This is a genomic window from Bdellovibrio sp. HCB2-146 (assembly GCF_047345725.1).
GTDB lineage: Bacteria > Bdellovibrionota > Bdellovibrionia > Bdellovibrionales > Bdellovibrionaceae > Bdellovibrio.
The window spans coordinates 115,344-215,886 of sequence record NZ_JBLEQP010000003.1; the positions used below are offsets into that span (position 1 = coordinate 115,344).

Below are 100,543 nucleotides of genomic sequence, written 5' to 3' on the forward strand. Positions count from 1 at the left end.
TAACACCCACAGCTCCCTTCAAGCTTTTCATATCTATTTTGCCGCGTCCCATCTTTTGTGCTCACATCAACATCACATTTCTGCCAGATCGAAATACAACCTTCCTGGCTATCACAACCTTTGACCTCTTTTGTGAACTCATCACACATCAACACTAACTTATATCTATCATCGCCAACTGTTATCTTAAACTTTGCTTTGTTCGCACCGATTGCTTGCCGTTGGTATTTTTCAACGGTTTGCAATACCCTTAGTTTCCCTTCGATTTGAACGATATAGAAACCATTCGGATAACTCGTTTTAGCAAAGATCAAATCTCCAACCTGACAGCTACAACCGACGATATCGCCTTTATTTTTGTGGTTATTTACATCAACAACTTCAAGCTGAACTGGCTTTTCGTTATTAGATTCACGAACCGTTTTTGATACCTTAGCTACGACTGTCTCTGACTTTTCTTTTGCATTGAGACCAATTTCAGATTTTGCACTGACTGTCACACTGACTGCGTTTATCGCGATGAAAATAAGTACAATTATTTTCATATTAATCTCTCTTTTTCTAATCCTAACACTTTTCGCAAGCAACTCTTCTTCTCCATGTTCCCAACGGCCATCTTGGGTGTTTCATATTCATGCTCCGCTTATATAATAATAAGCCCTTCGTTCTAATGTGCAATCAATATCTTGTTTATACATTAGTTTGAATTGACTTGTCGGACTGCGAGGAAATATCAATCTGGATATCGAGGGATGCTGAAATAATAAGTGACTTGGCCTGCAGACAGATGACTTTTCAGCCCAAAAGCTGTAAAATTGGAAAAAACATAAATTAAAGGCAGATAAGGTGATTTTAACAACTTCCCGACTAGGAATATTCATTCTTCTCTTTGGTTTTTTTGCAGCAGCCAAGGCTGCTAATGTATTCACTGCTGACGAGCTCGGAAAAAAAGCTGGCAAAATATCTTCAAAAACAGAATTGATTTGGAACCGCACCGGATCCACTAGTTTCCGGCTATTCGAAAACAAATATTACTCGCTACTTCACCACAACTGTATTCAAATTAAAGCCGATGGTGGCGAAGAAGACGATCCAAAACTCTCCACAGCTATAGTTTTAGAGAGAACCAAAGCGTGTTTAAGTTACATCAAAGACAGTGACGTTAATTTTTTAGGAATTGAAGATTACAGCTTTCAAGGTTGGGCATCTCTAAATGAAGTCTATCAAACTGATGTGCCGTTATTCGAGCAAAAGATAAAAATAAATGGAATTGATGCTGTTTATTTTGGTGGTCTTCTCAACAGCACTATTGGTTCAGAAAAAAAGGTGGAACCTCAATACCGCTTTCAGATTTTCCTATTTTGCGACAAAAAGCCATTCCGTATTGGCGCCGTTTTACCTGCAGGAAAACCTTCGATCGAATTCGTAAATTCAAAAACATTCGAGTGGCCTGAGGACTTTAAATCCATAATCTCAAGCTTTAAGTGCAAAGATTTAAAAAAGTAGTTGTCGAGCGAATATTATTCAGTCCTTCAAAGCTTCACAGCGAGAAAATCAGGAATCTAACTCCCAAAGGAAATAAATGATTCATCGTAACATCCTATTTACGTTTTTTTTAATAAATTTAAGCATGGACGCCTCCGCTGAATGCGAGAGGCGCTCAGTGGAGTCTTTTACCGGCAAATTTAAACTAACAGAGATCGAGAAAGTTCAGACGCAATGTTTGTTTAATGAAAAAGGCCTCCCCTTGTCTGAGCAGCCTCTGTTTGTTGAGCAAAAAGGATGTATTTTAACTTGGGAACTAGTTCAAATAACCAAAGGAAAAGCTCCCGAAGAGAACAAGACAGCATCTTGGTTTTATAGCATTTATGACTCTGGCTCAAAGTGCAAAACTAAGATCGGTACGCTTGTTACTCAAAAGATTGAGTCTACAGACACGGAATGCTGCGGAGAGTTTGAAAGATCTTTGCATTCAAAAGCTCAAAATTGTTATCTACAACCAAAGATACATTTGGTCGCACAACCAACCGAAAAATATATCCGTTGTAGCTCTAAAGGTGGCAGCTGGAAAGTCGTTAACTAATTGGGATGATCTACTGATTGCTGGTGTTCGCATTGATTTCAGACTCGATTCACTTAATATTATCCCAGGTAAAACCGCGGTTATCGAGCCTTCGCCTTCACCTAACTAACACCCGCAACTTACCTCTAATTTCTCATATCGTTTTTTTCGTTTTCCATCTTTTGTGCTCACATCGATATCGCAAACCTCCCACGATTCCGTGCATCCCTCTTCACTCTCACATCCTTTAAACTCTTTAGTGAATTGATCACAACGAAGTGTGAGTTTATACTTATCGTCTTCAACAGTAATTCCAGAGGCCAACATGCCTCCATCAGGACTTAGCCGTAACACTCTATACACTCCGTCAATTTGAACTATATAATAGCCATATAAATAACTTGTTTTTGCAAAAAGGTATTCGCCAACTAAACAGCTACAACCCTTGAGATCTTCGTCATTCGGGGGACTAAGCTTTTTGCTTTCGAATAAGGAAAATTGCTGGCAGCCAAATCGCAGCGGTCACAAGTGAAATGAGAAGAATGTTTGATCCCCACTCCCCGCGTTCAAGACTTCCTTTTACTAGAAGGGCAAAAAACAAAAGATGTGGTAGATAAAAACAATAAAGAACAGAACGCCAGAATTTAACTTTAAGACCAACAATAGCAGAACAAACCGCAAGAAGGATTGCTTGCAGAACGAGAGGCGTCCAAGCAGCACTATTAAAAGCCATCGCAAAAAGAACAAAAGCAGATGCGCCACCTAGCAAGACCGCAAGAAAAAGCCAGAGAACTGACAGTCTCACCTTCGATCGCCACCAATGATCAATAGAACCTTCTTCTTTGTTCATTGAAACTATTGAAGCAGTTCGCGATAAAAAACGGAAGCACCTTCAAGGTGAAGACAATTGCGTACTTAAATTTTAAAAGGGAAAAAATTGGAGGTGACGAGCGGACTCGAACCGCTGTAGCAGCTTTTGCAGAGCTGAGCCTAGCCCCTCGGCCACATCACCCCATCGATCGAGGAAGAACCAAACTAGTACTTTTGGTCCTTAACGTCAATCACTATCCCTGTTATCCACCAAGTCGTTTTAGGGACTCAAATGGGAGGTAAGTCCACTTCAAAGCCTCCTCCACATGAGCCATTTCAAGAGTCACACTCTGATCTAAGTCAGCCAATGTCCTTGCGACTCGGAGCGTTGCGAGATCGCGACGGCGAGAGGGCAGTTCTTTCGGGAACAGTTCATTCATATAAAAACTCGGAACGTCGCGAACCAATTCTTCCAAGGTCCAACGAGCCGTCGGTTTTTTGTAGCGATCATCGGACAAAGCACGCTCTTCACGGAACACTCGAGCCCCCTCGAGTTTGCGCAAAATTTCCTGACCCGAAACAGTTCCGCCTGTGCTTTCCCGTTTTTGAGTAAAGAATGAAATCTGAAAACGATCGACCAAAGGTCCTGACAAACGCTCGCCATAGGAGCCGCATCTTTTAAGTGAACGCCCACAGATCACCTTTACACCCGGAACCCAATCCCCACATGGACACAAGTTCGTGGTCGCCACCGCTAAAGTTTCAGCCGGGTACTCATCAAAGTATCTCCCGCGACGAATGCGGATTTTGAACTCTTCCATCGGCTCGCGCAGAGCCTCTTGAGCACGTGGTTGGAATTCTAAAAGTTCATCCAATACTAGAACTCCTTTGTGTGCCCTAGTGATTTCACCTTTAAAAGGGGGCACACCCCCACCAATCAGACCGAGGGGTGTCGTTGAATGATGGGGCTGCACCAAAGGGCGCCAGCGAAGTTCCTTTTCACCAGCACCTTTGTTCATATTTCGAATTTGTTTCATGTCATCTTGGCTGGGCGAACTCAGCAAAGTTGTCAGAGTTTTTGCTATCGTACTTTTCCCAGAACCCGCGGGTCCGGCCAATAAAACCGAATGCTCCCCCAAAGCAACGACCTCTAAAAGTTTTGCCTGCCTCAAAGGAAAGTTTAAATCCAAACCGTAAGTAGGTCGTTCAATTGGGATTTCTCGATCAGATGCCGGCAAAATATGGGGTTCACGAGTATCTTGCAAAGTTCTGATAACGGCGCGATGAAAAGGAGCCTTCCCACCAAAACCAGCCCCAGTCCAGACCGTTACTGAAGCACTTGGATCAAACTCTTCAAGTAAGTCTTCAGGTTCATAAACTTCCCCACCTAAAGAAAGCTCCCCATAAACGAGCAATGGATCTGCACTCTCAGGCACCGGGATTTGTTGCGTCTCCCATAAAATCCCTAAAGCCACGGCCAGTTCCAAACCACGAGAGCTTTTCTTTAAGTGAGAAGGTCGAAGATTGACCAAGATTTGCTGTGCTTTCGGAAATTCAAACCCTTGAGCTCGAAGTGCACTTTTAATTCTGTGAATACTTTCTTTGATCCCCTGATCTGGGAGTCCAAGAAATTGAATTTGTGGAAGTCCCGGAACGAAGCTTAATTCCACTTCAACGGGAACGAGATTATGATGATCGCGGATCAAGGATTGTATTTTCATGCCCCACACGCAGGAGCAAAAAAAATCCCGTCGTGATCATTACGTTAATCGCGACGGGAGACTTTTAAAGACCGAAAGTCGGACTTTAAGTTTACTTCTCAACCTCTTGCAATTGGGAAAGAGGATGATGTTCTTCAATCGTACGAGTCATCGTATTGGTAGATACGTTGGTGTAGATCTGAGTCGTTTGAATGCTCGCGTGTCCAAGTAGCATTTGAATTGAACGCAGGTCTGCCCCACTTTCAAGCAAAGCTGTCGCACAGCCATGACGGAAGCGATGCGGATTCACAGGCTCTGAGAAACCTGCGCGTGCCGACCAAGCTGCCAGCCATCTCCAAACATCCACGCGAGATGGACGGTGACCACGATCATTGATCAAAATCGAAGGAGAGTTTTCTTTCACCAAAACCGGACGATGCTCTTTCAAATAAGTCGTCAATGCTTCGGCTAGTTTCTCAGTCAAAGGTACAAGACGTTCCTTGCTTCCTTTACCTAATACTTTAATCCAACGATCTGTCGCGTTGAAATCAACGATATTTAAAGAAATCAATTCAGAAACCCGGCAGCCCAAACCATATAGGAACAACAACGTCAGTTGGTTGCGTGCCGTTCTGACCGCGTCTTGTCCTTCGGCTGCATCAAAAAGCTGCTGGAATTCTTGAGGCGTTAAAACCTTTGGAAGTCCAACTTTCACCTTAGGAGGACGAAGATCACGAAGCTCGGGGCATTTCATTCCACGTGTTTCGCAAAACTTAAAGTAAGTGCGCAGCGAAGACACCACGCGGGCTTGTGAGCGCGTTGAGAGTTTTTGCTTTTTCATGAATTCGTAGAAGCCCGGGATTGTTTTACCCGTCTTGCTGTATTCAATGTAAAGTTCCAGGTCGCGGCGATAAGCCATCACCGTATTCTGGGAACGTCCTCGTACATTTTGCAGTTCATCAAAGAAGTCGATCCAAAGAGGTAATTCCATACAACCATTAGACCCAGACTTTAGACTAAGGGCAAGCAATAAAAAAAGCCTCCGTAATTTCTTACGAAGGCTTTGGTGTTTTTGATTTCTTTGTCAGTTTTTAGAAAAGATTGTCAGAGAAACGTGGGTCACATGGCATACCATTTACTTGCACGATCTTGATAATGCCCATCAAGCGCGTTGCTTGTTGGTGCATGATCCCTTGCACGATTTGGATGCGGATGTTTCCCGGAGTCAAAATCAAATCTGGAAGCTCCAAGATACCCATCGACATGCTACCAACCGAGTTGCTTGAAATTTGATAGTTGCCTGGAGGCAGTTGGCAACGACCACTTTGATCAACCAAAGGACCGTTCGCTACAAAGTTACCGCGGATTGCAACCGGACCTGAGTACATATTGCCTGGGTTGTTTGCGGGAGTCGCCCCCGAAGACATATATCTCATTCCGTTCCCGAATACTTGCATGTTTTGCAACTGAACCGTGCCTTGAGTATTTGCAGCACTGAATGTTGCAACTTGCATTGGGTATTGATTGATTTCTTGGCAACCTGCGCAGGCACCCATAACGCCAACACCGTATCCAACCGGAACATTGCTTCCTCCGTCGTCACCACATGCAACAAACGCAAAAGCCATAGATGCAGCTAGCACAAAGCGCACGAAAATCTCTTTTGAAAAACTGAAAGTTTTGTTTTTAAAGACTTCCATTTTCTCTCTCCTCTTAAGGTTAATTACATAAAACAAAAATAAAAAAACTTATCCTGTCACCAAGGCTGTTCAAAGCCGCTTTATTTGAAAGCAGCTGATAGAGATAGACCTGTGAAAGTTCCCAATTTACGGTAACCATCACCTGGTACCAACGAGCTCTTATTGCTCACCGCACCTGCTCGGCAATCATAAGGACCGTTGTAGATAAACCAGCACTTTCTGTATGGCGATTGTGTCGCATAAGATTGTGCGAAGTTTTTGTAGTAAATAGATCCTGTCACGTAACCACCACCTTGACCGTCACCTTGGTTCACAGCATTGTCGACGATAAGGATGATTGAACCGTAAGCATCTTGGAAGTAACCGCTGAATACAGATTTACCGCCAGACACATACCAGTAGTTGAAGTTTGCTTCCAAAGTACCGCTGTCTTTAAGATCGTAGTATTTTACGTTTCTGCCAGAGCCTGCACTGAAAGTAGCTTCATAGTTTTGACCTGCATCTGTGTAAGAGATTTTTACTGTACCCGCGTAACGCTTCTCTTCGATTTGAGTCAAATTCACTGTCACTTTATAGTTAGACGGATTGTTCAATGCATGCACAGCTACGTAGTTGCTGAACTCAGTAAATGATACTGGAGTGAACGCAGCTTGATTTGTGTAAGTACCAGAACCTGTGTTGCCACCATTATCTGGAGCGACAATGATTCCACCATCTGGAACTGTTCCTGTGCCGGAGTCTGATAGAGTCTCAAATGAATTGCTGGATCCGCATCCCACTCCGATGAGTGAAAATGCTGCTAGCAGAATCATCAGTTTAGAATTTAGAGTTTTCATATCAGCCTCTCTTTAAGAAGTTCGATTTACTTGGAACCTCTCACTAAGACTTCTTTGCGATGCTCGTGCCAATCGCGCAATGATTGTGTAACTCTTGGAAATGACGAAATAAAAGTGCCCATTCTCAAGCTGAAACAGCGGCATGTTTGTCGTCTAAGGTAACAGGGTGGGACGCAAAAGTGTCACTTTGTCTAATATTGAGATGACAAAAAGTTCGGCGAAATAAGAAATATTTAAGATTTTTCCTCAAGTTACCGAAACGGGATTTATATCAACGATATTAAGTTTAACACTTAGAGGAAGTATATGACCGTATCTGCTACAAACGCGATTATCTTGGGTGCCGTCTTTATGTTCGCTGCCCGAGTATTCATGGGTTTCTAAAACTGAAACATATCTAGCGGACTTGGGCCAAAGGATAATAGTGAGCAAGGATTTGCTTATAGTTATATCCTTTTTGGCCTAATGAGCGACTGCCCCATTGGCAGAGTCCCACGCCATGTCCAAATCCCCGTCCTTCGAATTGAAAACTCGCCTCGCCTTTATGCATATCAAAAAGAGTGCTCTTTAAATCCTGAAATCCCAATTTGGAACGAAATTCATTGGCGGCCAAAAGCTGACTGCTTCCGTTTGGCAAAACCAATTTCACAGATTTGACGCGATGACCTTGCTCTTGAATCAGCTGTAAATCTTGGATGGCTTGAACGCCCAAACGACGAGCCAGTTCTTCTCTATTCAAACTTAATTTCCATTGCGCACTAGGACTGGTTGGACAAGAGGCATCGGTTGTTGTTCCCGCGTTGACTCCATATTTCCATACTTCTTTTGCTGAAATGGTCTGCCCGCCGCAGTCCGCGTGGTAAAAAGCTTTTAAGACACGCTTGTTTGGACCATAGAGTTTAACACCTTTGGTTGCAGCGACAGCCACCATGGCTTTTTTGATTTTCGGATCTTGCGTATCTTCGCTCATCACGTGACGGAAGACTTGATCCAAAACAGTGCTTTCGAGGTGATAGTATTTATCTTTTCTTTCTTGTATAACCGCGAGCGCGTAAGAGCGAGCGGCGACTGCTTGAGCTTTCAATGTTTCAACGGGCCAGCCCAGCGGCATTTCACTTGCCAGTACTCCCACAATATAATCTTCAATCGACATCACGCCGACCACATCAACTTTGCCGGATTCCGTTTGAGTGAGGAGAATTTTTTCTGGTAGCGACTGCCCGTTGATTCGTAAGTTCGTCCCCTGCACCATTAAGAACTTTTCCGGGAACAGATGTTCACGCTCTTGATTGTTTAAACGAAGTGCCCAGAGCTTAAGATTATCTTTAGGAAGCAGACGGATTTCCGCCGCCATGGTTTGCGGAATAGCCACGGGCTGAAATGGCGAAGACAGAGTTTGAAAGCGAAGACCTAAACCTGAAACTTGAATCGAACCCGGAAGGGTTTGCAAACGAACGCGAACTTGGTCATTGGCTTCAATAAGGGAAGCTTGAACTTCTGGCAAAAAACTGATGAGAACGCAAAGAAACACCCCAGATGCAAAAATCCTTCTCACGCTTAAACCCGTCCCTGGCAAAATAAAAAAGGCAAAGCTTCGTGCCTTGCCTCTTTATTAAATCCAACTTGGGCCCAAGATAGAAGTCTAGTTTTTCTCCGTTAGCGCCAAGATCGGTTTTACCAACTCGATAGGAAGTGGGAACACGATCGTATTGGTCTTATCACCAGAAATTTCCGTGAGTGTTTGCAAGTAAGCGAGCTGGATAGCTGAAGGCGAACTTGAAAGTGTGTGGGACGCCTCAGCAAGCTTTTGCGCACGTTGCAACTCACCGTCTGCAGAAATAACTTTCGCACGACGCTCACGCTCAGCTTCCGCTTCACGCGCCATTGCACGCTGCATTTCTTTAGGAAGGTCGATTTGTTTTACTTCCACCATTGTGACCTTCACGCCCCAAGCTTCTGTGTGCTTATCAAGGATAGCCTGAAGTGCGGTATTGATTTTATCGCGATGCTCGAGCACGTCATCGAGCGGATACTGTCCCATCACAGAACGTAAAGTAGTTTGCGCCAACTGACTTGTTGCAAAGTAGTAGTCTTCAATTTTTGTGATCGCCTCAAGAGGTGAAATCACTTTGAAATAAACAACCGCATTTACTTGCATGCTCACGTTGTCTTTCGTGATCACGTCTTGTGGTTGCACATCCATCGTGATGGTACGAGTGTCGATTTTCACCATACGCTCAATAAATGGAATGAGGAGGATCAAACCAGGGCCGCGCACGCCAATCGCTTTACCTAAGCGCAAAACCACGCCACGTTCCCAATCATTCAGGATTTTCACCATTGAGCTTAAGATAATGCCCCCGATGACTAAACCAGCTATCATGAATTCCATATTTTTCTCCTTACTTAACCTTTTTCACATTCAAAGTGAGTCCCTGACGAGCGGTCACGTTCACGGCGTCACCTTCCTTCAAAGAATCTTCCGAAACAAATTGCCAAACTTCGCCCATGATTTGAATTTGACCAGCGTGGCCCGTCTCATTCACTTTCATCACGCGACCTTCGTATTTGAGCAAATCTGAGTCGGTATCACCGGATTTATGCCGTATCGTTTTCAGCGCCAAGTAACCAATTCCAAAGAAAAAAAGCGCCAGCACTGAAACAACTGAAATAATAAGTGGCAACGACAAGACATACCCCGATGTTTCACGATCAAATAAAAATAAACTGCCTACAAATACAGAAATTAAACCACCAACACCGAGAACACCAAAACTTGGCAAGAAAACTTCCAGAATGAGGAACACGATCCCCAAAATAATCAATGCCAGTCCTCCCCATGCAACATCCAATTTATGGAATGCCACCAAAGACAAGACCAAACCCATTCCACCGATAACACCTGGAGCAATTAATCCTGGATGCGTAATCTCCACATAAAGAAGCGCGATGCTTCCCATGAACAGCAAATAGGCAAATTCAGGATCGGCGATAAAACTTAAAACTTTTTGGCGAAGATCTGGCTCGAACTCAACAAGGGGGCCGACAACAACTTGACCTTGTTCTTTTTTATCTTGCAGAAGAACGGAAAGGCCTTTTGCTTTTGTTAAAAAATCTTGCTCATTACTTGCAAGAATATCAAGCGCCTTGATTTTGTGAGATTCTTCACTGCTCAATGCTTTGGCTTCTGTGATAATGTCGCGAGAAAATTCTAAGCTTCTTCCGCGAAGCTTGGTGACTCCTTCAAGCCAGCTCACAGTGTCGTTAATCATTTTCTTTCGAAGATCATCCGAAATCTGCTCGCCCGTACCCAAAATCGGAGTTGCAGCGCCAATATTTGTGGCGGTCACGCCACCATTCACGTGGCACGCTTGCAAAATAATCGCACCTGCACTGCCCGCATGTCCGCCACTTGGCGTGATCAAACAAAGATAAGGAATGGGAGAAGCCAGAATGCGCTCAACAATCAAGCGCGTGCTTTGCAAATGACCACCTGGCGTGTTCATGCGCACATACAAAGACTTGCAACCTTTTTCGAGAGCGCGTTTTTCCGCACGTTCAAGATAATCAAGAGTTGAAGCTGAAATCGCCCCTGTCACCGTCACGGCCATTGTGCAATCGGCTTTCGCAAATGAAAGTCCTACCAACAAGACACTGACGATTACAAGAAGGTGTTTCATAAGCTGAGCTCCTTCATTACTTTTTGCAGATCATTCCAAACAACTTTTTTAGCACCCGGATCTTCAAGCAAGTAAGCGGGGCTGTATGTTTCAATCCATTTCCCAGGACCTTTGAAAATCAATTCGCCAATGTCTTTCGGGAACGAACTAAAGACCACGACAACTTTACCTTCACATTTAGGGGCAAGCTCAGATGGCAATTGCGAACGATCTTCCACCGTACAATCGAGCTCCAGCATTTGAATATTCTGAAGCTTCATCGCCGATTTCATTTTGTCAAAAAGCTCACGCACATCTGGATTAAAGAGGCTTTCTTTAGGTTGAGTGAGAATATTCAGAAAAACCAATTCCGCATGCACAAGCTCGGCAGGCTCAAACGGACCTTGTGCTGAAATAAATTGCGCGGGTGTGACCTCGTGAGAAGGCGACATCAAAACAGTTTGAACACCGAGAACTTCTCGCAGGTAAGTGACGTAATCTTTCATGCCCGGCAGTCTACCCGATCTAAGTGACCTTTCCAAAGGATTTCAACCCTTTGGAGAAGCCAATAATCCCAAGACCACAAGCGGCAAAAAGCAAAGCCAACGAAGTAGAGCTCAAACGAGCAAACGCGCCCCACGTCACAGATCCTAACGCCATGCCTGCATAGAAAACCGCCAAGAAAACGCCAAGCATCGTCGCTTTTAAATGCGATTTCCCTGTGAGTTGCCGAGAATTCATGTTCATTAAAGTTGCAAGAACAAGCCAGCCAGTTCCTGCTAAAAACATAGCGATACAAATTTCAAAATAGTACTGGGCTCGTCCTAAGATAAATACGCCCAAGGCGTACACCACATAGGCCCCAGCTAACGAGCGATCGGTTTTCTGTGGTTGCATGATTTTATTCGACAGTACCGCACTTAAACACGCACCTAATCCGAAACATCCCAAAAGAGTGCCGTATTGCCACGAATTCAATCCCAACTCTAAACGCCCTCGCGTGGGATAAAGAGCCCACAACGAAGAAGCACAGAAAGTGACGCAGAAAATTTCTGCCCATAGTTTTAAATTGTGAAGCGAAAAAATAATTCCTAACTCTTCAGAGACCGACATTTCTTTCGGTGGTTTGACTTCTTCAAAAGTTTTTGGCACTGGCCACTTCCAGAAAAAGAAAATCAAACCTAGAAACGACAAGCTGTTCACAAGAAACGCACTCATTGGACCAAAACCGCTAAGAAGTCCTCCACCTACGGCAGGACCCAAGACGCGAGAAATATTAATACCCATGTAGTAAACAAGCACGGCCTGAGCCTGGGATTTACTCGGCACTAAATCAGTTAATACAGATTGAAAGGCCGGATTTGTAAGAGCGACCCCAATACCCATGATGAGTGACAAGCCAATCAAAGAAGCCTGCGTGATATTTTCCGACCAAACGAGATAAGCCAGCGCTGCAGCCGCGATAAACATTCCGGATTGCGCAAAGAGAAGAATTTTTCGGCGATGCCCGTGGTCTGCAATATATCCTGCTGGAATACTTAAAAACAGAATCGGCAAACTGCTGCTAAACGACAACAATGAAATGACCAACGGCGAGTGCGAAAGATGTGTCATCACCCAGCTTGCCGCGACATCTTGAATCCAAGTTCCGAGATTTGACAAGAATGCACAAATCCAAAAAGAGCGATAAACTGAATATGAGAAAGGAGACCAAACCGAGTCTTTCATTATGAAATAAACATACTATGAAAAGTCTTTGCGACCAATTTGTTCTTCTAGGAAAATTGAGATTATTCGACGGAGGTCATCTATGAAACTCATTTCAAGTCTGCTCTTAGGGGCTCTATTGATTTTCTCTTCCGCAAGTTTTGCTAAAAAAAGTCCCATGAACCTTGAGATATCTTCCGATGTGTTATCATCCCAAGGTAACAAGTATTACTCTTATCACTTTGGCCAAGTGCGAGTGAATTGGAGTGAGTGGGCCGATTTGTATTTACGAAATACGGGGAATGGTCCGCTCTATGTCCAAGGTGTTTACCTCCATGGCAGCTCCGCGTTTCGAGCTTGGTCGAACTGCCCCGCCTATTTATATCCCGGCCAATCCTGTCTGACCCGCGTAGAATTCCGCCCATGGTACGAGGGATACGATACAGCTCGCCTCCGATTTGCTCTCGCTGACGGAAACATCTACGTCGACCTCGGCGGCTGGGGTGTTCGATATTAGTGCGGGATTTTACCCCAAACGGCGTTTAATTTTTTGAAGGAATGTGCTCGCTTGTTCGATTTTGAAGAGGATTCCGCAGGTGAAATAAACGATGCCGTAGATTCCCAGTACAACGACGGCACGGATGATGATGTGTAGATGCGATGGTACGAACCATTTTCCTACTGCGAATGCCACTGTGGCGGCGATTAAGCCGGCGAGCCAAATTTTTGTTTGGAACATCAGACCCAATTCGGTTTTGCCGATACGTTTTTTCAAGGCGAGCTTTAACAGCGCGTATTCAAACCAACCCGCAACACCAGCAGAGACTGTCAAACCCACAGCTCCCCAGCGTGATTCGATGCCTAAAATTCCTGGCAAATAAAACGCCATAAAAATAGCCAAAGAAGTCGAAAGCACAACGCGCACAATAGCAAACTTTAGCGGCGTGCGCGGATCTTTCAGCGAATAAAATGTCGATGAATACAATCGGCCTTGAGTCGAAGCAAAAAGCCCCACGGCAGAACCCATTAGCACATACCAAACATATTGCGTGCTATATTCGTCAAAATGTCCCGTTTGAAAAAGTGCTCCCACAATAAAGTTTCCTAAAAAAACAAACGCCAAAACGGAAGGCACGATAAAAAACGCAATTTGCTGAAGGCCCTTTTGCAAACGTTCACGCAAATAAACATTTCTTTCTTCCACACTCCCCGTCGCCTGTGACATCGCCGGAAGTTCCGCTGCTGAAACACTCATACCAAAAAGACTGATCGGCAAAAGATACAAAGTCTGCGCGTAGGCAAGGGCCGAAACCGCACCTGTCGGCAAAAGACTCGCCAACATGTTGTCGATATAGGCTACGATTTGCACAACACCGCGAGAGAAAAGAGCCGGCACAAAGTTTTTAAGGATTGTCGGAACGCCTGCAACACGAACAGCCAATGACGGACGAACTTTTTTCGCCAAACGAAGAGCGGAAGGCAGTTGTACTAAAAACTGCAACAAACTTCCAACAACCAAGCCCCAAGAAGCTGTGATCGCAAGATCAAATTGAGTTTGCTTACTGCCCCACGCCACCAATGCGATGATGATCGATACGTTCCAAATGACCGGCGCCACGTAAGAAAGGAAAAATTTCTTATGCGAGTTTAAAATTCCCAAACACCACGCTGATAAAACAGCAAAGCCAGTCCCCGGGAAAAGAATTTGTACGATTTGAACCGTGAGATCTCTTTTGGCACCCGTAAAGCCGGGGGCAATCACGTCAATCAAGACAGGCGTCGCCCACACACCCAAAACCACCAAAATAGAGGTGAGCAAAAACATCAGGCTGCCAATAACAGAAGCCACGCGTGCCGCTTCTTCATCGTGCTTTTTAGCGAGCATTTCGGCGTACACAGGAATAAAGCTTGCCGACAACACGCCTTCACCTAAAAGATTTTGCAAGAAATTAGGAATTTTAAGAGCTGCTTTAAAGGCATCCCCGGCATCAGAGTTACCGAAGAAGTGGGCAAACACGCGCTCGCGAACAAGTCCCGCGATACGACTTAAAAAGATTCCGAGTCCCACTAAAAAAGCATGATTGCGCATAGCCGCCTATTCCTCGGCGGTCACTTCTTCCTCTTCGGTCTCATTGAGCTGTAAGAGAATACGCTCAGCTAAGACGCGATTAAAGCTTTTAAGTTTCGCAATTTCTTCAGGATCCGCCATCTTGATTTCATCAATAGAATTGAACTGAGTCAAAAGAAGTTTCTTTCTTTTCTCTCCGAGACCCACCACGTAATCAAGTTCACTCTCAAGCGAACTGCTCTCACGAAGTTTTCGATGGTACGTGATCGCAAAACGATGGGCTTCGTCACGAATGCCCGTCAAAATATACAAAGCCTCAGCATTGTTTTTAAACGTGACAGGGTTGGAACGTCCGGGAAGGAAGAAGCGCTCTTCCGTCGACTCCACTTCTTGCTTTTGGAAGTCACTTTCCGTGCGAGCCTTCGCCAACCCAACAACTGGGATGTCTTTGCGCCCGATTTCTTCCAAAATACGTACGGCCTGGGATAATTGCCCCTTACCACCGTCGATAACAATCAGCTGCGGGTCTTCATATTCCGTATGCTTGAAGCGGCGACTTAAAACCTCATACATCGAGGCAAAGTCATTGATCCCTTCAACGGTTCTGATCTTATAGCGACGATAGTGCTCTTTCGCGGGCACACCATCCTCAAAGACCACTTGTGACGCCACAGTTTCAGCGCCCTGAAAGGTGGAAATATCATAACACTCAATGCGACGAGGACGGTCTGGCAGGCCCAATTTCTCTTTGATTTCATCCAAACCACGAAGTTTTTCTTCGGATTTTGAAACATACTTCATGAAATGTGATTTGGCGTTTTCATGAGCCATATCCACAAGATTTCTGCCACGCTCATCGGTCGCAAAACGAACGCCCACTTTGTGCTCAGAGCGTTCTTTTAAAACTTCTTCCATTAATTTGGATAAATCCTGCCCCACATCTAATGGCAACAAAACATCATCCGGGATAAAGTTGTCTTCGTAATACTGATTAAGGAAATCAATCAGCCACTCACGCGGATCTTCCGCAGAATCATTTGGATCAAAGTGCGGCAAGAAGTGCGGACGCGTCCCGATCACACGACCGGCGCGCACGTGGACGGTTTCAATTAAACAGCCGCGCTCATCGCCATAAAAACCAACCGCATCAAGATCTTTTTCCGTGGTATCGTTGATGACAGCTTGTTTTTCTAAAATCGCTTTGACAGATTGAATGGAATCACGCAAACGAGCTGCAACTTCAAATTTCTCTTCATCCGCAGCCGCCATCATTTTTTCCGTCATGGCTTTGACGACTTTACGGCTTTGTCCTTTCAGGAAAAGCTTTGCACCTTCAACTTCGGCTTTGTATTCGTCTTGAGAAATATACTCCACACACGGAGCTGTACAACGACCAATTTGATACGTCATACAAGGACGACGACGGGTTTTAAACATCACATCCGTGCAGTCACGGATTTTAAATGTTCTATTTAAAAAGCGAATTGTTCCTTGAACTGCAAAGCCTGAAGTATAAGGCCCAAAATACATCGAGCCGTCTTTACGAACTTTACGTGCCAGATACAAACGTGGAAATTCATCACTCCAAGTCAGGCGAATATACGGATAAGCTTTATCGTCGCGCAGACGGATATTGTACTTAGGGCGGTGTTTTTTAATTAACGAAGCTTCCAGTAAAAAGGCTTCGACTTCTGTTTTAGTTAGAATGTATTCAACTTCAAGGATGTTTTGAACAAGCAATCGCGTTTTTGGAGAGTGATCTTTATTGTCTGTAAAATAACTGCGCACGCGATTACGCAAATTCTTGGCCTTACCGATATAGATAATCTTCTCGGTCACACCTTTCATCAAGTAAACCCCACTTTGCGTGGGGAACTCGCGAACTTTATCTTTCAGTTCGTCAAATTTACTTGAGGCCATCCTTGATCACCTCTGAACTTTCGGATTCCACTTCGCCGCTTCGAACATTCAATTCGACGATTTGCAATCGTTTGATTTCATCACGTACTTTCGCTGCTTCTTCAAATTCCAGATCAGCAGAAAATTTTTTCATCTTAGCACGAAGCTTTTCAATTTCTTTCTGCAATTTATCTGGCTCATGAGAAAATTTATTATAAGCCGCATTGGACTTCGCTTCCCCTTGCAAAGGAGACGCTGCCAAAGAACCGTCAAATACTTCGCCCAAACCTTCTTTGATACGTTTTTTCACGGACTGTGGCGTGATTCCATTTGCAGTGTTGTATTCAGATTGAATGCGACGACGACGCTCTGTTTCGTTCATCGCCTTTCTCATGCTGTCAGTGATGATATCACCATACAAAATAACCTGACCGTTCAAGTTACGTGCGGCACGACCAATGGTCTGAATTAACGAACGCTCAGAACGCAGGAAGCCCTCTTTATCGGCATCGGTGATCCCTACCAAGCTCACCTCAGGAATATCCAAACCTTCTCTTAAAAGGTTGATACCGACCAGAACGTCAAAGACACCCAAACGCAAATCGCGCAAAATTTCAGTCCGCTCCACAGTTTGAATATCGCTGTGCAGGTACTTCACTTTGATTCCAAGATTTTCGTAATACTCAGTCAAATCTTCAGCTGAGCGCTTGGTCAGCGTCGTAATCAAAACACGTTCGTTTCTTGAAATGCGCAGACGAATTTCTTTTAATAAATCGTCAACCTGATGCTTAACCGGACGCACTTCCACAACAGGATCTATCAATCCAGTCGGGCGAATGATTTGTTCAACGATAATACCTTCTGATTTTTCTAATTCATAATTACCAGGAGTCGCTGACACATAGACGACTTTATCCATCATGCGTTCAAACTCTTGGAAATTCAGCGGGCGATTGTCCAATGCTGATGGCAAACGGAAACCATGCTCGACCAGTGTGGACTTACGAGCGCGGTCGCCACGGTACATCCCCCCGATTTGCGGAATCGTCACATGCGACTCATCAATAAAAGTCACAAAGTCTTTCGGGAAGTACTCAAGCAAAGTCGGAGGCGGCTCACCCGGTCCACGACCCGTCATATGGCGCGAATAGTTCTCAATCCCCTGACAGAATCCCATTTGCTCCATCATCTCAATGTCGTAGTAGGTTCGTTGCTCCAAACGTTGAGCTTCTAAAACCTTCATGTCTTTATTGAGATCCACCAAGCGTTCACGCAGTTCATCCTGAATGGTTTTAATCGCACGCTTTAAATGATCATCACTGGTGACGTGATGGCTTCCTGGATAGATCCCGATTTGATCGAGTTCTTCCAGCACTTGTCCCGTCAATGGATCAATCCACGACAAGCGTTCGATAAAGTCGCCAAAGAATTCCACACGAATCGCACGCGCGTCTTCGTATGAAGGGAAAATTTCCACATTGTCCCCGCGAACACGGACAGTTCCACGATGGAAATCCACGTTGTTACGAGAATACTGAATTCGAATCAATTCACGCAGCAAATGATCCCGCTTCATTTCCGTATTGGAAACGACTTGGATCATCATACCTTCGTAGGCCTCTGGCGAACCCAAGCCGTAAATACAAGAAACGGAACTGACGATAATAACATCGCGACGATCAAATAAGGAACGTGTGGCCGAGTGGCGCATGCGATCGATTTGCTCATTAATCGCCGAGTCTTTTTCGATATAAGTATCCGTCGAAGGAATATAGGCTTCGGGTTGATAGTAATCGTAATAGCTGACAAAATACTCAACCGCATTGTGAGGGAAAAGTTCTTTAAACTCGGCATAGAGCTGAGCTGCCAGAGTTTTATTTGGCGCAAGCACAAGCGCGGGCTGATTCAGCTTTGCAATCGTGTGGGCCATTGAAAATGTTTTTCCTGAACCGGTAACTCCGAGTAAAGTTTGATGCTTCAAACCTGCAGCAAAGTTTTCAACCATTTGCTCAATGGCTTTTGGTTGATCTCCAGAAGGCTTAAACTCAGATACCAGTTGGAAGTTCTTTTTATACGAAGTGCTCATTCGTACAAGAATAGCATAGAAAAACAGCAAAAAGAAAGAGCCCGCTCGCATACTTCCTTTACTGCACAGTGACACGCGGTTTAAGTCTTGATTCTAGGCGGCCGTCGGATAGTTTTTCCTTATATGAAAATCTTCAAAATCGCGCTTCTTGGAATTGTGTCTGTTCTTGTGGCTTTGTCGCTTTATACGTACTTCTTTTTGCGAAATTCTCTCGCACCTTTAGATGGGAAACTGGCGCTCCCGGGCCTTTCAGGCGAAGTGCGCGTTGTGCGCGACACCTATGGTATTCCTCATATTTATGCGCAGAACAAAAAGGACGCGTACCGCGCTCTGGGTTATTTCATGGCCAGCGAACGCTTGTTCCAAATGGAAATCTCCCGTCGCATGACTCAAGGCGAGCTTGCCGAAGTTTTTGGTGATATCGCCCTTCCCAGCGACAAACTTTATCGCTCGTTAATGATTCGACCAGCGGTCGAGCGCATGCTCGCTCAGAAAAAATCAGAAGGCCGCTTGGATCAAAAAATGTGGGACGAGATGACGGCCTTCTACGAAGGCATGAACTATTACATTGCCAACGAGCCTCTACCTTATGAGCTGACGATGTTAAAAATTAAACCTCGCCCGTTCACAGCTGTGGACGCCTATATCATGACCGGGCATATGGCTTACAGCTTTGGCATTGCGATGAAGGCTGATACCTTGATGAGTGATCTTTCGAAAAAGATGTCGGCTTCCATGTTCCAAGATCTTCGTAACTATGTTCCGAAAACAGCACCGACCACAACAACAGCGTCTTATGAAACTTTGCGACCTCTCTTTGACGTGAGCAAAGATGCATTCTTCCCGGCTTTCGAAGGCAGCAATGCGTGGTTGATTGCCCCCAAACGTTCGCAATCAGGGAAAAGTATTTTTGCAAACGACCCGCATATTGGTTTTTCTCATCCTTCTGTTTGGGTCGAAGCGCATATTCACACTCCCGAGTTTGAACTGTATGGGCATTACCTGCCATTTATTCCCTATGCTCTACTTGGAAGTTCCCGCCATCATGCCTGGGGATTTACCATGTCGCTTTCTGATGACATGGATATTTACCAAGAAACCCTTGATCGTGACAAAAAAATGGCGATGTTCAAGAATGAATGGCTGCCGTATCGCGAGTGGCAGGAAAAAATCAAAGTTAAAGGCCAGCCTGATTTGATTCTTCCGATGATCGAAACCTCGCACGGCCCTCTTCTTGAACATGTGATACCAGGACAAACTTTAAGTTTGAAATGGGCCTTTCACCGTATTGAAAATGATCCTCTCTTTGCCCTCTACCAGATGGGTGAATCAAAAACTATGACCGAGTTTGAATCTGCCATTAAGACTGGAACAGCTCCTGGTTTAAATGTCATGTATGCCGATGCAGAAAATATCGCATGGTGGATTTTCGGAGATATCGCGATTAAGAAAAATCCAAACTCAGATATGGTTTTAAATGGCGCAACCGGTGAAGCTGAGTACGATCGCGTGCTGACTTGGGAAGAAAAGCCTCACCTGGTGAACCCAGAAAGCGGTTATATCGTCACCGCAAACTCACGTCCCCTTGGTTTACAAGAAGACATTCGCGGCGACTGGCAATCAGATGATCGCTTCCAAACGATTTCAAAATCCTTGGCAGAAAAAGATCAGTGGAACACTGAAGATGTCAAAGCTCTGCAAACTGAAAATCACAATCTACAAACCAAAGTGATCTTAGATAAGCTTTTAGAAAAACTAAACCTGGCTCCAGGGGAAGATGCAAAATACGCGGAAGCGCTAAAACTTTTGAAAGAGTGGAATCTTCATTCTGAAACTGACTCACTCGCAGCAAGCCTCTATCACCAATGGAACAACGAAAATGTCTTAATTTTGTTAAGCAAGTGGACAGCAGAAGAGCGTGAGAGATATTTATCACTTCCCTACTCGTGGGTCTTTTATGAGCGCGTGATAACGAATGATGCTTCGGATTGGTGGAAAGAACATCCTCAAAGCGAAACTATTACCGAAGGATTCCGTCGCGCAATGAACAAGTGGAAAATGCTTCCGCCATGGGGAAGTGTGCACACAATTGAGTATCAGCATCCGTTGGGTCGACTGAAACCTTTGGACAAAGTTTTCAATTTAGGTCCTTATCCAATGCCTGGCGCGTGGAATGAAATTAACAACAACAAGATGCATGGCATGGGAAATAACTTCCAAGTTGTTGCCGGCGCTTCTACCCGTCGTGTGATTGATTTTGCGCAACCTCAAAAAAGTTTTGGCATCAACCCGATTGGAATTTCGGGACATTTGCTTTCTCCGTTTTACAAAGACCAAGTGCAAATGTTTATCAACGGAAAGTACCGCTATCAGTTGATGGATGAAAAAGACATTCGTGCTGCACAAACTCACGAACTAACACTGTCTCCGCAATAAACTCGACTCCCTCGTCAGTCGGAAGACCAGAGATTTCTCTGATCTTGAGCAAAATGGCCGCTTCCTATTGCGGCCATTTCTTTATGCACCGAAAATAGACATATGAAGCAGAAACTCTTTTGCCTTTGGCTAGGAATTCTACTTTTCTCTTCGTCTGTATTTGCAGTCGACCCCGGCATACATCTTGTGACGTATCAATATTACGGCTTTCGCGTTGATGAAACAGACCAAGGCCTTCGTATGCGCCGACTGCTTGGCAAAATAAAAGACCTCGGCATCAAGACACTTATATTCAATTTTCGCGGGCGCATGGTGACTGGCAAAAGTTCTGACATTGATTCCATGACTCCGATGGAGTTTCGCAACCTTGAAGAATGGCACCTAAAAGAAACCATTCTCCTCGCCAAGCGGATGGGATTTAACGTTGCCATTCGTCCTATCCTTCTTGTCGTGGGACCGAATTGGGAATTTCCCTATGAAGAAAACGGAATCACCTGGTGGCACGGCAATATCAAACCTGAAAATCCGGCCGCGTGGTTCGAAAAATATTTCGCTTTTCATGAACGCTATATGCGAGTCGCAAAGGAGGCTGGGGTTTCTTGGTATTCCATTGGTGCTGAAATGCATTCCATGACATCCGGTTTTGGCGACAGAGACTCTCACTGGCGACACGGATTTCCTGAGGAGTGGGTCAAGTTTATTACTCGCGCTCGAGAACTCATGGGGCCGGGCGTGAAAATCACTTACGGCGCAAACTACACAGATCAATACATCTTAGAAGATGGCGTGCGCACCTGGGGCGGAGAATTTGCACAGTGGCGACATGATATCAGTTTCCTCGCTCGCACCCCCGAAGATATTCGCCATCAAAAAAACATGCGAGAACTTTGGAAATCATTAGATTTTATTGGTCTGGATTTTTATCGAGCCTTGGGAACTCTCAGAGACACATACCCGAAAGACTATAAAGAGCTCGTTGAAAAATTATCGGATTTTTCAGGCTCACATATGAATCACTTGTATGGAATGTGGCAGAATATCATTGAGATGACCGGTAGCTGGAGACCTCTTGCCCTTCAAGAAATCGGATACCGAAGTGTAGAGAAGTGCTTCGTTGCACCCTATCTCTATGAAGACGACAAAACTCCCATTAATTATATACATCAAGCTGCCGCATGGGATGCACTGTTGGGATCACTCACCTCACAGCGCTCGGATATGGCATGGATGAATGGCATCGGAATTTGGCAGGTCCTTGTCGACGACAATAGTGATGAAAATATCAACGGTGGCTTCTCACCTTTAGGAAAAGAAATTACCACAAAAACACTGCAGAAATATTTTCTGCTTTCTAACACAAACAACTGACAGACTTTTTCACTCTCAAAATTACCGTTGCGAAAGCCTTCTCACTTTACATCAGTTTAATTACTCATTTGCGGGATCCTTCGTTAGTTCTTGAATGCTAACGAAACGGATGAATATGACTTTATTTTCCAGCCTCGTCTTATGGATATTTTCTTCTAGCGCACAGGCCGCTTTTCATAACTCTCTTTATTCTGAGAGCACGTACTATGAAAGCTATGATGTGGTGACCGAGTCTCGCCTGAAAAGTCTTTTTATCTGGGAAGAAGGCGAAAACATGTCCGCCGGAGCTTATGTTGGGGCTTCCATTCAATATCAAACTCCCAATGCGCCACAGAAATATTATGACAATGCTTTGACACCGCAGGCGGGTCTGCAGTTTGGTTTTCTAAAAAAAATCACACTGCAACTTCAAGCTGGGTACCGCAATGTCATTGAGGAAAAATCCCAGGCCACTAGTGAATCTGAATGGGACCCGCGTGCAATCTTAAGTGCTGGGGATTTCCTGTACTGGAGCCCGAGCTCTCCCCTTTTTACCGAATATTATGGCGAGGCATCTTATGTGCCACGTCTTTCTTCAACTCCAGTTTCATCTGCTTGGTTGAAAGCAGGGATGCGCTATTCTCCCCTAAAGAATATTTATGCCGATCCTTATGCGGAAGGTTTTATTCGCGAAAGTCGCAGCCCTGATCTGGGACCTTCGATGACTCAATGGCGAGTTGGTGGTCGCTTGCTTTGGACCACCACTGAATGGAATGTCGCAGCCTTGCTCTATCACAACATCAATAGCAACGAAACCAGCAGTCCTATTGAAGGATTGTTTGTCGTTGGAGGAAATTTCTAATGGGAACGTTTCTGGAAATATTTGAAAATTTCTTTGTGCAGCTCACTTATATTGTCGTGATAGGGGCTTTTCTTTTCACGCTCGACGATCTCTTTATTGATTTTGTCGCATTCGTGCGTCGCCTTCGCCCAAAAAGAATCAACAAGGCTGAACTGACTCGCATGTCACGACTCCCGCAAAAAAGAATCGCCATTATGATCGCGAATTGGAAAGAGGCCGAAGTTATCGGCCCCATGATCCGCGGAAATATTCGCAATCTTAAATATGATAACTACACTTTCTTTTTAGGCGTTTACCCCAATGACACCGAAACCTGGCATGAAGCCCGCAAAGTCGAAACGCAATTCCCTGACAAAGTTCACGTCGTCGTAAACTCAAAGCCCGGACCGACATCAAAGGGCCAAATGCTTAACGAAATCGCTCGCCAGATTTTTGCATCTGAAACGGATGAGAGATCTCGCTATGACCTCTTTTTGATGCAGGATTCAGAGGATGTGCTTCATCCTTACTCTTTATCTTTGCTCAATGACTCCAGTCGTGACGCCGACTTTGTACAGATTCCAGTTTTTTCTTTTGAGGTACCCAAAACGTCTCTTATTGCGGGTATCTATATTGATGAGTTCAGTGAATCCCACACGAAGGATCTTTTAGTGCGACAAAGTCTGGGAGCCGCCATTCCATCAGCCGGGGTTGGAACACTGATCTCCCGCGAACTCATGAACACCATGATGCTGCATCAAGGTGGCGAGTTTTTAAAACACGATACACTGACTGAGGATTATCACCTCGGAATCATGACAAAGCCTTTGGGATTTAAAAGCAGTTTTGCTTGCGTGCAAATTGAGCAAGAAAACGGCGAAACTGAATTTATCGCGACACGCGAGTATTTCCCTGCGAAGTTCATGGCGAGCGTTCGTCAAAAGTCTCGCTGGACTTTAGGAATCGCCTATCAAGGTTTTCAAAACCTAAAATGGCAAGGTGATTGGATAGATCGTTATTTTCTGCTCCGCGACCGCCGCGCTCCGTTTAACAGTATTCTTGTTGTTTTATCACTGATTGTTATAATCGGTTTAAGTCTATTCGCGTGGCTTCGAGGCAGTACTCCCGTCGGTCTTGATCACGATCTCTTTATTGTTTTGATGTTCGCAAACACTCTCAATATGGGACTGCGACTTTATCAGAGGATGCGAGCGGTTTCGCGGGTTAATGGTTTATCCCAAGCCTTAATGGTGCCAGTGCGCTGGCTTGTCGCGAATGCCGTGAACGTCTGCGCGTCGTACCGCGCTCACAGCACCTACCAAACCAGTCTTCGCACCGGTGAACGCCCCGCATGGGTGAAAACCGATCATCAACTCCCGGCACACTTTGGCCGCGAACAAGAGGCTCAGACACAATGAGAAAAAAAGATCTCGCTATCGCCCTTTCTGCCATGCTTATACTCGCCATCGGAGTCGTATGGGGATCTTTTCTTAAATCAAGCCTTCATTGCATCAACATTTTCTATGATCAAACACTGGATAATTCCTATAGCGGCGGTCGCCAAGACTCGATCATGCTGCAAGGTCTTTTGATATACTTTCCTGAATACGCACAAATCATTCGACCCGTGGAAAGTTATCGCAGTGGAGATTTGGACCGCTGCCCAGTGAATTTTTATATCGGCAGTTATCGTGACAACCGCCTCCCTCAAGAATTTCTGCAAGACTATGTGAAAACCAAAAAGAACGTCGCATGGATTGGCTACAATATTTGGCAGCTCGGAGAAAACCTTCCCAAGTCTCTCGGTGTCGAATTCGTGGGAATCACTGTAGATGACGAAAAGCGCGGCCCTGCATTTTTTCGCGATATCATCTACAAAGGCGAGATTTATAAACGCACTTCTTTGTCTCGCAAATCCCAAGTCAGTGCGCCCCCAACGGAACAAGTGATTCTACGCCCGGTGGATCTCACCCGCACACAAATACTTGCTGAATCCAAACAACGGAGCTCCGAAGAAGTCATTCCCTACATCATTCGCACGAATAATTATTTTTATATTGCTGACATTCCCTTTTCTTATCGCGAGCGCAGTGATCGCTATCTTGTTTTTGTCGATTTGCTCTTCGATATTTTGGGAACTGAAGTACCTCGAAAAGATCTCTTCACACTCGTAAAACAAGATCGCCAATAAGAGTCATTTGTCACAAGTCGTCACGTGAAAACGCGCTAAATGAGTGTTTGGTAATCTTATGCGCCGTTTACACGAATACACCATTGCCAAATGGTAATTCTCATCGATAATGAGCCCCCTGATCGCCAAGAAGGGGTTCATCATGAAGTTCAAAATTCTTTTATCAGCATTGTTTCTAATTTTATCCGCATCTGTTTCTGTTCAGGCACAAGAAATTGGAGACGTTCAAGATGACGAAGTGTCATCTAACATGATGGATGAACTGAATCCCTATGATCCAAATATCGAAGAAATCCTGAACCAAATGGATCTCGATTATATGGAAGCAACAGGCGAAGCTCCATTTTTAGGTGATATCTTCAGCCAATCAAAATGCTATCGCGCTTCGTGCCCTGTTTGGCTTCAAGTCGTAAAGTCGCAACAAAAAGCCTACCTCTATCGCAATGGCAGCCTTGAAGCGACTTGGTATGTTTCAACAGGAGTTGCAGGTCATGGCACTCCGAACTTTGACACCAATCCAAATGGACGTATTTACGACAAATACACTTCTACAAAATATCCAGGTGGCGACTACAACGGGCTCGGCAATATGCCTTATGCGGTATTTATCAGTGGCGGATTCGCAGTTCATGGAACAGCAAAATCAAATTGGAAAAAATTAGGTCGTGCTGCTTCTCACGGTTGTATCCGCGTACACCCAGACAACGCCTATCACTTCAACCGCTTGGTACGCCAATACGGTATTCGCAACACTTGGATCACAGTTCAATAGAAGTAATTCAAAACATAAGCATAAAAAAAAGGAAGCTTGCTGCTTCCCTTTTTTTTTATTTTTAGATCACAAAAAAACTACTTCGCCACTTCCCAGTGAGTTCCTTCTGGAGTGTCACTCACAGAAATTCCCATCGCTGTTAGTTTTGCACGTAACTCATCCGACTTTGCGAAGTCTTTGGAATTTCGTGCCGCTGTTCTTTCAGCAACAACAGCTTCAACATCTTTACGATCCACTTTCATTTGCGCAAGCAAACGACTGTCGAGATCTTCAAGAAAAGCTTGAGCTGGTTGTTGGAACAAGCTCATCAAAGCACCCACGCGGTGAACGAAGTTACGATAAGCCAATGCCTTGCCTTGTATCGCCGGATTCACTTTCAAGCCACGACGGACTTGATTGTTAAATTGACGAGTGACTTCGAACAAAGACGCAAACACTTCTGGAGTGCCAAAATCATCATTCAAGGCATTCGCCACTTTATCCCAAGCTTCTTTCGTGATCTTTTCAAAACCCGCATCTGGCGTTGTCACCTCTGGAGTCAGATAGCTTTCCGCAACTGAAAGAGCGGAGTAAATACGAGCCAAACCCGTCACTGCGCGACCAATAGACTCGTCAGAGAAATCACTGATTGAACGATAATGCACAGTCAACATCATCCACTTGTAAACTTCAGCTGGATTCACATCGAGGAATTCACGCATTGAAACGATATTCCCCAAAGACTTTGACATCTTTTGAGAACCAAAGTTGATCATATTCCAATGCATCCAGTATTTAACAAACTGTTTGTGTGTGCAGCCTTCGCTTTGCGCAATTTCATTTTCATGATGCGGGAAAATCAAATCCATTCCCCCACCGTGAATGTCGATTTGATCACCAAAGATATCTTTGATCATTGCCGAGCACTCGATATGCCAACCCGGACGACCTGGTCCCCATGGAGAGGGCCATGAAATCTCGCCCGCTTTTGCAGATTTCCAAAGAGCGAAGTCCTCCGCATTTTGCTTCTTCTCATCGACATCAATGCGAGATCCCGCCTGTTGATCTTCGACTTTGCGACCACTCAATTTGCCGTAACCGTCAAATGAAGAAACGGAGTAGTTCACATCACCGTCTGCTTGATAGGCTTTTTTGTTTTCAATAAGTTTTGCAATCACCGCACGGATGCCATCCATGTGCTCAGTGACTTTTGGGTTAAAGTCATGAGGGCGAAGCCCCAAGGCTTTAAAATCTTTTTTATATTCTTCGATATACAATTCCGAAACATCACCAGCGGCTTTTCCCATTTCATTGGCACGGGCGATGATTTTATCATCAACATCGGTGAAATTCAGAGCGTATTGAACTTTATAGCCTGATTCTTCCAACCAGTTACGAACCAAATTGAAAAAGACCACACCACGGAAATTTCCCACATGCAGGAAGTTATAAACCGTTGGACCGCAGACATAGATTTTTACTTCGCCCGGTGTCAGCGGTTTAAAATCTTCGGTTTGGCGACTGAGCGTGCTGTAAATCTTAAGAGACATGTCTGCTTCCTACGTTATTAAACTTTTGCGAGCGCCGTTTCAGCGCGTGCAATCAATGATTTCTTCGTCATCAGTGGAATCAAGATTTTCAATTCCGCCCCATGAGGTTTACCAATCACGGCCACACGAATCGGCATGAAAAGGTTTTTACCTTTTGCACCTGTTTTGTTTTTCACTTCGTCTTGAATTTTCAAGAACTCTTCTTCCGTGAAAGTTTCAGTTGGATGAGCTGCAAGCAACTCTTTCCACGTCGTCAAAACTGCTTTTGTACTTTCCCATTTCAAAGCTTCTTCCGCTTCATCATGAATCACGTATGATTTGTCATTCAATGGACGATACAGCTCAATCGCATCAGCCAAAATTTCCATGTACGGCTTAAATACGTTCAAAGACTTATCTTGCCATGCTGGATCCTGAGGAAGTTCCATTTTCTCACGCGCAAAAAACGGTTGAATCAAATTCCAAAGCTCTGAATTTGGCAACGCACGCAGGTGCATTGCATTCACCCACTTGAATTTCACGCGGTCAAAAACCGCACCTGAAGCATTCAAACGAGAGATATCAAAATTTTTGATCATATCTGCGACGTCAAAAATCTCTTTGCCTTCAGGATGTGACCAACCCAAAAGCACAATGTAGTTCAAAACTGCAGACGCCAGGTAGCCTTCGTCTTTCAACTGACCACAAGCCACTGCCCCTTTACGTTTCGAAAGTTTTTGTCGGTCTTCATCCAAGATCAATGAGATGTGCCCAAACTCTGGGAGTGGGAATTTACAAGCTTCATAGATCATCATTTGGCGAAGCGTATTTGGCAGATGTTCCTCTGCGCGGAAGACATGTGTGATTTTCATCAAATGATCATCCACAACACAGCAGAAGTTATAAACAGGCATGCCATCTGAACGAAGCAGAACAAAGTCACCCACCATGTCGGATGGGAAGCGGACTTCGCCACGAACCAGGTCCGTGAACACATAATCTTTTTTCAGATGTTTTGTTTTAAAACGAACAACGCCTTTGTTGCCCGCCTTTAAATGCTCAAGTGCTTTTTCCAAAGACCAATCTTGATACGGAGAGTTCACATGCGGCGAACGACCCGCTGCCAAAGCTTCTGCACGTTGTGCTTCGATTTCAGCATCAGTCAGGAAGCAGTAATAGGCCGCACCGGCTTGAAGCATTTGATCGGCGTATTTTTTGTAGATCGCTTGGCGCTCACTTTGGCGATAAGGTCCGTTCGGACCGACGTCTTTCAACGTCACAGGGTCCACACCTTCATTCCAATTTAAGTTCAACCACACAAGGTCATCAACCACACCACGAAGAGATTCTTGCGTGGAGCGCGCTTCATCCGTGTCTTCGATACGAAGAATAAATTCGCCACCGTTCTTTTTCGCGAAGAGGTAATTATAAAGAGCCGTTCTTGCGCCACCCACGTGAAGATATCCCGTTGGCGAGGGAGCAAAACGAACACGAACATGCGGAGAAATTTGCGATGACATAGGAAACCCCGATAAAATAAAAAAGGCCTGGTCTTACGAACCAAGCCTGGATTTTATTACTATTTTCTATTCTGGTCAAAAAGGTTAACCAGTGATCCCGAAGATAGCCTTGATTTCCTCTTCCTTGAAGAGCTCCTCTTGGCCTGTTGCCAAAGTGAGTTCTTTTAGAAGAAGACCACGGGCATTATCAAGCATCTTGCGCTCGCCGAAAGAAAGCTCTTTATCGGCTTTCAAAAGGAACAAGTCGCGCAAAACTTCAGCAATCTCAAAAACCGAGCCGGTTTTGATCTTTTCCATGTACTCGCGATAGCGGCGGTTCCATGTTTGGTTGTCGATTTTGATTTCTTTTTCTTTCAAGATACCAACAACTTTTGTCGCGTCAGTTTTCGAGATAATAGGACGTAGGCCCGCTGACTTCACGTTCGTCGTCGGAACCATGATTTTTAGGCCAGAGTCGACAAGCTGCATGTTATAAAAAGTCACTTTTGAGCCCAACATTTCTTTAGTCTCAATAGCCACTACTTTTACAACACCGTAGCCTGGATATACGGCATTATCGCCGATATTAAACGTCTGCATCGAACCCCCTGGAATGCCCTATTTAAAAAGGACAGAGTTGGAACCTCGTCTGTTCTATCAAATTTGACACGAGTTATCAAACCAGAGCGGCGTGGCAGGAAATATTTTCAAGTATTTAACGTAAAAAAAGGGCCTGGTTTACACCAAGCCCTTCTTGAATAATTCTCGATATTTACAGCAATTACTTCGCGGTGAACGCGAGTGCGTAAGGCTGAGCGCCGTTACGGCCTTGTGGGATTTTATAACCCTTCACGATCAATTTGTAGTTTCCAGCTGGCAAGCCTGATTTTTCGATCATCTCAAGGTTGTTGATATGATCGTTCATGCTCAATGTTTGACCATTTGGAAGCACAAGAACCAAGTCCAAGTCATTTACAAGTGCAGCAGCTGCATTTGAAGAACCCGGAGCATCTGTCCAAACAAGGTTCGCGTAAAGTGAGCCGTTGTTTGAAAGTGTGAAATTGTAAACGTCTTCTTTACCTTGAGCGATACCGTTACGGTTGTCGATCAAAGTTGTGCGACCATCCAAGTTCAAGATCGCGCTCACATCAACACGGCCATAGCCTTCATCCGAGTTTGGACGACGAGTGAGGATCTCTTGACCACGAGCTGCACCGACTTCGCCGTATTGGCCAGGGTACATATCAACTGCCGTGTGGATCATCACAGCTTTCATCAAAGCCGCTGATGGATTTGTGACGCCTACTTTTTCAGCTAGGATTTGACGAGCAACCGCTGCAGCACCTGCTGTCAATGGAGTTGCCATCGAAGTACCACCTGACCAAGCGTAGTCTTTGTTGTACGCACCCCAAAGATCACTTGCGCCTGGAACTTGCGATTTTACGCTCAAGATGTTTGTTCCTGGTGCTACGATGTCTGGTTTTGTACGACCATCCAAAGTTGGACCACGAGAAGAGAACATCGCGATACCGTTTTCGTTGTCAGACACGTAAGAGCTGTAGATTGGTTCTGCTGACCATTCATCCTTAGCAGCTCTCAATTTGCTGATTGGAACTTGGATACCACCAGTTGACACTCTATTTTCAGAAGCACCAACAGTCAGAACGTTTTTCGCAGTTCCTGGAGATGCCATCGAGTTTTCATCAATGCGACCATCTTTGTTTTTATCTGTTCCGCTGTTACCAGCTGCGAACAAGATCAACATATCAGGATTTGCCCAGCTCCACTCGTCCACTTGAACAGCAAACGCATCGTAAGAACCGAATGTACGCGCACCACCCCAAGAATTTGTGTGAATACGAGCGCCATCGTTTTGCGCTTTTTGGAAAAGGTCTGCTAGTTTTGAAGGAACGCTAAGGTTCTTCAACATTGGAGACCACATACCTTCTGCAACCATTGTCGCCTCGTATGCGCCACCTTTAAGAAGTCCACCAGAAGCTGTTCCGCGACCCATCACGGATCCCGCAACGTGAGTTCCGTGCCCCATTGGATCGTCCCATGATTTAGAGAACATTCCGAATGGATATCCTGATTTCACGCCACCTTGGAAATCTTGATGAATTGTTGAGATATTTCCAGAATCCAAACCCGTATCAGCCATAGAAACGATTTGGTTACGACCTGTGAAGCCCGCTGCCCAAGCAGGGTCAAACTTCATTACCTTCGTACCAGATTCCATACCGCTAAGATCCGAGTAGTCGCCAGCTGCAGTTGTTGTTACTCCTGAAGTCAAAGAGTCATCCATTGTGAAGTGGAATGATTCGATTTCTGGAGTTGGTTGAATATGTTCAACACCTGTCAAAGCTGCGATTGAAGAAACCAATGCACGCGGAACAACCGCAACAACTGATTTCCCTTCAACAACTTGAAGTTCGACTTGAGAGTTCAAAGCTTCAATTTTTCTTGCAACAGACAAAGACTCAGAAGCTTTGAATGTTTTTACAACAACGCTTTGTACGTTTTGTGTATCAAAAACGCTGAAAGAACCAAATGCCGGGCTGATTTTGAAGTGTGCTTGGTAAGGCACAACTGCTTGTACAGTTGCCACGTTGTCTTTATGGAATTGAGTGAGATCTTTTGCAGTTCCGCGCACAACCAAAGCGTCGTCTGGCAAATAACCAAACACTTCGAATTTTGCAGCAAGTGCTTTCTTATCGCTCTCTGTGATCGCCTTTTTGAACTGAACGATGTATTCAGTCGCGATATCATTTTTCTGAGCCGCGAAATTTTGCACCCAACGAGTTGTGTCGATGCGACCTGCATTGAGTTTTAAAAGAGTTCCCGCTTGAGCTGTGCCCGCTACTAAAGCAGCACCCGCGACGAAGCATGTGATTCTTCCAAATTGAAACATGATTTATCCCCCCTACTGAGGACAAATCAGAGCATGACCAAGGTCCAGTCGCAATTAAATTAATTAAAGTTGATGCGCCATGACGGCTAGAGAGAGATTCCCTGCCATACGACCTTTAGAATTCATCCCGAATTCCATCTCTTGATTGTCGGGTGCAAATACTTGTGCACGCTCAGAAGATTTCTTCTGCCCACGCACACGTTTTGTCACAGTGACATCAATGTACAAACCATCTTTGCGATTCACTTGAGATCGACGTGTGTACAACTCAACCAGAGTTTCATTTTGACCGTCGTCAGAAAACTCACTGATAAAAGTTTTCTTTCCTGATTTAGTCACGGTATTGATAGAAATCGGCGCGCCACCTTTAAGACCCAATCGCATGTTCACTTTGAATTGATTTTTTTGAGGCTTGATTTGCGCCTGAGGCACTGCAGCAAATGATGCTTGAGAAAAAACTAAAACTGCTGTCGCTACAACGGAGAAAAACTTATTCATTCGACCACATCCTTGTGTTCCCAATTAGAATGACAAAAAATCTGGACGCACGCAACAAAGAAAAACCATGTTTTTATGATAGTTTTTTCTTCACGCAGGGATTTGAAGAAGCACGCGTATTAGGCTATTCCGGCGAGGGCGGCGGGGCCGTGTTCGCGGAGGAGTTCTTCGCGTAATCCTTGGTGTTCGGATTTTTTGAGTTGCGGGTCGATGCGGAGAACTTCGAAGGCGGCTTCGCGAGCTTGTTGGAGAATCGTCATATCGCGAACAAGATTTGCAAGCTTAAATCCTGAGAGACCGGATTGACGAGTGCCCATGAACTCACCCGGCCCACGCATTTCAAGATCGAATTCAGCAATTTTAAACCCATCCGTTGTTTTTTCCATCATCTCGGTTCTTTGGCGGCCTTCTTCGGAAACGGCATAGCCCATAATCAAAATACAGAATGATTTGTGCTCCCCTCGCCCAACACGACCACGCAGCTGATGCAGTTGTGACAAACCAAATCTCTCGGCGTGCTCGATGATCATAATATTGGCGTTTGGCACGTCGACACCGACTTCGATCACAGTTGTCGACACAAGAACTTGGATTTCATGGCGACGGAATGCATCCATCACCTGATCTTTTTCATCAGGCTTCATTTTCCCATGCAGCAAACCAAACTTCACATCCGGGAATTGGGTTTTGAGTTTTTCAAACTCAGTGACAGCATCCTTGAGATCGATTTTTTCGCTCTCTTCAACTAATGGATACACGATATAGGCCTGACGACCTTTTTTAAGTTGATCGAGCATAAACTGTAAAGCTTGCGATTTTTTGCTGTCGTAAATGGCGCGTGTCTGAATCGGACTACGCCCTGCTGGCATTTCATCGATAATGGACACGTCCAAATCGCCATAGACCGTCATCGCCAGTGTTCTTGGAATCGGCGTTGCTGTCATGACCAAGAAATGCGGAGACTGACCCTTGTTTTTCAGGACACCTCTTTGCTCAACACCAAAACGATGCTGTTCATCGATGATAACAAGGCCTAAGTTTGCAAACTTCACTTCGTCTTCGATAAGTGCATGCGTGCCAATGATCAGATCAATTTCACCGGCTTCTAATTTAGCCAGCAGTTCGCGTCGTTCAGAGGCTTTTGATTTCCCCACAAGCAAGCCTAAGCGCAGGCCCAGCGGCTCCAGGATTTTTTTGGCATTTTTAAAATGTTGTTCCGCGAGAATTTCTGTCGGCGCCATCAGACAAGACTGATATTTGCTCTCTGTCGCGAGCAACGCCGCCATAAAACTCACGAGCGTTTTTCCACTTCCCACATCTCCTTGCACCATGCGATGCATAGGATGGGGTTTGGCCAAGTCCGCTTGAATTTCCGCGTACACGCGCTTTTGCGCGCCAGTCACTTGGAACGGCAAAGATTGTTGAAGCTTTTCAACTAAAACACCTTTCGCCTTGATTTGCGGAGCACCTTCTTTTTTAAAACCCACTTTTTTGGAAGCGAGATACAGCTCCAGCCAAAAGAATTCCTCAAAAATAATTCTTCGTTGGGCTGCACTTTTAAACTCCATATACTCTTGTGCACGCTGTGGATCTGGATAATGCAAATCCTTGAGAGCCTCTTGACGAGACAAAAGCTGATACTTTTCACGCACCCATTTTGGAAAGGCTTCTTCAGGCCACTCACCTATTTGTGAAAACGCCAACCGCACAAGCTTCATGATTTTCGCTGTGGCCAGACCCTCGATCTCGGTATAAAGCGGAATCAGAGCATCTTTGTTCTCATCTTCAGGTTCGATATCACGAATGTCGGGATGATGGAACTCCAAGCGTCCGCGGTAGTCAGTGACCTTACCGACAACGCGAACTTCGGTGAAAGGTTTAAAGCGTTCAAAGTATCCTTTGTATGGGACACGAAAGTATTTGCAGTGTATTTGCCCGGAGGCATCCCTGACCAAAACATCGTACATTTTGCGAGACGATCGCCCCATATTGACACTGTGGACATTTACCACCGTGGCTTTGATACTCACGATATCATTCACTTTGAGACTTGAAATATTTCGAGCAGCCCTCTGGTCCTCATAGGCGCGCGGATAGAACTCAAAGAGATCCTGTAAGCTCTTAATACCCTTGCGCGTGAAGAGATCTCCGAGTTTGGGACCAACTCCCTTAAGGTACTGAATGTGAGTGTCTAGACGAAGGGCCATGGCGTTTGATTATTCAGGATTTTATTCCTAAGTCAACGTATCCATGGCAGAATTTTTATATGGAAAATTCTCGCTATTTTCGTATACGTTTGAGCACGATTCGCCCCGACAAAGTCACAACATTTGATATTTATTTGTACCTCGATCAGAAGTACATTTTGTATCTTCGCGCCGGTGACAGATTGTCAGATGGAAAAATCGGCCAACTTCACAGTCGCGATACCGGCGATTCTTTCTTTGTTCGCGAAGAAGACCGCCAAATCTATCGTGACTGGGTTCGCGAGGAAATGAATTCCGATCTTTTGAATCCTTTTGAAAAAGCCAAAATCTTGCGCGAGTCCTCTGTTGCGTTGATGGAAGATCTTTTTGAAAATCCAGATGTGAATAAAGCCTTGGATGAATCCCGCCCGATTATCACAGACTTTATCGATCTGATGGAGAAAGCTCCTGAAGCTATGGGCTTTATGATCTCTCTCTCTGGTCATGACTTTTACACATACAACCACTCTTTGGATGTCAGCATCTACTCTTTGGGACTAGGAAAAGCCTTGGGTTATAACGCCAAAGAATTGGAAGAACTGGGTGTAGGCTCCTTGTTTCACGATGTCGGCAAACGCAATGTCAGCCTAGATATTCTGTGCAAAAAAGGTGGATTGGATGAAGCCGAGTGGGAGCAAATGAAAATGCATCCGCAATATGGTTTGGTGATTTTAAATAATCATCCGAATATTAGCGATGCGGTTAAAGCAGCTTGCTTTGAACATCACGAATCTTGGGCAGGTAACGGATATCCGCAACAATTGATGGCTGACGAGATTCACCCGTTCGCACGTATTGTGGCCATCACCGACACCTACGATGCGATGACGACTCAACGTTCTTACAATGTGCCACTGAAGCCGCTTGATGCCGTCACTATGATGAAAGAAAAGCTCGCGGGTCGATATGATCCCGACATGCTAAAAGCGATGTATTCTGTTCTGTTTAAAATTAAAGCCGCTTAGATCTTAAAACCGACCTCTCTGGTCGGTTTTTTATTTCCTGTGAATTCCAGAAACTAAAAACCCACAACTCTTGAAGCTGTGGGTTTTAGTGTTTATTCATTTATCTTTGGAAAATTTTAATCAGCGTTTGATCCGAGGTTAATCCGTCTTAAGTTTTCTGACGGCGAATCGCTGACTCGAATTAATGAATGTTAGCTAAGCAAGATAGCAAAGATTTATTTTGTTCAGCGTCGATTTTGATATCGCCTGAATTTTTCCAGAGATTTGAGATCGAAAGAATAAGTCCTTTCATGTGAAGCTCCTTTCTTTTGTTGATTGCTTCATGGGCCTATAATAGCGTGAACCCAGATAAACCAAAAACGCATAAATAGAATTCCGACATGCGCGTTTTGCATAGCTCAATTTCAATACATTTTCATTGGCAACGACACCGCCCCTTTTTTTGCTCAAAGAGTAGACAACCTTTACTTTTTTTTAGTTTTTTGCAAAAGCCGAGATGCCTTTATTACGGGCTATGGTAGAACCATTTCCCATGGGATTTAACAAAACGATCGCTCTGATTTCTATCGCACTTCTTGGACTCTCTGCTTGCAGCTACACAATGGAAGAACTGGGAGCTTTTAAGACCGGTGGTCGTTTGCCGCGCGTTTTTGATGTGACTCAATTCTCTGATAAAGTCGTGACTTTTGAAGTCGTGACAGCGACGTCTTTAAGCTCTTGCTTGCAATGTCACACGACGGGATCTAAGAGCATGAACACCGCTGAGAAAGCTCTTGCCCTTCGTACCGAAATTTTAGATTCAGTTCAGTCCGGCAGCATGCCACCAAAATCCAGTGGCTATCGTCAACTCAATGAATGCGAAAAACAAATCCTCGAAACTTGGTACGAAGATCAAGTGGCTGTTCGCACTCCTACTCGAAAAGTCAAAGAACTCAGCCACTGTGGCAACATGGTTCCAGAAAAACCAAAAGACCCTACAGACTTTAGCAAGCTTGAACTGACTTTTGCGAATGTCACGAAAGAGATTCTTGCTCCGAAATGTCTGTCTTGCCATACCGAAGAAGCCGCCAAGAAAACTGTCTTGGAAACTTACACGGTCATCAAGGACCAAGGTCTTCTGGAAGCGACTGCGGAAGAAAGTCTGCTCTACAAAGTAACTGTCGCTGGCATGGCAAAAAGATTTATGCCTCCAAAGAACAAGGGCATTCCACCACTCACACCTCAAGAGTCTGACTTTTTAAAACGTTGGATCGATGCGGGTGCTCCTGAAACAGCTGTCAAAAACTAGCTTGTCTTCTAACAGATCCTCCATTGGAACTTAGTCACCAGGCCCAAACGAAATTAAGATAAGGGCATGGAAAAACAGCGGCTCCCATGGTGGACATGGGTTCTCCCTTTCGTCCTCTTTCATCTCGGCACGCGCGCGAGCCTTGCTTTTATGGTCAGCCCGGGTACATCCACCTTTTATTTTCCGATGGCGCTTGCCATCGTTATGGTGCAATGGTGGGGGCCCCGCGTCCTTATTGGTTTGTTTCTTAATTCTATTCTTTCTGCCAACCTCTGGGGCCTTGAGAGAATTGCCTTTTATCCGCTCTATGCGGTGCCGGAAACATTGGAAGTTTTGATTTCCTGGTTGCTCTTGCGTCAACGCTTGCGCGGAAAACCGTGGGATCCCTCGCCTCGCAATATTATTTTGTTCGGAATTTATGCGATCTTAATTCCTGCCATTATAATGGCCTTCATGCTGCAAGGAATTTTGTATTTCACAGGAGAAGCAACATCGTCGGATGTGTTTCGTGGCGCGATCAATGGTTTTATTGGCGACCTTTTAGGTGGCACGACAATTTCACTACCTCTCTTAATTGCGCTCTCTCCGTGGCTGGATCGCAAAGGTTGGTCTTTATTCAAAACCACGGCGTTTGAATTGAAGTGGAATTGGAAACTTCCCTTTCGCGAAAAAGTTTTTGTGGGTCTGGGATTTTTAGCTTCGATTTTTCTGACCGTTTTGGTTCCACTTTCCCAGAGCTGGTACTTGTTTGGTATTTTTTTGATGATGACGGCCATTTGGTATGGCTTGGAATTTGCGATTATCGTCAACACCTGGATTTTATTTTTAGCGATGTTGATTTCACCTTCCATCGGTGTTCCATGGCCGAATGATATTGAATCGCCGCAAATCACGGCGACATTACTCACGATTTGTTTCTGTGCGCTTGTCGCCGGCGCTGCCATTACGGCACATCGGTTGAAAATCGTGACGTTGCGAGAAACTGAGAACCAACTTAAAGCTGCAAAAGAACAAGCCGAAGATGCCTCTCAGGCAAAATCAGAATTCTTAGCTCGTATGAGTCACGAAATCCGCACACCTTTGAATTCTGTTTTAGGAATGCTTGAGCTTTTAAAAGAAACGCAGCTTACGCGGGAACAAGAACGTTATCTTACGCTTTTTAGTCATGCGGGCGAAAATCTGAAGGCCTTGATCAATGACTTGCTGGATTTTTCTAAAATTGAAGCCAAGGCCTTAACAGTTGAAAACGTCAGTTACAATATTCACTCCACCATCCGTAGTGTTTTTGAAATTTTACAAATCAAAGCGGAAGAAAAAGGACTGCGCTTTGAGTTGACAATTTCTCCGAATCTTCCGGTTCACCAATTCGGAGACCCCACTCGACTGCGCCAAGTTCTTTTCAATTTAATTGGAAATGCCTTGAAATTCACTGATGAGGGAGAAGTGCTCGTCGAAGCCTCCGTGGACTCTTCGGTGGCACCTCCGCAGTTATTAATTGAAATTCGTGATACAGGTATTGGCATACCACGCGAAAAACAAAAAAAACTTTTTAATCCTTTTTTTCAAGCCGACTCTACCACCACGCGGAAATATGGCGGCACGGGTTTAGGCTTGGTGATTTCAAAAAATCTCGTAGAAATTATGGGTGGGAATCTGGAGATGCGCAGCCTTTCGGGCCGCGGCACCACTTTCCGCATCACTCTTCCTCATCGTCCTGATCTGCACACGGAGGCCGAAGCAAAAGTCACACCTATGGCCACCTGGCCCGAAAGCCTTAACACTCGACGCTACCGCCTGCTTTTAGTTGATGACTCCGAAGACAACCGTGTTTTGATGATTCACTATCTAAAAAATTTACCGATTGATTGCGATGAAGCCGTCAATGGTCAAGAGGCCGTCGATAAATATAAGAAAAATACTTACGATCTTATTTTTATGGACATGCAGATGCCGATCTTAAGCGGATACAAGGCCACAGAGATGATTCGTCATACAGAGATTCAAGAAAATAGACCGCATATCCCAATTATTGCTTTGACTGCGACCGCCGTCGTCGAAGATCTGCACCGGGCCTTGCAAAGCGGATGCGATTCTTATGCTGTAAAACCAGTGAAAAAATCTGAGATCATCCAAATCTTGGTTCAAAGCCTTACAACAAAGTCGCCTGAAAATGTCGCGCGGAGGGAGCCCCCGCTGGACCTAATCTGAGCAATAAGAAGTTTGCGCGCACGACCTTTTTGCAAAAGATCCGCATAAAACTGATTTTCTTCTTCGGGAGTGGAAAACTGACAAATCACTTCAAAATCGTCTTCAACGGGACGAAGATAATCGATACTGCCTTTAGCAATCACAATATTTTCAGTCGCAATCTTTCTTGTACGAAGACCTGTCAAGACCAAGGCGTAAGCAGAAAGTACAGCGGCAGTATACAGGCTTCCACCAAAGGCCGTGCCCTTATGATTGAGATTCTTTTCTAGATCGGCTTTGATATGAATTTTCGCCGAAGACATTTCGACAAAATGAATCCCCAAGTGTTTAAACAAAGCGATCTTGGTCTCTAGGGTGTTTAGAATCTCTTGTTTCATAGAGTTTATTTTACAGTTCTCCACTGCTCAATGCCACCTGCAAAATTACGGGCATTTTTAAAACCGGCTTCGCGTAAAGCATAAGTCACAGCGGCGGAACGAACTCCGTGGTTGCTCATAATCAAAATAATTTGATCCTTGGAAATGCCTTTTGCCTGCAAAATACTTTCGATATCAGTGCGTGCAGATCCATTCCCGGCAAAGAAGCTCTTCCAATCCATATTTGTAATTACTGCCGTCACTTTTTTAGATTTGCTGATGTTTTCTTGTTGGAATTCTGATTTCGAGCGGACATCTAAAACCTGAACCGGTGACTTTGAATCGGTCACAAGGGTTTTGAATTCTTTCACATCAACGTAAAGACTCTCATCCACTTGCGGTTTCCAATATGGTTTATTTTCCACGGGCGGATTGGATTCGCGTGGATTGGCTTCGCGGAAATGATCATGATTCAGAGTCATGACGTTTTTCACACCTAAAACCTTCAGCGTCCAAGCAACGCGTCCCTCTTCACCTTGACCTCGCAAACCTTTACCAACGACAAGCACTTTGCGATCTGGATCAATTCCAATAAGCGACAATCGTCGCGCAATCGCAAAAAGATCATTTTGCAAAAGGCCGCGCACGTGGGCATCCGTTTGCGAGAAATCTTCCCAGCGTACATTGATAGCCGTTGGCATATGCATCAAGTTAAACTCAAAAGGTGATCTCACATCCAAAACAGCTGGATTGTCTTTTTTAAACTTATCTAAGGTGTTCTGATCACCACCTTGAACGGTTTCTTGCGAGAGCACTTTCGTCGGCTTTTGCTGACAGGAAATGACTAATAAAACAGAGAGTAAAACCAGTATATAACGCATTTAAACCTCGAATAACCGCAGGATACGACTTTATAAGCAAATTACAAGGCACTGAGCGGAAAACCCTATGGCTCAGATTTGTTAGGAATTCTTAGGCCTTTAGTAGACGGTTTTTCGCTAACTTGGCTGTAGAAACACGTTCCTAAGGAGGAATTATGAAATTGTCAGTATGGCCTATCGACAAAATGGCGGTCATCGCATTGACGTTGCTTTTAGTTGCGCAAGCTAAAGCGATCTCTATTAAAAACAACGGTGCGGTGTCTGAGATCACTGTTTTAGGTGTAACCTCTCGCGATGGTTACAATGGCTCAAAAACTGGAACAACCGTCGATGACTACTATCGCGTGCAAGTCATTGCGGCGAAAGATGATGCCGCTCTTTTTGTGGCCTCAAATGGTGAAATTCGCGGATCGAGCTTGGAACAGGCTTTGAAAGTTATTCGCGAAGTTCGCACGGATTTGAATCAGGTTTCTGATCTTGAATTAGCTCTGGAAATTGTGAACTTTTAGTTTTTTTGACAACTGATGCGCATTCTTGCGCATCAGTTTCTCTTTTTCTTTAGAGAAGCTTCATGACTTCTCTGACTTGGGTCAGTGTTTGATTGGCTTTTTCTCGGGCTTGTTCGCTGCCTTTAAAGCACAGTCTTAAAACTTCTTCGCGGTCTTTGGCGTAATCTTCGCGACGTTTGCGAATCGGTGCGATAAAGTCTTCAAGGATTCCAGTAAGTCTTTGCTTTAAAACTCCATCACCCAAACCTCCGCGGCGGTAATGATCTTTTAATTCCTCCACAGCGGCCTTGTCAGGGTCAAAAACGTCGAGGAATGCAAATACCACATTGCCTTCCACTTGCCCCGGGTCAGAAACCTTCAAGTGATTTGGATCCGTGTACATCTTTTGTACTTTGGCTTTAATCTCGTTGAAAGAATCAGAAAGCATGATCGCATTTCCTGCGGACTTACTCATTTTAAGTTTCCCATCAATGCCAATCAAACGCCCCACTGAACCTGTCAACGGCTTCACTTCTTTAAGGCAATTTGTTTTATAGAGAAAGTTAAATCTCCTGGCGATTTCATTTGTCTGCTCGATCATCGGATTTTGATCTTCACCGACAGGAACCAAATCTGTTTGAAAGGCCAAAATGTCAGCAGCTTGGCTTACGGGATACATCAGAAATCCCGCTGGTAAACTTTCTTCCATATTTTTTTGTTTGATTTCATCCTTCACAGTTGGATTGCGCATCAGGCGCGCAACTGTGACAAGATTTAAAAAATGCACCGTCAATTCATAAAGTTCTGGAACTTTCGATTGGATAAAAATCACATTTTTTTCAGGATCAATTCCCGCACCCAAGTAATCCAGTGCAACTTCTAAAATATTTGTGCGCACGCGATCGGGATTATCATAATTATCCGTCAATGCCTGCGTGTCAGCGATAATAAGATACTGTTGATATTCGTGCTGCAAACGAACGCGGTTTGCAAGTGAACCCACATAGTGCCCCAAATGCAATGGCCCTGTTGGACGGTCGCCTGTTAAAATAATTGGTTTCGCCATGGTGAAACTCCATAAAACTGAATTTGATTTAATTAAATACGATAAAAATCAGTCTGGCTAGCGAGAGCTAGCAATAAGAATAGGCAGGCTTGCGCCACCAGAGAGAAGTTTGAATGTGGAAAGAAAGAGTCTTTGCCATGGATACATTTTAGGGCCAGGCTTCGCATTCGTCAAGACCGCCTATTAAAGAATGGGAACCTTTGAGACACCTAAAACTTATAGGTCAAAACGAAATACTGCCCGACTCCACTGGTTTCTCCGCCGATTCCACCGTCTTTAAAGAGCGCCATATTCTGATAAACTTTTAATCCATATCCCACGGCGTATCGCTTCGTGTGCCAGTAAAGCCCGTTGTACCATCCCAAAGATGAACTTGTGCGATCAATATCATCGGCAATTTCGTTAGCTCCAAAAATATAGTCCAGGTATCCCTGATACACGACAGATCCTCCGTTTTGAAATTCATAAAAAGGCGTGTACCAGTTAAGAGAAAACATATATCCATCCCAGGTATCTTCATTAGCAGCGTCAAAGTTTTCGCGGATATAGCGAGCAAACAAATTGACACCAACAAGACCAAACCAAGGCACTTGCATGTCAGTCCCTAAGCCCACCAATTCTTCAAAAAGCGCGCGATCTGAGACGTAAAAGCGTGTGGCCAGATACCATTCTTTGATGGGTCCCAAGGACAGATCCTTTCCAAACATTTTATTCACCGAAAAACGCGGCTGAAACTTGAAAAACATATTGTCGCCTTCGTGAAGATCGCTATCAGATGAATCAAAAACATCAAAGACATCCAAAAAGCCATAAAGCTCCAAAATCCCAGAACGTCCCCCGAATTCCATTTCCAAATACGTATCATCCTGAAGACCGAAAGGAATTTTATTGCCAACACTTTTCATCAGATTAAATTGCAGCCAGCGAAAGTCAGAAGCGTGAATGTCAGAGGCGATTTCGTTGGTTTGGGCTTGGCATAAAACAGAGAACACCAGAATTAAACTTGCGAAGATTATTTTTCCCACTTTCTCTCCTTTTATTTCGGATAAAAGATTTGCTGCAACCGCCCTGATCTTTTGAGATCCGTCAGCGCCCGATTGAGTTCTTCAATTTTCAAACTTGATTTTTTTGAAACGGCACATTTAACTTCTAACGGGTCCACCTCAATAGGAGACCGTTGAATATTGACGTGCTTTTTTTGGTAATAGTTGTACTCGAGATTATTTAAAATGATGTAGGAGATCCGCTGGCTAATAAGCTTTTCCACATTTGCTGAACCCGACCCCGCATCTTCGCGGATGATACTTCCTTGTTCAAAGAATGACATCAACGACGGATACACAAAATGCAGTGAGGTCCCAAGACGTTTTCCTTTAAGGTCTTCAAGACTCAGCACTGTATCTTTACTGCCTTTCAGTCCGACCACATAGTTGATCTGTCGAAAAATAGGGACGCTCCAGTCATATTGTTTGGCATAATCTCCCGCCCACACCTCATTGTTGTAACAGACCAGTTCGATTTGTCCTTCTGCCAATCGCGCATCAAGACGTCCCCTTGGCAGCAAGACTATATTGATCGGGCGCTTGAGTTCTTTGGCAACGGCAAAACCAATATCAATAAAAAGACTTTCTTTAACTGCCGAGCCAGGGCCGTTATAATATAAGAGAAACGGCGGTGACTCATCCCAGTTCAGCCCGTAACTGAACGGAACGCCTACGGACTTTGGGTCGAGATACCTCTCATAAATTTTTTTGAAGACTTTTTTCTTGTTAAGGCGATCAATAGTTCGATTCAGCCGCTCTAGAGTCAATCCCGATTTTTTTGAGAGTGAACAGCGGATTTCGGTTTTTCCGAGAACAAACGAACTTCTTTGCAAAAAGGGATACGTGGCCTTGTAGTAATTAAATTCGATTTCACTCATGATCACATAATCGACACGGTCTGATAAAAGCTTGCGAAGGCTTATGGCTACTGACGGGGCATCTTCACGGGTAAGGACCTGATTTTTAAATAAGTTCTCAAGGTCTGAGTAAAAAAATCTTTCCACTGTGCCAATTTTGACGTTATTGATTTGATCGATCCAGGAAAATGGAATCTCTGTCTTACTCACTAAGACATTGGCGTAAGTGTAGAGGGGCTTGCTCCAGACCACTTCCTGGCTAAAACTCTGCCCCCAATCCAAACTGTTATGGCAGTTCAAATCAGCTCGACCCTCATTAAGCATCTTCGGAATACGCACACGTGGAATACCGACCATTTCGTAGTTCACTTGCAGATCATCGCCAATGGCAACCGCAACGTCGTAGATGAGTCCACCGGTCGCAATGGGTCTACTGACGTTATCAAATTGATAAAGAAGCGGAGGAGCATTGCTGGCATTAAAACCAAATACGATTTTCTCAGCCGCTTGCAACCCGATGCGTGCCTGCGGATCAGCAAAAAATAAAAAGAGAAGGGAGAGCAAAAGATATTTCACACCAATATTGTCCGACTCCCCTTCTGAGAGTCAAAAGACTCCCTCTGACTATGCAAAATGCTTGTACTGAGGACCCATTGAAGCGAGTCTTTTAGCTCGTTGGATGACTTTTGGCAGAGGCGTTCGAGTGCAGATCTTGGTGAAACTTCTCTAAAATCTGCTCCAGCCTTGTAAATACGAATTTTCCGTTTCGATTCGCATCCAGTCCTTTTTGCACGCCTTCAAGAATTGCAATATCTTGTCCGAGAATGATTTTTAAAAATTCAACTCTCTGTTGAATTTTCTCATTCTTTAAATCTGCTTCTCTGGGAACAATTGGAGTATAGCGGAACTTGGTTTCACCCGTCGTCTGTGGGACCAACGAAATCAAAGCCACATGATCATCATAAAAAAGTAAAAAACTGCTGGGGAAAATAAAATACATCACTTGCGCCCATCCCAAAACCGGAATCTCCCCCGCAGGTTGCTTCAACGGAACTACGATGCGGCAGTTTTCGTTATATGAATCGGCAAGACTCAGATTTGGAAACTGCAACTGCGACAAATACGGCGCATGGGCATGAGCAAAGTGATAAACTTCTAAAAAAGCCTCAACCCCCACTTTCCAGTTGAATGGAGCAAGGAAACTCATCTCAGGCATTGCGTGCTGGGGATTTAAACCGATTTCATCGGAATCTTTATGGAGCTGATGAAAACTTTCTTCGAAAATATTCTCTTGAGAATGAGGACTCAGAACCACCCAGATCATTCCGGCCTTTTCGTAGGATTTCAATTCCTGCAAACGAAACGCCGATGTCGTGTGTTTGGAAAAACACTGATGACTTGAGGGAACTTCTAGGAGTTCTCCCTCTAATGAATAAGACCAGCCATGAAACGGACAAACTAATTTTTGACAGTCTTTCTTTGTACCCTCAGAAGCTAGGAGCGCTCCCCGATGACGACAAGTATTGATAAAAACGCGAATGTCTTGTTCATTTCTGACTGCAACAATTGGAACGCCGGCAAGTTCGCCAGCAAACACATCGCCGGTCTTTTTAATTTTGTCAGAAGCAACAAATGGAAGGGGACGCTTCCGGATTACTTCAAGTTCTCTTTGAAACAAAGTGGAATCGCGATAATCGGCTAGCGCGATAGAGGTGACCTTTTCCCCCAGCTCCACAGTTTCATTTTTCATATGCTCAAGAGTTATTTCGCGAATCTGTTTAAGTGTTCTCATAAAACCCTCACACCTTTCCCGCAAAATCCGAAAAGCACGTGGCTTCTTCTCTGAAGCAATATCCGATAAGATTCGGGTGACGCAAAACTTCTTTTTGCAATTCACTTTCGATAGGTTGCTTGAGGATTGTGATCAAAAATGCATACGCTGTCGCATCAAGTGTCGTGAATTCCTCACCTAGGAAATAAGTTTTTTCCGCTAGGAAAGTTGCAAGGGCCTGAATCTCTCGTTTTCCAAGTTCATACACTTCGGACTGTGAGTGGCGTCCCAGCCCTTGTTGATAGGCCTGCTTTTGTAAACGACTTCTTAGGAAATGTAAAAATGGCATTCCAATCAGAGGAGGAAAGAGGGAGACGAAATCACGCTTTAGAACTTCCCACCCCACAGGATCAATCCAGCGACTATAGAGCAAAATAAAATAAAGATGCTCCTCGATCATTCGCTGAAAAGCTAAGGACTGCGCCTCGAGATGTGGGTCTTGTTTTGCTTCCGCGCTTTGTTTTTTCTGCAGATGTTGTAAAATAAAACTCGAATCAGGAATGGTCAGATTTCCATCGCGAATAAATGGCATTTTCCCCTTAGGACCGCGCGCGGGATTTTTCTCTACCACTGTCTGATAGGGAATATTTTGCTTGCGCAGGTACATTTCCACTTTAATGCAAAATGGGCTTAAACTTGGCAGTCCCCAGATTGCAGGATATTGATGCAGATGAATCATGGGCTTCTCCTCAAAATCGTCGCGATAAAGCATTGAATATTCACAAGGTCCACAACACGTCCTTCCAGATGAAGTACTTTTAGAAATTTCCGATGTATTGCACGAGACTGCTGGCATTGCCGCAAATAATTGAGCAAATATCTTTTAGTAAAACTGTCTCTTGTATCAGACCCCATTTTCGATAAAAGAAATGGCACTCGAATTTTTGCTATAAGATCGGAATGAAATTGGCGTGACGAAAAGGAACTTTTCTTTAGCAACTGACGCAGGAGTTCTGCCTGCAACAAGGCCGATGTCATCCCCTGCCCGAAAACTGGATTGAGGGAACAAACAACATCGCCCATCGCAATCAAGTTCGTAGGAAATTTCGAGATGCGATCCAATCGCCGGAGGTGCATGTTTGGTTTAAAAAACACAGAGACTTTTGTTAAAGGATTTGCATCGGCCAGAATGTGTGAAGCCACCCCGCCAGGAACTTTTTGGGCATGGGTTTTATACTCAACAAGATTTGCCTGAAGTGATTCCTGACGGTTGTGCTCAATCAGGGTTGCAACTGTTCGGCCCTGCTCGATCGGTGAGATCACGGCCCCTAAAGCATCATTTGGTGGCAAAAACTGATAGTAGTACTGCTTCATGCCCCGGAATTTTAATGAATCCGTTGCAAAAGTTGCGGACCGATAAGTGATATCAACAGGGAAAACATCGGTATGTTCCGCTATTGGAAGGTCCGGCAAAAGCTGCTTTAACGGAAAATATGCGCCACCGGCGAGCACGATCAAATCTCCTTCATAATAAGATTGATCACGGCAAAAAACTCGCGCCACCTTCTCGCCTGCAAATTCAAAACCTGTCACTTCCGTTTTCACAAAAGATACATTCGTAATGTTTGAAACCAGGTCATAAATTTGACTCTCAAGAAAAGGTCGACTGAACATACGTGTTTGAACTGTTGACCGGTAACGGGGAAACCTCCCCAGGCGATTTTCCCAGGCGGTATCCTCCGACCAATCGATAATGGGACAGGAATGCTCATCATAGCGCTGTTCAATTCCCGGAAACAAATCAGTCAAAATTTTCTGACCGCGTTTGAGGAGTACATGCAGGTGAGCCCCCTGCGGCACCCCGGCTCTGGGGATATTTGCTCCCATCTGAGAGTCTTTTTCTAAAACGAGAACCGAATCCATAGACTCGGAAAGAACTCGTGCCGCTAAAAGCCCCGCGATACCACCGCCTATAACAACCGCCCGCCGTGACTTCATATACGCCCCTCCAAAGCTGCATGCAGGCGATGTAGCTCCTCAAGTCCCTCTGCATACGATTGAGTGGAAAAGGTATGAAGCGAATGACTTCGAATTTCTGTAGCCTTGGCGCTAAATTCTTCTAGTAATTTTTTTCGGTAAGATTCAGGGTCTTTGGAAATAAGGATCTCATTTGTTGAATCACCCTCGGAAAGTTCGCGATTGAAAGTAAATACAAGATTACTAATGCGTCCTAGTCTTTGCCCCAGATGTAAAACCTCTCGAGCTTTTCCCAGTTCCTCTAGATGCAAACCAGAACTTGCCATAAGATCAATTGTTCCTGCTGCAACAATTCCCATATTATGAGAACCCAAGGTTCGAGACTCTTCTAGATTGCATATTGCTGGAAATGAAGACATGAGTTCTGAATACTTATTACAAGAGTAAAATTGCTCTATATCGAACCGCAGAGCCGCAACTAATACACGATAATGTGGGAATTCTCTAAGAAGTGCCGTGAGTTCTAAAAACAAATAGCGTCCTAATTCAAAAACGACTTTCTCTTTTTCGTTCAAGTGAACGGCTGCAAGGCGATCTTCCTCAACATTCAGAGTATAGAGCTCTTTTAAGAGCTCCGAGTTACGATGCTCTGGATGGTCAGCAAGATCGTCATACAAGGTCACAATCATTCCTAAATGAACTTTGGCAAGAATTGCCAAATCCTGAAAATCCTCGGCGACAGAACTCAAAGTCGTCGCACGATATCCAGTAGGTAAAAAATGTCGGAACAAGACCTCAGGACGAATCGCCGAAGAAGCCCTGTAGGTCGCAATGAGAGCATCTAAACTCTCAGAAAAAGAGAGTCCTCTAGGGTGAAGCATGAAAATCTCCCTTTCTGCGCAACAATTGAAGATCCTGCTGAGCCAACGGGTGAAGAGTTATTAGCGGTTCTGACTGAATAGTGGCTGAGGACTCCACGATACGAAATCTTTCACAGACTTTTTTTAGAACAATGGCCGCTTCAAAATAGGCAAGCCTTTCTCCAACGCAGGACTTCCCGCCTGCCCCGAATGGGATAAATGCCAGAGGATGCTTGAGCTTGTTGTGAAAACGCTCGGGATAAAAATCATCAGGTCGCTCAAAGTAATCCGAGTGCCTGTGGAGTTCTGTGATTCCGATAATAACTTGATCCGACTTCATAACAGGAATTCCCAATAGATCGTCGTCTCGAGTGGCCTCCCGAGCCAACATATATGCTGGCGGAAACAAGCGAAGACTTTCTTTATAGATAGCCAAAGTCATTTCTTCGTCACCGTTGGCAATAAATTCTTGATATTGAGGATGGCGCGCCAACAGCAGGAAGGTAAAAGCCAGCGAAGCTGCTGTTGTTTCATGACCAGCAAAAAGAAAAGTCATGCAATGATCAATCATGTTCTCATCCGCATCAAATGCTTTTGGGACGCCGGCATTTTTGTTTAAATGCTTCGTGATGAGATCGCGAATTTCCTTTTGCAGATTTTTAATTTCACGGTTTTTAAATGTGGGAATAGCAAGAGGGACTGGAACCAAGGCTCTCATTCGCAAACCACAAAGATGGTTCAGTCGCAGGAATTTTTTTCCTATTTGCTCGGCGAGTTCCGGGGAACGAATACCTAAAAATATAGTCAATGCCGTTTGTAAAATCAGCGACATCATCTCCTCGGTCACGTCAATAGACGAGTGACCTTCCACCTTATTCAAAAAATCGTCACAGTAAGATTCAATAATAGTCCGTGCGTCCGCTAAGCCCGCGCTATTAAACATGGAGCGAGATTTCAGTCGCCCTTCCTGTGATTCTTTACCTGCCAGCTGCACGAGACCTTTTTTACCTGTAACCGGCTGGATACGATCAAAAACAGTCCGATTTTGAACATAGACATCAGATCTTTTAATTAAAATCTCTTGAGCTCGCTCCGGATCAAAAACGAATACAAAGCGTTTAGGGCCCATTCGAACGGTATGAACCTTTTCACCCGCGATATTTTGCATGAACTGCAAGGGCTCAGACATAAACTCGGTTAAATTCGAAAATGCTTGAATGGCCTTCATCGTTCCTCCTGAAGAAGATTCCTCTGGAACGTAGACCATAAAACCATTGAATATAATTTCATTATACGATATGATCGTTAACCAATGGATACTAATCGAATCCGCTATTTTTTATCCCTCGTTCGAACTGGCAGTGTGACCAAGGCGGCTGAGCTTCATCATATCAGCCCCCCTGCCCTCTCAAAGGCGATCAAAGTCTTTGAATCGGAACTGAATGAGAAATTGATTGTTCCGGATGGTCGCGGGATTTTATTGACAGATCGTGCCCGCGCTCTTGCTCCCGCATTGGAAGAGATCATCAGTAAGCTTGATGGCATCGTCGAGAAAACGGATTTAGCGGCCGATGCTTCGGAAGAAAACAAGCCTCTCCGCATTTCTACTTTCGAAGTTTTTTCAACTCATTTTATGGAACGTGTTTTAAGCGGCACCTTTGAAAATCGAACTTGCTATATTCACGAACTCACTCCGGGCCTGATGGAGCAATCTGTAGCCAATCGTGACTCTGACTTTGCCTTTACCTACATTCCCATTCCCCACCCAGAGTTGGATCACCTGCGTGTGCAATCAATTGAAATGGGAATTTATGGCCTGAAAGGCAAATTCAATCACACTGCTGAAGAAGAGCGACCTTTCGCAATTCCCACAACTCCAATTGAGGGCTCACCAAACAAGGTGCGTGGACTTGATGGCTGGCCTGACGATGCCTTCCCCCGCTTGATTCGCTATCGAGTTGGAATGTTAGAAACGGCTTTAGGTCTTTGTCGCAGAGGCCTTGCCGTGGCCTACATTCCGAAATTCATTGCTAAACTTCATAACGAGATTGTGAAACCAGAATTTGCTTTGGAAGAAAAATCGTTGCCGAAAAAATTTCCGACGCGAAAAGAATATGTCTATTTGGTTAAGCGCAAGACAGACCTTGAGGACGATGTTGCGAAGAAATTAGGAGCATCGCTCAGACGCCTGTGCTCGACGAGCTAACTTGTTAAGCGGCTCCTTCGTTGAGCATGATGGCTTCTGTACGACTGATCGGTTTTAAGCCAAATGTTGTTATGGCTTCGCTGGCCACAATGACGTACTCACCGGTTTTATTCATTCGTTTGAGCACGTTTTTAATCCGTGAACTTACATCCGCCAAAGTTTCTCCATCGGTGCGATAAAGCCCCGTCGGCAATCTCCAGTAAGATTTGTTTTTAGATAGAAAGAAGCGATAAAACTTAACGGCCGTTAGATTGACATACAACAACTTGGATTCTTCTGGAGAGATATTGTGAACGTCCAGACGAACATAGAACGTCGCCATTTAAATGCCCCCTGCTCTTATGGCAAAGATACGATGAGGCGCATGGAATTTCACGGGCTAAGTCACTTCACGAAGATTCTAAGAGACCAAGGTACTGAGGACAAAATTGTCGCCCATATAAATAACGATGCGCATCTGCCTTGCCTCCTCCCAAATCCATCTGTCAGACTTTTCCCATAGTAAATTCTAACTTTCAAACTTGAGGACTCAGTATGAACAATGTCAGCTTCAGCTTTAAAAATAAAAATGCCGTCGTTACGGGTGGTGCTGCAGGAATTGGTTTTCAAATCACGACGAGTTTCCTAGAAGCTGGCGGTAACGTCGCTGTATGGGATTACTCAGAGCAAGCCTTGCAATCAGCAAAAGATCAATTGTCCAAATTCGGTTCTCAAGTTCAATTCGTTCAAGTGGATATTGGCAATCGTGATTCAGTCGCGAAAGCGGCCTCGTCACTTCCATGGGCTGTTGATATCTTGGTGAACAATGCAGGCATCACGCGTGACAAATCGTTTGCAAAAATGACTGCTGACGAATGGGATGCGGTTATCTCAACAAACCTAACAGGCCTTTTTAACGTCACAAAAGGTTTACTTGAAAAGTTCAACGCAGCATCTGCACATAAACGCATTATCAGTATTTCTTCTGTTGTAGGCCTGTACGGAAACTTCGGACAACTCAACTATGCAGCGGCCAAAGCTGGTGTTATCGGCATGACAAAAACTTGGGGTAAAGAACTAGGTCGTAAAGGCTTCACTGCTAACGCCATCGCCCCCGGCTTTATCGCAACAGCGATGACAAAAGCGATGCCAAAAGAAGCGATCGATGCGATGGCAGCAAAAATACCAGTTGCTCGCTTGGGAGACACATCTGATATCGCAAATGCGGTTCTTTTCCTAGCCAGCGAACAAGCCGCGTACATCAACGGCGCTACTCTCAGCGTAGATGGCGGAATCGTTCTTTAATTAAAGCTCAGAAGGTAAAGCGAATGTTCCGTCTTCCCGCGGAGGGAACGGAATAACTCGCAAAACAGAGTCAAGATTCACAGGCCCGTAGATATGAGGATAGAGCTCATGAAGATTATAAAGATCTTCATACTTCACACGAGCTTTCAAACGCTCTTCAGAAATCTCCCGATAAGCGCGGAGGCGTACCTGTAAGGTACGTTGGAGCGATAAGCGGCCCCGACAACGCAGTCGAATGGCCGCTTTTCATCAACCGCTATTTAGTGATTCTCATCGTCGGGAAGAAGATGATATCGCGAATCGACGGGCGATCCGTCAGAAGCATCACGATACGCTCAACTCCAAGCCCCACACCACCTGTTGGCGGCATGCCGGCATCGATTGCCAACAAGAAGTCTTCATCCATTGGATGCGCTTCTTCGTCTTCACCACGAGCGGCTTCTTGTTCTTTCAAACGTGCCAATTGATCTTCAGGATCGTTCAACTCTGAATAAGAATTTCCGATTTCCATGCAAGCTGCAAAAGGCTCAAAGCGCTCAACCAAGCGACCATCTTTGCGGTGGATCTTCGTCAGCGGAGAAATCTCGACTGGATGATCCATAACCATCGTTGGTTGCCACAAATGTTGTTCTGCTGTCAGTTCGAAAAGTTCCATGATCATCTCGCCACGTTTGTAAGGATTGTGCTCCTTAGATCCGTGCTTTTTGATCGCTTGGAAAATTTCGTCGTCAGTTGCCTTTTCTGGATCAATGCCAGCGTACTCACGTACACCGTCATAAACCGTCAAACGGCGCCAAGGCGGAGTGAAATCGATCTCTTTGCCTTGGTAAGTCACCTTCATTGAACCGTGCACCGACTTCACCAAGTGAGCAACAAGTTCTTCGAACTGTTTCATTTGGTAGTTGTAGTCTGTGTAAGCTTCGTAGAACTCAAGCAAAGCGAACTCTGGATTGTGAGTTCTGTCGATACCTTCGTTACGGAAGTTTTTAGAAATCTCGTAAACTTTTTCAAAGCCACCTACGATGAGGCGTTTCAAATAAAGCTCTGGAGAAATACGCATGTAAAGCTTCATATCCAAAGCACGGTGATGAGTCGTGAACGGATGAGCAGCCGCACCACCGTAAAGTGGTTGCAAGGTTGGCGTTTCAACTTCCATAAATCCACGATCGTCCAAGAATCTTCTGATTTCTTTGATGATCTTTGAGCGCGTTTCGAAAACCTTACGTGACTCTGGATCTGTCATCAAATCCAAGTGTCTGTGACGGTATTTGATTTCTACGTCTTGTACGCCGTGGAATTTCTCTGGAAGTGGTTCAATTGATTTCGTCAAAATTTGGAAAGTTTTAACGTAAATTGAGAATTCACCTTTTTGTGATTTGAAAACAAAACCCTCAACCCCGACGATATCGCCAAGATCGACAAGCTCAAACGAAGCTTTGTCTTGTTCAGACAACTCTTCTGTTTTCACATACATTTGCACAGTGCCTGTTTGATCTTGCACGTTGAAAAAACTAGCTTTTCCCATTGCACGCAAAGTCATCAAGCGACCTGCAAAACGGAAAACCGCTTCAGGCTTTTTCTCACCCGCCGCCAAGCCGTCAGCATACTTGTTCACAACTTCAGCGATCTTTGATTTGTTGTCGAAAGAATACGGATAAGGATTAATACCCTTCTCACGAAGGGCTTGTAGTTTACGTCTTTTCTCTGCTCTTAGCGGATTTTCTTGAATACTCATAAATTACAGTTTTTTCCCTGCGAAAGTTTCCATTACGTTATGAAGCAATTGAATCGCTTCTTTCTTTGGACGTTGGAAAGCATTACGACCCATGATTGAACCGAAAGCTCCACCTTGTGCCAATTCAGAAACTTCTTTCATCAACTCATCCGTGCCTTTTGCTTCGCCACCAGAGAAGATCACGATGCGTTTACCTGCAAAACAAGCTTGAACAACGTGACGGATACGATCCGACAATGTCGCAACTTTGATACCTTGTTCTTGGTAAACTTTTGCCGCAGCCGCCTGTTCGATGTGTGCGCTTGGTGGTTTTACTTTGATGATGTGCGCGCCCAATTGAGCTGCGATGTGAGCCGCATATGCGATCACGTCGATAGCGGTTTCGCCGTCTTTAGAAAGTTGTTCACCGCGAGCATAGGACCAGATGATCACAACAAGACCGGCTTCTTTCGCCTTGCGAGCCGCTTCCGCGATCTCTTCGTACATGTGTTTACGTTCCGCAGAGCCTGGGTAGATTGTGAAACCAATACCCACACAGCCCAATCTCAAAGCATCATCGATATGTGACGTCAACGCAGAGATAGGAGCTTTGTTACCAAAAAGAGTGTCAGAGTTGTTGATCTTCAAGATCAACGGGATCTCACCTGCATACTCACGAGCAATCGCTTCGATCGCACCAAGTGGAGCAGCGTAGGCGTTGCAACCTGATTCAATCGCCAATTCAACGTGGTAAGCGGGATCGTACCCATCTGGATTTTTTGCAAATGAACGAGCCGGACCATGTTCAAAACCTTGGTCGACAGGAAGAATGACGAGCTTACCAGTGCCAGCTAGCTTACCGTGGTTCAACATGCGAGCTAAATTCGTAAGAACGCCCGGATTGTCGGATCCATACCAGTTTAAAATCTCTCTAACTCTTGGTGTCATCAAAGTCTCCTGAATGTGGGCCTTCACGCCCTTTTAGTTGCCTATTCAAATCTGCCTGTTTTTCGTGTATACTGGGGCCCATTTCTGAATCCCTAGAGGATGGAAATTTATTGAGTTTTTAAGCTTTAATCAAGTGCGTCTCGCTGATTAACACGCTTGGCATAAAAGACTTCTTCCGATAGTGTGCGGACGCGAACCGAGGTTTCTATGAACAAAGTCAGTTACGAAATCACCCCAAACCCTGCGACAATGAAGTTTTTGCTTCACCGTTCTGTAACAGAAGAGGGTTTTGACTGCCCAACGGCCCAAGATGCCGAGAGATCCCCACTTGCGTCGAAAATTTTCGGGTTCCCTTGGACGAGTTCGGTGTACGTGGGTTCTGACTTTATCACAGTGACAAAACAAGATTGGGTTGATTGGGAGCTTTTGGCTCACCCTCTTAGTGGTTTGATCCAAGAACACTTGGATTCAAATGAACCCGTGGTTGTCGATTTCACTCCAGTTGTGGAAGACGAAAACGACACTCCGATCGTTCGCAATATCAAATCAGTTCTCAATCGCGAAATCCGCCCAGCTGTTGCTTTAGACGGCGGCGATATCGTGTTTTACAAATACGAAGACAACATTCTTTATATCCGTATGAAGGGTGCTTGCTCTGGATGTCCGAGTTCACAAGTTACACTCAAACAAGGCATCGAGGCCCGTATGGTGGAACTGTTCCCGGAGATCAAAGAAGTTGTCGCAGTCTAAACTCGTTCACGAAACTAAACTTCTCGCCAAACTCTCAGGTCCTATTGTTGTCGGTCAAGTGGGTCAAAATCTGATCAATCTGGCTGATACGATCATGGTGGGAGCTTTGGGGGCCGTCGCATTAAGTGCTTCTGCGTTTGCGGGAAGTGTTTTTGTTATCGCACTTATTGCGGGAATGGGAATTCTTTCTCCCGTCACCGCACTCATTGCTAAGATGCAGGGGCAAGAAGACTACCCTTACGGCGGCGTGCTTTTACGCCACAGTTTGATAGTCACCTTGATCACCTCAGCCATTTTGACTGGAGTGCTTTACGCCCTCCTACCAAACTTATCTATTTTCGGGCAAACACCTGAGGTTTTGGAAAATTCTTTGAAGTTTTTCGAAATCATCACATGGTCCCTCCTCCCAAGCTTGATCTACCAGTGCTACAAACAATTTTCCGACGGAATTGGAAAAACCAAGGTCGGAATGTTTGTGATGCTCTTTGGGGTCTTGGCAAATATCCTCGGCAACTATGCTTTGATTTACGGGAACTGGGGCGCACCGAAGCTTGGCCTTGAAGGTGCTGGGTATTCCACGCTTATTTCACGTATTTTGATGGCCGCTGCCATGGTTTCGTACATCCATTTCAATCCGCGTTTTACTAAATATCTGCAAGAGCGTTGGACTCATAAGATGGATCATACTCTGCTGAGAAATATGTTCCGCCTGGGAATTCCTAACGGCATGACCTATCTTTTTGAAGTCGGCGCGTTTTCCTCGGCTGCGATCATGATGGGGTGGTTTGGTTCAATGCCTCTTGCGGCCCACCAAATCACCATCAGTATGGCGAGCGTCACATTCTTGATTTCTGTTGGTATCGGTATCGCTTCCAGCATTCGTGTGGGCTATGAAATCGGTCGAGGCGATGCGGCCTGGGCTCGTTATGCAGGCTTTACTTCAATGAAAGTTGTCGCGATTTATTCCACGATCTGTGCCGTTGCGATTTTGTTATTACGAAATTGGATTCCGACTCTTTATGTAAGCGACGTTAATGTGATTGAACTCGCAGCGATGCTCTTTATCGTCGTTGGTATTTTCCAGATTTTTGATGGCTTGCAAGCTGTTGCAATCGGTGCTTTGCGTGGTCTTAGTGATACAGCTTGGCCGAGTGTTTTTGCTTTTGTTTCTTATTGGATCATTGGCCTACCAAGTGGCTATCTTCTCGCTTTCCATTTGGGTTGGGGACCTATCGGAATTTGGATCGGGCTCCTTTTTGGTTTAGTCTGTGTTTCGGTCTTACTGACTTGGAGATTTGAAATCCTCAGCGCCCGTTACCTCGGAACACATGAAAAAACTTGATGCGCCCGGGGTAAGGCCTTGTTAGTCTTATCCCCATGATTCATCCGCATCTCTTTCAAGTACTCGCATTTTTAGGTTCATCCATTTTACTCGTCTCCGTTTGTCAAAAATTGGGATTGGGTAGTATTCTGGGTTATTTGGCAGCTGGCATTCTGATCGGGCCTCAGGGCCTCGGGATGATTTTGGATTATCGCTACACGCAAAATTTTGCGGAGTTTGGCGTGGTCTTCCTTCTATTCATGATCGGCCTAGAACTGCAGCCTCGAAAGCTTTGGGCGCTTCGTCGCACTTTGATCGGTTTTGGTGGGTTGCAAGTTCTTCTTTGTACGGCGGCATTTGCTCTTATCGCCAGAGGCTTTGATCTTTCTTGGCCTTCCAGCTTCGTGATTGGGTTTGCACTGTCATTATCTTCAACTGCATTTGCTGTACAGTCCCTGAGTGAGCGTAAAGTTCTAAACACGGAATTCGGTCGATCCTCATTTGCAATTCTGCTAATGCAAGACGTATTCGCCATCCCTGCCCTTGCGATCATCCCTACGCTTGGACTTAAAACAACCGCAACAGCAGCCACACACACAAACTGGGCTGGAGCTGTTGCAATTATCATTGGTCTCGCGATCTTTAGTAAAACTTTGATGGGCCCTTTCCTGCGCCAAGTTGCTTCGTTCCGCAGCCGTGAACTTTTCACCGGTGTGACTTTGTTTATTGTGATTGGCGTTGCCTACTCGATGGAAGAAGTGGGCCTCTCGATGGCACTCGGTGCTTTCTTAGGTGGGGTATTTTTATCAGAGTCGGAATACCGTCACGAACTTGAAGCCGATCTGGATCCATTCAAAGGTATCTTGATGGGTCTTTTCTTTGTGTCCGTGGGCATGGGATTGAACCTGGATCTTTTGATTCGGCAACCGTTATTAGTTCTGGGCGCCACCATTGGTTACATGATTGTGAAATCAGCATTGCTCTTTGCTGTTGGTCGTATCATGCGTTTGGCCTCAGATCCTTCACGCAACTTGGCTGCTTATATTTCTCAAGGTGGGGAATTCGCGTTTGTTCTTTTTGGCGTGGGACTCACTTCACGTATCTTACCGGCGGAAACGACACAGTTTTTGACAATGGTTGTGACCCTCTCCATGGTGCTTAGTCCATTTATCATTGTTGCAAACGACAAATTCGACGCTTACCTTTCACGCAAACGTCAGCGAACAGCTGAATATGACAGCTTCGAAGATGCGAACAACAAAATCGTCATTGCGGGATTTGGTCGCTTTGGTCAGATCTTTGGTCGTCTTTTACGTGCGCAGAATATCGGCTTTACAGCTATTGATCATGATTCGGAGCAAATTGAACTGCTTCGTCGTTTTGGAAACAAGGTTTACTACGGAGATGCTTCTCGTAAAGAAATTCTCGAAGCTGCCGGAATGAAAGACGCCAAACACTTTATTCTGGCTGTTGATGATATGGAAACAGCGACCAGCATTGCACGCACGGTCCGCGCCAACTTTCCCCATGTAAAAATCTATGCCCGCGCTCGCAATCGTCAGCATACTTTTGATTTGATGGATCTTGGAGTCACTCATATTCGTCGTGAAACTTTGGATTCAAGCCTCACCCTCACCCAAGAACTTTTGGTAGAGTTGGGTCATCCGCAAGCGCGCGCTCATTCTATTATCGAAAGATTCAGAAAACATGACGAGTTGATGTTGGCTGAACAATACAAAGTTCGTCATGACCAAAAAGACTTTATCAATGTGTCCCGCTTGGGCACTCAACAGCTGGCGCAAGTACTTAAAGAAGATCTAGAAAAAACCTACATCGATACCAAGGATCTGCAGCAATGAGTGATAAAGACAAACTCCCAATGACGATGGCAATTCGGGAGTTGCAGGACCATCATGTCGAGATCACGCATCACCTTTTTCCTTATCTCGAAAAAGGTGGCACCGCTCACTCGTCTTCACAGCTGGGAGTCCCTGAACACGCGGTCATCAAAACCCTAATCATGGAAACCGACAGTAAAGATCCTCTCGTGATTCTTATGCACGGAGATATGCAAGTCTCAACGAAACAGATGGCTCGTCATATGGGAGTGAAAACCGTCTCACCTTGCAAGCCCGAGGTGGCGGATCGTCATTCAGGATATCAAATTGGTGGAACCTCTCCCTTCGGCACGAAAAGAAAAATGCCCGTCTTTATGGAGAAAACCATTTTGGATCTTGAGAAGATTTATATCAACGGCGGCAAACGCGGCTATTTAGTCGGCATGAAGCCTAGTGAGATTATTCGAGTTTTAAATCCAGAACTTGTCGAAGTTGGTATCAAGGGCTAGGAGATCCCTTGCCTCTTAACAAGGAAGCCGCTCGTAATTTGGGCGATCCTTAAAGCCACGTTATTCTACGTTCATGGCACAACAAATCGAAAAATCAATAGTAATAGAATCTCCGGCAACAACTGTATGGAACATCCTCACCGATCCTCATCTGTCGAAAGAATGGATCCAAGAATGGTGGCCCGAATTTATGAGCCTCGAATCCAATTGGATGACTGGCGAACCGGTTGTTTGGAAAGTCCATGATGGCTTGGTTGCCGCCAAAGGCACTGTCACTCACGTCGAACCCTTTAAAAAATTAGAATTTAGTTTTCGCGTGAGTGATCCCAGCTTCGTTGAGATTAACGAAAACATCACCTATCGGCTGGAGAGCACAAAAAATCTAACGCGACTTTTCGTCGTGGTGGGAGAGTTTGGTGATAGCCCCGATCAGGTCGAATCCTATGCCGACGCTTTAGAAAGCTGGAATAGATCTTTACCAAAAATCAAAGAACTTGCAGAAAGACACCTTCACTAACGAAGGTGTTGTAAAAACCACTGCGTGATTTCTTCAGGGGCTTCATCAAGCCATTGATGGCGCGCGAAGGTATCAACCAAAACCTTGGTTTCAACCCCTTCATCTTCAAGGCGGTGCAAGTAGGAATACATCGTTGTGATCGGCACGACATGATCCAGCATCCCGTGCAAAAATAATGTCGGTGGATGATTTGCTGGAAGTGCATCTGGAACAAAACACATCGGGCCGCCACAAGTCGCATATGAAGCCGACTCAATCGCAAGAGCTTTAAAAACTCCTGGGAATGAAACCGCCATGCGGCTTGTGTGATATCCACCACTTGAAATTCCTGTGGCGAAAAGTTGATTCATATTGAGTTTGCCGAACTCTCCGGCATTCATGGCTCTTAGAAGCTCTTGGATAAAATAGAAGTCTTCAGAAGTGTCGTAATCCATACCGATGATATTCGTCATCCAAGCAAGCTTTTCCGTTGCTGGAGGCGCAATCACCGCAAAACCATTATCCATTAGATTTTGAATCAAACGGATCTCGTTAAAACCACCAAATGGCATCATTTGACGGCGAGAGAACTCAACCGGAAAAAATGTTCCTTGATATAAAACTACCGTTGGCCAACCACCTTTTGGTGCTCGTCCTTGTGGGATTCCATATTTAACTTTTCTTTTAAAGATAGGACCTTGAACTTCAACGACCGAATACGGGCATTCAATACGATCCAAAAGACCCGTATCCATCACGCAACCAGAACGCCCCTCTTGAGCTTCCGCTGCATTTATCATCGCAAACATTAACAAGAGAAAAACTATGAGTTCCTTCATTCCTTAAACCCCATCGGTCAACCCGACACCAACATACATCTCTTGCACACCATGTACCAGTAGGCCCTAGGACATTATGTCCCTACTTCAATAAGTCGGGACAGCGTTTTCTAGTCCAGGGCCGGGATTTAACAGGAAATTATTTAATAAAAGGAAGCTTGCCCCATTCGATAGCAGACGTAAATGCCTTCATCATACCAGGGCTTCTTTTTTCACCATTGATATAGATCTCTTGTGAAGACTCAGTCCCAATTACCACTATACGAATCGCGCCACGTGTTGTTTGCAAATCAAATAGAGTCTGCATTTGGCCCTTTTGAGTTGCCGTATCCATTTTCACGTTGAAGGAAATCGGACCACGAATATAGTCGTTCTGCAAAAGGTCGACTTGCAAAGTGCCAGTTCCTGCAACGTCCGCTTTTAGATTCAAAGATTGATTCGCAAGTGTCGCTTCAACAGTTCCACTGCTCGCCATTTCCATGTTAAAACGCGCGCCTTGCAAAGAATTCTGCCAAGATCTGCTTTCAATTGTTTGGCTGCGTGACTCTGTATTTTCAACAAATGAAACGATGCGAACTGAATTTGAACCAAGAGGTTCAATGGAACGAATTGTATTTTTTGAATTCGCCCTTTTATTCATCAACGTTGGACAAGCGGCTCTGTCGAAAATTCCCATCGTGCCCACAGTTGTACTGACAGCACCTACCTTGAACTCTTGATCGCCTGTTGTTTGTGATTCTGCATCTTGAATCACGCAGTTTTGTTGAATCATGCTGATGTTCTGGCGGCCCGTTGCGCTTAAGCGATTTTTCGCTTCTTCGCGTTGTTCGTGGGTAACAGCTTCCGTCTGCGCACCAGAAAGAATGTCATTAAAAACCACCTGGTCAGCCGGCAAAAAACTTTGTGAGTTATTCATGAGCTGCGCATAGTACTGAAGATCGGCTTCAGATACAGCATTCGCCGGCTTCATTCCCGGTTTCAAATCCGGCATTCCGCCGCCGCCCTTACTGTTACCGCCCCCGTCGGAGCAAGCCATCAAAGCAAAAACCAATGCACCTAACAACACATTTACGCTCTTCATGAATCCCTCCATCTTGTCATGTCTTAATTAGACGAATGGGTGATGATTCGAGTCAACATGAAGGCGGCTATCTTGACACGCCAGCTTGCGGCCAGCTGTCCAGCAAAAAACGATATGCCTAACGATTAATTAAGGCTTGCTGTCGGAATCTCGATCGTGTGGAAATCTGATTTTGATGGGCTTGGTGTACTCTTCGTGAGTGACCATTTCAAACCACGTGCGAATGAATTTTTCCGCTGATACGCGGGCTTCTTCTCTGACGACTTCTCGGTTGGCAATGGCTTTCTCAATTAAAAGCCCGGGCAAATCTTCAGCCATTTTTTCTAATGCCCGCTCTTCGTTTCGCAAGACACTTCCCTGCTCCACTGTGAACTTGAGCTTCGCGATATCCACCGCAGGCGTACTGCTTCCCAACTCAGGAACTCGCACAACCAGAGTGTCTCCGACGATATGAAACTTCCATGGCGCCGATAGGCTGATGAAGTAGTTATATTCGACCGGTGCTTCCGCTTTCAGAATCATTGTCGGCAGATCAAACCACAAAGCTGTCGCATTCGATGTTCGCTCAATAGATTCAATTTCTTGAAGTTTCGCGACGTAAAGACTCTGACGGCCCGTCAGTTTGATCGCATAACTTTGAAAGCGATCCTCGATATCTTCTGTGAATAGCTCTGGGAAAGATTTATTCAGACTGCGATGGGTAAACAGATGCACCCCATAGAAGACAACTCCCCCCATGATGACACCTGCGATGAAAATCTTGATGCTCGAAACCCACTTCAGCATAAACACTTATCGGCGAATCCTGATCGAGAGATAAATCTCATTTTGATACAATCCCGAGGGTGTTCTGGACTGATTTACGCACTTTGTTTTCCGAAAAGAAGAATATGAAGATCTTCATCTCTCTGATCGTCACGTTATTATCCTTTTCGGCCCTGGCCAAAGAAACACGTACTGTCTGCACGATCACTATCAACTCGGATGATGAAAAGAAGATTTTCCAATCAAAAATCAAAGACAAAAATGTTCAATTCGTAGAATTGGTAGATACGAACAATCGCAATTGGATGGAGGACGCCTGTGCTTCTCAGACAAAATGCGATACACTTATCGTTTCGGGTCATTTTGGCGGTGCGTTTTTTGGCGATACGAAAGAAAGACTTTCCTTAGAAACTCTCGAAAAACTTTCTTGTTCGAAAACATGTGAAGGTATCTTACGTCATCCTAAAGAGGTCTATCTTTTTGGATGCAATACACTTGCGGATAAGTCTCAGGATCGCCGTACTCCCGCGGAATATCGTCGCGTCCTCATCAACGATGGCATCGCTCCCGATGTCGCTGATCGCATTGTGACAGCTCGGTATAGTCCCCTTGGAGATTCATTTAAATCCCGCATGCAAAAAGTTTTCGCTGGAATCCCCCAAATTTATGGTTTTGACTCTGTGGGGCCATCTGGAAAAACAGTACGACCTTTTCTGAATAGGTATGTGACTTCCGTTGGACAAAATTACAGCAAGAGACTTGAAGACCTAGAAGCTCAAAAAGTGATGTCCACCATTCAAGGAATCAATGACCTAAGCCAGAATTTCGCTGGCCCATGGAATGCAGCCTTAGCGGGCACAGCTGCAGCCGCCTGCTCTGGAGCAGCACCCGGATTCAAAAAGGAATGTGCCCTATCAGACCCAAAGCTCTCAACAGCAGAAAAACTGATAGTCACTAAGGAACTTCTCAACTCTGATGAACGTCTCAGCTACATGGGGACTATTGAAAGCTATCTGCGCGAACTCAACTTCAGTCGCCTGACGGAAACTGAAAAATCCATTCTTGCAGAAATCTCAAAAAATGAATTAGCAAAAAAAGACCTTCGCGCAGCCGCCGATTCACTCACCGATAGTCCCACTTTGCAACTTTCGTTGGTGAACTTAGGGCAAAAACTGAATTGGTATTCTGCTGGTGAAGTTGAAAAGAAAGTTAATGCCGTGATTGGCACGGCAATGGCAAAGGGACCAACATTTGAGACCCGCGATTTTCTTTGTTCGTTGAATACAGATATTCCTCTCACGACAAAAATGGTTCCCAGTTCCTTTTTTGGGAATGAAGCTGGCCACCGCGCACTAGGTTGCATGGGTGTTGGAGATGCAGAAATTCAAAGAAAACTTGCAGAATATATATTACTTGATGACAGCAAATCAGATAATAAAGGCGTTCGCGAAGAGGCGGCACAAGCCCTACGCAACGCCCATGACGTCCCTGCCGATGTATATAAAAAACTTCGCGGACTTACCTCCAGCAAAGACGCCTATACTCGCACCATCGGAACTCGCGCAATTGCAGAAGTCGGTCCACATTCAACTGCAGATGAAGAGCTTCTGCTCACACTTACAACTGACAATGATCGTGACGTTCGCGGAGCCGCCTATCAAGCCCTCGCCGACTTTAAAAATCTAAGTCAAAAAACGCTTGCTGAAATCGAAAAAAATCTTGAGACCGAAGATATGCTTCACGACACTCGCGACTACTTCCGCACTTTGATTAAATCTAGAAAATAAAAAAGCCCCGACATTTCTGCCGAGGCTTTAGTGGTTTTTGGAAATTCAGATAACTATTGACCCAAGATGTAAGCGAACATCAATGGAGCGCAGATTGTTGCGTCTGACTCTACGATGTAGCTTGGAGTCGATGGAGCCAATTTACCCCACGTGATTTTTTCATTCGGAATCGCACCAGAGTACGAACCGTACGAAGTTGTCGAGTCAGAGATTTGGCAGAAGTATGACCACAATGGAACATCTTCGTGACCCAAGTCTTGCTCAAGCATTGGAACTACGCAAATTGGGAAGTCACCGGCGATACCACCACCGATTTGGAAGAAACCAACTTCTGATTTCTTCGCAGTCGCCATGTACCACTCCGCCCATGAAGTCATGTACTGGATACCACCTTTTACAGTGTGCACATTTTTGATGTCGCCTTTAATGCAGTGACCAGCAAAGATGTTACCCAAAGTTGAGTCTTCCCAACCTGGAACAACCATTGGCAAGTTCTTCTCAGCAGCAGCTAGCAACCAAGAATTTTTTGGATCGATTTGGTAGTACTGCTCCAACTTTCCAGAAAGAAGAATTTTGTACATGAATTCGTGTGGGAAGTAAGACTCACCTTTTTTGTCAGCTTCTTGCCAGTATTCAAGAACAACGTTCTCGATACGACGGATCGCTTCTTCTTCAGGGATGCACGTGTCAGTCACACGGTTCAAATGTTTTTCAAGAAGGCGTTGTTCGTCTTCTTTCGTCAAATCACGGTAGTTCGGGATGCGCTCGTAGTGATTGTGCGCAACCAAGTTGAACACGTCTTCTTCAAGGTTCGCACCTGTGCAAGAGATCGCATGAACTTTACCTTGGCGGATCATTTCAGCCAAAGAAAGACCAAGTTCTGCAGTCGACATCGCACCAGCAAGAGTGACAAGCATTTTGCCACCTTTATCAACGTGCGTTTTGTAACCAATAGCAGCGTCTTTCAAAGCCGCAGCGTTAAAGTGACGATAGTGATGATCGATGAACTTAGAAATAGGTCCCATCATAGCTCCTTCATAGCGATGTAAAGCACCGCAAGGTATCAAATTTAACTTAAAACTCAATAGGTATTTTTAATTACGCGGCCTTAGTCTTCTTACGCTCTTTCCACCAATGGCGGAACGTAAGACCTACAACTGTGAAGCCGACAAGAATAATGAAAAAAACGATGGCAAACCAAGCAGCTACGATCATTTTGCCTCCGCCTTCACGCTGTTTGCGATCTCTTGAACGATGTGCGACGCCATAGCTAAGCCGAAAGCACCTGTTACGAAACTCGCAGTTCCCCAGATCACATTTCGAGCGTCACAGCCATGAAGTTTGTTTTGGCTGCCTTGTGGGCAAACACATTTAAAGCCTTTTCCGCCATCGTATTTCAATTCCACTGGATCAATTGGAAACTCATCCGAAAAGATGCATGGAATGCCGAAAGTTTTTTGAGGAAAGTCGTATTTTTGACGCAAAATTTTGCGTACTTGATGCGCCATCGGATCCATGTGCGTATCTGCCAAATCGGCTTTTTTGATACGAAGAGGATCCATTTTTCCACCTGAACCACCTGACGTGATCACTTTCAAACCACGCTCGCGACAAGTCGCCAGCAAGTGAGCTTTCGCCGTCAAATTATCAATCGCATCGACGATATAATCAGGCTTCAAAGACAACATGCTCTCTGAATTTTCAGCGTTATAAAACTCCGGAATAGAATCAATTGTCGCTTGGGGATTGATCTTGCGCAGGCGTTCCGTCATCACCTCTGCTTTTTTACGTCCCACCAAACCTTGCAAAGCATGCAATTGGCGATTCGCATTTGTGATACAGATTTCGTCGTAATCTACGATGGTGATTTTACCAACTCCAGAACGAGCCAAAGATTCCGCCGCCCACGACCCCACGCCACCGATACCGATGACCATCACGTGAGAATTGAACAACTTTTTCATCACGTCATCGCCGACCAAACGGCCCATGCGATCAAAACGACGATGCAAAACGTAGTTATTTTCTTCTGGTTGTGGAAGAGAGTTTGTTTCTGGGGTTTCCATAGGTCTCCGTCAAATCACGACCCAAAAGATTCCGGCGCGGTCCCCTGGGCAAAAAGTCGTTTAAAATTCTCAGTAGTGATATCTAAAATCTCCAGAGGATCAAGAGATTTCAGCTCCCCTATAGTTCTTGCCACCTCCCAAATGCTTTCAGGAGGATTTAGGCCCCCTTTATATGCCGGAGGAGCCTGATCTGGGGTATCACTTTCAACAAGAAGCTTTTCAAGGGGAATTTCGCGAACGGCTTGGCGTAATCTTTCGTTGTCAGGACGACACAGAGGCCCGCCCACTGACAGATAGAGACCACGACGCAAGAAGTCCTCAGCCTTGCCCCAGCTTCCGTTGAACGAGTGTACCATGCCTTTTTGCTTGGGAAGCCCCCACAAGTCCATGATCCTGAGGCTTTCCTCATGGGCCTGCACAAGATGAAGCACAACGGGTTTAGACGACATCTGCGCCAGCTCCAATTGCTGCTCAAAGACCGTCATTTGCTTATCGCGGGTGTCTTTCATGATGTGAGGACGGAAATCAAGGCCGAGCTCCCCAAGTGCCAAAGCATCCGGCAGCTCTCGAGCCAATAAATCCAAAGCTTCCTCACACTCTTCAAGTTCATGATCAATCACCCAATAAGGATGAAGGCCAAAACAAAGACCAATATGCTGAGGAAAACGAGCTTTCAAGGCGCGTTGTCGTCCCCAATCTTCAGGGCTGACTCCACCTTGCATAAAAAAGTGAATGCCCTTGCTACGAGCATCTTCAATGACGGCACTATCTTGACCTTCCCAACGGGGATCGGCCAAGTGACCATGAGCATCTATCCATTTTCCAAACGCGACCATAGACCTGCAAGATCCCATAAAAACCCGACTCGAACAAGTTCACATTTGAGCCGATAGAGGACTTGGCTAAATACATGTGGAAGGAAGTCACTGAATGAAAAAGACGAGCTTACGTTTGGGTTTTGACGTCACAATGGAAAAAGGTTCGACTTGGAAACCATTGAAGGTTCAATTTTGGAATCAAGAAACAAATTTTTCAAAATTCACACCGACAGAGCCCTTTAAATACATGGCTGACGCATTGACGGGCTTGTCTTTGATCAAATTGAATCACTATATCAAGAGCCCAGTTGCAAATCCTCGTATGGATTACAACTTCACATGTGAAGCATTCCGCTCTTTAGATCCACACATTGAGCTTTACGAGCGCTCCCAACCTCGCATCCGTGCTTTGCAATCACATATTGCCGTTGTTCCTCCGACAGTGTGCGCGCAATTCGAAGAACTTTTTAACGAAGCTTTTGAAACAGCGATCAAACCTTGGGGTGTAGATCTAACGGCTCTGGGGCCTTTGCTTGATACTTTCTCTTGGCTAGAAAATAAAATCGGCTCGCCATTGCTTTATAATTTCGGTTTGAATTTCTCAAAACCGTTTATGGATAAGTTGCACTGTGTGTTTTCATTCCTGTATCACTTGCGCAGCCTGGTGGCGATTGACCACAATGCGCACCAAGAAGATCACTCGCATGAAGGTCTTAAAGTCGATGCGATCACGGATTATTTGCCACGCGCCGAATACGTTGTGAACGATGCTCTTTTGTACTGGAATTTCAAAAAATTAGCGCAACCTTTTGCTTCCAACCCGTCTGATACGCGTGTCGACAGATTGTTTGTGCAACCGTTTGAGAAAGCCTTCCACAAGTACTCTCACAACGCTTGTCACCTAATAGACAATCTTCCGCAAACCTTCATTAAGTCGATGACGCCAGTGGAATTGGAAGAAGCCTTGTACTTGGTGCAAATGGATTGGTTGCTAGGCTCACCAGCCGGTTTGATGTTTAAAATCCGCGAAGAGATTTTTGCATTGAGCAGCGGTTACGAAAAGATCTTCTGGAAAGACGTGGAACCAGAATTCCACACCAAACCAGTAGCTCTTCACATCTGCTGTGAATTGACTGAAGACTTGGTCTTTGATCATAAAGCGGCTTAGTTTTTAAAAGATTTTAGATACAAAAAAACTCCTGGGTGACCCTCAGGAGTTTTTGCTTTTTTAGAGACTCACGTTTCGTGTGACCCATTTTTTGTGGATTCTTTTCACCACAAAGTACAGAACGATCACAGCAAATACCGCCAGGACGACCAGTTTAAACTGGCGCAGTTTATTAAGGATCGGTTCACCGTAATGAGCGAGGAGATAAATTTGCGTTGGAACGCTGATCGCCGCTGCAATACCGTCGATGACCAAAAATTTCCAAACTGGAAACTTCATCACACCGCAAACCAAATGGCCTGGGAAACGAAGTCCTGGAGTGAAACGGAAAATACCGCAAGCATAAGCACCGTATTTATGAGTCCACTCTTCGACTTTTTTCATCATGTCAGCTGGGAATAGGCGCTGAACACGCGGATGATAAAGAATTTTACGCCCAAAGAATCGCCCTAAAACGTATATCAGCGTGTCACTGACGACGACGGCTACAAAGGCAATAATGGCGGCGGTATGAACATTGACAACGGGAGCACCTGGGTATGGCGGAGGGAAATGGTCAGGATTTGCCCCCATAAATGCCAAGATGCCTACGCTGATCAGCGTGACTTCTTCCGGCAATGGGAAACCCACGGCCGATAACATCATCATTCCGATAAGCGCCGCATAGACGATCCCAGGCTGGTAAGCAAACTGAGACATCCACTGAAAAATGGGCTCTTGTGCAAATTCCAAAACTCACTACTCCTAGAGCTGACTACTATGGACGAAACGGACCCACTTGAACACAGATGTCACACCATGCTATGGGTAGTTTCTATCACAGGAAATAGTATGCAGAGCGCAAGAGGATTTGAATACGGTGTTCGACATATAATAAGCCCTCAGTCGGGATTATTATGTGATGTTTTATTAGGCATTCTTGACATTGATCGAACGCAAATCGAATTTCTCTTACAATTAGGTTGCATCTACGTTAAAGGCCAACGCGAAATTCAAAATATCTTTATCGAAAAAGAAGACTATCTAAGAGTCCATACCAAACCCCGTCGCTTTTTGGCCGATGATGGACTTTGGAAAACGCGGATCGTCTTTCAAAATTCGGATTTTGTCGTTGTTAAAAAAATCTCGGGCTTACCCGTTCATGCCTCTGTCGACAATTTAAAAGAAAACGTTCAAGCCTATGTTGAAAAGGCCATTGGCCAAAAAGTTCTACTGACTCATCGTTTGGATGTTCCCACGCGCGGACTGATCGTTTACGCAAAAACAGAACAGTTCCAATCGGCATTTAATAAACTCTTGATCGAGCGTGGCATGAATAAAATCTATCGCGCACTTGTCCATGGCGAAAAAATTCCGTTGGGATTGGTCACGCATTATATGGAGCCTTCTCCCCGCGCACCGAAAACCGTTTCGACGGAAGCAAAAACTGACTGGCAAGAATGCCAGCTGGAAGTTCTAAATTATCGTCTGTGGGAACCGGGGATTTCAGAAGTGCGCATTAAACTGATCACAGGTCGTACACATCAAATCCGCGCGCAGATGTCAGCTTTAGGATATCCAATTGTGGGAGATGTTTCTTACGGCGCTGCTCGCCAGTGGCTTGAGGACCGTATTGAATTGGAAGCAGCGGAGTTATCATTTACAAATCCACTCTCAGGTGAAATTCATCACTTTCGAGCGGACGAAGACAATTATCTTATAGATTGAAAAGGAAAACGTTCGTCAGCAAAGTGAATGACGTGTTTTCTGGTTGCCAGTAAGCAACGTCCTTACCTTTAAAGCTGTTCAGTGTCGTTTCGTTTTGGAAACCCACTGTGAAGTTCCATCCACGCATTGGTCTTACTTCAAGGCCAAGCCCTGCAACGAATTTCGTCATGTGGCTCGAATCAATATCATTTGAAACTGAACCATAATACCAAGTTTCATCAAAACCCGCTCTTGGTTTCAAGGCAAAGTACTGATTGATATCGGCAACAAGCTCTAAGTAATGCTCAAGTTCAAACTGCTTTGTCGCCGAAATCGGTGACTTCACATAAAGACCATCATCACCAATCGCAGTTGTTTCGTTGAAGTAAGCTGAGTTCTGCTGAACAAACATGCCTGGCTTGATCACCCACGTGATCGAAGAAAAACGTGTGAAGTTGTAGTCTACAAATAACTCACCACGAATACGAGTGATCATGCCTGAGTCCTTCGACATCTGACTTGTCGGCGCATAAACCTTAATCGCACCAGAAAGATCGATAGGTCCCAGATAACCAAGATCATAGAAAGACATCGCAACGAAGACGTCTTGAAGGTCTCCACGAGCGCTCACGTATTCGCCGTATGGATCGACACCTTCAGTTTGGTAAGTGAATGGCAGGCGCAAAGAGACTTTGCGATCTTGATCCAATTTGTAGTTCAAGGAGAAGTAGTTGTAACCACCGAAAGAACGTTGGTCTTTAGGTTCGGCTCTTCCAAATGTCATATTGTCGACAGATGAAATCGAAAAGAAACTTGTGCTCCATTTGCCGCTTGAAGAATCACCGAGCGACATGACCATCGCCTGTTCACGATCTTGAGCAAACGCCCCACAGCTGATCAAAAAAGTACCTAAAACTGCGAGAACTTGAGCTTTCATTTGCATTGGCGACTCCCTAGGAAAACGATGACGGACTTTACTATGGCACCCCGCATTCAGCAATAGGGAAAATCAAGACATCCCGAGTCTCAACTGAAACCTAAAAATCTTTCGACTTGAGTCATCACCAGACTCCCCTTACAACAAAGGTCATGAAAATATTTCTGCCTGTCCAAAAATTAGTCACTGCCCTTTTAATCTCTGTCTCCCTTATTGGTTGTGCCGTCAGCTTCGAGAAAAAGAAGTGGGATCTGCCGCCGAAAGCTGATGACGAAATCTCTGTGATGTCATTCAACGTCGAAAATCTTTTCGATACGGTTCACGATGCAGATCGCGAAGACTACGCTTACATGCCAGTGGCAGTGAAAAACGCCAGCCCTGAAATTCAAAAAGCATGTCGCGAAAAAAATGACAATGCCTATCGTCGTGGTGAATGCCTTAACAATGATTGGACAGAGGAAAAACTAGCGAAGAAAATGCGCAATCTGACTGATGTCGTTTTGGGTGTCGATGGCAAAGGCCCGGACGTTTTGATGTTGATCGAGGTTGAGAATCTCAACGTTTTGAACATCTGGAATAACGACTATCTTCAAAAGGCAGGATATAAAACTGTTGTCTTGATTGAAGGCCCTGACAAACGCGGGATCGACGTCGGCTTTATGTCGCGCTTTCCAGTAGTTGGCAAACCAGTCTTGCATCAAATCCCTTGGGAACCAAAAAACGAAGAAGACAAAGAGTGGATGTTCCGCTCTCGTAATATTCTTGAAGTGACCGTGAAAGCTCCCAATGGCGATCCATTGACTTTGTTCGTGGCCCACTTCCCTTCTCAATCAAACCCGACATATTGGCGTGAGCAGGCTTCTCGCTTCCTCGCAAAACTTGTCGCAGATAAAGGACCTGATGCCATGGTTGTGGCTGCTGGTGACTTGAACATCACGCACGAAGAAGAGGAAAAAGAACACTTCTTCCGCGACATCATGGGTAAATCGGGCGCGATCTCGCACTTTGTGGGTTGCAAGGAATGTAAAGGCACGCACAACTATCGCGGTTCGTGGTCGTACTTAGATGCACAGATCTATTCAAAAGCCCTTTTGTCGGATGGATCTGGCAGCTACAAAATGGAGCCGGGCACTATTGATGTGATCCGCTACAATCCAATTCACCTTAAAAAAGGTAAATATCCAAACCGTTGGGACAGTGACAAGGAAACTGGCGTTTCCGATCACTTTCCACTCTATGTTCGTTTGAAACAAAGAAGTGCGGCGAAGAATCCAGTGAAGGATGAAGCTCCAGCAAAAGCCGAAAAGCCTGCGAAGAAAAAGAAGAAATAACAAAAAAAACCCACATCGATTTCGACGTGGGTTTTTTATTTTCTTTTTTCCTTTCGGAATCAGAAATTACAAGCTCTCTGCTCTTTTCATAACAAGGTAAGCCACTTCTTTATCAGAAAGTGATTCAGAACCTTGAACTTGAGCTTTCGCCAAGAACTTACGTTCTACGTTCATTGCTTGTTGCAATTGAGCTGTTGGCTCACCACCAACTGCCAAGTACTCAGCAGCGTCGCTGTCTGCGTTCATATAAACTGCATACGTGCGATCGTTAGAGATTTCAGACAAGAACAATGCAGAAGTAGACAACAATAAACCCGCCAAAACACCTTCTTCGAAGTTGTCGTCGTGGTGATGACGTGGTGGTGGTGGACGGTGGTAACCGCCGCGACCGTATCCGCCGCCATGGTGGCCACGGTATGCGAATGCTGTGCTTGCTACAGAAACTGCGATCATTGAAAGAAGTACTGTTTTCATCATTTTAGAACCTCCTACGATTCACTAAAAAATTCATATTTTCTTTAACTGCATTTAATTCTTGAGTCATCTCAGGAAACTGACGCAAAAGCTCTTCGCGGTACTGAGCCCCCCAAACGGAAGTATCTTGGTATCGCTTTGTCACTTCTTCATCAGAGATCATCTCATTAGCAAGAGGAATGCCATATCCAGTGGTGGCATATTGCCACGGCAGACGCGTTTGCGATGCTGCGACGAGTTTTTCGATGGCCTCTGCTAAGCGCGGATTTGCCCCTTGTTCACTCTGTAAAGTGCGTGAAAGGAGATTTTGTAACGCACGGTTCACTACGGATAAAACATACTTTTCTACCGCATAGGCCGCACCAATTTCGTCAAAGTCATTCATAGATTCGTAAACTTGTCGGCGATCTGCAGCCGCTGAATATTTCGCCAAATCTGTAATGTCTTTATGATTTGGGAAATCGCGATGTATTTTAGCAAACACCTCATCAAGGATTACTTTTTGACTCGGATAATAGAAATTCTGCGCGCGAGCTTGTTTTTTATTTTCGACGACCTTCACGTCGATCAAACCAAATCGCGACAGATTCGTGTAAACACCCAGCGGGCTGATAGCAGAGCTATCTTGATAGGGATGATTTTTAGGTAAAACGGCACGCACCAATTGATCGGCTTCCGTCGCGCAGTTATTGCTTAGAAATTTATAGTTCCCCGTATAGCTCCAAAAGTGTTCAAGTGTGGTCTCTAAGAAATGCTTTTTTTGTTGCTCAGTAAATTGAATTGGCAAACTGATCAGTTCACGCCATTGGCCGCGCGTGTACTCTTCGACGATTTCGTTCATCGAAAAAGTCATCAACTGTGAAGGATATTTACCCATCAATCCATCCCAGTAATTTACAATCACATCGTCAATGCTGGCACGATAGCTCAGCACCACGTGGCTTGCAAAGTCGCTTAAGCATTCAGGCCCGACAGTTTCTCTATCAGGAGCGCAGATCACCAAGCGGATCATGGAGTGGCCCCAACGGCTGGCAATCTCTTCGCCTTTGGCGGCAAATAAGAAATGCACTTGATAGACTTTTGCCGGATCGATATCGATCTTCCAACCACCTGCACTCGTGTAGAGGTACTGAGTTTGCTTGCAAGATCCCGACGGGAACGGTTTGGATTTTGTGATCTGCTCAAAGAACGTATTGAAAGCTGGACGACGGCACGCATAGCTTGAGTCCAGCAAGAACTGTGTAAAGTTCAAAGCAAAGTGCTCATGTACGTTTGTAAGTTCATTGTAATTGCCTACACGTCCTAAGAGTTCATTTTTGCTTTCTTGACGAAGACCCTTGTAATCAGAAAGAGAACGATAATTGAGTCCATCGGAAATTTTGTATTTCGCTTTCAGATAGTAGCTGCAAATTGCAGAAGGCGGGATTTCGAACTGGTTTTTTTCAGGAGGATATTGATTTTCACACTTTTGAATCTCGCGCTGATCGACTTTGTTGTTCCAATACTCTGCGGATTGATCAAATAAGTGCGCGACTTCATGAATAATGGCGGCAACGGCGATATCCTTAACAGACGTCGCACCACAATTGGCATTTTTTTCGAGCGCTGTGACAAGTTCAGGATTGACCAAGATTCTTTTACGAGCCGTGATAACATCTGAGCGAACCAATTTGTCGAAAGCTAAATTCTTATTGCAAACCTCAACCGGTGAAACGCCAAAGCGCTCCACAGCGATCGTGTAAGTCCCGTTCAGCGTGTTTTTAACGAGCACTGGGAGTTTGCTCTCAACTTCCATCACAACGGATTTAAAAGAGGATCCCACGCCCTTCGTTTGCAACGAAAATCCATGGGCAGCAGTCACGCCACATAATGCAGCTGCGATGAGGGCGAACTGAGCAAGTTTGAATGTTTTCATCCGAACATCCTTCCCGAAGGAGCAACAAAATGGCGCCAGATTATTGAGTGGCACCAAGCATCTCATCGATAATACGTTTCAAGTGACCAGGTCGTCCGGCCTCAATACCACTTAAACTGGTTTCCGCTAAAAATCTTAAAGTGGGTTCTTTTTGCTTCTGCAAAACTCGGCGCAGGTCGCTCGCAATTTCCGGGTGCTTTTCAGCCCTGATATCCAGGCCTTCAATAGCGCTCACACGAATCGACATTTCAAAAGTTCTTTGGGCGGACCCCACAGAATGCGGATCTTGAAGATTTTCGAAGGATGGAAGCTCGCTTGCCGCCAGGGCTGATAAAGTCACAAGAGCCTGAGGCGAATCGGATTGAGTCAAAAGATAAAGAGCTGCCTGGCGATCTTCCATTCGGCCTTCGGTGTTGAGCAATTGATTTTGCAGGCTTTTAAGATCGCGATCTGAAAGATTCTGAACAGCGTCTTGCAATGACTTTTCCGTTTGCAAATCGCGCTCGGACTCACCCATTTGCTGACGAACTTTGGCCAGGGTATTTTGCAGGGTTTCGCTGGTTTCTTGGGAATAGAACATATCCATGGTCTCTTTAGGCAACAGCGTTCCTGAGGCCTTGATGATCTGCGGATTGATAGTTGGAGATGTGCTTAAGAAATAGCCAGTCACCGCAGCCAAAAGGCCAACAGCGAGAGCGGCAGACAATGTCCAAATCTTGAAGCTTTTCGTTCCCATTGGCCAGGAGCATAGCAAAGTCGGTGCTGGCCAATAATGATTAGGAAGCATTAGAAGTGACTGACCATGAAGGTCTTACAGGGCTGGCCTCATTTGAGGCACCTAGAAGCTCTCAAGCTTCATAGACCTAAAAGGTCTCTAATTTTTTAGACCAGTAATAAGGGGCAAAAACCTTACGGAACGGGACCTGAGGAAGCCCCAGAGGGGCCATCCAAGAGCGGTTAGAAAGAATAAGAGCCTTCCCTGTGAGAGTCACCGCGATTTCCCCTTGGCCCGGCAAAGGCCCCAGACTCACCAGATTCTGAACCGTCAGGCTCTTTTTGAGATCTGAATTCTTCATCTTTTGGAAGTCCTTCCAATACATCGGAAGCGGATAGAGGTCACCTTCGGCAGTGGCGATATAAAGAATATCTTTTTGCACCATCACCGAATTACTAGTCGACAAAAACTGCCGTGGTTGAATATCTCCAAGAGACAGTTCTTTATCGGGATCAGCATCAGCACCACAAATGATTTTCGTTTTAAAAAGCAAGCACGAGTAATCCCCGCTATAGGACACGTCGACAAGCTCTGTGCGATCTTGCGCGGAATAATTTGAGCGAAAACTTTGCGCGTATTCCCCCGCTGTTTCAACAAAACCCAATCCATAGACGAAGCTTTTGACCTGTGCTGAAGCGCTATCAAAAAAAGTCGGCAGCGACGTCCGCGTCGTCAAGATGCTGTCAGCTGGAACTTGCATGATCACTTGGCTTTGCTCACCATCGTAGAAATAGACATCCCCATCTGCCGCCTGCAAAAGAGCGCCGGTTTTCATATCCAATGGCAGCTTATTAAAACGCTCCAGCAAACTGACCACCGCGCGCGACCGGGCTTGCAGTTTTACGACCGGATTTGAAGAAGGAGAAATCGCCAGGCGCGCCTCAAATAAAGTTCCTACAGCATAAGACCCACGGTAATCGTGATAGTCTTTGTCACAGGCAAAACCGCCACCAATGGCCATCGTTCCATGCTGGCAGCGAGAATGAGGATAGCCCTCAATGTGACGAGATTCATGAATCAAAGTACTCGCCATCGTCAGCATGTCGAAGATATTCAGATAGGGACATACGTGCAAAGTGTTCTCTTCATCTGAGAGCACATAAGCCATCGTCGTCGTGCCACAACGAGACTCGCCAACAGAATCAAAAACCACCGTCTTGATTCGTGCAGCAAAATATGAATACGGATTACTATCTTGAAGTTCTAAGTCCAATTCAGCAGGAATTTTTTCTGCGGGAGTGTCTTTGATAAACAAAATCGCCTGAGCAAATTTGCGCAGGATATTTTTGCTGTCGCAGGCATCGAACTTGAGATTTGAATCTTCGCTTTTGACTGTGAAAATGCTGAAAACTTCGTTCTGAACACGGTCTGTGTCCAAGCAATTGCCGCCTGCCCAAGAGACTTCAAAAGCAAATATAGTAATAGCGGCGCAAAGGAGCGTTTTAAGCATTCGCGCGTGATATCAAAAATTAAACAGGGATACAAGAAAAGCGTTAATTTTTTGAAAAGAAGGGAACCGAGAATAATTCCCTTCTGAAGGAAGTTTCGACGACAGTCGAAGAACTAATAAACGAGCAAGCGAGAAAGATCGACAGTTGGACGGCTGCCACATTGGCCCGCCACTGTCTTAAAACTTGAACCTACAACTTCCGCCTGGCTGTTTTTGTACGAAAGAACTTTCTTTGTTTTGTCAGTTAAGATCACAGAGTCGCCTGTCAAAGAATAGCAACCATCGGCAACGCTCACCACGTGGTTCTCACCAGCCGTTTTCACGGAGTTTTTGCGACCGTTGTTGAGTTTCCAAGAAATCTCATGAGTGGCTTTAAGAACCTTCACATTGTTTGTGCGAAGAGACTCACGATCCACAGTCAAAACGATGTTGAGGTTATGAACATACCAGCTCTTGTTATCTGGAAACTTCACATTGCGCTGGTTGATACCGGCTTCAGTTTCCAAACTGATTTGCAAGGTGTCTGCTTCCAATGATTCAACTGTCACAGAGTAGTTTTTCTCAAAAACCTGAACAACGTCATAGTTTGCCACATTTGAAGTGTATTGTCGGAGGTCGTTCCCTTGGACTTTGACGATTTCATTACTGATATCGCCAGCAGCTTTGGCGCTGACAACGTATTTTTTCTTATCAACAGAAGTGTATGTTCCGAAATTTCCGTCGTAAGCAGCTGCTTTTTTATTTGCTACTAGTTCAACAGAACCGTCTTCACGTGTTTCACTCACCGTGAAACCCGAAGCCGTGGCGTCGTCAACACCCAAAGCCACGCGTGCCATTTGAATGGCTTCAACTTCTTTTTCAACTGTGAACGCGGCAAGTGCGAAAAAGCCAGGAGCACGTTGCTGGTCGTTCTTTTGATTTTTCTTATTGTTGGTACGAACATTACCTACGCGCGGATCTGTGATTTTAGAATCCGATGGCTGGCAGGCAGTGAGGACCGAAGTGAGAGCGAATAGGCTTGTCAAAAGAAGTGCGGCTTTTTTCATGGCCTGCAATCTATCGTAGATGGGGCCTATATTCCAGCTCCGACCCAGAACGCATAAAAAATCTAACGCAATCCTAAAAATTTACAGGGCCGAGAGAACCGTCCAAAGGCAGCGAATTCCGCCATTGTTGATTTTAATCTCTTTGGCGACCTTATAGCCCATCGGAGCCACCGTCAGGGGGTACTTTTCAGGGAAAAGAATACCTAGCTTTTGAGGCTTCCCAAACTTACAGAAACGCTCCGCTAGATCGTTTATTTTGATCCCGCTCCCCGCTTTTTCCAGGCGCTCCCCATAGGGCGGATTAACCACCATCCAGGAAGGACCTGAAGCTGGCTCAAGTTCTTTCAGGCTATCACTGATCGCCACATCAAGGTCCGCCGCCGCGAAAGACTTCTTTTGATAGCCCGCGAGTTGCTTTTCCACTTCAGCAAAATTTTCTTTTACTACAGAAAGCATTTCTGGATTCACATCGCGTCCTTTAAATCCCGCGAATGGAATCTGCGTTGGCATTTGATAATTGAGCGCGAATGAATTTGAGAGGAACAATTTCGGTGCGCGTTTCCATTCTTGAAATGCATACGGACGTTGAAATTGCCCTGCAAAAAGAGCGCGCCCTTCCGTGAGGAAAGTTCCAGCGCCCATCATCGGATCATACAAGGTAATTTTAGCAAGATCTTCCGCTGCTTCATTCTCAATCATCGACTTGATAAGTCCTGCTGCCAAAGTTTCTCTGAGTGGCGCTTCACCTTTAAGAACACTCCAACCACGTTTGTGCAAATGTTCACCTGTGGTGTCCAAACTGATCGTGCAATTGTCGTCATCCATGCGGATATAGATTTTTGCGCAAGGCTTTGGACCTTTGGCTCCTTTAAAGATTTCATCAAGGGCTTGGCGTGCGGATTCTTCGAGGCGCTTTTCATTGTTCAGGCGACTTTTTTGAGCTGCGACTTCGAATGCCACATTTCCGTGCTGAAGAAAATCAATCCACGGGAGAGATCTCATTTTTTGATAGAACTTTGGCAGATCGCGCGCTTTAAAAGCGGCCATACGGAATAAAATCCTATTAGCCGTTTTCAAAAAGAAATTCAGTTGCACGCCAGTGAACATATCAGCTTGAAATTCCAAACCACCCAAGTCGATAAAGACTTCAGGAAAGGGCAGATCGTGCTTTTGCGCGTTTTTCGCCAGCAAATAAGGCCAAACAGCCTTCATGTCTTTGAGAGTTTGTTCTTCAAAGCCAATCGGTGTGGAAATAAAAAATGTATTCACTAGAATCTCCAGTAAGCGTCGAACGTAAAGAAGTAACCGTCTGTCGGAGACAGAATCATCGAAGAAATATCGACGGTGTTAAGAGAAACGCTGGCGTGAAACTTATCCCAAATTTTGAGATACGTTAAGTATCCCCCGACAGCTTTCTTTTCAAAGTTGTAGCTGGGTCCAGCCAAAACGCGGTCCCAGTTCGAGCGAATATACTCATAACCCGACTGCAAACTGCTCGTACCCAGGGATTTGATGGCTGTGGAGTCTTCGGCGTCCTCAAAACTTAAAAGTGCAATGGTGATAAAAGTATGGCCTACGACTGTGTCAGAAGAAATCGAGTCCCAATAAAAGTTGAAGTTGAGACTGGATGAGTCCTTATCTTGAACTTTCGCAAAACTGAGACCGCCGGAGAAAATATTGGAATTGTTTTGCCAGAAACGTGATTTAAAGTACGCATTGCCCGATTGAATAAAATATCCCGGTACCCACGTTCCGATCGTCAACCAATCGCGAACGCCGTAAGAGACCTGCGCAATATAGTTTACAAAATATTCTTTTTCCCACAAGGTCTCTGCCGTCTCACCGACTGCGATACCTTGAGTGAAGAGAGGTTTGTACTTTGACGAAATCGTAGCGCCTCTGTGACGAATCAACAAATCCGTTGTCCCCAGATACTTTTCATTTTCGGATTCAAGATTCAGTTGGAAGAGTTGGTCGCCGATCTGAACGAAATTCAAGCGCGACTGTCTTTGCAATTCGCAGGTCAGTTCAATCGTTCCGTCGAGTTGACGCTCAATGTGACGGACTTCAACGAAGGCTACAATCCCGATACCTTCAGTTTGCGATTCCACCGGCAGTATTTGTCCCACATACCAATTGTCGGAAACGCTTAAGGCCTTCACTGTTTTGTTATCAACGATCATGTCGAGACGGGCGCGGGCTCTGCCATCAAGAAAGTCGTCTGGAGCTTTTTTACCGGCCACACCCGCAGGCTCACGATAGATGATAGGAACATCATCATTTTCCATTGCCATTGCCCAAAAAGGCAGCATTAAAATAAAAACTAGCAGGTGTCTGAACATTGCTAGTTTTTTTAATAAGCTTAAGACAACTATTCAACTCTTTTTATTTGAGTTGCTCTTTAAGAGTTCCAAAAAGGCGAATAATTTCAAGCCGCTGAACTTCGCCCATACCCCACATTTTATCCCATTTAAAGCTGACGATCTCTTTAACTCCCGGAATCTTTCCGTAATACAGCAAATAGGCAAATCCATCGGTCAAATGAGACTCAGACGTATCTGGTTTGATCGTTTTAAGGAACGACATAAATCGCGGCGCCGCAGCTTGGATTTCTTCGAGCGAAAGTTGATCGTTGCCATCGACATCAAATGTCATCAAGACACTTTCAACATAGTGAAGAATAGTCACCATCGTGCGTATGTTGGCAGTTTCAATCAGACCTTCTTGCTGATCCGGAGTTACTGAGGCCGCCTTAAGATATGAATAAAACAACTCCCACTGCTCAGGGGTGAGGTTTTCCACATACTTTGCCATTTTCGGAAGATTGTTGAAAAGGCTGTTGAACTGAGTTCTCATCACCGTCTTAAAACAAGCTTCGACTAAGAATGGTTTTCCAAAAAGATCGATCTTATCCGTTCCGCACTTTTCAAGCTCTGCAGCATGAGCAGCATCCGCTGAACTTAAAAGCCCGGCACTGAAAAGCACGCTGATAAATTCAAAAGTTTCGCGCGCACTCATCTTATCGTCGCCGTTTCCGGAGAACGTAAAGAAATTAGCTTCCATAAAGCTGCGACCGCCCGAACTCAGAGCTGTGGAGCGTGGGTCAAAGGCTTTTAAATCAAGTCCCAAATTGTAGAAGTCTTCATACCAATCGATAAGGCCTTGCTTTTTCATGCTGGCAGCCATCATACGATCTTGAACGTCGTCACCATATCCAAAGAGCAAAAAGCGCGACAACGTACGCATGAAATTCAACTTCGTCATCCCCTTCCATGTGTAATTCCATTCCTCGGGATGAGGCGAGACAAATAAACGACCTCGCTCGGAAAAATTGGTAAGCGGGTTCCCCATTAAAATTTCACCGAAATCCTGCCATGATTTTTTCAAAGCAATTTGCTCAACCGGATCAGATGTCAGGCCTTTCTCAATGGCTTGTTTTGAATCATAGCTCTTATAAAATTCGAGCAAAGTTTTTTGCGTGACTGTCGGCTGCGCACTTGTCAGTGTCGTATCGATAAATGACTGTGCCAGTCTCCAGACAGAAATTTCGCGACGAAGCGCTGCTAAGTGTTTTTTCTCAAGCCCGACGAGACCACGAGAATCATGCTTACGACCCGGCTCCAGAATTTTAATCAGAACCCAGCGATATGTTTCCTTCAACGAACTCGCACGCAAAGACCACGTCGACCGTTTCATCACTTGATCAATAAGAGTATCAATGTCTTCAAGCGGAATGCGCCCTGTCGTTTTCATTTGATGAGAACGAGCAATCAGATCCATAGTTTGATTTACGAACAACGTCATTTGACGGAGCTCTGATTGTTTTTCAAACTTTACGTCCCCAATGACATAGCTGTACTTTAAAACAAGCTCATATAAATCTAAAAAGCTATCAAGTCCCTCTTTCCACTGAGTCAAACTTGAAATTTGCGCTCTCTGACCGATCAGAACATTTTTAACGGACTCGATAAGTGGAATCCATTCGGCATACGCTTCATACGGAGCAAACGGCTCCGAGCCGCGAATGAATTCCGAGAATCCCGTAAGTGCCTTTTTCCAATCTTCAAAACTGTAATCAGATTTTGCGAACTGTGTTTTTTCTAAAATGCGGTGCAAACTTTTACGAAGCTGTTCAATACCTGTCGACGTTGCTTCCCACTGAGTCTCATTTTTTTCTGCCTGATTTAACAGCGTGCGAATATGAGGAGCCACCAGAACCGACTCATCTCTGACAGTGGCCAAAATATCGATCAGCATTGAGATTTCGGTTTTTGTGATATAGCGAGCAGATCCACCCAGCAGAGCCCGCTTGATTTTCATCAACTCGCTTGCAAACTGAGGCGTCACATTGTTTTCTTTTAAGAAGTACTTTCCAAAAAAACGACGCATTTCTTCCATTGTATAAGCGTCTTGCAGGGAACCATAAGTTTTTTGCTGGAAGTAAGTTAACGAATCACGCAAGCAATCATAGCTTCCGCGAATTTGTGACTCTGTAGCTTCACCGACAGTGAAGGCTTTTAAATTTTTAGGTAAAATACGAAGGCAGGCAAAACGAGAATCGGAAAGCTCAATAACTTGGGCTTCACGCTTTTTACCCTCTAAGAACTCGGTACATCCCGACAACGTCGACACGCAAATAAGAGCTGAGATCCAAGCCTTAAAAGACATAGCCAGCTCCTATCATCAAACGATCATTGTTCTCAAACTGAGCAATTTCAGTCTGGCTCTGAGCTGAAGTTGTCGATTCTCCCGCTTTCACCAATTGAGCTTCGGCCATCAAGGACCAAAGCCCCGACAAACGGAATCGTGCATTCAAGCGAATCAGCTGGAAGCTATCAGAGTCAGGGACTGTGTAGCTGACCTTCGCAATCAGACGACGAGCCTTGGCGAAACTCCAATTTGAAAGCAATGAAACTTGATTGGCTTGACGGAACGGATAGCGAGCCATCAATGGGGCACGCCCCGCACTTGCTAAATCACCCACTTCACTGACTTCGCCACCATAAATGTCCAAACGTTGATAGTTGAAGGCCCAGCGTCCAAAGTCCCATTCAAAGAATGGCGAAATCAACGCCGCATCTGAATAAACCGGATGAGTCCATTCAGGTTTAAAGACATTGTCGGTCATCGGGCGCTCAAAAATCCCGCTGACTCCCACCCGCATTCTTTTGAATTTATAACTCATATCTGCCCCAGCTAATGAGTGATAAAACACTTGCGGTTGAAGCTTAACATTTCCTTTGAGCTGCGCGAGATCCAGATTGCCTTGATATCCCACGGCCAATTGATTGATGGGTTTATAAATATAACTTAGCTGTGCACGAAACCCACGCGGGTCACCGAAAGAAACCTTACCACCGAATGAGTTTTGCAAAACGACTTGAGACTCATTAGGTCTTTCAAATTCATATTCAATTGCTGTGGCCTCTTGCCAAATACGAATGCTATCCGGGGGACGACGGAACCACGGATTGCCCTTGACGAATTCGCCATTTTCAATCTCGAAACTGGGGCCTTGGTCAGGAACATAAAAAGGTGAAGCAAATAAAACCGCAGTTAAATTGGGGCGATCCAATTGCCAGAAAATTCCTGTCAGACCTTGGCGTTCCGGAGCCAATGGATTCCACTTGAACAACGGCTCCCACACACCCAATTCCCATTGCGCATCAAGCTCGCTCCAAAGCATTTTCTTACGACCGACATAAAAGGAAATCGACTCGCTTTGGCGGTTTTCAACATAAAATTCTGGAATATTGAGATAATTCAAAAGCGGAGCTCCAATTGCCACGCCTGCTGAAACATCGACTTTCAGAGGTTGTTCGGAAAAGGAATCCGTCTTAAGTTGGGCGCCCACAAATTGATAATTGGTTTTTTGCGTAGCTTCAAATGTCGGGCTAATAAAGGAGTCTGAAAAGGCACGCATTTCCGTGGTTATTTGCGCCCAGGCAAAAGAAGTCCATAGCATCCCCAGGGATACCCAAATGGCCTTTTTTAAAATCGACGCACACCTTACAGACAACGAGCCTCCGGTAGGCACACACGTGCCCATGGTCTAACTCATCAAGGTATGTGCCATGAGGACCGGCCCTATAAAAGAGTTCACCTTGCAAATATTTAAACAAGTGACCTTTTTCGGCGTCTTTGCTAGACTTCCTTCGATGCCCAAAATGACTGAAAAAACTGCTAAAATTTTAATCATTCGCTTCTCCGCTTTTGGAGATGTGGTGCAAAGCTTGAGCTTGCCTTCCGCACTCGCTCAAACTTTCCCAGGGGCAGAAATTCACTGGATCACTCGCCAAGACATGGCGCCGCTGCTACAAAATCATCCCCATATTTCTCGCATTTGGCAGCTGGATCGCAAAAAAGGCATGAAGGGATTGATCGCACTTTGCAAAGAGATGCGCCAAGAAAACTTCACGCATATCTATGATGCTCATAATAACACTCGTTCACGCGTGATTTCGTTGATGCTTCGTCCTTTGGGAATGTTCGGCATGGGGCCGCAATTCATACGTCGCTCCATTCGTCGTTGGAAAAGATTTTTGCTCTTCCGTTTACGTGTGAATACCTTTGAAATGCCTTTCTCTGGACAACGTGATTTGCTGGAGCCACTGCAGCCTTGGGGAGTTTCAAAGCTTCCTCCGCCAGCTCCGCAGATTTTTCTTTCTCCTGAAAGTGTCGAAAAAGCGCGCGAAGTTTTGGGTTCTTATGAGGGCGCAATTGCTCTGGCTCCTTCTGCGGCGTACTTTTTAAAACGCTGGCCGAAAGAATACTGGAAAGAATTGATCCTTATTTTTCCGAATGAGAAATTTGTGTTGCTTGGTGGCCCAGAAGATTCATTTCTTGAGGACATTCGTTCAGCGGCTCCGGATCGCGTTTTAAATTTAGCAGGAAAATGCTCTCTTGCTGTAAGCAGTGGCGTGGTTTCCTTGTCGCGTCTTTTGGTTGTGAACGACACAGGTCTTTTGCACGTGGCTGAGCAACTAGGGAAACGAACGATTGCTTTGATGGGACCGGCTCCCTTTGGTTTTCCGTGCCGTCCTTCAACGAAGGTAATGGAAATCAATTTACCTTGCCGTCCTTGCTCGAAGCATGGCCAAGGACCTTGCGTGAACAAAGCGCGCTTTCATCAGTGCCTCGTTGACATCACTCCAGGACAAGTGGCGATTCAAATTAAAGCCTTACAGGGAAAAAGCTTGTGAGAAAGTTGATCTATTTCCTCTACACTTGGATGATTGTTCCAGGAGTTTTACTTTTACTTCAAGCTCTGCGACCCCTTCTCTCTGGCAAATTGCGCGAGATGATCGAAGACAAAAACAAAGCTTTTTATAAAATTAAAAAAACTCATGGCGAAGAAGAACTCGCTGCGGCTCGTCCTTTGTGGATTCACGCGGCCAGCGGTGAAATTGAATACGCTCGTCCTGTGATTCGCGAGTTTAAAAAGAATCATCCCGAAATTCCGGTCATGGTGACTTACTCTTCTCCCTCGGCGAAAAAGATCCTTGAAGGCTTGCATGATGTGGATTTGTGGGCAGCACTTCCCTGGGACATCGATGGGTCTTTACGTGCGTTTATTCACAAATGGAATCCGCGTGCGCTGCTTTTCTCTCGTACCGATGTATGGCCAACTCTTGCGGCCGTGGCGAAAAGTGAAGGACTGCCAAGTTTACTCTTCTCTGCAACTTTTGCCGACAACTCGTCACGCCTCAAAGGAGCGACTCGTTATTTAACGGCACATTCGCTGGATCAATTAAGTCAAATTCACTGTGTATCGGATGAGGACCGCGTGAACTTAGCGCGACTGCAGCTACAAACCACAGTTGCCGTCACCGGGGATACGCGCTTTGACCAGGTCTTTCATCGTTTGGAAAATCCCAAAGAACTTAAAAATTCTTTGATGCCGAAGCCTGAAGATTTTGTCTTTATCGCGGGTTCGACTTGGCCTGAAGACGAAGAGTTTTTGATTCCTGCCATCGAGAAACTTAAAAACAAAAATATCAAAGTGATTTTAGCTCCCCATGAAATTGGCGCGACTCACCTGGATCAGTTAAAGACTCAAATCAGTAAAGCTGGGATGAAGTACTTGTTGTACTCTGAAGCGGAAACTTGGCCGGACGGCGAAGTGCTGATTATTGATCGCATTGGTATTTTGGCAGAGCTTTACACGTGGGCCGATATGGCCTTTATTGGGGGCTCGTTTAAAAAACAAGTGCACAGCGTGATGGAAGCATTGGCAGCAGGTTTACCAGTCATGGTAGGTCCTCAGCATCGTAACAACCGTGAAGCTTTGTTCTATCAAAAGAAAAACTACTCAGCCGGGATGATTGTGCAAGTGGTTCACAACTCAAATGACATCGCGGTTTTAGTGGAACGCATGCGCAAACAAATGCCACAGATTCCACAGATCAAAGAAGAAATTCGCCTGGAGATTGGAAGAAATAAAAATTCCACTCACCGTATTTTGACGGCGCTCGAACAGCTTCTCGGAAATTAGTAGTTTCGCTTACAGACCGCAATACAGCCTTCAGCATCAACTTCAGACTGACCTTTTTGACCGCCAACGACTGTGGCATCGAAGTCAGCATACTCGAAACGCGTGCCTTTTTTGCAGTCTTTGATATCGCGGTCTTCTTTAAGCCAACCAACATACTCTGTCGTCTCATAGTTGGTTCTTTGAGTGATTCGACAACCCATATAGCAATGAGCTCTTTTGTCATTCCCGAGGGACTGCGCGACTGATTGTTCATTCTTGTAAACACCGTAAGCGGCGTATAGATCGAACAATCCTGGATGCCTTGGCTCTCGACTCAACCAGTCTGCCACAGTCGACTGATACACTTCTTCCGATGCAAAAATCTTGTTCGTGCGAGGGTTGATCTCACTTGAAAAACACGTCTGGGCAAAAGCTTGTTGGGTCATCAAAAATGTCGCAAAAAGAAGGCTCAAATTTTTCATAAAGAAGCTTATAACATAAGCAGCGCAAAGCTCCGAGATGTCCTCCTTTTTGACACATCTTTTTTTCAAAGAATTCGGTAGGAACAAAAAACGGAACTCCAAATATTGTCACCTGTTAAAAATCTGTAAGCTAAAACGCATATCTTCGCTATGGACCCCTTTTTTTCGCGCATGGAACTTGAAATACCGCCGGTAGGAACTACGGGGTTTAGATGAAGAATTTTGGGATCTATATACTGAGTATATCTCTCCTTTTGGCGGCAAACGCTCAAGGACAGGTCCAATCTGCGATGTCTCTAAAAGAGACAGAGCGCTCTTCATTTTTGGGAGAATGGAAGGTCGGCCTTAGCGGTACAGACAACCACGACGAACGCAGCCAATCCAAGAAAGTTGATTTCCGCCTCGATCTGAAAGCCAAGTACCACCTGACAAGTTATTTGTTATTGGATGTACAGCCCGCATTCCGCCTACAAAGCGGTCAAACGCAATCTGTGGATGGCGCTGACTCCGCTGAAAACAAACTGCTTTTAAACCAAGCTGCGATGGATTTCCAACCATCTAAGTATTTTAAATTTATGGCAGGAGCTTTAAATCAACGCTCCCTGCACAATCAACTTTTGCTAGATAAAATCGCCTTCCCTGCAGCCCGCGCAGAGACAATGTTTAATTCAACTCAAGTTGAGTCTGGATTTGCTCTTGAGACAGCCATCCCCACTTCTACTTCGATGAGCGCAAACACAAGTGAGCTTGAGCCAACACCTACATTTAATACGGCATCTGCAAGCCTCAACTGGCTTCCTTCAAAACGCGCTTTCTGGAAGAACAGAGCCGGTTTTTTCAGTTTTAAAAACCTCCCATCCGCGGTTGCGCAAAAATCGCAATTCTTGGGTAATGGCGTGAACTCAATCTCCGAAGCTGATTATAAATTTAAATATGAATACGAAGGTCTTGAGGCTTCAACTGAGATCTCAATCCCCGTTTTGAATCGCCTGACTCTGCTTGCCGGGGCTGATTACACGCAAAACCAAAAAGCTCCGACAGATCTTAATGCGGCAAGCTTCTATTGGGGTGGCGCTGAACTTTTTGTAAACCGTAATTTCTCTGTGCAGGTAACGGGGGGACGTTTTGCTATCGCTCCCGATTCAGCGGTGGCCTACTTCAGCACCCTTGAAACGAACCGCGTCGGTTATTCAGTTGAGAGTATTTTTAAATTTCAAAGAGAGCGTTTTAACCTCAGTGTGAAATTCCAGGATGCTGAAACTATGTACCAGTCGGACACTCAATCACGCGAACAAACTCTGCAACTTAAGTTGGAGACCTCTTATGCAAACATTTAAGAGATTCTCCCTTAATATTATCGCTTTGACAGCGGCTCTTACGCTGGCTGCCTGCGACCTTTCAGGTCCTCAAGGCGCTCGCCCCGATGCCGAAAATGAAGGTGAATTGTCGATTCAAGGCGAAAACACCGGAGATAAACCAAATTTAGGTCCAAGCACTTTTTCTGTGGAATTTGCGCCGAGCAAGTCTTCTATGTTGGAGTCTCGCACGACAGGAGCTTTCCAGTTACCGACTGCGAAAGTCTACAATCTTGTCGCTTGCTTAAAGGACACGGCATACAACAAAACGATCCAAGGTCATAAATTTAAGATCAAAGAATTGAATCAAGAAACACGCACGGATTCAGCGGGTTGCTTGAGCTGGAAAGAAAACATTCAGTATAATTACCTTGCGGATTCAAAATACGTCCGTATTGATCGTCATATTATTGGCACAGGCCTTCACAACGGCACTCGCCGCGTCTCTTTTGCGATCAACCCATGGTCCCATGGTGAAACTTTACCTTCTGTACTGGAAATCAAAGCTAACAGCGAAATTCCACAATTAGTGGAAAGTGCAGAAGCCGTTCAGCAAGCCCTAAAAGGCCGTCCTCGCCCCCTTTGGGTTGAAGAAGGTCGTTTATTTATGACCGAACAACGTATGACGGCAAAAGGTGTTGAGCTCAATGCAGAATTCCGCGCTTCACCAAGTATTATGTTATCAAAAATGAACGGTGAAGTTTATCAACGCCCTCTCACTTCAGGTAGCTTCAAAGCGCGCATGAAGTTGATTCACGTGTATGTTCATAACAACAAAGAAATTCGTCGCTCTTTAGGCGAATCTGCATTTGAAGATATCCGCATGAGCAATGCCAGCTTGGCGATCAAACAAACCATTGCTCTGCCAGCGATACCAACTCGCGGTCAAATCTATTTGGGTCTGCAGCTCGTACCTGTTGATGGTCCAGAGGGTCTATCAGCATTTGATGGTATTTACATGCTGGGCGAATACGACACGATCAAAGGAACTTCGATCTTGAAGGTTTCGACGTTAGTTGCACAGACGAAGAACTTCCAGATTGCCAACTATTTGAATGCGGAAAATCCAACTGTCACTCAAGACGAAGATCACAACGACAAGGACTTGGATTCAGATGCTTACCAAAAACCAAAAATCGAATTCGGTTACATCCGCTATCTGAGCTTCACGATGGGGCCTGAAAGCCTTTCAACTCGTACGATGAATATCAAACTTCAAGCGTGCTTGAAAAATGGTATCGATCAGAAGATCGTGCGTTCTCATACATTTAAAATTACTAAGTTTCGTCAGAAAGACTCTGACAAAACTGAAACTGTCATTGATAAAACAGATAACAACTCGTGCATCAATTGGAACGAAACTATCACGTATAAGGCTTTCGAATGCCGTCACTTCATCAGAGGCGCGGTTCGTATCGAAAACACAGATTTAGGTACAGATGAGAAGCATGAGATTGCTATTAACCCTTGGGAACCAGCCGACCTTGTTCGTGACTTGCGCACAGAGCAAGATCCAAAAGCATTGACTTACAGCTGCTCTGAAAAAGAAACCAGCGTGCCAACGCAAATGCAAATTGATAGCTACACTTACAGCACGCAAGGTTATGACTACAAAGTCGATGATCTTTTGAACCTCACGGTTTACAAAAAAGTCCGCTTCCGTATTGAACCGCGTCTTGTGAACTACTCTAGTACATCAGCAGGTCGTGGTGATACACCTCAAAAATTGCGTGATGGTATTTACCTTCTTAAAACGGCAGTTTTAAGAAATGTTGATTACGATCCAAGTAAAACATTGGTTTCGTTCAACCAAAACCTCGTCAACGTCGTAGGGGGTCTGGTTGCGCAAGAAATCACGTTCCCGGTAAAAGACCTTGCCGAACTGGGCAACCGCAACAACATCTTGATTGAAGTGTATCCAGTCAATGAAAGCAAAGTCACATTGGTCGACGGTCAATTGCCGAAAAAATTATCATTGGCGGAAGCTGATGCTTTGATTGATCGCGGTGATATGCTGATTCAACCTTTTATTGGTTCGATCACTCTCAACATGGATGAAACAGGCCGTAACTTGAGCATGTTTGACCAAAAAGCTGTGAGTTCCTACTTTGTAAAAGGCTACGCACCGAAGTCGCCACTTCAAAGCGTCATCACTCAGCTGGTTGAACAATCTAAAGAAGTGCGCAAAGCTGCAAAAGCAGCTCAAGCCGCGAAAGCTTCTACGGCTGTCTATGCTAAAGAAAACAACTTGGATTTGATCAACCTGAGTCAGGTTGAAGACGCTCAACCAATGGCGAAACTTTTTGGCCAGCAAGATGTTGTCGAAAGATTGGTTTTAACCAAAGCCGATCTTCAAGAGGTGATCAACACGGGTAAAGTCAATAATCTGACGGCGCAGAAGTTCTGTAACTTTTGGGCGAAAGATTATATGGCAAAAATGTACGCTGATAAGGGCGGCGCCTTGATGTCAGACATGACGATGCATTTGGCGATCGAGTGTTTCAATGCTTCAAAACGTGATCCATCTCGCTTCTTCCAGACGGAAAAACGCCTGCAAATCAAAAAAGTCGCAGGATCTCAGCATGTGCGTGGTTTGAACTATGGTGTGACAGTGGGTACGACTTTCAACCTTAATACATCTCATGCGACTTACGTGGGTGTTTCGAAATCATGGGCAACAAAAGTAGGCCTTGGTTACAAGTTCCTGGATTTGTTCTCTTTGGGTAGCGACTACTCGTACACATTGTCGTGGTCGCAATCCGATGGTAACTCGACTCAAAACGGAATCTCGGTGAATGGCTCAACAACTTTGGCTGTTCAACAAAACATCGTGAAATTGAAAGTCGATAGCTATGAGCAGTGCGCGGTTGTTCGTTTGAACCCTCGCCTCTTTATGGCTTCAACAAAGAGAAACTATATCGGGACCTTGAATCCTCGCCTGACAGAGCAAGAAACAGTGGCTGCGGCAACTCGTGGTTTGTATCTGTGTGAAGGCATCGTTCGCAATCAGCCAGTTCAGTTGACTGAGAACTACTACTTCTTGGTTCAAGACCAAACAAGTGGCCAACAGCAAGACGTGGGTGATGCGAGAAACAGAACATTCTTGATGGCACTTCGTTCAACAAATGATTTCGATCGTTTTATGCTTGCGATGAAGGGCCAACTGAAAATGCCTGCTGATGCCACGACAAAAGACAATGCGCAAGAGATGTCAGCGAAAATGATGATGAATCTTTTTGATTTGCCGGCATCTTCGTATCCAGGAATGTACCTCGTACAATAACGTTCTACAGGCCCAATTCCGTTTTTAAAAATTCCAAACTGCGAGTCCCGAACCAAGAAAAGGACTCGCCATTGACGATCGCACCTTCAAGGCCTTCGGATTTTAGCTCTGCGATTTTTTTCTGAAATGGAAAAGGCTCTGATGAGAAAAGCAAAAGTGCTTTTTTAAACTCTGTCACTTCATCTAAAACGGGATACTTCTCCCCCGCTGGGAACTCAACGACCTTCGCGCCCAATTTTTCTAAAACAGAACCGATGTATGTTTCACGGCTGACTGCCATCCACGGTTTTTTCCAAATCAGATACAAAACCTCTTCGTACTCTTGAGAAGGTGTCTTCACCCACTCCATAAATCCGGGAATGCGTTTTGGATCCCACTTCGGAACAGGTGCTTCTAAAATATCCAGAGCTGTGACCGCCAATTCCATTAATTGTGGATTGCGAAACTCTTCCCCCAGACGCACCAGCTCTTTTTGTAATGTTTCAAGAGAGTTCACATGCGTTGCAAGATAGGGAGCAGGACATTCTTCTGCCATTTCGAGAGGATTTTCTTCCTGATCCAGAAGGACCAAATCAGGTTTGATATCAACCACCAAATCCCAGTTGACGTCTTTAGTTCCACCGACGATGGGAATATTTGTAATCATTTTTGGCGGATGAATGCAAAAACGTGTACGGCCCACCACTTGAATTCCTGCTTTCAAGAGTGTCTCTGTCCACGATGGCACCATGCTAACTATTCTCATTCATCTCCCCCGGTGAATTCAGAGACTATCTACTGAGTCATCTAGAGTCAAAACTTGACCGAAATCCATACGCAGATACTATGTCCGCTTATAACTGAGGTGAATTTATGACGCAACTTTTCCCACTTCGTGAAAAACCAGCTTTGGCTCCTTACAAAAAGGGCGATGTTCTCGTGCTTTTTGGTGAACTCTTCTCACGTGGATATGCCAACGGTTTAGTTGAAGAAGCGGAACGCCGTGGAATGACAATTGTGCGTGCGACTGTGGGTCGTCGCGAAAAAGATGGCTCTCTTCGTGCTTTGACTGCCGAAGAAACTGCCAATATCCCAAAACCATTTATCAATGTGCCACTTGAAGCAGGCTACGATCTTGAAGCAGATTCTCATGGTGTGACACCTTGTGATCAAATGAAAGATGCGGGCTTGAAAGATTGGGAACAAACGAAATTGAATCCTGAATCATTGAAAGAGTCGCGCGCGAAAGGAACAGCTCGTTTCCGCAAAAATACAGAGTTGTTCTTGAAAGAACTTGAGCAACATATTCCCGCGGGTGCGAATGTTTTATTTGCTCACCTCATGGCAGGTGGTGTTCCTCGTGCCAAAATCTTGATGCCTTTGTTGAACCGTGCGTTCAAAGGTCGTGGTGATCGCTATCTTCCTTCAAAAGCGCTCTTTGATTCATCTATCGGTCAATTTTGCTTGGATAACTTCATGGCGGTGACTGCTGAAACCTTCCACCATTTACTTGATCTATCTGCGCCATTGCGTCAAAAATTGGAAGCTTCGGGCAGCCATGTTTCTTACACAGCTTACGGCTATCACGGGACAGAAGTGCTCATTCGTGGTCAATACAAATGGCAAACATACACGCCTTATTTCCAAGGTTGGGCAAAGATGGCTCTCGAAGACATCTCGAAAGACTACTTCAAAAAAGGCGTGAACTGCTGTGTTTACAATTGCCCTGAGATCTTGACGAACTCAAGCTCGATCTTTCAAGGAGTTGAAGTATCACTTTACCCATTGCTCGCAGCTATTCAAAAAGACGGGGCTGATAAAAATCATGCAGCCGCAGTTTTGAAAGAGTGCAAAGATCTTTTGAAAGACGATGTCACATTCGAGCAAATTATTAAATTCACAGACGACTACCTCACTAACGATCTGACTCTTGAATTTAGTAAGTATGAATTGTGGCCACAAAATTCAGCTCAGCACCAAATGGAATACATGCTAAACAGTTCAGATCATCTATTCAGCTTGCACAAAGATGAGAAGAACTTGATCACGGCGGTTTTGTCGGAAGTTGTGTTTAAATCATGTGGTTACGTCATGTTGCACGACTCTTGGAAACCAAAATCACCAGTGGCTTGGATCAACCACGACATTGTTGCTCGTTGCATGTAAGGGTCTATGTCAGTTCAAGCGGGAGAGTCCTGGAATTACGATCGATTTAATTTTCACGGCCTCTCGCTGTCGGGAATCCGCACAGCCATTTCAATGCCTGATTTTTCGCTCAGTTTTGATGTGGCTCAAGGATATCCGTATCTCCTAAACCTCAAGCATTACTTTATCACTCACGGCCATCTCGACCATGCCGCTGGAGTTCCTTATATCATTTCGCAAAAAGCGATGAACTCCCAACCGACGGCAAACTTCTATATGCCGACCTCGTTAGTTGAACCTCTCGATCAAATTATGAAGATCTGGGAAAAAATCGAAGGTCATGAGTACAAGTACAACTTTATCCCCGTCAAAGCCGATGACGAGTTCGAACTCAATGCCCAACATTTTGTAAAGGCCTTCCCAACTACACATCGAATCGAGTCTTTTGGATATACGCTTTTTGAAACCAACAAAAAGCTCAAGCCGGAATATTTAGGCCTCGCCAAAGAAGACATCATCGACATGAAAAAGCGTGGAATCGACATCCATGACATTCATCAAACTCCGTTAGTAAGTTTTACTGGCGATACACAGATTGAGTTTTTGGATTCTCGCCCCTGGGTTCGTAAATCCAAAATACTCTTTATGGAGGCGACTTATTTGGACGATACCAAAGGTATTGATCATGCCCGCCAGTGGGGACACACCCATATCAATGAAATTATTCCGCGCTTAAAAGATATTGAGAGCGAGCAGATTGTCTTTATTCATGCTTCAAGCCGCTATTCGACAGCAGCGGCTTTGCAATTGATTGCAGAACGCGTCCCTCGTGAGTTCCATGAACGCGTTGTTTTGTATCCCGGACGTTAGAACAAATCGTTCAAGCTCATCCAGATTTTACGACTTTTCATCTTTTTGTTCTTAAAGTACTCAATCCAGTCTTGAGAACTTCTTTTCGGCCAGTTTTCTGCCAAATTTGCGACGAAAATCATCGCGCTGTAGCCTTGGCCCATTTCTTTTGGCGGGCGCAAAGCCGTCAACATTTCAGGTCCGTAGAATCCTGTTGGCAAAAGGCGCTCACGCTCTCCCAATTCACCAATGATCAAAGCATCATGAACTTGACCGAAAACAGTGCGGCTCAATGGGCTTGAGCTTTCTTTGTCCTTTGGCGTGCCCGCTGCTGCGACTACAACCATTCCAGCCATCGCGCGTTTATTAAGCAACTCGACTAGTTTTTTGTTCTCTTCATTTGCCTTCAAGTTGAAATCAAAAAACGCCATATTTGTGTCTGATGGGATAGATTCGATTTTTTCAACCAACTCTTCCATATCCACAGAACCGTCATCTTTGTACGGAGTGTAGTTCACAAGTTCGCAGTTTTTGCAGGCGCTTGCGTTTTGCTGGAATGCAGGTTTCACACGTTTTTCAAAGTCCTCAGAACTTCCAAGTCCAAAATAGACAATCGAAACCTTTGCTGTAGGCAAAGCGGCATTTGCTGATTTCGCAACTCCCCAACCGAAAAATACCAATAGGAACGCGATAAATGTTTTAACATTCAAGTTTGCTGTGTTCTTCATCATCATGTCATAAGTTTGCACCCCTTGATGCTTTGCTGTCGACTTTTTTAAGAAATTATTGAACAATGCAGCAATTATGGACAATTGGACCCGCAGCCAGATTTTTCATTCAGGAAATGACTTTTTTACGTCCCTGCGGGCGGACATCGTTGCCGCACAAAAAAGCATCACACTCGAAAGTTATATCTTCGCTCTCGATCGTCTGACGGAACCTCTGCTGAAAGATTTGGAAGAAGCCCGCCAGCGCGGATGCACTGTTAAAATCATCGTTGATGGCTTTGGCGCTTACGAAAACATTCCAGCTCTGGATCGAATTTGCGAAAAAGCTGGGATTGAGCTTCGAGTTTTTCATCCACTTCCCTACCCACTGCTATGGTTTCGAAAAATGTCTTTCCTAACTGAGGGACGCACGCTTTTTCTATTTCGCCGCGTGAATCGACGCAATCACCGCAAAATCGTGGTCATTGACGAAAAAGTCGCCTATTTGGGAAGCATTAATTTTATTGAAAATCATTGTGCTTCAATTGTCGGCGACAAAGCTTGGCGCGATACGGGTGTGCGACTGGAAGGCCCCCTAGTACGCCAGCTGTCGTTAGCGTTTCAAGTCACCTATCTGCGCACGCATTACCGAGGTATCTTGTCGTGGATGAATAGTTGGAAGTGGCACCCCCCCCAACGTTCTCCTGCACTCTATTTAAATACGACAAAAAATATGCGCAAAAATCTCTACAAAGATATTTTGCGCCGTCTGAATCATGCGCAACATCGCATTTACATCACGACGGCTTATTTTTTACCAAAGCGCGCACTTCTGCGTGTCCTATTAAAGGCCGCACGACGTGGAGTGGATGTTCAGATCTTGATTCCAGGCAAATCCGATGTACCACTGGTAAAATGGGCGGCTTTTTACATTGTTCGTTTCTTGTTGAAAAGACGTATTCCAATGTATGAATACCAAAAAAGCATTCTGCATGCGAAAACGATGATCGTGGACGATGATGTGTACATTGGATCTTTCAACCTCAATCATCGAAGTATCATGCATGACTTAGAGGTTATTGCTCGTTTAGATGACCCCAAAAGTCTCTATGATATGCTCCAACAATGGCATCAGGACATCAAGGACTCGAAATCCGTTTCAGAAAAGGACTTTCGTGCTCCATCTTGGATCGCTCGATTGATCTACTGGGTCGCATTCCGTCTACGCTATATGCTGTAAAGTAAAAATATTGACCGAAGGGTTGTTTATTACGATCCTTATCATATGAAGACCTACGTCAAAGTTGCAATTACTGGTGGCCCTTCTGGGGGAAAAACGACTCTTATCGAAGCTCTGAAAAAAGAACTCGGCCAAAAGTGCGCCGTGGTTCCAGAAGCTGCGAGTATTTTATATCGTGGTGGTTTCCCACGCTATAAAGAAGCAAACTCTGTCATTCATGCGCAAAAAGCGATCTACTACACGCAAAAGGAACTGGAAGATCTTATCTGTCATGTCAGTCAGAAATCTTTGATCGTCTGTGATCGTGGATCTGTCGATGCCGTTGCCTATTGGCCCGAGAGTCCCGTGGATTTTTACAGCTCGCTTAAAACGACTCCCGCTGCTGAATTGGGACGTTATGACTGGGTTATTCATTTGGATACGGCCTCTTTGGATTTCTATGATTCCAGCAATCCGATTCGCACCGAGACTTTCCAAGAAGCTTGGGATTTGAATACTCGAATTAAAAATGCTTGGGAACAACATCCCCGCCGTATCGTGATCACGCACAATGCGGACTTTCTTTCTAAAATGACCACTTCGTTAGCTGTTATCAAAGCGATTCTTGCTCACAAGAGTGCTGACGATATCAAGAAGGAACTATTGACATGAAATTTGTAAGCCTTCTCATTCTGTCTCTTACTCTGACGTTGCCAGTGCTCGCGCAAACGAAGGGCCCGAAACTCAAACCCCTTTTGTTCCAAGCGGATAAAAATAATCTACAGGTACTGCCACAGCGTTTCGAATATTCTTTGATCGACGAAGATCGCTTGAAGGTCGGTAATATTTTGATCGACACCACGCAGGTGACATTTCAGTTGGAACCAGTTCCTCAACGCAAAGGTCAATACCGCCTGCACTTCACTTGGCCTGCAGGCTTATTGAAAAAAGGCGAACTGGCGATCAAGAACAATTCAGGCAAAGCCATTTTTACCTCTGAAATTTCTCCTGACAATTCTAAAATTTCCAAAGTCGCAGCCAGCGAAGATGAGCCGGAACTGCAATTGGACGTTGCAGAGTTTACCAGCGAGACAATCGATAAAAGTCTTGTCGATGACATGAAGTATTTCCCCTTCATGACGTTCTGTATTTATCGTGAGAGCGAAGAAACTCGTATCTACCTTTGTTCCAAAGAACTTTATTTGACAGCACAAGGCGATCAAATGGTGATCAAGCCGCGTTCTGCTTCCAAGAAAACAGCTTTGGTTGAAATCAACGGCAAAGTCGTAGGCAACCAAGGTATGATCTATTTGAACGACAGCACTGAGAACGTGTCGTTCAAAACGCAAACGCAAACGGGTTCTTTCCTTGAAATTGATACGCGCATGAAAGCTGTTGATTTCAAAGATGCTGTTTTATCTCCCGATGAAAAACGTGTGATCTTGACGGCATCCGGTGCTGAGCCTGTTGATGAAAGCAAAGTAAAAAAGATTTCTGAGACCGACTGGCAAGTTGATTTATCTCGCGGCCGCCCTTTGATCTATCTAAAAGGCGAAGGCGATATTCCGATGCGCCAAGAATTCTATATTCGCGGCAAATTGCCACAGGAAAAAGATCGCCCTTACCTGTCAGCTAAATCGATTCAAAAAACTTATTCTTCCACTTTGAGTTTCTCAGGTGTGAGCCCCGAAGGCGTCCAAACCAAAGCGTACGACAAAGATCCCGCAGCAGAACTTCAACCCACAAAGAAGAATCAGTTCCTATGGACCTTGCGTGATATCGAACCGGGTGAACAACGTCGTTATTTAACGGTACAATCTGGTGAAGATAGCTTCTTGGTGGGTTACGATATTTCCCGTGGTCTGCCGATGGCTTTGGGTATCAGCGGTCGCTACTACACTCCTTCTGGTTTGATGTATGCAAATTTGGATTTCCAATGGTGGTTTGAAAACTTCATTGGTATGAATTCCGAGCCCTTCCGCTTTCACTGGGGCGTGCAACTGGAAAGAAATCAACTTCTGTCTAAACAAGACGGCGAAGCAAATGCAGACCTGACAACAGTTGAGCTCTTGTGGCGCGCCCAAGCCGGATTCTTCTTGCAAGACGAGACTTGGGGGTTAAGCCTTCCTTATCAAATGATTGCCGCTGAAGAAGCCAATGGCAGCGCTTATGGTATCGGCGCATTCTGGTATAAAAAAGCTCCGACATCATTGGCGTCTTATATGAACTGGAACGAATACAAGTTGCAGTATTTCTTAGGCTCCACAGGAGACTTCAAGGTGTCTTCAGCTTACGTGCTCAGTGCAAAAGCTTATAAGAACCTGAGCAAGAACTGGAACCTTCGCTATGGTTTGCTATTGAGCCAGTATAAATTTGATCCTGCAGCTGAAAAAGAAGACATGCAAATCGGCCTTGATGCCGGCGTCCTTTGGCAGTTCTAAATTGACCATTCCTCGTCTGGCGGCCGACCACCTTATGGCCGTCAGACATTTTCTATCTATCTATCTATCTATCTATCTATCTATCTATCTATCTATCTATCTATCTATCTATCTATCTATCTATCTATCTATCTATCTATCTATCTATCTATCTATCTATCTATCTATCTATCTATCTATTTACAATCATAGCGACGGCGCTCCGCTTGCGCTGGGCATTAGTTGATTCTATTCCCTTCGGGGTGGCGTTCTTCGTCAGTAGAAAAGATATGAGGGATTCCTTCCTTCCTTCCTTCCTTCCTTCCTTCCTTCCTTCCTTCCTTCCTTCCTTCCTTCCTTCCTTCCTTCCTTCCTTCCTTCCTTCCTTCCTTCCTTCCTTCCTTCCTTCCTTTCTTCCTTTCTTCCTTTCTTTCTACATCACAGCGACGGCGCTCCGCTTGCGCTTGGCATCAGGCAATTGTTTGGTGTAGCGCTCTTCGTTCAGCAGAAACAGTTTTGCGATCTTCCGCCATCCTTGAGCAGGCTGTTTGCCGACCATCATGGTCGGCAAAAGGTATAGTGGGTTCAGTTTGTTTTCATTAATCTAAGCTCGGTCGTTTCTTGGTAATCCTCATAAGAATTGCAACTGACTTTCCTGACGGTATTTGTACCTATTGTGATTGGCACAAAGGACTTGAAGATTCGAAAGGGCATGACTCCCGTTCGCCCACTGAGATGTTTTATGATCGACCTGCAAGGCAAAAGTACTTCCGCAGATCTTCCCTGTTTTTAAATCACGATATTGACAGCATTGATCCCGATTCAGCACTTCTTTCTTTGTCTTGGGTGTGAGCGTTTTATTGACTCTTTCAAGAGAAGCTGACGCCTTCTGTTCTTCTTCCTTTTGAATGTTGCTAGAGTTTGCCTGTCTGCTATTTGTGTGAGTTTTTCCTGCCAAATAGGTATCTGCCAAAATCTCCACAACTGAAGCCAAAGAGAAATCCATTCTCTCTTGTTGTATTTTATGGGCAGCAAGATCTTGGCATTTTTGAATCTTTTCGTACTGTTCTCTCGTAAGTGTAAACTCGACACGAACCGATTCGTCTTTTTGCATTTTCTTAACATCGTATTCTTTAACCTTGATATCCAAAATCTGCGCCAGTTCTTTTTGGGTTTCCATGCTTGTCTTTCCAGAAATTCTAGCCACCAGTTCAGACTTCACCAAAGCCGTTACTTTCTCTCCAGAGACTCGCTCTTTCTCTTTTACCGCACGAGTGAGTTCTTCAATCTTTGTGATATCGATTGATCCATTTTTGATATTTTCAACCAAAGTCGGCACTTGTTTTAAAAGGTTTGCGGCTTCTATTCTTCTGTAAGCGGCTCTTTCGGAATAACCGAATACTTTAACAAGATAATCTTTTAGAGAGCCATACCCACGAGCCAAATGAAGTTCTCGACGAGACACTTCTTTTATGTGCTCAAGAATAATATGCAAAATTCCTCGCTCTTGTTTCACATGCATATCAAGACTCTTTTCAAGTTCAGCATCGCTAAGAGTAATTAGTTTTTTCATAAGAACCTCCGAGTTGAGATTCTTATATCACGGGATTTTTGAATGATTTTTTCTTCTCCGAAAGAAAAAGAAATAAGAGCTAATTAAACACTCTAATCTTGCATCCATTGCGAGATTTACCTGCAAAACTATTTTTTAGCGATCACATTGATAATCATTCAATGGAGCGAATTTGCGAAAGAAGAAAAACTCGTCAATAAATTTTATTGTTACAAATTAGTTTTGTTGCAATGAGCAAGCGGAGCGCCGACATCCGCCCGAACGAAAATTAGAAAATTAGAAAATTAGAAAATTAGAAAATTAGAAAATTAGAAAATT

General features: G+C 44.9%; 89 protein-coding genes and 1 tRNA gene (1 of these 90 running past the window's edge). 33 read left to right on the plus strand and 57 right to left on the minus strand.

The window, feature by feature from the left end; genetic code table 11:
* Positions 1-545, minus strand: partial view of a hypothetical protein gene (locus tag ACLWOR_RS18395; RefSeq protein WP_413942307.1) — the 5' portion only. The gene continues 1 nt to the left of window position 1, outside the view; only the first 545 of its 546 coding nucleotides appear in the window; the start codon lies at positions 543-545; the stop codon is cut by the window's left edge — 2 of its three bases fall inside, at positions 1-2.
* Positions 546-846: 301 nt separating this feature from the next.
* On the opposite strand from ACLWOR_RS18395, the gene ACLWOR_RS18400 reads away from it, so the two are divergent.
* Positions 847-1,506: a hypothetical protein gene (locus ACLWOR_RS18400; RefSeq protein ID WP_413942308.1), complete on the plus strand. Its 660-nt coding sequence runs from the start codon at positions 847-849 to the stop codon at positions 1,504-1,506.
* 157 nt (positions 1,507-1,663) lie between these two features.
* Positions 1,664-2,083 (plus strand): hypothetical protein, encoded by a 420-nt coding sequence (locus ACLWOR_RS18405; RefSeq protein ID WP_413942310.1) that lies wholly within the window; start codon positions 1,664-1,666, stop codon positions 2,081-2,083.
* A gap of 448 nt (positions 2,084-2,531) precedes the next feature.
* On the opposite strand, the gene ACLWOR_RS18410 is transcribed toward ACLWOR_RS18405, so the two are convergent.
* The 11 genes from ACLWOR_RS18410 to ACLWOR_RS18460 form a co-directional block, all read right to left on the minus strand.
* The gene (locus ACLWOR_RS18410) at positions 2,532-2,912 is read right to left on the minus strand and encodes a hypothetical protein (protein WP_413942311.1); all 381 of its coding nucleotides are present in this window, start codon (positions 2,910-2,912) and stop codon (positions 2,532-2,534) included.
* An 88-nt stretch (positions 2,913-3,000) separates the two neighbouring features.
* A tRNA-Cys gene (locus ACLWOR_RS18415) sits at positions 3,001-3,074 on the minus strand.
* A gap of 61 nt (positions 3,075-3,135) precedes the next feature.
* On the minus strand, positions 3,136-4,593 hold the full coding sequence (locus ACLWOR_RS18420; protein WP_413942312.1) for an ATP-binding protein: 1,458 nt from the start codon (positions 4,591-4,593) through the stop codon (positions 3,136-3,138).
* A gap of 91 nt (positions 4,594-4,684) precedes the next feature.
* Positions 4,685-5,563, minus strand: coding sequence for a site-specific tyrosine recombinase (locus ACLWOR_RS18425; protein ID WP_413942313.1), 879 nt, complete (start codon positions 5,561-5,563; stop codon positions 4,685-4,687).
* Positions 5,564-5,663: 100 nt separating this feature from the next.
* Complete coding sequence (locus tag ACLWOR_RS18430) at positions 5,664-6,272, minus strand: hypothetical protein (RefSeq protein WP_413942314.1); 609 nt, start codon at positions 6,270-6,272, stop codon at positions 5,664-5,666.
* An 80-nt stretch (positions 6,273-6,352) separates the two neighbouring features.
* Complete coding sequence (locus ACLWOR_RS18435) at positions 6,353-7,108, minus strand: hypothetical protein (protein ID WP_413942315.1); 756 nt, start codon at positions 7,106-7,108, stop codon at positions 6,353-6,355.
* Positions 7,109-7,505: 397 nt separating this feature from the next.
* The gene (locus ACLWOR_RS18440; RefSeq protein ID WP_413942316.1) at positions 7,506-8,663 is read right to left on the minus strand and encodes a SpoIID/LytB domain-containing protein; all 1,158 of its coding nucleotides are present in this window, start codon (positions 8,661-8,663) and stop codon (positions 7,506-7,508) included.
* Between the two features lie 87 nt (positions 8,664-8,750).
* Complete coding sequence (locus ACLWOR_RS18445) at positions 8,751-9,500, minus strand: slipin family protein (protein ID WP_413942317.1); 750 nt, start codon at positions 9,498-9,500, stop codon at positions 8,751-8,753.
* A gap of 10 nt (positions 9,501-9,510) precedes the next feature.
* Entirely contained in the window at positions 9,511-10,788 is a 1,278-nt protein-coding gene (locus tag ACLWOR_RS18450) for an NfeD family protein (protein WP_413942319.1), read from the minus strand.
* Positions 10,785-11,273: a hypothetical protein gene (locus ACLWOR_RS18455; RefSeq protein WP_413942320.1), complete on the minus strand. Its 489-nt coding sequence runs from the start codon at positions 11,271-11,273 to the stop codon at positions 10,785-10,787. Before ACLWOR_RS18455 ends, ACLWOR_RS18450 begins: the two co-directional genes overlap by 4 nt.
* Before the next feature lie 19 nt (positions 11,274-11,292).
* Positions 11,293-12,495 (minus strand): MFS transporter, encoded by a 1,203-nt coding sequence (locus tag ACLWOR_RS18460; protein WP_413942322.1) that lies wholly within the window; start codon positions 12,493-12,495, stop codon positions 11,293-11,295.
* A gap of 82 nt (positions 12,496-12,577) precedes the next feature.
* On the opposite strand from ACLWOR_RS18460, the gene ACLWOR_RS18465 reads away from it, so the two are divergent.
* Entirely contained in the window at positions 12,578-12,991 is a 414-nt protein-coding gene (locus ACLWOR_RS18465; RefSeq protein WP_413942323.1) for a hypothetical protein, read from the plus strand.
* A 9-nt stretch (positions 12,992-13,000) separates the two neighbouring features.
* On the opposite strand, the gene murJ is transcribed toward ACLWOR_RS18465, so the two are convergent.
* The 3 genes from murJ to uvrB are packed head-to-tail and all read right to left on the minus strand — an operon-like array spanning position 13,001 to position 18,527.
* On the minus strand, positions 13,001-14,563 hold the full coding sequence (gene murJ, locus ACLWOR_RS18470; RefSeq protein ID WP_413942325.1) for a murein biosynthesis integral membrane protein MurJ: 1,563 nt from the start codon (positions 14,561-14,563) through the stop codon (positions 13,001-13,003).
* Positions 14,564-14,569: 6 nt separating this feature from the next.
* The gene (gene uvrC / locus ACLWOR_RS18475) at positions 14,570-16,462 is read right to left on the minus strand and encodes an excinuclease ABC subunit UvrC (protein ID WP_413942327.1); all 1,893 of its coding nucleotides are present in this window, start codon (positions 16,460-16,462) and stop codon (positions 14,570-14,572) included.
* Positions 16,449-18,527, minus strand: a complete 2,079-nt coding sequence (gene uvrB, locus ACLWOR_RS18480; RefSeq protein ID WP_413942329.1) for an excinuclease ABC subunit UvrB — start codon at positions 18,525-18,527, stop codon at positions 16,449-16,451. The genes uvrC and uvrB overlap by 14 nt, the downstream gene beginning before the upstream one ends.
* Before the next feature lie 123 nt (positions 18,528-18,650).
* On the opposite strand from uvrB, the gene ACLWOR_RS18485 reads away from it, so the two are divergent.
* From ACLWOR_RS18485 to ACLWOR_RS18510, 6 genes are all read left to right on the plus strand, one after another.
* A complete protein-coding gene (locus tag ACLWOR_RS18485; protein ID WP_413942331.1) occupies positions 18,651-20,963 on the plus strand; it encodes a penicillin acylase family protein in 2,313 nt (770 codons plus the stop codon).
* Between the two features lie 102 nt (positions 20,964-21,065).
* Entirely contained in the window at positions 21,066-22,331 is a 1,266-nt protein-coding gene (locus tag ACLWOR_RS18490) for a glycoside hydrolase family 113 (RefSeq protein WP_413942332.1), read from the plus strand.
* Between the two features lie 94 nt (positions 22,332-22,425).
* A complete protein-coding gene (locus ACLWOR_RS18495) occupies positions 22,426-23,172 on the plus strand; it encodes a hypothetical protein (protein ID WP_413942333.1) in 747 nt (248 codons plus the stop codon).
* Positions 23,172-24,569, plus strand: coding sequence for a glycosyltransferase (locus ACLWOR_RS18500; RefSeq protein ID WP_413942334.1), 1,398 nt, complete (start codon positions 23,172-23,174; stop codon positions 24,567-24,569). The genes ACLWOR_RS18495 and ACLWOR_RS18500 overlap by 1 nt, the downstream gene beginning before the upstream one ends.
* Entirely contained in the window at positions 24,566-25,342 is a 777-nt protein-coding gene (locus ACLWOR_RS18505; RefSeq protein WP_413942335.1) for a hypothetical protein, read from the plus strand. The genes ACLWOR_RS18500 and ACLWOR_RS18505 overlap by 4 nt, the downstream gene beginning before the upstream one ends.
* A 142-nt stretch (positions 25,343-25,484) precedes the next feature.
* Positions 25,485-26,114, plus strand: a complete 630-nt coding sequence (locus tag ACLWOR_RS18510) for a L,D-transpeptidase (RefSeq protein WP_413942336.1) — start codon at positions 25,485-25,487, stop codon at positions 26,112-26,114.
* Between the two features lie 77 nt (positions 26,115-26,191).
* Here the strand turns inward: ACLWOR_RS18510 and cysS are convergent, their stop codons facing one another.
* The 6 genes from cysS to recG all read right to left on the minus strand — a co-directional run bounded on the left by cysS (position 26,192) and on the right by recG (position 34,737).
* Positions 26,192-27,643 carry a cysteine--tRNA ligase gene (gene cysS, locus ACLWOR_RS18515; protein ID WP_413942337.1) on the minus strand — a complete coding sequence of 484 codons (1,452 nt, stop codon included), beginning with the start codon at positions 27,641-27,643 and terminating at the stop codon, positions 26,192-26,194.
* 17 nt (positions 27,644-27,660) lie between these two features.
* Complete coding sequence (gene gltX, locus ACLWOR_RS18520; RefSeq protein ID WP_413942338.1) at positions 27,661-29,142, minus strand: glutamate--tRNA ligase; 1,482 nt, start codon at positions 29,140-29,142, stop codon at positions 27,661-27,663.
* A gap of 84 nt (positions 29,143-29,226) precedes the next feature.
* Positions 29,227-29,721 carry a CarD family transcriptional regulator gene (locus tag ACLWOR_RS18525; RefSeq protein ID WP_413942339.1) on the minus strand — a complete coding sequence of 165 codons (495 nt, stop codon included), beginning with the start codon at positions 29,719-29,721 and terminating at the stop codon, positions 29,227-29,229.
* A gap of 181 nt (positions 29,722-29,902) precedes the next feature.
* Positions 29,903-32,032 carry a S8 family serine peptidase gene (locus tag ACLWOR_RS18530; RefSeq protein WP_413942340.1) on the minus strand — a complete coding sequence of 710 codons (2,130 nt, stop codon included), beginning with the start codon at positions 32,030-32,032 and terminating at the stop codon, positions 29,903-29,905.
* A gap of 63 nt (positions 32,033-32,095) precedes the next feature.
* On the minus strand, positions 32,096-32,530 hold the full coding sequence (locus ACLWOR_RS18535; RefSeq protein ID WP_413942341.1) for a hypothetical protein: 435 nt from the start codon (positions 32,528-32,530) through the stop codon (positions 32,096-32,098).
* A 119-nt stretch (positions 32,531-32,649) separates the two neighbouring features.
* On the minus strand, positions 32,650-34,737 hold the full coding sequence (gene recG / locus ACLWOR_RS18540; RefSeq protein ID WP_413942342.1) for an ATP-dependent DNA helicase RecG: 2,088 nt from the start codon (positions 34,735-34,737) through the stop codon (positions 32,650-32,652).
* Between the two features lie 59 nt (positions 34,738-34,796).
* On the opposite strand from recG, the gene ACLWOR_RS18545 reads away from it, so the two are divergent.
* From ACLWOR_RS18545 to ACLWOR_RS18555, 3 genes are all read left to right on the plus strand, one after another.
* Complete coding sequence (locus tag ACLWOR_RS18545; protein WP_413942343.1) at positions 34,797-35,741, plus strand: HD-GYP domain-containing protein; 945 nt, start codon at positions 34,797-34,799, stop codon at positions 35,739-35,741.
* A gap of 532 nt (positions 35,742-36,273) precedes the next feature.
* The gene (locus ACLWOR_RS18550) at positions 36,274-37,029 is read left to right on the plus strand and encodes a hypothetical protein (protein ID WP_413942345.1); all 756 of its coding nucleotides are present in this window, start codon (positions 36,274-36,276) and stop codon (positions 37,027-37,029) included.
* 66 nt (positions 37,030-37,095) lie between these two features.
* The gene (locus tag ACLWOR_RS18555) at positions 37,096-39,237 is read left to right on the plus strand and encodes an ATP-binding protein (RefSeq protein ID WP_413942347.1); all 2,142 of its coding nucleotides are present in this window, start codon (positions 37,096-37,098) and stop codon (positions 39,235-39,237) included.
* Here the strand turns inward: ACLWOR_RS18555 and ACLWOR_RS18560 are convergent.
* Both ACLWOR_RS18560 and ACLWOR_RS18565 read right to left on the minus strand, forming a co-directional pair.
* Positions 39,171-39,614 carry a YiiD C-terminal domain-containing protein gene (locus ACLWOR_RS18560; RefSeq protein ID WP_413942348.1) on the minus strand — a complete coding sequence of 148 codons (444 nt, stop codon included), beginning with the start codon at positions 39,612-39,614 and terminating at the stop codon, positions 39,171-39,173. The two genes, ACLWOR_RS18555 and ACLWOR_RS18560, sit on opposite strands and share 67 nt — an antisense overlap.
* A 5-nt stretch (positions 39,615-39,619) precedes the next feature.
* Positions 39,620-40,474 carry a sulfurtransferase gene (locus ACLWOR_RS18565; protein WP_413942349.1) on the minus strand — a complete coding sequence of 285 codons (855 nt, stop codon included), beginning with the start codon at positions 40,472-40,474 and terminating at the stop codon, positions 39,620-39,622.
* 155 nt (positions 40,475-40,629) lie between these two features.
* Here ACLWOR_RS18565 and ACLWOR_RS18570 point away from each other — a divergent pair, with 155 nt between their 5' ends.
* Positions 40,630-40,983, plus strand: coding sequence for a DUF2388 domain-containing protein (locus tag ACLWOR_RS18570; RefSeq protein WP_413942350.1), 354 nt, complete (start codon positions 40,630-40,632; stop codon positions 40,981-40,983).
* 49 nt (positions 40,984-41,032) lie between these two features.
* On the opposite strand, the gene trpS is transcribed toward ACLWOR_RS18570, so the two are convergent.
* The 8 genes from trpS to ACLWOR_RS18610 all read right to left on the minus strand — a co-directional run bounded on the left by trpS (position 41,033) and on the right by ACLWOR_RS18610 (position 49,764).
* Positions 41,033-42,028, minus strand: a complete 996-nt coding sequence (trpS, locus tag ACLWOR_RS18575) for a tryptophan--tRNA ligase (RefSeq protein ID WP_413942351.1) — start codon at positions 42,026-42,028, stop codon at positions 41,033-41,035.
* 209 nt (positions 42,029-42,237) lie between these two features.
* Positions 42,238-43,053 (minus strand): outer membrane protein OmpK, encoded by an 816-nt coding sequence (locus ACLWOR_RS18580; protein ID WP_413942352.1) that lies wholly within the window; start codon positions 43,051-43,053, stop codon positions 42,238-42,240.
* An 11-nt stretch (positions 43,054-43,064) separates the two neighbouring features.
* The gene (locus tag ACLWOR_RS18585; protein WP_413942353.1) at positions 43,065-44,504 is read right to left on the minus strand and encodes a substrate-binding periplasmic protein; all 1,440 of its coding nucleotides are present in this window, start codon (positions 44,502-44,504) and stop codon (positions 43,065-43,067) included.
* Positions 44,505-44,595: 91 nt separating this feature from the next.
* Positions 44,596-45,720, minus strand: coding sequence for an aromatic ring-hydroxylating oxygenase subunit alpha (locus tag ACLWOR_RS18590; RefSeq protein WP_413942354.1), 1,125 nt, complete (start codon positions 45,718-45,720; stop codon positions 44,596-44,598).
* Positions 45,721-45,727: 7 nt separating this feature from the next.
* A complete protein-coding gene (locus tag ACLWOR_RS18595) occupies positions 45,728-46,438 on the minus strand; it encodes a glutathione S-transferase family protein (RefSeq protein ID WP_413942355.1) in 711 nt (236 codons plus the stop codon).
* Positions 46,435-47,697: an FAD-dependent oxidoreductase gene (locus ACLWOR_RS18600; RefSeq protein ID WP_413942357.1), complete on the minus strand. Its 1,263-nt coding sequence runs from the start codon at positions 47,695-47,697 to the stop codon at positions 46,435-46,437. Before ACLWOR_RS18600 ends, ACLWOR_RS18595 begins: the two co-directional genes overlap by 4 nt.
* On the minus strand, positions 47,694-48,557 hold the full coding sequence (locus tag ACLWOR_RS18605; protein ID WP_413942358.1) for a hypothetical protein: 864 nt from the start codon (positions 48,555-48,557) through the stop codon (positions 47,694-47,696). Before ACLWOR_RS18605 ends, ACLWOR_RS18600 begins: the two co-directional genes overlap by 4 nt.
* Complete coding sequence (locus tag ACLWOR_RS18610; RefSeq protein ID WP_413942360.1) at positions 48,544-49,764, minus strand: cytochrome P450; 1,221 nt, start codon at positions 49,762-49,764, stop codon at positions 48,544-48,546. The genes ACLWOR_RS18605 and ACLWOR_RS18610 overlap by 14 nt, the downstream gene beginning before the upstream one ends.
* Positions 49,765-49,848: 84 nt before the next feature.
* Here ACLWOR_RS18610 and ACLWOR_RS18615 point away from each other — a divergent pair, with 84 nt between their 5' ends.
* Complete coding sequence (locus tag ACLWOR_RS18615) at positions 49,849-50,742, plus strand: LysR family transcriptional regulator (protein ID WP_413942362.1); 894 nt, start codon at positions 49,849-49,851, stop codon at positions 50,740-50,742.
* A 4-nt stretch (positions 50,743-50,746) separates the two neighbouring features.
* Here ACLWOR_RS18615 and ACLWOR_RS18620 read toward each other — a convergent pair whose 3' ends face one another.
* Complete coding sequence (locus ACLWOR_RS18620) at positions 50,747-51,064, minus strand: hypothetical protein (protein WP_413942364.1); 318 nt, start codon at positions 51,062-51,064, stop codon at positions 50,747-50,749.
* Between the two features lie 212 nt (positions 51,065-51,276).
* Between ACLWOR_RS18620 and fabG the strand changes: the two genes are divergently transcribed.
* Complete coding sequence (gene fabG / locus ACLWOR_RS18625; RefSeq protein ID WP_413942366.1) at positions 51,277-52,026, plus strand: 3-oxoacyl-ACP reductase FabG; 750 nt, start codon at positions 51,277-51,279, stop codon at positions 52,024-52,026.
* Here the strand turns inward: fabG and ACLWOR_RS18630 are convergent, their stop codons facing one another.
* Genes ACLWOR_RS18630 through ACLWOR_RS18640 form a run of 3 tightly spaced genes read right to left on the minus strand, consistent with a single transcriptional unit; the run spans position 52,027 to position 54,688 of the window.
* The gene (locus tag ACLWOR_RS18630) at positions 52,027-52,263 is read right to left on the minus strand and encodes a DUF952 domain-containing protein (protein ID WP_413942420.1); all 237 of its coding nucleotides are present in this window, start codon (positions 52,261-52,263) and stop codon (positions 52,027-52,029) included.
* Positions 52,264-52,282: 19 nt separating this feature from the next.
* The gene (gene lysS, locus ACLWOR_RS18635; protein WP_413942367.1) at positions 52,283-53,761 is read right to left on the minus strand and encodes a lysine--tRNA ligase; all 1,479 of its coding nucleotides are present in this window, start codon (positions 53,759-53,761) and stop codon (positions 52,283-52,285) included.
* 3 nt (positions 53,762-53,764) lie between these two features.
* On the minus strand, positions 53,765-54,688 hold the full coding sequence (locus ACLWOR_RS18640) for a class I fructose-bisphosphate aldolase (RefSeq protein ID WP_413942368.1): 924 nt from the start codon (positions 54,686-54,688) through the stop codon (positions 53,765-53,767).
* Between the two features lie 207 nt (positions 54,689-54,895).
* On the opposite strand from ACLWOR_RS18640, the gene ACLWOR_RS18645 reads away from it, so the two are divergent.
* From ACLWOR_RS18645 to ACLWOR_RS18665, 5 genes are all read left to right on the plus strand, one after another.
* Positions 54,896-55,438, plus strand: coding sequence for a NifU family protein (locus ACLWOR_RS18645; protein ID WP_413942369.1), 543 nt, complete (start codon positions 54,896-54,898; stop codon positions 55,436-55,438).
* Entirely contained in the window at positions 55,425-56,780 is a 1,356-nt protein-coding gene (locus tag ACLWOR_RS18650) for an MATE family efflux transporter (protein ID WP_413942371.1), read from the plus strand. The genes ACLWOR_RS18645 and ACLWOR_RS18650 overlap by 14 nt, the downstream gene beginning before the upstream one ends.
* Before the next feature lie 35 nt (positions 56,781-56,815).
* Positions 56,816-58,618, plus strand: coding sequence for a monovalent cation:proton antiporter-2 (CPA2) family protein (locus tag ACLWOR_RS18655; RefSeq protein ID WP_413942372.1), 1,803 nt, complete (start codon positions 56,816-56,818; stop codon positions 58,616-58,618).
* Complete coding sequence (locus tag ACLWOR_RS18660; protein WP_413942373.1) at positions 58,615-59,106, plus strand: aminoacyl-tRNA deacylase; 492 nt, start codon at positions 58,615-58,617, stop codon at positions 59,104-59,106. Before ACLWOR_RS18655 ends, ACLWOR_RS18660 begins: the two co-directional genes overlap by 4 nt.
* A gap of 73 nt (positions 59,107-59,179) precedes the next feature.
* Positions 59,180-59,623, plus strand: a complete 444-nt coding sequence (locus ACLWOR_RS18665; protein ID WP_413942374.1) for an SRPBCC family protein — start codon at positions 59,180-59,182, stop codon at positions 59,621-59,623.
* On the opposite strand, the gene ACLWOR_RS18670 is transcribed toward ACLWOR_RS18665, so the two are convergent.
* From ACLWOR_RS18670 to ACLWOR_RS18680, 3 genes are all read right to left on the minus strand, one after another.
* The gene (locus tag ACLWOR_RS18670) at positions 59,620-60,441 is read right to left on the minus strand and encodes a prolyl oligopeptidase family serine peptidase (RefSeq protein WP_413942376.1); all 822 of its coding nucleotides are present in this window, start codon (positions 60,439-60,441) and stop codon (positions 59,620-59,622) included. The genes ACLWOR_RS18665 and ACLWOR_RS18670 overlap by 4 nt on opposite strands.
* A 139-nt stretch (positions 60,442-60,580) precedes the next feature.
* Positions 60,581-61,522 (minus strand): hypothetical protein, encoded by a 942-nt coding sequence (locus ACLWOR_RS18675; protein WP_413942377.1) that lies wholly within the window; start codon positions 61,520-61,522, stop codon positions 60,581-60,583.
* 129 nt (positions 61,523-61,651) lie between these two features.
* Positions 61,652-62,308, minus strand: coding sequence for a hypothetical protein (locus tag ACLWOR_RS18680; protein ID WP_413942378.1), 657 nt, complete (start codon positions 62,306-62,308; stop codon positions 61,652-61,654).
* Positions 62,309-62,412: 104 nt separating this feature from the next.
* On the opposite strand from ACLWOR_RS18680, the gene ACLWOR_RS18685 reads away from it, so the two are divergent.
* On the plus strand, positions 62,413-64,074 hold the full coding sequence (locus ACLWOR_RS18685) for a HEAT repeat domain-containing protein (protein ID WP_413942380.1): 1,662 nt from the start codon (positions 62,413-62,415) through the stop codon (positions 64,072-64,074).
* A 53-nt stretch (positions 64,075-64,127) separates the two neighbouring features.
* Here the strand turns inward: ACLWOR_RS18685 and ACLWOR_RS18690 are convergent, their stop codons facing one another.
* The 3 genes from ACLWOR_RS18690 to ACLWOR_RS18700 form a co-directional block, all read right to left on the minus strand.
* Positions 64,128-65,099 carry a deoxyhypusine synthase family protein gene (locus ACLWOR_RS18690; protein ID WP_413942421.1) on the minus strand — a complete coding sequence of 324 codons (972 nt, stop codon included), beginning with the start codon at positions 65,097-65,099 and terminating at the stop codon, positions 64,128-64,130.
* A 186-nt stretch (positions 65,100-65,285) separates the two neighbouring features.
* Positions 65,286-66,140: a ThiF family adenylyltransferase gene (locus ACLWOR_RS18695; protein WP_413942381.1), complete on the minus strand. Its 855-nt coding sequence runs from the start codon at positions 66,138-66,140 to the stop codon at positions 65,286-65,288.
* Between the two features lie 14 nt (positions 66,141-66,154).
* Positions 66,155-66,976 (minus strand): TatD family hydrolase, encoded by an 822-nt coding sequence (locus ACLWOR_RS18700; protein WP_413942382.1) that lies wholly within the window; start codon positions 66,974-66,976, stop codon positions 66,155-66,157.
* 94 nt (positions 66,977-67,070) lie between these two features.
* Here ACLWOR_RS18700 and ACLWOR_RS18705 point away from each other — a divergent pair, with 94 nt between their 5' ends.
* Complete coding sequence (locus ACLWOR_RS18705) at positions 67,071-68,126, plus strand: hypothetical protein (RefSeq protein ID WP_413942383.1); 1,056 nt, start codon at positions 67,071-67,073, stop codon at positions 68,124-68,126.
* Between the two features lie 60 nt (positions 68,127-68,186).
* Here the strand turns inward: ACLWOR_RS18705 and ACLWOR_RS18710 are convergent, their stop codons facing one another.
* On the minus strand, positions 68,187-68,858 hold the full coding sequence (locus ACLWOR_RS18710; RefSeq protein ID WP_413942384.1) for a DedA family protein: 672 nt from the start codon (positions 68,856-68,858) through the stop codon (positions 68,187-68,189).
* A 99-nt stretch (positions 68,859-68,957) separates the two neighbouring features.
* Between ACLWOR_RS18710 and ACLWOR_RS18715 the strand changes: the two genes are divergently transcribed.
* Positions 68,958-69,833, plus strand: a complete 876-nt coding sequence (locus ACLWOR_RS18715) for an RluA family pseudouridine synthase (RefSeq protein WP_413942385.1) — start codon at positions 68,958-68,960, stop codon at positions 69,831-69,833.
* On the opposite strand, the gene ACLWOR_RS18720 is transcribed toward ACLWOR_RS18715, so the two are convergent.
* The gene (locus ACLWOR_RS18720) at positions 69,823-70,755 is read right to left on the minus strand and encodes a hypothetical protein (protein ID WP_413942386.1); all 933 of its coding nucleotides are present in this window, start codon (positions 70,753-70,755) and stop codon (positions 69,823-69,825) included. The two genes, ACLWOR_RS18715 and ACLWOR_RS18720, sit on opposite strands and share 11 nt — an antisense overlap.
* A 146-nt stretch (positions 70,756-70,901) precedes the next feature.
* Between ACLWOR_RS18720 and ACLWOR_RS18725 the strand changes: the two genes are divergently transcribed.
* Positions 70,902-72,080, plus strand: a complete 1,179-nt coding sequence (locus ACLWOR_RS18725) for an endonuclease/exonuclease/phosphatase family protein (RefSeq protein WP_413942387.1) — start codon at positions 70,902-70,904, stop codon at positions 72,078-72,080.
* A gap of 66 nt (positions 72,081-72,146) precedes the next feature.
* On the opposite strand, the gene ACLWOR_RS18730 is transcribed toward ACLWOR_RS18725, so the two are convergent.
* The 9 genes from ACLWOR_RS18730 to ACLWOR_RS18770 all read right to left on the minus strand — a co-directional run bounded on the left by ACLWOR_RS18730 (position 72,147) and on the right by ACLWOR_RS18770 (position 83,663).
* Positions 72,147-72,557, minus strand: a complete 411-nt coding sequence (locus ACLWOR_RS18730; protein WP_413942389.1) for a hypothetical protein — start codon at positions 72,555-72,557, stop codon at positions 72,147-72,149.
* A 1-nt stretch (position 72,558) separates the two neighbouring features.
* Positions 72,559-74,469, minus strand: a complete 1,911-nt coding sequence (locus ACLWOR_RS18735; protein WP_413942390.1) for a DUF4105 domain-containing protein — start codon at positions 74,467-74,469, stop codon at positions 72,559-72,561.
* Positions 74,470-74,509: 40 nt separating this feature from the next.
* Positions 74,510-75,205, minus strand: coding sequence for a hypothetical protein (locus tag ACLWOR_RS18740; RefSeq protein WP_413942391.1), 696 nt, complete (start codon positions 75,203-75,205; stop codon positions 74,510-74,512).
* A gap of 127 nt (positions 75,206-75,332) precedes the next feature.
* On the minus strand, positions 75,333-76,694 hold the full coding sequence (locus ACLWOR_RS18745) for a hypothetical protein (protein ID WP_413942392.1): 1,362 nt from the start codon (positions 76,692-76,694) through the stop codon (positions 75,333-75,335).
* 113 nt (positions 76,695-76,807) lie between these two features.
* Positions 76,808-77,740: a hypothetical protein gene (locus tag ACLWOR_RS18750; protein ID WP_413942393.1), complete on the minus strand. Its 933-nt coding sequence runs from the start codon at positions 77,738-77,740 to the stop codon at positions 76,808-76,810.
* Positions 77,741-77,821: 81 nt separating this feature from the next.
* Complete coding sequence (locus ACLWOR_RS18755) at positions 77,822-79,009, minus strand: THUMP domain-containing class I SAM-dependent RNA methyltransferase (RefSeq protein WP_413942394.1); 1,188 nt, start codon at positions 79,007-79,009, stop codon at positions 77,822-77,824.
* On the minus strand, positions 79,009-80,028 hold the full coding sequence (locus ACLWOR_RS18760; protein ID WP_413942395.1) for a hypothetical protein: 1,020 nt from the start codon (positions 80,026-80,028) through the stop codon (positions 79,009-79,011). The genes ACLWOR_RS18755 and ACLWOR_RS18760 overlap by 1 nt, the downstream gene beginning before the upstream one ends.
* 97 nt (positions 80,029-80,125) lie before the next feature.
* Positions 80,126-82,408: a hypothetical protein gene (locus tag ACLWOR_RS18765; RefSeq protein ID WP_413942396.1), complete on the minus strand. Its 2,283-nt coding sequence runs from the start codon at positions 82,406-82,408 to the stop codon at positions 80,126-80,128.
* Entirely contained in the window at positions 82,398-83,663 is a 1,266-nt protein-coding gene (locus ACLWOR_RS18770) for a hypothetical protein (protein WP_413942397.1), read from the minus strand. Before ACLWOR_RS18770 ends, ACLWOR_RS18765 begins: the two co-directional genes overlap by 11 nt.
* A 235-nt stretch (positions 83,664-83,898) precedes the next feature.
* Between ACLWOR_RS18770 and ACLWOR_RS18775 the strand changes: the two genes are divergently transcribed.
* Positions 83,899-84,942, plus strand: coding sequence for a glycosyltransferase family 9 protein (locus ACLWOR_RS18775; protein ID WP_413942398.1), 1,044 nt, complete (start codon positions 83,899-83,901; stop codon positions 84,940-84,942).
* Positions 84,939-86,234 carry a 3-deoxy-D-manno-octulosonic acid transferase gene (locus ACLWOR_RS18780; RefSeq protein WP_413942400.1) on the plus strand — a complete coding sequence of 432 codons (1,296 nt, stop codon included), beginning with the start codon at positions 84,939-84,941 and terminating at the stop codon, positions 86,232-86,234. The genes ACLWOR_RS18775 and ACLWOR_RS18780 overlap by 4 nt, the downstream gene beginning before the upstream one ends.
* Here ACLWOR_RS18780 and ACLWOR_RS18785 read toward each other — a convergent pair.
* Complete coding sequence (locus tag ACLWOR_RS18785; protein WP_413942402.1) at positions 86,231-86,695, minus strand: hypothetical protein; 465 nt, start codon at positions 86,693-86,695, stop codon at positions 86,231-86,233. The genes ACLWOR_RS18780 and ACLWOR_RS18785 overlap by 4 nt on opposite strands.
* 212 nt (positions 86,696-86,907) lie before the next feature.
* Between ACLWOR_RS18785 and ACLWOR_RS18790 the strand changes: the two genes are divergently transcribed.
* Together ACLWOR_RS18790 and ACLWOR_RS18795 are read left to right on the plus strand one after the other, a co-directional pair.
* On the plus strand, positions 86,908-88,032 hold the full coding sequence (locus ACLWOR_RS18790) for a hypothetical protein (protein ID WP_413942404.1): 1,125 nt from the start codon (positions 86,908-86,910) through the stop codon (positions 88,030-88,032).
* Complete coding sequence (locus ACLWOR_RS18795; protein WP_413942406.1) at positions 88,019-91,333, plus strand: hypothetical protein; 3,315 nt, start codon at positions 88,019-88,021, stop codon at positions 91,331-91,333. Before ACLWOR_RS18790 ends, ACLWOR_RS18795 begins: the two co-directional genes overlap by 14 nt.
* A gap of 4 nt (positions 91,334-91,337) precedes the next feature.
* Here the strand turns inward: ACLWOR_RS18795 and ACLWOR_RS18800 are convergent, their stop codons facing one another.
* On the minus strand, positions 91,338-92,078 hold the full coding sequence (locus tag ACLWOR_RS18800; RefSeq protein ID WP_413942407.1) for a helical backbone metal receptor: 741 nt from the start codon (positions 92,076-92,078) through the stop codon (positions 91,338-91,340).
* 107 nt (positions 92,079-92,185) lie between these two features.
* Here ACLWOR_RS18800 and ACLWOR_RS18805 point away from each other — a divergent pair, with 107 nt between their 5' ends.
* Positions 92,186-93,478 (plus strand): enoyl-acyl carrier protein reductase FabMG, encoded by a 1,293-nt coding sequence (locus ACLWOR_RS18805; protein WP_413942408.1) that lies wholly within the window; start codon positions 92,186-92,188, stop codon positions 93,476-93,478.
* Between the two features lie 6 nt (positions 93,479-93,484).
* Positions 93,485-94,327 carry an MBL fold metallo-hydrolase gene (locus tag ACLWOR_RS18810; protein WP_413942409.1) on the plus strand — a complete coding sequence of 281 codons (843 nt, stop codon included), beginning with the start codon at positions 93,485-93,487 and terminating at the stop codon, positions 94,325-94,327.
* Here ACLWOR_RS18810 and ACLWOR_RS18815 read toward each other — a convergent pair.
* Positions 94,324-95,040, minus strand: coding sequence for a hypothetical protein (locus tag ACLWOR_RS18815; protein WP_413942410.1), 717 nt, complete (start codon positions 95,038-95,040; stop codon positions 94,324-94,326). The two genes, ACLWOR_RS18810 and ACLWOR_RS18815, sit on opposite strands and share 4 nt — an antisense overlap.
* A gap of 70 nt (positions 95,041-95,110) precedes the next feature.
* Between ACLWOR_RS18815 and ACLWOR_RS18820 the strand changes: the two genes are divergently transcribed.
* The 3 genes from ACLWOR_RS18820 to ACLWOR_RS18830 are packed head-to-tail and all read left to right on the plus strand — an operon-like array spanning position 95,111 to position 98,673.
* Entirely contained in the window at positions 95,111-96,253 is a 1,143-nt protein-coding gene (locus ACLWOR_RS18820; RefSeq protein ID WP_413942411.1) for a phospholipase D-like domain-containing protein, read from the plus strand.
* A 45-nt stretch (positions 96,254-96,298) separates the two neighbouring features.
* Positions 96,299-96,904: an ATP-binding protein gene (locus tag ACLWOR_RS18825; protein WP_413942413.1), complete on the plus strand. Its 606-nt coding sequence runs from the start codon at positions 96,299-96,301 to the stop codon at positions 96,902-96,904.
* On the plus strand, positions 96,901-98,673 hold the full coding sequence (locus ACLWOR_RS18830; protein WP_413942414.1) for a hypothetical protein: 1,773 nt from the start codon (positions 96,901-96,903) through the stop codon (positions 98,671-98,673). The genes ACLWOR_RS18825 and ACLWOR_RS18830 overlap by 4 nt, the downstream gene beginning before the upstream one ends.
* A 412-nt stretch (positions 98,674-99,085) precedes the next feature.
* Here the strand turns inward: ACLWOR_RS18830 and ACLWOR_RS18835 are convergent, their stop codons facing one another.
* Positions 99,086-99,214 (minus strand): hypothetical protein, encoded by a 129-nt coding sequence (locus tag ACLWOR_RS18835; protein ID WP_413942416.1) that lies wholly within the window; start codon positions 99,212-99,214, stop codon positions 99,086-99,088.
* A gap of 69 nt (positions 99,215-99,283) precedes the next feature.
* Complete coding sequence (locus ACLWOR_RS18840) at positions 99,284-100,225, minus strand: HNH endonuclease signature motif containing protein (RefSeq protein WP_413942418.1); 942 nt, start codon at positions 100,223-100,225, stop codon at positions 99,284-99,286.
* Positions 100,226-100,543 lie beyond the last annotated feature (318 nt).

Excerpts from the sequence above, each read along its gene's own strand:
- ACLWOR_RS18410 (WP_413942311.1), bottom strand. The coding sequence starts at position 2,912 with ATGAACAAAGAAGAAGGTTCTATTGATCATTGGTGGCGATCGAAGGTG.
- ACLWOR_RS18420 (WP_413942312.1), bottom strand. The coding sequence starts at position 4,593 with ATGAAAATACAATCCTTGATCCGCGATCATCATAATCTCGTTCCCGTT.
- ACLWOR_RS18425 (WP_413942313.1), bottom strand. The coding sequence starts at position 5,563 with ATGGAATTACCTCTTTGGATCGACTTCTTTGATGAACTGCAAAATGTA.
- ACLWOR_RS18430 (WP_413942314.1), bottom strand. The coding sequence starts at position 6,272 with ATGGAAGTCTTTAAAAACAAAACTTTCAGTTTTTCAAAAGAGATTTTC.
- ACLWOR_RS18435 (WP_413942315.1), bottom strand. The coding sequence starts at position 7,108 with ATGAAAACTCTAAATTCTAAACTGATGATTCTGCTAGCAGCATTTTCA.
- ACLWOR_RS18445 (WP_413942317.1), bottom strand. The coding sequence starts at position 9,500 with ATGGAATTCATGATAGCTGGTTTAGTCATCGGGGGCATTATCTTAAGC.
- ACLWOR_RS18450 (WP_413942319.1), bottom strand. The coding sequence starts at position 10,788 with ATGAAACACCTTCTTGTAATCGTCAGTGTCTTGTTGGTAGGACTTTCA.
- ACLWOR_RS18455 (WP_413942320.1), bottom strand. The coding sequence starts at position 11,273 with ATGAAAGATTACGTCACTTACCTGCGAGAAGTTCTCGGTGTTCAAACT.
- ACLWOR_RS18460 (WP_413942322.1), bottom strand. The coding sequence starts at position 12,495 with ATGAAAGACTCGGTTTGGTCTCCTTTCTCATATTCAGTTTATCGCTCT.
- ACLWOR_RS18465 (WP_413942323.1), top strand. The coding sequence starts at position 12,578 with ATGAAACTCATTTCAAGTCTGCTCTTAGGGGCTCTATTGATTTTCTCT.
- murJ (WP_413942325.1), bottom strand. The coding sequence starts at position 14,563 with ATGCGCAATCATGCTTTTTTAGTGGGACTCGGAATCTTTTTAAGTCGT.
- uvrC (WP_413942327.1), bottom strand. The coding sequence starts at position 16,462 with ATGGCCTCAAGTAAATTTGACGAACTGAAAGATAAAGTTCGCGAGTTC.
- uvrB (WP_413942329.1), bottom strand. The coding sequence starts at position 18,527 with ATGAGCACTTCGTATAAAAAGAACTTCCAACTGGTATCTGAGTTTAAG.
- ACLWOR_RS18485 (WP_413942331.1), top strand. The coding sequence starts at position 18,651 with ATGAAAATCTTCAAAATCGCGCTTCTTGGAATTGTGTCTGTTCTTGTG.
- ACLWOR_RS18490 (WP_413942332.1), top strand. The coding sequence starts at position 21,066 with ATGAAGCAGAAACTCTTTTGCCTTTGGCTAGGAATTCTACTTTTCTCT.
- ACLWOR_RS18495 (WP_413942333.1), top strand. The coding sequence starts at position 22,426 with ATGCTAACGAAACGGATGAATATGACTTTATTTTCCAGCCTCGTCTTA.
- ACLWOR_RS18500 (WP_413942334.1), top strand. The coding sequence starts at position 23,172 with ATGGGAACGTTTCTGGAAATATTTGAAAATTTCTTTGTGCAGCTCACT.
- ACLWOR_RS18505 (WP_413942335.1), top strand. The coding sequence starts at position 24,566 with ATGAGAAAAAAAGATCTCGCTATCGCCCTTTCTGCCATGCTTATACTC.
- ACLWOR_RS18510 (WP_413942336.1), top strand. The coding sequence starts at position 25,485 with ATGAAGTTCAAAATTCTTTTATCAGCATTGTTTCTAATTTTATCCGCA.
- cysS (WP_413942337.1), bottom strand. The coding sequence starts at position 27,643 with ATGTCTCTTAAGATTTACAGCACGCTCAGTCGCCAAACCGAAGATTTT.
- gltX (WP_413942338.1), bottom strand. The coding sequence starts at position 29,142 with ATGTCATCGCAAATTTCTCCGCATGTTCGTGTTCGTTTTGCTCCCTCG.
- ACLWOR_RS18525 (WP_413942339.1), bottom strand. The coding sequence starts at position 29,721 with ATGCAGACGTTTAATATCGGCGATAATGCCGTATATCCAGGCTACGGT.
- ACLWOR_RS18530 (WP_413942340.1), bottom strand. The coding sequence starts at position 32,032 with ATGTTTCAATTTGGAAGAATCACATGCTTCGTCGCGGGTGCTGCTTTA.
- ACLWOR_RS18535 (WP_413942341.1), bottom strand. The coding sequence starts at position 32,530 with ATGAATAAGTTTTTCTCCGTTGTAGCGACAGCAGTTTTAGTTTTTTCT.
- recG (WP_413942342.1), bottom strand. The coding sequence starts at position 34,737 with ATGGCCCTTCGTCTAGACACTCACATTCAGTACCTTAAGGGAGTTGGT.
- ACLWOR_RS18545 (WP_413942343.1), top strand. The coding sequence starts at position 34,797 with ATGGAAAATTCTCGCTATTTTCGTATACGTTTGAGCACGATTCGCCCC.
- ACLWOR_RS18550 (WP_413942345.1), top strand. The coding sequence starts at position 36,274 with ATGGGATTTAACAAAACGATCGCTCTGATTTCTATCGCACTTCTTGGA.
- ACLWOR_RS18555 (WP_413942347.1), top strand. The coding sequence starts at position 37,096 with ATGGAAAAACAGCGGCTCCCATGGTGGACATGGGTTCTCCCTTTCGTC.
- ACLWOR_RS18560 (WP_413942348.1), bottom strand. The coding sequence starts at position 39,614 with ATGAAACAAGAGATTCTAAACACCCTAGAGACCAAGATCGCTTTGTTT.
- ACLWOR_RS18565 (WP_413942349.1), bottom strand. The coding sequence starts at position 40,474 with ATGCGTTATATACTGGTTTTACTCTCTGTTTTATTAGTCATTTCCTGT.
- ACLWOR_RS18570 (WP_413942350.1), top strand. The coding sequence starts at position 40,630 with ATGAAATTGTCAGTATGGCCTATCGACAAAATGGCGGTCATCGCATTG.
- trpS (WP_413942351.1), bottom strand. The coding sequence starts at position 42,028 with ATGGCGAAACCAATTATTTTAACAGGCGACCGTCCAACAGGGCCATTG.
- ACLWOR_RS18590 (WP_413942354.1), bottom strand. The coding sequence starts at position 45,720 with ATGAGAACACTTAAACAGATTCGCGAAATAACTCTTGAGCATATGAAA.
- ACLWOR_RS18595 (WP_413942355.1), bottom strand. The coding sequence starts at position 46,438 with ATGATTCATCTGCATCAATATCCTGCAATCTGGGGACTGCCAAGTTTA.
- ACLWOR_RS18600 (WP_413942357.1), bottom strand. The coding sequence starts at position 47,697 with ATGAAGTCACGGCGGGCGGTTGTTATAGGCGGTGGTATCGCGGGGCTT.
- ACLWOR_RS18605 (WP_413942358.1), bottom strand. The coding sequence starts at position 48,557 with ATGCTTCACCCTAGAGGACTCTCTTTTTCTGAGAGTTTAGATGCTCTC.
- ACLWOR_RS18610 (WP_413942360.1), bottom strand. The coding sequence starts at position 49,764 with ATGAAGGCCATTCAAGCATTTTCGAATTTAACCGAGTTTATGTCTGAG.
- ACLWOR_RS18615 (WP_413942362.1), top strand. The coding sequence starts at position 49,849 with ATGGATACTAATCGAATCCGCTATTTTTTATCCCTCGTTCGAACTGGC.
- ACLWOR_RS18620 (WP_413942364.1), bottom strand. The coding sequence starts at position 51,064 with ATGGCGACGTTCTATGTTCGTCTGGACGTTCACAATATCTCTCCAGAA.
- fabG (WP_413942366.1), top strand. The coding sequence starts at position 51,277 with ATGAACAATGTCAGCTTCAGCTTTAAAAATAAAAATGCCGTCGTTACG.
- lysS (WP_413942367.1), bottom strand. The coding sequence starts at position 53,761 with ATGAGTATTCAAGAAAATCCGCTAAGAGCAGAGAAAAGACGTAAACTA.
- ACLWOR_RS18640 (WP_413942368.1), bottom strand. The coding sequence starts at position 54,688 with ATGACACCAAGAGTTAGAGAGATTTTAAACTGGTATGGATCCGACAAT.
- ACLWOR_RS18645 (WP_413942369.1), top strand. The coding sequence starts at position 54,896 with ATGAACAAAGTCAGTTACGAAATCACCCCAAACCCTGCGACAATGAAG.
- ACLWOR_RS18655 (WP_413942372.1), top strand. The coding sequence starts at position 56,816 with ATGATTCATCCGCATCTCTTTCAAGTACTCGCATTTTTAGGTTCATCC.
- ACLWOR_RS18660 (WP_413942373.1), top strand. The coding sequence starts at position 58,615 with ATGAGTGATAAAGACAAACTCCCAATGACGATGGCAATTCGGGAGTTG.
- ACLWOR_RS18665 (WP_413942374.1), top strand. The coding sequence starts at position 59,180 with ATGGCACAACAAATCGAAAAATCAATAGTAATAGAATCTCCGGCAACA.
- ACLWOR_RS18670 (WP_413942376.1), bottom strand. The coding sequence starts at position 60,441 with ATGAAGGAACTCATAGTTTTTCTCTTGTTAATGTTTGCGATGATAAAT.
- ACLWOR_RS18675 (WP_413942377.1), bottom strand. The coding sequence starts at position 61,522 with ATGAAGAGCGTAAATGTGTTGTTAGGTGCATTGGTTTTTGCTTTGATG.
- ACLWOR_RS18680 (WP_413942378.1), bottom strand. The coding sequence starts at position 62,308 with ATGCTGAAGTGGGTTTCGAGCATCAAGATTTTCATCGCAGGTGTCATC.
- ACLWOR_RS18685 (WP_413942380.1), top strand. The coding sequence starts at position 62,413 with ATGAAGATCTTCATCTCTCTGATCGTCACGTTATTATCCTTTTCGGCC.
- ACLWOR_RS18690 (WP_413942421.1), bottom strand. The coding sequence starts at position 65,099 with ATGGGACCTATTTCTAAGTTCATCGATCATCACTATCGTCACTTTAAC.
- ACLWOR_RS18695 (WP_413942381.1), bottom strand. The coding sequence starts at position 66,140 with ATGGAAACCCCAGAAACAAACTCTCTTCCACAACCAGAAGAAAATAAC.
- ACLWOR_RS18700 (WP_413942382.1), bottom strand. The coding sequence starts at position 66,976 with ATGGTCGCGTTTGGAAAATGGATAGATGCTCATGGTCACTTGGCCGAT.
- ACLWOR_RS18705 (WP_413942383.1), top strand. The coding sequence starts at position 67,071 with ATGAAAAAGACGAGCTTACGTTTGGGTTTTGACGTCACAATGGAAAAA.
- ACLWOR_RS18715 (WP_413942385.1), top strand. The coding sequence starts at position 68,958 with ATGCAGAGCGCAAGAGGATTTGAATACGGTGTTCGACATATAATAAGC.
- ACLWOR_RS18720 (WP_413942386.1), bottom strand. The coding sequence starts at position 70,755 with ATGCAAATGAAAGCTCAAGTTCTCGCAGTTTTAGGTACTTTTTTGATC.
- ACLWOR_RS18725 (WP_413942387.1), top strand. The coding sequence starts at position 70,902 with ATGAAAATATTTCTGCCTGTCCAAAAATTAGTCACTGCCCTTTTAATC.
- ACLWOR_RS18730 (WP_413942389.1), bottom strand. The coding sequence starts at position 72,557 with ATGATGAAAACAGTACTTCTTTCAATGATCGCAGTTTCTGTAGCAAGC.
- ACLWOR_RS18735 (WP_413942390.1), bottom strand. The coding sequence starts at position 74,469 with ATGAAAACATTCAAACTTGCTCAGTTCGCCCTCATCGCAGCTGCATTA.
- ACLWOR_RS18740 (WP_413942391.1), bottom strand. The coding sequence starts at position 75,205 with ATGGGAACGAAAAGCTTCAAGATTTGGACATTGTCTGCCGCTCTCGCT.
- ACLWOR_RS18745 (WP_413942392.1), bottom strand. The coding sequence starts at position 76,694 with ATGCTTAAAACGCTCCTTTGCGCCGCTATTACTATATTTGCTTTTGAA.
- ACLWOR_RS18750 (WP_413942393.1), bottom strand. The coding sequence starts at position 77,740 with ATGAAAAAAGCCGCACTTCTTTTGACAAGCCTATTCGCTCTCACTTCG.
- ACLWOR_RS18760 (WP_413942395.1), bottom strand. The coding sequence starts at position 80,028 with ATGGAAAATGATGATGTTCCTATCATCTATCGTGAGCCTGCGGGTGTG.
- ACLWOR_RS18765 (WP_413942396.1), bottom strand. The coding sequence starts at position 82,408 with ATGTCTTTTAAGGCTTGGATCTCAGCTCTTATTTGCGTGTCGACGTTG.
- ACLWOR_RS18770 (WP_413942397.1), bottom strand. The coding sequence starts at position 83,663 with ATGCGTGCCTTTTCAGACTCCTTTATTAGCCCGACATTTGAAGCTACG.
- ACLWOR_RS18775 (WP_413942398.1), top strand. The coding sequence starts at position 83,899 with ATGCCCAAAATGACTGAAAAAACTGCTAAAATTTTAATCATTCGCTTC.
- ACLWOR_RS18785 (WP_413942402.1), bottom strand. The coding sequence starts at position 86,695 with ATGAAAAATTTGAGCCTTCTTTTTGCGACATTTTTGATGACCCAACAA.
- ACLWOR_RS18790 (WP_413942404.1), top strand. The coding sequence starts at position 86,908 with ATGAAGAATTTTGGGATCTATATACTGAGTATATCTCTCCTTTTGGCG.
- ACLWOR_RS18795 (WP_413942406.1), top strand. The coding sequence starts at position 88,019 with ATGCAAACATTTAAGAGATTCTCCCTTAATATTATCGCTTTGACAGCG.
- ACLWOR_RS18800 (WP_413942407.1), bottom strand. The coding sequence starts at position 92,078 with ATGAGAATAGTTAGCATGGTGCCATCGTGGACAGAGACACTCTTGAAA.
- ACLWOR_RS18805 (WP_413942408.1), top strand. The coding sequence starts at position 92,186 with ATGACGCAACTTTTCCCACTTCGTGAAAAACCAGCTTTGGCTCCTTAC.
- ACLWOR_RS18810 (WP_413942409.1), top strand. The coding sequence starts at position 93,485 with ATGTCAGTTCAAGCGGGAGAGTCCTGGAATTACGATCGATTTAATTTT.
- ACLWOR_RS18815 (WP_413942410.1), bottom strand. The coding sequence starts at position 95,040 with ATGATGATGAAGAACACAGCAAACTTGAATGTTAAAACATTTATCGCG.
- ACLWOR_RS18820 (WP_413942411.1), top strand. The coding sequence starts at position 95,111 with ATGGACAATTGGACCCGCAGCCAGATTTTTCATTCAGGAAATGACTTT.
- ACLWOR_RS18825 (WP_413942413.1), top strand. The coding sequence starts at position 96,299 with ATGAAGACCTACGTCAAAGTTGCAATTACTGGTGGCCCTTCTGGGGGA.
- ACLWOR_RS18830 (WP_413942414.1), top strand. The coding sequence starts at position 96,901 with ATGAAATTTGTAAGCCTTCTCATTCTGTCTCTTACTCTGACGTTGCCA.
- ACLWOR_RS18835 (WP_413942416.1), bottom strand. The coding sequence starts at position 99,214 with ATGATGGTCGGCAAACAGCCTGCTCAAGGATGGCGGAAGATCGCAAAA.
- ACLWOR_RS18840 (WP_413942418.1), bottom strand. The coding sequence starts at position 100,225 with ATGAAAAAACTAATTACTCTTAGCGATGCTGAACTTGAAAAGAGTCTT.